Below are 115,343 nucleotides of genomic sequence, written 5' to 3' on the forward strand. Positions count from 1 at the left end.
TCCTGTTTATCTTTAGAAGCCCGGATAGTAGCAATCACTTCATCCAAAATGGAGATTGCTTTAATAAGACCTTCTACGATATGGGCCCGCTTCTTCGCTTTATTTAAATCGTAAACCGCCTGACGGGTGACGATGTCTTTCTGATGGGTAATATAAGCATCAAGCATCATTTGCAGGCTCATCAGCTTCGGTGTCCGTTCATGGATCGCTACCATGTTAAAGTTATACGTAATCTGCAGATCTGTCTGCTTATAAAGATAGTTTAAGACACCCTCACTGTTGGCATCTTTCTTCAATTCAATGACGATTCGCATTCCCGTCCGATCTGTCTCATCCCGAACTTCGGCGATCCCTTCTACTTTTCGGTCGATACGCAGTTCATCCATTCTTTTGACAAGATTGGCTTTATTCACTTCAAAAGGAATCTCATCAATGACGATCTGCTCTCTGCCGCCTCTAACACTTTGAATAGAGGCTTTCCCGCGCAATACAATTTTCCCTTTACCCGTCTCATAGGCTTTCTTTAATCCTTCGATCCCCTGGATAATACCTCCAGTTGGAAAATCCGGACCTTTAAGCTTCGTCATCAATTCATCAACCGTTACGCCCGGATTATCAATTCTCATAATAACTGAATCGATAACTTCCGCTAAATTATGCGGTGGAATTTCTGTAGCATAACCGGCAGAAATTCCTGTCGACCCGTTTGTTAAAAGATTGGGAAACTTAGCCGGAAGCACTGTCGGCTCATGAATGGTATCATCAAAGTTTGGAATGTGTTCCACGGTTTCTTTTTCGATATCTCTTAAAAGCTCAGAAGATATACTCGACAGTCTTGCTTCCGTATAACGCATAGCAGCCGGCGGATCGCCGTCCACACTTCCGTTATTTCCATGCATTTCAATTAGTGGATGGCGTACTTTCCAATCCTGACTCAGCCGCACCATAGCTTCATAAACAGACGAGTCTCCATGCGGGTGATAATTACCGATAACAGTTCCGACAGTCTTTGCCGACTTACGAAATCCTTTATCATGTGTATTTCTTTCCTGGTGCATCGCATATAAGATTCGGCGCTGCACAGGTTTAAGTCCGTCGCGTGCGTCAGGAAGCGCCCGTTCTTGAATAATATATTTACTATAGCGGCCAAACCGGTCGCCTAATACTTCTTCTAAAGGTAAGTCTAAAAATTTTTCTGCCTCAGCCAACAGAATATCCCCCTTTTTACTTCTCTAGTTTCTCGTTTTCCAGGATACTGGCTTCGTCTTCTAAACCAAAAGCCACGTGGGATTCAATCCATTTACGGCGAGGTTCTACTTTGTCGCCCATTAAGGTTGTCACTCTTCGCTCGGCACGAGCCAGATCATCAATCGTTACACGGATTAGTGTTCGTGTCTCCGGGTTCATTGTTGTTTCCCATAGCTGGTCCGCATTCATTTCACCTAAACCTTTATATCGCTGGATCATATATCCGTTTTTAAATTCCTTCAGCAATTTCTTCATGCCTTCGTCATCCCAGGCATACTCTACTTTTTCCTTCTTGCCTTTGCCTTTGGAAACTTTATAAAGCGGCGGAAGCGCAATATATATTTTTCCGGCTTCTACTAATGGCCGCATGTAACGGTAAAAGAAAGTCAGCAGCAGAACTTGAATGTGTGCTCCATCCGTATCCGCATCTGTCATGATAACAATTTTATCGTAATTGCAGTCCTCAAGTGTAAAGTCTCCACCTACGCCTGCGCCAATTGTATTAATAATTGTAGAAATTTCTTCGTTTTTAAAGATATCGGCAATCTTTGCTTTTTCTGTGTTAATCACTTTTCCGCGAAGGGGAAGCACAGCCTGGAATTTTCGGTCACGTCCCTGTTTTGCTGATCCTCCTGCCGAATCACCTTCTACCAGGTAGAGTTCATTTCTCTCGGGATTCTTTGATTGCGCCGGTGTCAGTTTTCCGCTGAGAAGTGCGTCTTTGCGTTTGCGCTTCTTACCGCTGCGGGCATCTTCTCTTGCTTTTCTTGCGGCCTCTCGTGCTTCTTTTGCTTTGATTGCCTTTTTTATAAGCATGGAGGATATATCAGGGTTTTCTTCAAGGAAATATAAAAGCTGTTCAGCGACTACTGCATCTACCGCAGAACGGGCTTCTGAAGTTCCAAGCTTACTTTTCGTCTGGCCTTCAAATTGAAGAAGCTGTTCAGGAATTCTTACAGACACGATAGCGGTAAAACCTTCGCGGATATCGTTTCCTTCTAAGTTTTTATCTTTTTCTTTTAAAACCTGGGCTCTTCTTGCATGGTCATTAAATATGCGAGTAATCGCAGTTTTCGCCCCTGATTCGTGGGTTCCCCCATCTTTAGTTCTTACATTATTGACGAAAGATAAGATGCTGTCGGTAAATCCATCGTTAAATTGAAAAGCGAAATCCACCTCAATGCCTCCGCTGCTGCCTTCAAACGATACAACAGGGTGCAGGGTGTCCTTTTCTTCGTTTAAATAGGCGACGAATGATTCAAGGCCGTCGTTGTATTGATAGGTTTCTTCTAGGCCATCCCTTTCATCAACGAGCTTGATTTTAAAGCCTTTTAACAGGAACGCTGCTTCCCGAAGACGCTCTGATAGTGTTTCAAAATTATATTTTGTTACAGAAAAAATACTGGAATCCGGTTTAAAACGAATCGTAGTTCCTGTCTTTCTCGTGTTTCCCTTCTTCTCAAGCGACGTCACCGGTACCCCGCCATTTTCAAACCTTTGATAAAACTTTTCTCCATCACGGCAGATATGAACTTCCAGCCATTCAGATAAGGCATTCACTACCGAAGCCCCTACACCATGAAGACCTCCGCTTGATTTATACCCGCCCTGGCCGAATTTACCTCCGGCATGAAGCACTGTCAGGATGACTTCTGGAGTCGGCTTTCCTGTCTTGTGCATTCCTGTTGGCATACCACGGGCTTCATCGGCTACTGATACGCTGCCGTCTTTGTGCAGGGTAACAATCATTTGATCCCCAAAACCGGACAGGGCTTCATCTACAGCATTATCTACAATTTCATAGACTAAATGGTGAAGGCCCCGCTGGTCTGTAGATCCGATATACATACCCGGCCTTTTCCGTACAGCCTCCAACCCTTCTAATACTTGAATCGAATCATCTGAGTATGCTTGATTATGACTCAATGTTCCATCGGCTCCTTTCAAAAAAACGACACGGTCTATCATAATAATAGAACAAATGTTCTCGTCTGTAAACGCTCATTTATTAATCATACTTGTTATATTGTAGCTGTTTTCTCAAAAGACGCAAATATCATTCTACATTATTTCATAAAAAAATCCCTGTAATACAGGGATTTTTCAAAAAAAGTTTATTTTAATACAGCATGTGCGACTTTAATGCAGTTATCCATAATAACGAGCATATCTTTATCTTCCAGGATATGAGGCACTTCGGGATGATAGACACCCTGCTGGGCCCAGAACCCTTTGGCATCTGTCTCTACTGCTTCACGGGCCACCCCCGGTAAAAATTCTGAACGCCTGAAAACATTAATAATATCGACAGGTTCTTCGACTTCACTTAAACTGCTATAGGCTTTTTCTCCAAGTGCTGAGTCAATCTCTGGGTTAACAGGGATAATCTTATATCCCGCCTGCTGCATGGCCTGACTTACTTGATAAGAAGTACGGTATGACTTATCAGAAAGACCTACAACCGCTATATTTTTTGATTCATCAAGCAATGTACGCATTTTTTGCTGATCAGGATTTTGAAACATATTTCTCCTCCTATTCTTCTAACAGACCTTGTTCTGTTAAAAATTCACGGGCAACTTCTTCAGGATTCCGGTCTTCGTAGTCAACCTGATAATTCATCTGCCTCATTTCATCTTCCGTTATTAATCCTCCAAGCTGATTTAACACTTCTTTGAGCTCAGGATATTTCTCTAACGTTTCTTCTCTTAACAACGGTGCTCCCTGATAGGGAGGGAATAAATTTTCCGGATCTTCTAATGTGGTTAAGTCCAATTCTATCATATAGCTATCCGTGGCGTAAGCATCGATGACATCTACCTCTCCATTTTCAATAGCGCCTTGTCTTAAGCCAGGATCCATTGTTTCCACTTCTCCAAGATCCAGCCCATAGACCTCTTTCATTCCCTGATAGCCGTCATAGCGGTCGTTAAATTCAAGAGTGAAACCGGCGGTAATCTGGTCTTCTACAGCTTTTAAGTCGCCAATTGTTTCTAAACCGTATTGTTCAGCTGTTTCCTTTGTCGTAGCTACTGTATACGTATTGTTAAATTTCATCGGTTCAAGAAAAGCCATTTGATATTCATTTGACATTCCTTTTTTTGCCTGTTCATAAACTTCACGACTGTCGTTGCTTTCTGCCTCCTGGCTAAGCAGTGAAACAATGGCTGTACCTGTAAATTCCGGATAAATGTCAATACTTCCGCTTTGTAAGGCACTGAATACCATTTCTGTTTTTCCGAGGTTAGGTTCAAGTCCTACAGATAGATCCGTTTCTTCTTCAATCAATAATTTATACATGTTAATTAAAATAGAAGGTTCTGAACCGAGCTTAGCTCCAATCGTTATATCTTTTCTCACATCTCCGCCAAAGGCAAGTGGACCAGCAGCAATTAAGGCAAATGCGGATAGCAGTATGACTAAAGAGCGAAATCCGGCTTTGGCTGATGTACGTTCAAATAAACGAAGAATAAGATCGAGCAAAATGGCAAGCAGTGCAGCAGGAACAGCACCTAAAACAATAAGGTTCACATCACCGCCGCGGTCTAATCCCAGGAGGATTAAATCACCAAGTCCGCCGGCACCAATCAGAGCGGCAATTGTAGTCGTCCCTACAATTAAAACCATTGAAGTCCTGATGCCGGCCATAATAACCGGCATGGCAAGCGGCAGCTCCACTCGTGCTAAACGTCGAAATGAGTTCATTCCCATCCCTGTAGCCGCTTCTTTTAAGGCTGGATTGACTTCTTTAATACCGATGTACGTGTTTCTGAGGATGGGCAAAAGACCATAAGCCGTTAAAGCGATGATCGCAGGTGTCTGCCCGATCCCAAAGAAAGGAATTAAGAAAGCTAATACAGCCAAGCTTGGAATCGTCTGTAGAACAGCTGCAGCCCCTATAATAGGCTCTGCAACCTTCTGCTTTCTCGTTAAGTATAGCCCCAGTGGAACGGATATGAGGGTGGCTAATACGAGGGAAATCATCGAAATTTGAAGGTGTTCCCAAATCTTCTCTAAAAATATTCCCTGACGGCTCTGAAACACTTCTAAAAATTCATTCACGGCTGAACCACCCCATTTTCTGTTTTAAGCTGCTTTTTGAGGTAGAGGACGATATCTTTATAAGAAAGAGTACCTAATACTTTGCCTTCTTTCGTTACAGGCAGAACTGCGTAATCTCCTTCTTCAAAAATTTTCATAGCTTCTTTCAGCGGCATATCATGGGCTAAAACAGGCACATCCATTTTTTCCCCGTGCTTAATGCCGTACGCAAAAGTGCCATTTTCGTTTTTAATGGCGTAAATTCCGTGTTCTGGTACTCCCCCGTCTTCCCATTCCTTCACAGTGTAGAGCTGTTGATTCGTCTGATCAATCATAACGTCTACAGCTGTCTGCCATGGAGATTTTCTTTCTCCGATAAAATTTTCAACAAAAGAATTAGCAGGCTTAAGAATTAAATTTTGAGGCGTATCCAGCTGAATGATTTCTCCTTCTTTCATCAAACAGATTCTGTCCCCCATGGCCATCGCTTCATCAATATCATGAGTGACAAATACAATCGTTTTTTTAATTTCTTTATGAAGTGATCGTATGTCCTTTTGAAGCTGCTCACGGCTTATAGGATCAAGCGCGCTGAAGGGCTCGTCCATTAAAATAATATCAGGATCCGCAGCTAGTGCCCGTATCACTCCTACTCGCTGCTGCTGACCTCCTGAAAGCTCGCTTGGTTTTCTTTTTTTATAAACATCGGGATCGAGGCCTACCATGTTCATGAGTTCATCTGTTCTTTTTGAGAGTTCTTTCTTTTTCCACTTTTTCATTTCTGGAACAACAGCAATATTTTCTTCTACCGTCATATGCGGAAATAAAGCAATTTCCTGCAGCACATACCCGGTGTTCCATCTTAATTCATGAATTTTATAATCTTTTATATCTTTATTTTTTATAAACACAGATCCCTCTGTAGGTTCAATTAACCGGTTAATCATCTTCATCATCGTTGTTTTTCCGCATCCGCTCGGTCCAATTAGAGTAAGAAACTCTCCTTCTCTAATTTCTAAATCAACTTCTTTAAGAGCCTGCGTCCCATCGGGATATGTTTTTGTTACCTTTTCAAATGTGATCAATAGTTGACCCTCTCTTTCTATATCTGTCCCTATTCTTCCCTTATTCCCTGTCTTTTAAATCTTCAAAACTTCACTCATAGATACTGCTTTTTCTTAAGAGAATGAACGAATAGAGATTTTTCACGATTACTTTTAAAACTGAGTACAACGGCACAGCGATTACCATGCCTATAAAGCCAAATAAAGCCGCCGCTACGATTAACAGCAGAATAATAGTCAGCGGATGGACATTAAGCCTTTGCCCAAGAACTACGGGCGCCACGAGGTTGCCTTCAATCTGCTGAACAACAGCCATCGTAATAAGGACATAGACAGCCATAGACGGATCCTGTGTCATACTGACGACCAAAGCCGGGATCACACCAAGTACCGGACCAAAAAAAGGAATAACAGCTGTTACAAAAACAAATATTCCAAGAATCAGCGCATAATCGAGCCCGATGATCAAATATCCGATATACATGAGCACACCATCAACAAAAGCTACCGTAATCTGTCCAATAATATAAGCACCCAGTGTTTTATCGATATTGCTTAATAAATTAAGCCCTTTTTGCTCATGCTGTTCTGGAAGAAACCTTATGAGAAATAAAGGGAGCTTCCATCCATCTTTTAATAGAAAGAATAATATAAAAGGAACGACTATGATGACGGTTGCTGCACTGGCAGCAGCAGCGGCTATTTCGGTTACATGGTCCCCGGCAGACTCGACAAAGCCGCTGAGATAACTGGCTGCTTTTTGTCTCAAACTCTCAAAAGAAAAAAGTCCTAAATTGTTCTCTTCTATCAGCTTCTCTGCCTGGTCAGCCGTTTTGGATAAATCTTCGGGCAAACTTGTGGAAAGACGCTGAACCTGTTCAGAAATCGTGTTTGCCAGCAGTTTAATACCCCCGTAGACTAATCCAGCTATTCCTGTAAAAACGACTAATATTGCCGCTGGCTTCGGAATAAATGGTATTTTTCCAACCCAGAAAACAGCTGGTTTTAATATGTAATAAAAGAAGCCTGCGATCAGGACCGGATAAAATAAGGTAGAGAGAATGACAAACACCGGACTGAAAAAATTTAGAAGCTCGAGAAAAAACACACAGATTAAAAGTAAGATCAACCCTGTTGTATATTTAAAAAACGAATGAGTCCACCACATATCTATTCCTCCTACTTGCTATCAAATGGTGTTTACCACTCCTCGTCCCTTTTTAATCCCGAGTTTTATATTCTTTTACTAGTTCCCCGCATAAATACTCATAACAGCCCTTTATTGAACTCCTGCATTCATGGACTTCTCTACTTTCAATTTCAAATAATCCGTACCTATTTTTACTTATTTTATAATCGGCAATTATTACTGGCCTTTCATATTCCACCTGTTGTAATAAATCAAATAAAGGATCGCTGCTGCTATCTTGTTGAAACAAACATATTTGTTCCAAAGTTATCACCTCGCCTTCAGTGATCTACTTTATAAAAAATTCGACATCTTTTTGTGAATTCCTCCACAAAATCATGCGGCAGCATTTGCGACATTACTTAAAGCATGTAAAAATAGAAGTAGAATACAGTTTTGAAAGGAGAATATCTTTTGAAAATGATTGATATTACGGCACCTGTTTATGAAGGGATGCCCGTCTATAAAAACAAAGAGGAAAAGCAGCCAAATTTTAAAAGCCAAACAAATGGTCATGTAACAGAATCCCGTCTAGAAATCGATGCACATACGGGAACCCACATCGATGCCCCGTTACATATGGTCAACGACGGCGACACTTTTGAATCGATTTCACTCGATAGCCTTGTAGGCGAAGCCAAAGTATTTGATTTAACGGAAGTAGAAGACGGTATTACAAAACGAGATTTAGAGGAACTGGATATTAAAGAAAATGATTTTGTCCTGTTTAAAACCAAAAATTCATTTGAAGATGAATTTAATTTTGAATTTATTTATGTGAAAGAGGATGCAGCAAACTACTTAGTAGAGAAGAAAATTCGTGGAGTTGGAATTGATTCTCTTGGAATCGAACGGAGTCAGCCTGAGCACCCGACTCATAAAGCGCTTTTCGGTGCAGGAATTATCGTTATCGAAGGCCTTCGTTTGAAGGATGTGGATCCTAAAAGCTATCAAATGGTCGCTGCACCTATGAAACTTTTAGGCACTGACGCCTCGCCTGCACGTGTTTTACTATTTGATAATTAATAACGAAAAGGCTGCCGTTTTCCATCGGCAGTCTTTTTTTCTGCGTTGAAAAGATAATGGGGCTGACCATATTTTCTTGCCTCATTTCACAGCGGAAAGAGGGTTTCGTTTAGCTTAATATAGAAAGCCGGGCCTCGTGGAAAAGACTCGCTTTCCATCGGCGAACGGTGAGCTTCCTCGGGCTAAAGCTTTTCGGGATTACTCCCTGGTTCTGTACCCCATATAAGCTTTTTAAAATTCTACAAAAAGAAAATCCTGTTCCGTTTGCCTGAATATGTAGAATCGGGCCAAGGGAAAGACTCGCTTTCCATGGGCGAACGGTGAGCTTCCTCAGGCTAAAGCCTTCCAGGATCTCACCCTGTTCTTCTCTCCCATAGGAGTCTCGCCGTTTCCCCCGGCCCTTTACGTTTTTTTGAGTAACGGAACATTGAGTAAGAAAAGACTAATCCTATTAGGGGATCACTGAAACTGTAGTGTTCCGGTTATGCTAACATTGGTAAAGAGGCTGGGAAATGGCGAGACTCCTTGCCACTTAAAAAACTAAGGCGCACCTTCGAGATCGAATGATTTTCCGCCAAAAGATATAAATTAATGAACAGGCGCTTTTCTTCAAACCCTTTGTGATTGCTCATAAAAATAAAAAAGGATGACACAGAGCGTGTCATCCTTCTTCCCTTTTCTATTTTAACCATTCCGTATGGAAAGTTCCTTCTTTGTCAATACGCTGATACGTATGGGCACCGAAATAGTCCCGCTGCGCCTGAAGCAGGTTTGCAGGCAGTGTAGCTGTTCGGTAGCTGTCATAATAAGCAAGTGCGCTGGAGAAGCCTGGAACCGGAATTCCTTGTTCGATCGCCAAAGAGAGTACTTCCCTTAGACTGCTTTGATAATTCTCCACAATATCATGGAAGTATGGATCAAGAAGCAGGTTATCAAGATCTGCCTCACGATCATAGGCTTCTTTAATTTTTTGCAGGAATTGAGCGCGAATGATACAGCCGCCTCTAAAGATCATTGCGATGTCTCCGTACGCCAGATTCCAGTCATATTCATTGGAAGCCGCACGCATTTGAGCAAATCCCTGGGCATAAGAGCAAATTTTACTCATGTAAAGGGCTTTTCTAATAGCTTCAATAGCTTCTTCCTTGTTACCTGTAAATGGTTTAGCATTTGGACCGTTTAAAATCTTGCTGGCTTTTACACGTTCTTCTTTCATGGCAGAAATAAAGCGGGAGAATACAGACTCTGTAATAATCGGCAGAGGAACACCTAGATCAAGAGCGCTTTGGCTTGTCCACTTGCCAGTCCCTTTCTGGCCTGCCGTATCAAGGATGACGTCAACAAGCGGTTTGCCTGTTTCCTCGTCCACTTTAGTGAAAATGTCTGCTGTAATTTCTATAAGATAACTGTCCAATTCACCTTTATTCCACTCGGCAAACACTTCATGCAGCTCCTCGGTGGATAGCTCTAACACGTTCTTTAAGATGAAGTAAGCTTCAGAAATAAGCTGCATATCACCGTACTCAATTCCGTTATGAACCATTTTCACATAGTGACCGGCCCCGTCTGGCCCCACATATGTAGTACAAGGGACTCCTTCTACACGGGCAGCTATTGCTTCTAAAATCGGCTGGACATGCTCAAAAGCTTCTTTCTGCCCCCCAGGCATGATGGAAGGACCTGTTAGTGCGCCTTCTTCCCCGCCGGAAACACCTGTACCGATAAAGTGAATGCCTGATTCAGCAAGCTCTTTATTTCTTCGAATCGTATCCTGATAGAACGTATTCCCGCCATCGATTAAAATGTCTCCATTATCGAGGTGTGGGAGAAGGGATTCAATCGTAGCATCAGTCGCCGGTCCTGCTTTAACCATAAGCAAGATTTTACGAGGTTTTTCAAGGGAAGCTACAAACTCTTCAATGGAGGAAGCGCCTTTAAAGTTCTTTCCGGCTGCTTCGTTAGCAAGAAATTCATCTGTTTTTTCCTGTGTACGGTTAAATACAGCTACGGAATAGCCTCTGCTCTCAATATTCAATGCTAAGTTTTTGCCCATAACCGCTAAGCCTACAACACCAATTTCCTGTGACAAAATCATCATCTCCTTAATATTATTACATGATTCAGAAAGCTTACCACCATCTAAATCCATTTTCCGCCAGTAGTTTATCGGCTGCTTTAGGACCCATAGAGCCCGATTCATATAAGTGCAGCTCTGTACTGTCTTCTTTAAAAACTTCCAAGATAGGCTGAACCCATTGCCAGGATAATTCTACTTCATCCCAATGAGCAAAATATGTCTGGTCACCTTCAAACGCGTCCTGCAGCAGAAGTTCATATGCTTCAGGGAGTTCACTTTGGTCCCGCGAAAAGTTAATGTGCACAGGTTCAAGCTTATCATTGTTTAAAGTGTTTTTGCTATTTAGTTGAAGTGTTACACCTTTATTGGGACTAATCTCAATAATGAGGAGATTAGGTTCCAGGTGCTCCCCTTCATACTGGCTGTGAGTTTCTCCTTTAAATTCCATCACTATTCGCGTGGATTTTTCCTTCATCCTTTTTCCTGTTCGGATATAAAAAGGAACACCCTTCCAAAACTCACTGTCAATCCATAGTCTTGCTGCAATAAACGTATCGTTTCTAGAGGATGGATCTACATCCTGTTCGTCTAAATAACTGTGGACATGTTCATCCTCAATTACGCCTGGCCCGTACTGGCCTCTTACGACATCACGTCTTACATCTTCCTTTGAAAGGGGCCGCAGAGCCTGCATGACTCTCTTCTTCTCTTGCCGGATGTTGTCTGGGTTCATCTCCTGAGGCAAGTGCATTGCGGTCATCATAAGAAGCTGCAGCATATGGTTTTGCACCATATCGCGGATAGCACCTACCTGATCATAATATCCTGCGCGTTCTTCAACACCGACAACCTCACTGGCTGTAATCTGCATGTTCGCAATATATTCTTTATTCCATAAAGCTTTAAGTACAGGATTGGAATGCTCAAGTGCTTCCAGGTTCTGAACCATAGGCTTACCTAAGTAATGATCAATTCGGTAAATTTCTTTTTCTTCGAATCCTTTTCCGAGTTTCTCATTGAGTTCTCTTGCCGTTTCGATGTCGTTTCCAAACGGCTTCTCCACAATCAGGCGTTTCCAGCCTTTTGCATCGCCTAAACCGCTTCTTTTTACATTTGTAATGATATTATCATACAAACGCGGAGCGACAGATAAGTAGAACAGCCGATTCTCTTTAATATTAAGTTCTTTTTCCCGCTGCTGAACAAAGGACAATAAGTCTTTATATCCAGCTGGGTCTGTGACATCCAGGGAATGGTAACGGAAGCTTTGGAGAAATTTTTCCATAGCCTCCTCATCTACTGAGCTTCTAGAAAAGGTATAGACTGCATCCTCTATTCGACCTTGAAATTCTTCCTGTGATAACGTTCTTCTCCCTAAACCAATTACAGAGAACGATTCCGGCATCGACTGGTCCATATATAAGTTGTATAGAGCAGGGTAAATTTTACGTTTGGCTAAATCCCCTGTTGAACCGAATAAAATAAAAGACATTGAATCCAATAGCTTTTCCTCCACTTTTTTAGTTAACTTTCCCGCATTTATTTAAAAAACTTACTTTTGTTACAATAAATTATCGGGATCGATTGCACAAGTAAAAAATTTACAGAAAATTCAATGGTGAGTTCTTTACTCGAGTAATTTACTAAAGTATATAGAAAATTATATTAAATTTAAAGACTTCTGTTTGCACTACCTTAAACAGTTTCCGTGAAAGTGGTTCCATTGCCATGAAAATTCTCCTCCCCTGCACTTTCTTCTAAAAGCTCTGCAGCCCATTAATATCCCGCTCCCTGAAGGAAAAAAGAAAAGCTTGAGACCGCTTTCCTTTTAATATGAAGAAAGTCGAAAAAAAAGCAGAACAAATTCGATTAATTTAATATCTAAACGACAAAATGACAACCGGGATGGATTCTATTTGTCTGTTTTTCAATCAACTTTTTGTTCTTTATTACTAGATATAATGATAAACTAATAACAAAGTCTTAAGGAGTGGAACATCATGGAATATTTCCTATTTATTTTACTGGCATACTTACTAGGATCAATTCCCTCTGGTCTTATTGTAGGAAAATTAGGATATGGCATAGATATCCGCGACCATGGCAGCGGAAACCTCGGAGGTACGAACACGTTTCGGGTCCTCGGTAAAAAAGCAGGCTTAATTGTAACGACAGCCGATATTTTAAAAGGAACGCTGGCAAGCGCTCTGCCATTTTTTATGGGTGCTGATGTCATACCGCTTTTAATCGGGATTTTCGCAGTTGTAGGCCATATGTATCCTATTTTTGCCGGATTTAAAGGCGGGAAAGCTGTGGCAACGTCAGGTGGCGTGATTTTAGGTGTGAATCCTCTTGTTTTCGCTATTATGATTGCAACCTTTTTCCTGCTCTTATACTTAACAAAATACGTCTCTCTATCATCCATGATTACAGGTGTAACCTCTACAATTCTTGCTATATTCCTTCAAGAATATGGTTTAGCCATTGTCATAGCAATACTTACTCTATTTGTAATTTACCGTCACCGATCAAATATTAAACGTATCCTTAATAAGACAGAACCTAAAATTACATGGATGTAAATAAACCTGCGGAATCCTATTGCCGCAGGTTTATTTATGAAGGTATAATTGGTTTTATATTCACACAATCTAAAAGCAACGTGCTGTATATTTTGAATTACATACGATATAATTTTACTTAGAAGCAGATAGGTCTGAAAGGAGTCCTAAGTATGAATCAAACAGAAGCAAACTCAAAAAAATTACCTTCTAAAGAAGACCGTCATAAATTATTTGGTTCTGTGAAACCAGGTCCGCGTACTAAACCGATGGACAAAGAAAAAATGGTGGATTTGCAAAATTCTAAAAAAGACTTTTTGTTTAATATAGATATGGTTGGAATTTCCAACGTGAAACATCCGATCTCTATTCCGAGTCAGCTGACACCGCAAATCCAAACGACGATCGGTACCTTTAAGTTCGGTTCGTCTATCGCTCAGCAAAGTAAAGGCACTAACATGAGCCGTTTTACCGAACAGCTTGATAAGTATCACAATCAAGGGTTCGCGATTGATATTGAAACATTAAAAACCTTCACTTCAGAATTGGCCGGCCGTTTAAAAGAAGACAATGCGGAAGTAGAAGTTTCCTTCCCTTGGTTTTTTGAAAGAAAAGGACCATATTCTGATCTAGCAGGCATGAACCACGCAGATGCGACGATCTCTGTAGAATATAAAGAAGCGACAGGCTATGATGTCACAGTTTCTTTAACGGGAACGATCACGACATTATGTCCATGTTCTAAAGAAATCAGCGAATACAGCGCCCACAATCAGCGCGGAAACGTGACGATGACCGTTAATCTTACTGATGATTTTGATGAACAGGAAGTCGACTGGAAAGCAGCCTTACTGGAAGCAGCTGAAAGCAATGCCAGTGCACGGATTCATCCTGTATTAAAACGACCGGATGAAAAAATGGTTACCGAACAGGCGTACGAGAACCCACGTTTTGTTGAAGATATCGTAAGACTTGTAGCCGCTGACCTATATGAATATGATTTTGTGGAATCCTTCACAGTGAAGTGCAGAAATGAAGAGTCCATCCACCTTCACGATGCAGAGGCTTCCCTATCCTATGATAAAACGAAGGAAGCGTAAGCATTTCTGAATATGACACATGTTTTTATTGCCCTAATTTCATTCTATAGGAAATGGATTAGTCCCATGACACCACCGAGCTGCCGCTTTCAGCCGACTTGTTCGGAATATGGCATTGAAGCTCTTAAAAGGTTTGGTTTTTTTAAAGGAACGTATTTAACTGTAAAAAGGATCCTTAAATGCCACCCTTTCCATAAAGGGGGATTTGATCCAGTTCCGCTTAAAAATAAAGAAAAAAGTTAACACAGCCCATGTTTAACTCCTTGCTGAAACAGGAAAAACACTAAATACAGGAATCGATATCAAGGAGATGAGTTTATGAAACTTGAAATAACAGAAGCAGCAGCAGACTGGTACGAAAAAGAACTTGAAATAGATGAAGAGTCTTTTATCCGCTTTTATGTAAGGTATGGCGGCAGCGGAGGCCTTCAGCCAGGATTCTCCCTCGGGATTATGCAGGAGGATCCTCTTGAACCGGTCGCTGAGGAAAAAGTGAACCATATTGGCTACTTTATTGAAGCAAAAGATGAATGGTACTTTGATGAGCATTCGTTAAAAGTTTCTTTATCAGAAGATGCACAGGAACCTGAGTTCAATTACGAATAAGGAAAAAGGCAGCCTTAACCAGGCTGCCTTTTTCCATGTTTAAAATAACTTTTTCACTTACTTTCTCTATTATATAAATACTTAATAAGGGATCGCAAAATTCTTTCTTTACTATCTCCATATTTAGTATCCATTTTAATTCGCTGACTTTGAAAGAGAAACGCATCATGCAAATAAAAGATCCTTGGATGGGCCTGCCAGGAATGCTCACTGATTAATTCCCAAAGCTCATCCTCTACTTCCTGAGTAAACTTTTTTTCATTAATAAATAATTGCAAATCTTTCTTTTTAAGTTCAACGGAACCTTCAAAAAGGTTTTTGCGGACGAGTTCCCACCACATTTCCGCCCTGACAAACTCACGATAGTTCCCTTCTTTCACAACATTTGTTGTGTTATTATTCATTAAAGTTTCTTCTGGAACACGCTGCTGAATAAATGCCCATAAATCAGTCTCTTTTATTTTCCATCCTTCTTTACGAGATGCCGGAGGAATGCCTGTTATTGTGCCATTTCTAAGCCATCTCCGCAGACTTTCCTTATTACTTGTGATCTTATAATATTTTAACTTTTCCAAGGCCTGGTCCACGTTATATATCAATACAATTACCCCTTAACAAAACAATTGTTGTATTAACAAATATACAAGATTTGTACGGATTTATCAAAGGATAAACAAAGATGCTGATTTCTGTCTGTTGAAATGGATGGAATTCGTTTGAAAAGTGTCTTTTCTTCTATCAAAATGGCTTATTTCCTTAGAATTTAAATAATTTTAATGAAACACTGTTCATCAATTCCTGCGGTGTAAGAGATTCCATAAATAAAGCATGTGCTGTCCGAGCACATGCTTTAAAAAGCTATTTTTCACTTTTTAGAGAAAAGCGTGAGATCTGATCCCACTGCTTTTCTTTTTTTAAAATCTCATATTGACGGTCACCGAATAAATCAAAATGAGGATGATTCGGATCATAATGAATCCATTCCGGCTTTAGACCATGGCTCATTCCCCATTTAATTAAACGTTCAATATCTGTGCATCCTACTTTCGTGACAGAATCACAGCCGGGGAACCGCTCGTCTATCCAGTAATGGGTGAGAAATGAAATTTTTCCTGCCTGTACATCTCTTTTCCACTGTATTAACTCTTCTCTTTTGATACCAAAGGCCATATTACCCTCCTATGGCTTTCAAATAAGCTTTGTGCCAATCCGGAAAGCTCCGACGAATTGACACTGGACGGAAGCTGTCCTGCTTTACTATTACGTGCTTAGTTTCCCCTTCAACAGCTATCTGGCCATCCGTATGGGTCACCTCATAGCCATAAGTTACTCGCAGACCATCATATTCTTTCACCCATGTTTTAACGGCAATGTCATCCCCGTAACGGACGGGCTGTTTATAAGTGGCTTTTACATCAACAACTGGAGAGAAGACACCTTCTTTTTCGATTTCATGATAATGAAAACCTAAATCTTCAATTAGAGCCGTACGTCCCATCTCAAACCAGACAAGATAGTTGGCATGATACACTACTCCCATCATGTCTGTTTCCTGGTATCTAACTTTAATTGAAAGTTCATTGATTAGCATTTAGCGTTCCCCCCGAATATTTTCCCAGGCCTTCTGTATATCACGGCTGGTAATCCTATTAATTTGTACATTATCTTCTTCCATCAGCCGCATGGACTGATACTGGATAGCCTCTAGAATTAAATTATTGACAAACCTTCCGTTTCCTCGTGTGTGGTACTGATTAAACTGTTCAATCAGTGCCCAATGGGCCTCTTCCTCTAGCAAATAGTCATAGCGCTCAGCTTCTAAAATAGCCATCTCCAGAAGCTCATCTGGTGTATAATCTGGAAAGTGAAGATATTTTTTAAATCGTGAAGACAAACCTGGATTACTTTCAATCAGCTGCCTCATTTCCTGCTGATACCCTGCTAAAATAACGACTAGATTTTCATTATGCTTCGTCATTTCATCAACCAGTGTCTCGATGGCTTCTTTTCCAAAATCATCACGACCGCTTGAACGCAAAGAATAAGCCTCATCAATAAATAATACACCGCCGAGAGCTTCTCTTATTTTCTTTTTCGTTTTTATCGCTGTCTGTCCTACATATCCTGCGACAAGATCACTTCTTGAGGCGATCACCACGTGACCTCGTTTAAGGAGCCCACAATCTTTTAGAATTCGCGCATAAATATCAGCTACTGTTGTCTTGCCTGTTCCTGGGTTACCTGAGAATACGGAATGAAGCTGAATGGGCACCAAAGGAAATCCTTTTTCTTTTCGCTGCTGTTGGGCTTGTACGAACGAGGAGAGCTTCTTCACCTCTTCTTTAACTTCCTGCAAGCCTATCAAACGATTTAATTGGTGTATAGGAGGAGTTTCCTTTTGGTTTTCTGATGGTTCAAACTCTAAATCCTTCTGTTCAATTCTCATGTGATCAAGCCAGTGCTTATCACTTTCCCACGTCTCCCCAGCTCCTTTTTTAAAAATAGTTTTTAGAACGAGGTTACGAACAGTTCGAGCATTTCCAAAGGATTCATCTACACGTTCTTTATCTATTAACAATTCAAGCTGTCTGAGAGCTTCTTCTGTAAAAAAGAAGTCATTCTCAATGGCCACACTTTGTCCAATCTCCAATAGTTCATCTATTTGATAATCTGGCAGCTGGATCATGTTTTGTTCAGGAAAACGGCTTCTAAGCCCTGGATTGGCCCAGAGGAACTGGCGCATTTCTTCAGGATAGCCAGCAAGAATAAGCGCAAATTTTCCGCCGTATTCCTTACCTGTCATAGCAGAGACTAGTGTGTCAATAACAGCCTGGCCATAGTCATTGCCTGTCTGGCCTTCTCTGCGTAAACTGTAGGCTTCATCTATAAAAAGAACACCGCCGACAGATTGTTTAATATAATTCATCGTATTTTCTTCACTTTGGCCGACATAGGATCCAACTAAATGAGATCGGTTAACTTCGACGACCTCTCTTGTATCTAGGATACCTAATTCGTAATAAATATTGGCAAGCAGACGGGCGATCGTCGTTTTCCCTGTCCCAGGGTTTCCTGTAATGATCATGTGCAATCCTGGCTCATCAACCATAGAGAAGCCATAGGTTTTACGCTGCTGCTGATACTTTAGAAAATGGTAATACCTTTGAATATAAGCTTTTACATCATGCAGGCCGACCATGTCCTGGAAAGACTGCAATGGATTCTCTGTGCCCTTTTCCTTCAATAGTTCAGGCAGCATATTATAAAGTTCGTGACGATCACTGGAAAGCTGTCTGGTTTTTTCATTGACTTCCTTAACAGGAATGCTTACCCTCCGATGCTCAATTGAGGTTTGCGCTTCTCTTAGCAGCTCTTTTAACTGGCTGAAATGGTCATAAACCTCACGGTAAAGCTTTAGTCTGCGGCTAACAGCATCAACTGCTGCAGCCAGCTCTTTATTCCATTGCTTCTGTATCCGATCCACTTCCTCAAAGAGTGCCTGAACCTTTTTAAGCTTCGCGGAATTATGATCAGTCTCATGAAGTGTCCATTGCTCTAATGAAACCGAGTTTAAGACGGTATGTCCCCTTAAAAGCTGTAAAGACTCATATAACTCCTTAACGAGCGAATGACCCGGATAAAGTTTTCTTGCTTCTTCAATAATCTGATCTGCAATGGGATCCTGTTTCGGATGCCGTTTGATCCGGTGAAAAGCAAGCATTACGTACATAATTGCTTTTTTTTCTTTATTAAATGGTTCAGTATTTAGTAAGCGTAAGACTTCAACTTCAGAGAAAGGCGGCTTCTCTTCCAAATTCTTCCACTCTTCTAACTTAGATGTATCCAAAATATCCCGTCCCTTCTTACATCGTACTATTTTATCATAAACCTGGGCGGGATGTTGATGAAGTTGTTTATAAGGATCTTTCTCAAGAAAAAGCCATCAGAAAAACCCGTGGTTTTTCTGATGGCTTTATAATTACCTTTTATTCTGTTGGTTTCTAGCTTCATCTTTAATTTCCTGACGCATACCTTCTATTGCTTCTTCGCGATTCCTGTTCTTTCTTTCGATATCAGCCCGATCCTTCTCACTAGCCAATTCAAGGTTTTCATGAGTCGCCTCTATGTTTTCAATGGTGTTCTGAACAGCCTCCTGAAGACGTTCCACGTTATCCTCGCGATTGTCAGGATTAGATTTTCTTTGATCCATTCACAATTCCTCCTATAGATACAAGATACATGGATAGAATGTGAAAGTTTCGTTTTCTCTATACAAAAAAATTCCTTCAGTCAGGAAGGAATTTTTTTAATACGTTCATGGTGCCGCTGATCAATACGCTCATCAATCTGTTCCATTAATTTATGATCTTTCATAATTAGCTCAATGTTCTGCTGAACACGGTCCTGAAAACTAACCTTTTGGCTTTGCCGCATAGAAAATTCCTCCTTTTCTACAAGAAGGATTTCCAATTATGTGAAAAATTATACTTTTATTGCAAAGCCTCTTTCATTTCCACCATAAAATCATACGTCATCGGGCCAACTTTACGAGGCTGCTGAACCCTGCCATCAGTACCGATAAAATAAGTTGTAGGGATTGAAATAATTTGAAACGCATCATTAGCTTCAAGTTGATAATCCATCCAGATAGGAAAAGTATAGTTATTACTTGTAACGTAATTATAGACATCCTCTGGTTCATTTTCACTGCCTGTAACGTTTACAGCAATGACTTCTACTTCATCACTATATTCCTGATGGAACTTCTCCATTTCAGGCATCTCTTCCTTACAAGGCGGGCACCAGGTAGCCCAGAAATTTAAAATTACTTTTTTTCCTCTAAGATCAGAAAGTTTTACCGCTTCACCTTCCATTGTCTGAAGCTCAACATCCGGTGCGTGTTCCCCGACACTTAACCCTTCCTCCGCGTTCGGAGGCGTGATGGCCGTACCTTCCTGCCCAGTACTATCAGATACATTGTACTCAGGAAGTTCGTTAGAATTCTCTTTCTCCGGCATCGCTTCCCATACGATCAGACCAATGAGCACTAACAGGATGGCAGCTGCAGATATTTGTTTAATCAATTGTGTTCATTCCTTTACTTCCAGGTGTAAAGAGGACGTCCCTCTTTAGTTATTACTATGTATGAGAACTTCATAATCATTCCTCTTTCTTTAAGAATAGCCATCTCATTTTATCATGTAAAGGCTTAATGATGACAGTTTATAAAACTTTTGCTTTATAAACTTCGACGTTTAGTTTAGTTTAGTTACGAAAAAAAGAACTGTTCCGTTTAATGTGAAAAGAGAAAAGAGGCTGGGAAATAGCTCGCTTTCCGCGGGGAGCCGGTGAGCTAGCTCGCTCCACTCGCGGATCTCACCCTGGCTCTTCTCCCTGCAGGAGTCTCACCATTTCCCAGCCCCTTTAAATTTAATAAGGGAAACGGAACGCTGGAATCTCAGTAAGCTATCTAGATGGGATCAGTCCTCTCTTCATATATATTCCGTTACTCAAAAAAACGTAAAGGGCCGCGGGAAACGGCGAGACTCCTATGGGAGGATAGAACAGGGTGAGATCCCGGAGGGCGAAAAGCCCGAGGAAGCTCACCGTTCGCCCATGGAAAGCGAGTCGTTTCCCCAGGCTCGCTTCTCTATATTGTGGTTAACGGAACGAGTACAGTTTGTTTATGAGCCTCAAAGATTTATTAAGAGGTAGCAAAAGAGAAAGTTAACTGTTCGTTTTTAATCCATTTCCCTACATAAATAAAAGCCTGCTGTCTTTACAGACAACAGGCTTTTATTAATGATTATGCCAGTTTGTTACGAAGTACCATACGCAGGATACCACCGTGGCGGTAGTAGTCTACTTCTACTTCACTATCAAATCGGGCAATTACTTCAAATTCTTTCTTCGTACCGTCTTCACTTGTAGCCGTTACTTTAACTAAGTCATGCGGCTTCACAGACTCATCAATTTGAACGTCAATAGCTTCGCGTCCAGTCAGTCCAAGAGATTCAATAGTATCTCCTTCTTTAAACTGAAGCGGAAGGACACCCATCATAACAAGGTTAGAACGGTGAATACGCTCAAAGCTTTGAGCAATAACCGTCTTAATGCCAAGAAGGTCTGTACCTTTTGCTGCCCAGTCACGAGAGCTTCCCATGCCGTAGTCATCACCAGCAATGATAGCAAGCGGTGTGTTATCCTCTTTATACTTCATCGCAGCTGTATAAATCGGCATAACTTCTTCTGTCGGCCAATAATTTGTATATCCACCTTCCGTTCCTTGAGCTAATTCGTTACGGATACGGATGTTGGCAAATGTACCTCTCATCATCACTTCATGGTTACCACGGCGGGAACCGTAAGAGTTAAAGTTTCGAGGTGAAACATCATTAGCTTGCAGATATTCACCGGCAGGCATATCTTTTGGAATCGCTCCTGCTGGAGAAATGTGGTCTGTTGTAATGGAATCTCCGAACTTCCCAATAACGCGCATACCTTCAAGCGGCTTCACAGTTTCAGGATCCGGTGTAAGTCCTTCGAAGAACGGAGGATTCTGAATATATGTGGAATCTTCGTTCCAGTCATATAACGGTTCGTCCGTCGTATCGATTTCATTCCATTTTTCGTTGGAATTAAAGACATTTTCATATTCTTTTTGGAAGATCTCCGGTGTAACCACACGTGCAACCTCTTGTTTAACTTCTTGTGATGTAGGCCAGATATCGTTAAAGTACACTGGTTTTCCTTCTTTATCAGTACCGAGTGGCTCAGTCTTGAGATCGATATCAACCGTACCGGCAAGAGCGTAAGCAACTACAAGGGGCGGAGAAGCCAAATAGTTCGCTTTCACTAGCGGGTGGATACGTCCTTCAAAGTTTCGGTTTCCAGAAAGTACAGACGAAGCTGTCAGATCACTATCGGCAATGGCTTTTTCGATTTCTGGTAGAAGTGGACCGGAGTTACCGATACAAGTTGTACAGCCATAACCTACTAAGTTAAACCCAAGTTTATCTAAATAAGTGTTAAGCCCGGAATCATCAAGATAACGTGTTACTACTTTAGAACCTGGCGCTAATGAAGTTTTTACATAATCCGGTACTTCAAGACCGCGTTCCACTGCCTTTTTAGCAACTAATCCTGCACCAAGCATTACGTGCGGGTTAGAAGTGTTCGTACAGGAAGTGATTGCTGCAATAGCCAGAGCCCCTGTCTTCATGACAGATTTCTGTCCATTCGCAAATTCGACTTCTACTTCTTTATTAAATTCATCTTTCCCAAGACCGAACCCGTGGTTTCCTGCTGGTCCAGTGATCGCCTTTTCAAAGGATTCCTTCATCTTGGAAAGAGGAATTAAATCCTGTGGACGTTTTGGTCCAGAAAGGTTTGGTTCCAGCTCACTAAGTTCGATTTCAACGAGTTTTGTGAACTCTGGATCTTCCTGGGAAGGATCATACCACAAGCTGTTCTCTTTGCAGTATTTCTCTACAATCTGAATGTGTTCTTCGCTGCGGCCCGTTAAGCGCAAATATTCAAGTGCTTCTCCGTCAACCGGGAAGAAACCACAAGTCGCACCGTATTCTGGCGCCATGTTTGAGATAGTCGCACGGTCAGCAAGCGGCATTTCCTGAAGACCCGGTCCAAAGAATTCAACGAACTTGCCTACTACACTTTGTTCTCTCAGTTTTTGAGTCACTTTAAGAGCTAAGTCTGTAGCTGTCGTTCCTTGAGGAAAGCTTCCATTTAATTTAACACCGATAACTTCAGGTGCCGGGAAATAAGAAGGCTGTCCTAACATTCCGGCTTCGGCTTCAATACCGCCAACACCCCAGCCAAGAATACCAAGGCCATTGATCATTGTAGTATGTGAGTCAGTACCAACTAATGTATCTGGATAAGTATCATAGCTTCCTTCATCATTCTCAACAGAGTGCACAACATTTGCAAGATATTCAAGGTTTACCTGGTGCACGATACCTGTTGCCGGCGGAACCGCACGGTAATTATTAAATGCTTTCTGTGCCCAGTGAAGGAACTCATAACGCTCTTTGTTACGCTCAAATTCAAGCTCCATATTAACATTCAGGGAATCAGCAGTTCCGTACTTATCAACTTGAACAGAGTGGTCGATTACTAGATCAACCGGGACTTCTGGGTTGATTTTTTCCGGACTTCCGCCAAGATCCACCATTGCTTTTCTAAGAGAAGCAAGGTCTACTACGGCAGGGACTCCAGTGAAATCCTGTAAAATTACGCGAGAAGGTTTAAATGGGACATCTTCTCTTTTTGATTGACTAGTTCCCCAGTTTGCTAGACTCTCTACGTGCTCATCTTTAATCACTCGTCCGTCATGCTGACGAAGCAGAGATTCAAGCAAGATTCGGATAGAGAAAGGCAGGCGGGAAATCTTACCATGTCCTGCATCTTCTAAGGCTTTTAAATCATAATAGTTGTACGTTTGGCCGTTCAGGTCAAACTTTTTGCGTGCATTAAATGCATTGCTAGCCATTTTTCCTTTTACCCCCTCATCAAAATTAAAATGGCGATGCCTTTTTTTAAAAAAGGCTTCCCCACTCCCCAATGATCATTTGCTTTCTTATAACAAGTCTGCAAATTATGCACCCTTTATTGTATATGAAAACGATTCATTAGTAAAATATTTAAGCAATATTTTTTGAATTCCGACAGCTCATTTGTTGAAATATGACAGAGTGCAAATCCTCCTTGTTATTCTAGTAGGAAGCTTTTATAATAAAAAAAGACAATGAATAAGGAAAAGAGTGATTATATGTCGGGCGGCTTTGCACTATTTATCATTGGATGGATAGTAATCATGATCACCTTGATGGCCATTGGCGGCTTTTTTATGTTTCGAAAATTTCTTAAAAGGATGCCAAAAGAAGATGGCCGGTCTGCCATTGACTGGGAAGAATATTATATTGAGAAAACCTTGCACATGTGGAAGCCTGAACAGAAAGAACTGCTTGAGGAACTTGTCTCCCCTGTGCCTGAATTATTCCGTGATGTAGCTAAACAAAAAATCGCCGGTAGGATCGGCCAGGTAGCACTGGAGCAGAAAAGTTCAAGAATTTCTGAAGAAATTATAATCGAAGGCTACATATTGGCTACCCCTAAACGCGATCATAAATTTCTTATTAAAAAACTTGAAGAGAAACAAATTGATATCACACCATATCAGCCATTGTTTGACCGTTAAGCTGATTCCACCCAGGAGCCGGTTTTTATTTTGAAAACTCCGCTCATTCACACAAATCCTATATTTCAAAAAAGCTGCACCCTAAAGGGCGCAGCTTTTTTTAGTCATTGTTTTTTCCAGACGTAAGTACTGCCGGAGCATAGCCAGCCTCCAAGTTATAATCATGCCAAAAGCTAACAGGAAGAACATCCCACTCGTTTCCCCAAACGATATGGAGCTTCCAATAATAAGCTTTAACACAATCCTGAGAACGAGCAGACCGATTAAAATAAAAATAAATGCCCGGGAAGGTTTTAAATAGATATCCCCTTCTCTTATTTCAAACTTTGAAGCCCGAATAAGGAAAAAGGAAAAGATAGCTCCGATAGTTACAGCCTCGAGAACCTGACTCCATCCCACACGAAACACCGGGAAGATAAACATCAAAGCCCCGGTGCTCATAAATAAAGGCGGCAATATAATTTTTTTTACACTCGCCGGCCGCTTTGCTGCTCTGAGACGAACGAAAATCATCCCTATAGCCATAAAAGCTGCGGCGACAGTGCTTGCAATTAACCATAACATAGCATTCACTCTTTCATGCTTTTACATTACTTTCACTCTGTTTGAGCCGCTGCATCACTTGAAGCAGTTAAAATAATAGCCATAGTGATACCAATACATGTTAAATAAACCCCCAAATCAAATATCATTGCGGTCGCCAGTTCAACCTTTCCAAAGATTGGAAGCTGGAAGTATCCGAAGCTGTGAGATAAGAATGGTGAGCCGAAAAGAAATGCGCCTACTCCGCAAAGAACGGCAATGAGCAATCCAGTAAAGACCATGTATAAATAGTCCACACGAAAGATTTTCCTCATGGCCTTCTCTCCGTAAGCCATATACATAAGAATTAGAGCAGCCGCTGCCATTAATCCTCCAATAAAGCCTCCACCTGGTTTATTATGTCCGGCGAAGAATAAATAAATCGAAAATCCCATGAGTATAAAGGCAATCAGAGATGTTGCCGTGCGCAAAATTAAATCATTTGACCCTTTCATACAAAAAAAGCTCCTTTTTACCTAATTAATAGTTTAATCATAATATAAATCCTTCTGAAAATCCAATAGCTTAAAACCCTTGAAAATTAAAGAGCCCTGCCAGGAAAGAAGTAAGCTTCGTCATCCAGTCGAAATACAAAGCCACTCCTAGTGCAATCATGATATAGCCGCCAGCTTTTACTATAGAAGCGCTGTGGCGTTTAATCCATCCAAGCTTCCCTATAAAGAAAGAAAGGATAAGAAACGGAACTGAAAACCCTAAAGAGTAAGCAATCATCATTAGTAAAAATAATTGCGGCTGGTCTGCTCCAAGAACGATAACTGCTGAAAGAATCGGACCGGTGCATGGCGTCCATCCCAGTGAAAAAGTCAGCCCGATTAGGAATGTTCCTACATAACCGCTTGGACGGTTTTTAAAAGCAATCTTCCTGTCTTTCATTAAAAAATTGAAGTTGAATACACCGATAATTACAAAACCAAAAAAGATAATTAATACCGCACCAAGCCGGCGGATTATATCATCATACTGAACGAGAAACTGGGCAAAGAATGATCCTGAAAATCCCATGATTAAGAAAATGGTTGAAAAGCCGAGCAAAAACAGAATGGTATGTATTAAGCTTCTCCTTTTGAGCATCCCATTATCCTCTTTTAGCTCACTTACACTCATTCCGGTAATATAGGATAGAAAGGCTGGATACAAGGGCAGTACGCACGGGGAAATAAAAGATAGAAATCCCGCCCCAAAGGCTAAAAATACGTTTATGTCTGTCATAAAGATGTCCCCTATCAATAGATTCGACCTAATTGTATCAAAGAAGGCTTTAAAAAACGATCAAATACCCATGAAGATTTAAAGAATTTTTCATCATATAAAAAGCCTCTACTGTTTTTTATGACAGTAAAGGCTTGCCTATGATTGCTATTTCATTTGGTTGTTCATTGCACGCATCATTTGATTGATCTTTTTCTGCGACGGCTTTTGTCCCATCTGCATCATCATAGTACGCAGCATTTGCTCATTAATAGGCGGGTTCTTCTTCAAATAATTCATCATATATCTTCTAGCAATGAAAAAGCCCAAGGCTACTCCACCTACAAGTGCTAATAGAGCAATGATGATGACCCATACGATACCCAAAGTCATATCAACGTCTTCCTCCTTCGTGTTGTCTCCCATAACAGTATAGTAAAAGACATTGATGAATACAATAGCCTTTTACGATAACAGACGCTGACGTATAAAAGGGGAAATCCATCCGTAATGTTCTCCGCTTTCTTCTACGATAAAAAACGATTGATCACACATTCTTAACGGTTGAAATAGTACCCGTTCTGCCTGCCAGAGGCTGTCACACTGAAATAGACAACAGCATTTCTTATCTTCTAGTATATCATAATTCCTTATACAATCGAATAATTGACTATTAAAATTTGCTTGGCTGCTGTAAATATTTTTGAGCCATTCAATAAATGAGAAATGATTCGTGATGTAGTCCAGCTGCTTTTTATAAACATGAGAATGAGGGAAATTCCTGCATTCTTCAAAAAACTTCTTCAAAATATCGACTTTATAATAATATTGTTCGGTTACTTCTTTTTTTATAGCATAGACCGCAAATTGCATATCACCAATCCTCCTTGCCAGTATTATAGCCAGCAGGAAAGAATAAGTATGTCGTTTTTTGTCATGGTCCAGCATGTACTTTTGTCACTTTTTCACCTTTATGTAAAAGGAAGCTGCTGCCTGATTCGGCAGCAGCCATACTTTCATTTATCCCATTAAGCTTTCTGCATGTTTCACTACATTTTCTACAGTAAAGCCATACTTCTCAATAACTTCATCTCCCGGAGCTGAGGCGCCAAATTTATCAATACCGATAACAGCACCGTCAATGCCGACATAACGCTCCCAGCCGAAGGATGCTCCCATTTCGATTGCAAGACGCTGTCTTACGTCAGATGGAAGTACTTTTTCTTTATACTCTGAATCCTGGGCTTCGAAACGGTCGAAGGAAGGAACACTTACGACACGCACATCGTAACCTTTAGTCTTCAGTTCTTCCTGAGCACGTACAGCAAGCTGCACTTCAGAACCTGAAGCTAGAAGGATGCCATCAGGTGTGCTCTTATCAGAATCACTTAAAATATAAGCCCCGCGCTTCACACCTTCATAGCTCGTACCTTTCAAAGTAGGAAGACCCTGACGAGTTAAGACAAGAGCCGTCGGTGTTGTATTGGATTCAAGCATTAATCTCCATGCCGCACTTGTTTCGTTACCATCCGCCGGACGCATAACAGAAAGGTTTGGCATAGCTCTTAATGAAGCCAGCTGTTCTACAGGCTCGTGTGTCGGACCATCTTCACCAACAGCCACGGAATCATGTGTCAACACGTAGTTAACCGGCAGATTCATAAGCGCTGACAAACGAAGCGCCGGACGCAGGTAATCACTGAATACGAAGAAAGTACCGCCATAAACTTTTAAACCGCCGTGAAGCGCCATACCGTTTAATGCAGCAGCCATCGCAAATTCGCGAACACCAAACCAGATGTTTCGTCCTGCATAATTTTTACGGGAGAAGTCTTCCTGATCTTTTACTGCCGTTTTATTGGATCCGGCAAGATCGGCGCTTCCGCCAAAGAAATAAGGGATCTTATCAGAGAGCGCATTAATCGCTTCTCCCGAAGAGGCGCGAGTAGCCAACTTGTCTTCACCTGCTGTGTAAACAGGAAGCTCTTTCTCCCATCCTTCAGGAAGCTTGCCTTCAATCGCTGCTTCAAGTTCGGAAGCCAGCTCAGGGTGGGCCTCTTTATACTGAGAAAACAGCTCATTCCATGCTTGTTCCTGCTTTTCCCCGTTAGCTTGAACTTTGTCTTTGAAATCCTGGTAGACTTCTTCTGGAACGTGGAAAGGTTCATCATGTCCCCACTTATAGTACTCTTTCGCTGCCGTTGCTTCTTCTTCTCCTAATGGAGCACCGTGAGAAGCGGATTTCCCGGATTTATTAGGTGAACCATAACCGATGATTGTTTTAACTTCAATCATTGTCGGCTGATCTGTGTTGGCTTTCGCCTGCTCAATCGCTTTTGCAATCGTGTCGGTATCTGTACCGTCTTCTACACGAATCACCTGCCAGCCATAAGCTTCATAACGCTTCTCTACACTTTCGCTAAAGGAGCGGTTAAGGTCGCCGTCTAGAGAAATATCGTTAGAATCGTAAAGAACAACCAATTTTCCAAGCCCAAGGTGGCCGGCTAAGGAAGCGGATTCCTGAGAAACGCCTTCCATTAAATCACCGTCTCCGCAAATAGCGAAAGTATGGTGATCGACAACGTTATAATGGTCACGATTGTACTTAGCGCTTAAGTGAGCTTCAGCCATCGCCATACCGGTCGCCATTGCAAGCCCCTGCCCCAGCGGACCAGTGGTAGCTTCCACACCGTCTGTATGACCGTATTCAGGGTGTCCCGGAGTTTTAGAGTCCCATTGACGGAAGTTCTTAAGATCATCAATGGACACATTATATCCGGACAAGTGAAGAAGGCTGTATAGAAGCATGGAGCCGTGACCCGCTGAAAGAACGAATCGGTCGCGGTTAAACCAGCTGGAATTTTTTGGGTTATGATTCATGAACTCTGTCCATAAAGTATAAGCCATAGGAGCGGAACCCATCGGCATCCCCGGGTGACCGGAATTTGCTTTTTCTACCGCATCAATGGTAAGTGTTCGAATTGTATTAATTGAAGTTTGTGCAAGGCTGTTTGCCATGTGTTTTGTTCCCCTTTCTGGTTTCGTATGTAACAAGTATTATCCTATAATGAAAAAGCCCATGTGACAAGCAATGTTACAGAAAACCAGCGAATTTAAGAGTATTTTTGCCAAGATTTATCAGATTATGAGCTGGAAAACAAAAATTCCGCACCTTTCATGAGGTGCGGATATTTAGTGCTTCTTCTCATTCTCCTGCATATCTTTCAGCTTTTGAGGAGTTACGTCATTACCGTTTGGATCGACGACTGTCATCCCTTTCAACTGATTTTTAAAAGACTTTCGTACATTTTTTAAATATTCCTGACGAAGGTTCTGCTGTTCTTTTTTCTCAGTATCGGTTAATCCTTGATTTTTTGATTTATGAGAAAGCTCATTTATACGCTGAAGCTTTTCATTCGTAAGCATCTGCCATTCTCCTCCTTATTATAGGATCAAATGAAAAAGACAAGAGCTTTTCCTGCCCTTGTCTTGTATATTTTAACGGTTTTCTGACTTGTTTTCAAGCGTCACATACTCCTGGTACCTGCGGTGTACAGTGGCTTTGGATACATTATATCCCAGTCCCCTTAATGTCGCCGCTATTTCATGAAAAGTAAGCTTATTCTTACGAAGCCTGACCACTTCCTCTACTGGAAAATCGCGCCGCTCCCTGCCAGGGGATAAATGCTGATTCTTAAGGTTTTTTTCAGGCTTATACCCTTGTTCGACTGCCCTTCTCATTCCACGTTTAATCTTCATATTATGTATCTTACGCTGATACTCTTCGACGATGCCGACAATTTGAAGAACCATCGAGTCTGATTCTGACATCTGCATTTCTCCATTATCAGTTAACGTAAAAATTTTTATGTTAAGTTTATGAAGCTGATGAAACAAGGCTATTTTTGTATTACCCCGTCCTAGCCTTGTTTCATCCTGAATCATAAGAATGTCCGCCTCTTCATTTGAAAAAGCTTCAAGAAGTTGAAATACTCCTTCTCTCTCGATGTCATAACCGCTTGCCTGTTCCTCTATACAATCTATGATTTCAATAGAATGTTTTTCAGCCAGTGATATTAGCTCCACTTTCTGACGTGCAAGCGATGTTACCTGTTCTTCTTTCTCCGTACTGACTCTGCAGTATAAAATGGCTTTCACTTCATCTCCCGCCTTACTGTTCCTGTATAACAAGCGACCTATATGCTCGTCACCATAGAATAATAAAGAAAAGCAAGACTTGCAATAAATAATAGAATGTACGTTACATCAAGCATAGATAATTTGTTAAACATAATTACACCCTCCGATTCGAACTCTTGTTCTTAGAAACATTTGTTCGCTTTTTATAGTTTCATTATATACGAACGATTGTTCCTGTCAATGAATTTTTTCGAACGCTTGTTTGTATTTTTAAAACTATCATGATAGAATATATGTAATTAAATCCTATGTTCGAGGTGTATAAATATGAATAAACTTTCTAAAAGACAGCAGGAAATACTAGATTTTATTAAAGAACAAGTTCTATTAAAAGGATATCCGCCATCTGTGAGAGAAATCGGCCAGTCTGTAGGCCTCGCTTCAAGTTCTACCGTACACGGTCATCTTTCTCGTTTAGAGAAAAAAGGTTATATCCGCAGGGATCCGACAAAACCGAGAGCTATTGAAGTCATTGAGCTTGAAGAGGAGAACAGTATACCAAAAGGCGAAGCAGCCTATGCTCCTGTCATTGGTAAGGTTACGGCCGGTTCACCTATTACTGCAATTGAGAACATTGAAGAATATGTTCCTCTTCCTGATTCTCTGGCAGGACCAGAGGATACAACGTTTGTTCTGGTCGTTCAGGGAGAAAGTATGATTGAAGCTGGTATATTAGATGGAGACATGGTAATCGTAAGACAGCAGACTACCGCTAATAATGGAGACATCGTAGTAGCTATGACTGAAGATGAAGAAGCGACGGTTAAACGCTTTTTCAAAGAAACAAATCATATCCGCCTCCAGCCTGAGAATGCGACAATGGATCCCATTATATTAAATGATGTCAGCATTTTAGGAAGAGTTGTCGGTTTATATCGTACGGTCCATTAAAGTAATCAAAAATCCCCCTGTTCACATCGAGTGAACAGGGGGATTTTTTTGTGGCTTCTTTTTTTAGATTGGCCAGCTTCTTCACATAAAAAAATGAATAACCTGATTAAAAATATAGAATCTATACCGACTCTCTCCATTGACTCAAGTCATTGACCGTAGTCATTAATTTGAGTCAATGACTACGGTCATGTATAATTAAAGGTAAAAAAGGCGGGTTTTTAAGATGAAAAATAACCTCAGTTCACGCCAAAAGAAGGCATTGAATACAAGGAAATCACTTCAGGAAAGTGCAGTTAAATTGTTTAAAGAAAAGGGATATGAGAATACAAGCGTGGAAGATATCACTCTTGAAGCGGGAACATCAAAGGGGTCTTTTTATACTTATTACAAATCGAAGGATGAAGTAATAGTAGATCACTACCGAAAAATCGATGAAGAGTATGAAAAGCTTTTTTCTGAAAACTCGCCGGAACGCTCAAACGAAGAAAGACTGCTAAACGTCCTTCATGCTGGTTTTTCATTTTCTGAAAAGCTGGGGCAAGAATTTCTTGCTATCGTCCTCTTAAATAAGCTCACTACTAATCCAAAGGATAGTGAAAAGCTGTATTCGATTGTGAACGATATCATTGAACAAGGGAAAATTAAAGGGGAATTCAGATTTTACGGACCTACTGAAGATTTCACTGAAATGACACTCACTTTCTACCAAGGACTGCTTCTTGACTATTGTCTGATAAAGAACCCAGAAATTAAACTTAGCAGTTATGCTGGCGAGAAAATGAGAACCTTTATTAGAAAAATGTTAAGCAGCTGATTAAGCATAAAAAAACCGGAGAACCTGTAAAAGGTCTCCGGTTTTTTTATTAGTACTGCTGGATATATTGTTCTCTTTCCCAAGGGTGTACTTGAGTTCTGAACATATCCCATTCAATTTCTTTAGCTTCAATAAAATGCTCGAACAAGTGCTCTCCAAGAGCCTGTACCATAACCTCATCTTTTTGAAGCTCTTCAAGGGCATCATAAAGAGTTGCCGGCAGGTCTTGTACACCGTGCGCCTCACGCTCTTTTTTGTTCATAACATAAATGTTTCTGTCTACAGGAGCGGGAGCTTCCAGTTTGTTTTCCACTCCATCAAGACCAGCTGCAAGCAGAACCGCCATCGCAAGGTATGGGTTCGCTGCAGGGTCTACACTGCGCACTTCAATACGAGTGCTCAGGCCGCGGGAAGTCGGCACACGCACAAGCGGGCTGCGGTTTTGTCCAGACCAGGCCACATAACAAGGCGCTTCATAACCTGGGACAAGACGCTTATAGGAGTTAACTGTTGGGTTTGTTACAGCTGTAAAGTTCGTAGCATGCTTAATAATTCCTGCTGTGAATTGATAGGCTACTTCGGAAAGCTGCTCTTTTCCATTTTCATCAAAGAACGCATTGCCATTTTCTTTAAAAAGAGACATGTTAGCGTGCATTCCGGAGCCGTTAACGCCAAATAGCGGTTTCGGCATGAAAGTCGCGTGAAGTCCGTGTTTACGGGCAATCGTTTTAACAGCAAGCTTAAATGTTTGAATATCATCACAATGCTTAATAGCGTCGGAATATTTGAAGTCGATTTCATGCTGTCCCGGAGCTACCTCGTGGTGGGAAGCTTCGATTTCAAAGCCCATTTCTTCAAGCTCAAGAACGATATCACGGCGGCAGTTTTCCCCTAGATCGGTTGGTGCCAGATCAAAGTATCCCCCTTTATCATTCAGCTCCATGGAAGGTTCGCCTTTCTCATCAAGCTTAAAGAGGAAAAATTCCGGCTCTGTACCGATATTGAAGGCAGAAAAACCTAGCTCTTCCATTTTCTTAAGGTTGCGCTTTAAGTTATAACGCGGGCATCCTTCAAAAGGTGTTTTATCCGGATTGTAAATATCACAAATAAAACGAGCAACTTTTCCTTTTTCAGAGGACCACGGGAATACAACAAAAGTATCCAGGTCAGGTACTAAGTACATATCAGACTCTTCAATACGAACAAAACCTTCGATAGAAGATCCATCAAACATCATCATACCATCTAGTGCTTTATCCAGCTGACTCACCGGAATTTCTACGTTTTTAATTGTGCCAAGCATGTCTGTAAATTGAAGACGAATAAACTTTACGTTTTCTTCCTCAATTTTTTTGAAAATTTCTTCTCTAGTTAATCCCATGTTTCTCCTCCTAGTCATTTCTAATGAAAGAATCTGGACATTTCACCTTGTCTCAGATTCATTTTCCCTAATCTTCCCGCGGTTAGTAATTCCTGTTGCAGCATACGACGGAGTTCGCGATCTGTCAGTTCATTATGAACTTCCTCCACTTTACTCTTGTCGTATTCTTCATTCTCAGGCTGCTCGGATATAGACAGCACCTGCTTAATACCTGCCATGTTTACACCTTTTTCAATGAGGGCCTTAATTTCAAGAAGACGGTCCACATCATTAAAGGAAAACAGTCGGCGGTTACCCTCCGAACGAGCTGGAGCGACAAGCTTATGCTGTTCATAATATCTGATCTGCCTTGCAGAAAGATCTGTTAAGGATTGTACAATACCCATCGGGAACAAAGGCATGGAACGACGAATTTGATCACTCATCGACAGCCACCCCCAAATTGAAATTCTACCTTTATTATACTTTAGACCTTTTTAATGTCAACATATGTTACAAAACTTCACATCAAAATTTTCAAAAAAGTCAATTAGTGGTATTTTCCTGCTCCAAAAATACTTTTTTCACCGCTTCTGTGACGGCGATTTTTACGTGGGCGTAAGTTAATCCTCCCTGAACAAAAGCCATATACGGCGGCCTTATTGGACCGTCCGCTGTCAGTTCCAGACTGGCCCCCTGCACAAACGTGCCCGCTGCCATAATTACGTCACTCTCATACCCTGGCATAGGACTTGGATAAGGGGTGACATGTGAATTGATCGGTGAAGAAGCTTGAATAGACTGACAAAAACGGACCATTTGTTCTTCTGTTTGAAAGCTTACCGACTGAATTAAATCTGTCCGTTTCGCATCAAATTCAGGAGAAGTAGTAAAGCCCAGTTCAGCAAGCAGTTTAGCTGTAAACACAGCTCCCTTTAGAGCTTCTCCTACTACGTGAGGCGCCAGAAAGATACCTTGATACATTTCCTGCAATGTATTTAAGCTTGGACCCGTTTCCTTTCCAAGACCAGGGGCAGTCAACCGGTAGCTGCACTGCTCGATAAGGTCCTTTCTCCCGGCAATATAGCCGCCGACTCTCGCTAAACCACCCCCCGGATTTTTAATCAGTGATCCAGCAATCAGGTCAGCCCCTGCTTCAATTGGTTCTTTATCTTCCACAAACTCCCCGTAGCAATTGTCAACAAATATAACAACATCTGACTTAATCGAACGTATGTATACAATCATATCTTCGATTTCATCAATCGTAAAAGAAGGACGGTCAGCGTAGCCTTTAGACCTCTGGATAGCTACAACCTTCGTCCTGGAATGTATGGATGAAGCAGCTTTCTTTCGGTCCATCCTCCCTTCTGATTGCAGCGGGACGGATTGATATGTAATCCCAAAATCCTGCAAAGAACCCGTATCTTTCCCGCCTTTCTTGCCAATCACTTCCTCTAATGTGTCATACGGTTCTCCCGTTATATATAAGAGCTCATCTCCCGGCCTTAAAACACCAAACAGAGCCGTTGTTATAGCGTGGGTACCTGAGATAAGCTGGGAACGGACAATCGCGTCCTCTGCTTTAAAAATCTGGGCGTATAACTCTTCGAGCCCGTCCCTTCCATAATCATCATAGCCATAACCGGTCGTAGGGTTAAAGTGAGAATCAGATATCTTTAACTGTCTAAACGCCTGCAGCACTTTCTTTTGATTTTTTTCCACCAAAGCTGTAATCATTTTGTGCTGTGGTGTAATCATTTCTTCAACATTCCTTATGATGGCTTCCATACTTCATACTTCCTAACTTAAAAATTTTGTTTTTGAAGGATGATCGGGATGGATAAATCCTTCCACATTATACCCTTCTGTCTCTTCATCGAATTGCACAGTCTTTACGATACTCTGCCCCTTTAATTGTTCAAGCTTTTTTCCATTGGAAGCCGGGATTTGAATTTTATACGGCTGCCAGTCTTCAATTAAAACTTGCTCAATTTTTTTAGCCAGTCTTTCAATATCCTCAGGATCCTTCACACTTACGCTAATGGAAGGATTGGACGGCGGCACAAACTCCCCACTGATAAGATCGATTTTATTATAAGCGGTTAATGAAGGAAGGTGGTCCGCCTGCAAATCTCTCAACAGCCGATGAACCGTTTTTTCATGTTCGGAATAATCTGGATGAGAAGCATCGACCATGTGCAAAATAAAATCCGCTTCCGTAACCTCTTCAAGTGTTGACCTAAAGGAAGCTATCAACGTTGTAGGAAGATCCTGAATAAATCCTACCGTATCCGAAACCAATACGCGCATGCCTGAAGGAAGTCTAATTTGGCGTGTTAATGGATCAAGCGTCGCAAACAGCAAGTCCTCCTCAAAAGAATCACTGTCTGTTAAACGATTAAAAAACGTCGATTTCCCAGCATTTGTATAGCCGACAACAGCAATTTGGAAAGCGAAATTTTCCACTCTTTTTTTCCTGTACTGCTCACGTTGTTTCACAACCGTTTTTAATCGGCGCTTAATATCATCAATACGTCTCTGAATATGACGACGATCTGTTTCAAGTTTTGTTTCCCCGGGCCCCCTTGTTCCTATACCACCGCCTAGACGTGACAGTTCCGTACCCTGACCAGCTAGACGAGGAAGGAGATATTCAAGCTGCGCGAGCTCTACTTGAAGCTTCCCTTCCTTTGTACGGGCGCGGCTCGCGAAGATATCTAAAATTAATTGACTGCGGTCAATTACCCTCCGTTCCAGGCGGTCGCTAATATTACGAAGCTGACTGGGAGAGAGTTCATCGTTAAAGATAACGAGCTGAGCATCTTTTCCCTCTGCTTCTTCTTTAATTTCCTCTAATTTCCCTTCACCTAAATAGGTGGCAGGGTGAATGCGTTCTTTATTTTGAACAGCAACACCGCATACTTGTCCTCCAGCTGTTTCTGTTAAGGACTGAAGCTCATTTAAAGAAGAGTAAAATCTACCTTCATCTTCTCTGGGAGCTTTTCGCGCTACGAGGACGACTTGTTCTTTTTCCATAATTGCCCCCACCTTTCTTTATAATAAAAAAATGGTCATTCTTCATCTTATCAAAAAACAGCAAAGTCAGCCTCCTTTATAATATAAAGTCGGGAGGCTGAAGAAAAACTAAATCGGATTTATCCCATTCCGCTCTATCCGCCAGGCGATAGGCATGTTTACGTATAGCTTCCTCAATTACATTTCTTACATACCGAGCGTTAGAAAAATTTCTGGGCGGGTATTTGCACATTTCTTTTAAATGCTCGTATAGCTTCCGTTCAGCTTGCGGAGTGAAGGCATATTCTTTTTCCGCAATCATCACCTTAGCAATGCTCGCCAGTTCATCTGCTGAGTAATCAGGAAATGTAAGCTGAAGAGGGAATCGTGAAGCAAGGCCCGGATTGACCTTTAAGAAATCATCCATTTCTTTAGGATAACCCGCAAGAATAATGATCAACTCATCATGGTAATCTTCCATGCATTTCACGATCGTATCTATCGCTTCTTTCCCAAAGTCTTTCTCCCCTCCACGAGCTAAGGAGTACGCTTCATCAATAAAAAGCACTCCACCCCTGGCTTTCATTATTAAATCTTTCGTTTTCTGAGCCGTGTGGCCAATATATTCACCTACCAGCTCACTGCGGTCCACTTCGATAAAGTGTCCTTCTTTTAATACCTCTACATCCCTAAACAGTTCTGCCACCTTCCTGGCGACCGTCGTCTTACCTGTTCCCGGGTTTCCTCGAAAAATCATATGAAGGACTTGATCATTGTTTTTTAAACCGATTTCCTTACGTTTCTTCTCAACTAACACTTGAGCATATATTTCTTTCATTCTCTTTTTGAGATCTTGTAAACCTATAACGGAAGAAAAATAATTATCAATAATACGAAAGGGCTGGGCTTTGGAAACAGTTTGAGAGGCCGCTTTGACAGCTGCTGCCTTCTTCCCTTCTTGCAGTACGATATTGATGGTTCCCTGGCGTGCAAGTTTAGCCTGCTGGTTCACACGAATCCCTCCTTACTTCCATGTATCATACGCTAATACAGAGAAATTCGTGACACACGCCCAAAACACACAAACAAAAAAACGAGCGCATATCAGCGCTCGTTTATTTTAACCTTCTTTATCAAGTGATACATTTTTTGCAGGGGCAAAAGTAGAAATCGCATGTTTAAAGATGAGCTGCTGCTTCCCGTCGGTTTCTAGAAGTACAGTAAAATTGTCAAAGGCTTTAACAACACCTCTTAATTGGAAGCCGTTTAGCAAGAACACCGTAACCTGCATGCGATCTTTCCTAAGTTGATTCAAATAATTATCCTGAATGTTCACAGACTGAGCCATACATTTTCCTCCTTTTCTATCTATATTAATTACATTCTAGGTTTCTTCCAGCATTCCTGCTAAATCTGTCAATATTTTTTCAATCCCCGCGTTTTTTTCAACAGGATCTATATCATACCAATTAATGTCCATTTTATTTTTAAAGTAAGTGAACTGGCGTTTTGCATAACGTCTTGAATTTCTTTTTAAAAGTTCAACTGAGCGGCTGAAGTCATATTCACCTTCAAAATAAGGGATAAATTCTTTATAGCCGATCGCTTTCATTGATTGTGAATCTTTAAGCCCTTGATGATAAAGTGACCGAACTTCATCTTCCAGCCCTTTTTCTATCATAAGATCTACCCGGCTGTTGATCCTTTCATAAAGGAGTTTTCTTTCCATTTCAAGTCCTAACATAATAGGTTGAAACGGTGAGCCGCTCGTTTGTTCTTTATGAAAGTCGCTCAATGTTTTCCCTGTCGATTCATAAACTTCAAGCGCCCTGAACACCCTCCGTTTATTATTAGGATGAATCTTATCAGCCTGCTCTGGATCAATCTCAGCAAGCCGCTCATATAAAGCCTGTATCCCTTGATCTTCAGCTTCTTTTTCTAAACGGTCTATAATTTTATCATCCCGCTTCTGATTGGAAAACTGAAAATCAAACAGGGCTGCTTGTATGTAAAGACCTGTCCCTCCTACAATTACCGGAAGTTTCCCTCTGTTCTCCAAATCCTCAATTAAGCGGTGGACAGCTTCCTGGAATTCAGCTGCTGAGTAAGACTCACTCGGTTCTTTTATATCGATAAGATGATGGGGAATTCCCTGCATTTCATCTTTAGAAACCTTGGCAGTTCCAATATCCATCCCTTTATAAATCTGCATTGAATCTCCGCTGATAACTTCCCCATTGAAACATTGAGCAATTCTAATTCCCAACTCAGATTTTCCTACGGCCGTCGGGCCAACTACACAAACAACTTTAGGCTTCAAAAATACCTCACCTTCCTCAGTCCCCATTATACATGAAACGCATAAGAATCATACCTCAGAGCCCAAACTAACGGAACTCGTTATCATTACTAACGAGTTCCGTTAGAAAAAATCAACAAATTCGTTAGTTTTGGTATCGACATTCGTTAGTATTGTGGTAGAATAGAAACAGGAGGTGTATGAAGTGGTTCATGAAAGGATTAAGTCATTGCGTAAGAAAAGGCGTCTTACACAGACGATGCTTGCTGAAAAAGTTGGTGTATCTGCCCAAGTCGTATCCAACTGGGAACGACAGTACACGTCACCTGATCTTGAAGACTTATCGAAAATAGCTCATGCCCTTCATACGACCGCAGATTACTTATTAGGACTAAGCGATGAACAAGAAGATGACATTAGAGAAATTAAACAGTTTTTAGAGGAAAAAGGTTTTGATCGTTCGGTAATTTTTGATAAAAAATCCTGGCTAAGCGTTCAGGCTGAAGAAATTCACCAGATCGAAAATTACTTTCGCTTTCTGCTTCAACAGAAACAGACATCTTGATATTTTTTAATAACACAAAAAAGCATGCCCCCGGCCGGGAACATGCTTTTTAATTTTGTATAAGCACTGATTTTTTCTACATCACCCGCTTAAACATTTTCTCCATCTCATACTCAGAAAAGAAAACAATAATCGGGCGTCCATGGGGACAAGTGAATGGATCAGTTGATTTTCTCAAATCCTCAAGAAGCTTAAACATGTCATCGTTATTTAAATAATGATTCGCTTTGATCGATCTCTTACATGACATAAGAATGGCCGCTTCTTCCCGCAGCTTCTTAAGATCGATCCGCTCATTTTCAAACAGCTGCTCAATCATTTCCTGGATCACTTCTTCCTCGAAGCCTTGTGGAAACCATTGGGGGTGCGAGCGGATGATATAACTGTTGTCCCCGAACGCTTCAAAAAACAGCCCTACCCTCTCAAGCTCTTCTTTGTGCTCTTCAATTTTTAAAGCTTCATGGTATTGAAAATCAAAGGTCATCGGCACCAGCAGTTCCTGCACCTCATGCTCAACCTCACCTATCCGGTCACGGAAAAATTCATATTTAATTCTTTCCTGGGCGGCATGCTGATCGACAATATACATTCCTTCTTCGTTTTGAGCAAGAATATATGTTCCGTGCAGCTGACCGATCGGATACATGACAGGCACTCTCTGTTTTTCCTTCTCTTGCAGTGCTTCTCTTTTCACATGCTCGTCTTCATAAGAAGTCTCTCGATGAATTTCAGATTCTGGCTGGCTGATGACATCCTGCTGAATACTTTCAAGAATTTCTGACTGTTTTTCTTTATAATAATCTGTAGGCTCTTGAACAACCGGTCGTTCTTCACATTTTACGGCCGGCTTTGACTCGTAGAAATCAAACGTTTCCTGGCTGCTAATTAATTTCTCAGGTTTTTTTGAAGGCTCATCTTTTACTTGCGGGATCAGCATTTCTTTTCGAAAAGCCGTTTGTATGGTGTCTGCCAAGAGGCTGAACAATTCTTTTTCCTTACTGAACCTTACTTCAAGCTTTGCAGGGTGAACGTTTACATCCACTAGAATCGGATCCATTTCTACATTTAATACAACGATCGGGCTCTTGCCAATTGGAAGCAGCGTATGATACCCCTGATGAATGGCTTTATTTAAGACCATACTTCTCACGTAACGGCCATTTACTATTGTTGAGGTATAATTTCGGGAAGCCCGATATATTTCTGGTTTTGCAATATAGCCTTTTATCGTAAAATCTATACTTTCCGCTTCCACAGGTACCATTTTACGAGCCACATTCATTCCGTAAATTTTAGCGATAACCTGCAGAAGGTCCCCGCGGCCATTCGTCCGGAACAGCTCTTTATCATTGTGCTTGCATGAAAATTGAATCTCTGGGTGAGCGAGCGCCATACGGTTTAACACATCAGTGATGTGCCCAAGCTCTGTGTTGATCGTTTTCATGTATTTCAACCGTGCAGGTGTGTTATAAAAAAGCTCATCCACAATAATTTCTGTTCCTTTTCTGGCATCGCTTTTCTCACGATTAATAATCTTACCACCTTCAAGCTCAAGCTTAATCCCTGCTGTTTCTCCCGGTGACGTCTTCAGAGTTAAACGGCTTACTGCTGCAATACTCGCCAGCGCCTCTCCTCTAAATCCAAGAGTCCGGACATGGAACAAATCCTCTTCTCCTTTAATTTTACTCGTTGCGTGTCTGGAGAAAGAGAGCACAGCATCTTCTTCATCCATACCCCGGCCATTATCAACGATTCGGATACGCTGCAAGCCGGCTTCTTGCAGTTCAATAGTAATTGAACGACTTCCTGCATCAATCGAATTCTCAAGCAGTTCTTTTACGACGGATGCCGGCCTTTCAACAACCTCACCCGCTGCAATTTTATTGGCCAGATGATCTGGCATGAGCTGTATAACGCCCATAATTTCCCCTCCCCTCTTCTAAGTTGATCCATCCATTCACATAACCAATAGTTTACATAATAAATATACCGTTAATTTTTGACGTTATTTTAAACTTTTTTGCAGCCGATACAATTCGTTCATCGCATCCATTGGCGTCATTTCCATCAGGTTCAATTGAAGCAGCTCTTTCTCAAGACCATTTTTCTTTTCCCTTGTTTTCGTATGGTTTTGTTCTTTTTCAACGAATAAAGTTAATTGTTCTTCTTCCACTGCGGCCGCTGTTTCCTTATGAGTAGGACCGGATTCAAAAGAATTCAGTAAGTGACTCGCTCTCTTAATTAACGGTTCTGGTAAATCAGCAAGCTTAGCTACGTGGATTCCATAACTTTCGTCAGCCGCACCTTCTTGAATCTGGTGTAGAAATACGACATTTCCTTCATACTCTTCGGCACGGACGTGCACATTGCGAAGCCGCGGGAGGTCACTTTCCAATGTTGTGAGTTCGTGATAGTGGGTCGAAAACATTGTTTTTGCCCCAATTTCACTATGAATATGCTCAACGATCGCCTGAGCTAAAGCCATGCCGTCATAAGTACTTGTCCCTCTCCCAATTTCATCAAGCAGAATCAGGCTGTTCTCTGTTGCGTGTGTTAAAGCATGATTAGCTTCCAGCATTTCGACCATAAATGTGCTCTGCCCTGCTACTAAGTCATCCGCCGCGCCTATCCTCGTAAAGATCTGGTCAAAAATTGGAAGAGAAGCAGATTCACAAGGTACAAAGCTTCCAATCTGAGCCATAATTGCTGTTAATGCAAGCTGTCTCATGTACGTACTTTTACCAGACATATTCGGCCCTGTAATAAGAAGGATATCCATCAATTCATCCATGAAAATATCGTTTGGGACAAAAGATTCTTCCTTCATCACTTGTTCTACCACTGGATGCCGACCTTCTTTAATATCTACACAGCGCTTATCATTAAAAGATGGCTTAACGTAACGGTAATTGTCTGCGATATGAGCGAAGCCTTGAAGAACATCAATTTTACTAACCTGCTCAGCCAGTATTTGCAGCTGCTGTACATAAGTTTTCACTTGCTCCCGAACTTTTAGGAAGAGCTCATATTCCAATTCCACGCTTTTCTCCTGGGCTTCAAGAATGAGAGATTCTTTTTCCTTCAGCTCCGGTGTAATATAACGTTCGGCATTCGTTAATGTCTGTTTTCTTTCGTAACGCCCTTCCGCCAGATGATGAAGGTTCGCTTTAGTCACTTCAATGTAATAACCGAAGACACGGTTATAACCAATTTTCAGAGATTTAATGCCTGTTTCACGGCGCTCCTTTGCTTCAAGCTGAGCAATCCATTTTTTCCCGTTCCTTGATGCATCTCTATACTCATCAAGCTGTTCATTATAGCCGTCTTGAATAATACCGCCGTCCTTAATAGCAAGCGGCGCATCTTCTTTTATACTTGTGTCAAGAAGATTGGCTAAATCTGTCAGCGGATCTACTGTATCATAAAGACTTCCTATCGCAGGATGATCAAACTGCTGGAGAGTAGCCAAAAGTTTTGGAATTGAGAATAAGGAGGACTTCAGCTGAAGGAGGTCCCTTGCATTTACGTTTCCAAAAGCTACCCGGCCGGCCAGCCGTTCAAGATCATAGACTGATTTCAGCTGCTCCCTTAACGACTCACGTTCGAAAAATTGATTCAGCATTCCTTCCACCTGCTCATGTCTTCTTGCAATAGATTCTGTAGAAAGCAGCGGCCGCTCCATCCATTTTTTTACCATTCTTGACCCCATAGCCGTTATCGTTTGATCCAAAATAGATAAAAGACTGCCCTTCTTTCCCTGCTTTCTCATTGTTTCCATCAATTCCAAATTACGTTTGGAATACATATCAAGTGACATATATTTTTTTAGTTCAATTGGAACGACAGGACGAAGGTGATCAAGCGACCGTTTTTGGGTGAGTTGAATATAATTAAATAAACGGCCAAAACCAGTGATGAATTTTTCAGATTGGATATTTTTCACCAGCTCTGCAAATGATTCATCCATCTTAGTTTCCGTTCCATATGATAGAGTATAGTTTAATCGCTCCTTCAGCGTTTCTTGTTTGGTTTCATCAAGCTGAGGGTCAATGACAACTTCTTTTACCGGCCGATTAAATAACTCACTCAGTACCGCATCAAACCCTTCGGTAATTAATGCGATGCTGTTCTCCCCTGTCGTTAAATCGTTATAGCTGACTGTGAACGTGCCGTCTTTAAACTCAGTAATAGAAGCTAAATAGTTATTTTCTTTGTCCTCAAGCATTGTCCCTTCCATTACAGTTCCCGGTGTAATCATCTGTACGACTTCTCGTTTTACGACACCTTTAGCTTGCTTTGGATCCTCTACCTGTTCACAAATCGCTACTTTAAATCCTTTTTCAATCAACTGTCTTATGTAATTTTCCGAGGAGTGATAAGGAACTCCGCACATTGGAATACGATCTTCTCCTCCTCCATCCCTGCTTGTTAATGTAATTTCAAGTTCTTTGGATGCACGCAGTGCATCTTCAAAGAACATTTCGTAAAAATCTCCAAGTCTAAAAAATAAAAAAGCATCTTTATGCTGTGCTTTAATTTTCAAATACTGCTGCATCATGGGTGTGTAATTTGCCATGGTCAACCTCCAAAACGTCCTTATAATTAAGAAAAAGCGCAGGATTCGCGCTTTTTCTCGTTTTTATGATAAATCTATTATAGCATAACCACAGGGATCGAATGAAATGTTAAAAAAAGAATGCCCCGCTGAACCAGCAAGGACATCACCTCTACTTTTTATGATGACTGCTACTGCTGCTGCTCGGCAGGAACTCTGTTTCAATAGCATTAAAGTCATCAGATGAAAGGTCATCATCATAGTCATCCCAGTCATCATGATCACAGCCGTTAGGATCCACTTTAACACAAAGCTTTGTTTCCCCAATGACATCAACATGGAACTCTCTCTCGACTTCTACAATGATCTTTTGTCCCTGGGCGGCAATTTTACATTCAAGGCAGTTGGGATGTTGTACCGCTTTAGCAACGACCTCTAAGTCATCGTTAATGCAGTTGTCGTCTTTAATAACTAATGGCACAACATCACAATAGTTCACACGCTCCGTCACAACTTCCGTTTTGGTATTGTCATTATAGGAATACCAGACGTTAGCATCATAGCTGCCGGCCACTTCTACACAGTCGCCTTTTTTCTTTGCATTGTAGATATGGTTGATGACCCAGCAGCCAAGAATACTAGTGGGACGATGGGAGGGACTAATCGTGTGGGTTGCTTCAGTAAACTTCTTACCTTTTCCACAGACAGCTTTTGTAATAATCTCCCGATATTCTCGTTCGAAAAATGACATAGGAAACACTCCTCCTTATTCTACCACTCATCCTATGCGGAATTGGGCAAATGGTGAATATATTCTCGATGACTTCTAAGGACGGTTGTATTCCATTCTATGCATCAGCCTATAAAATTGTACAAAAAAATCCGTTAGATAAAATATTATCTAACGGATTCGTTGGTTTAATAACTACAAGCCCCATTACTTTTTTTTGAACCCGTCTCGCCACTGAGCAGATCTCCGCCTGTTGAACGAATAATTTCATTCGTCACTTCACGGGAAATGGTACTTGAAATCATTTGTAAAATGTCATTAATAATCAACTGTGTATCTTTAAATTCAGAAACGACCGGTATCGCATCCAGTTCACCCTGAAGACGATCAATTTCTTTTTCTACCCGCTCCAAAGCCTCCGTTTTTCCATAAGCCTGAAAGTTAACCGCCTGTTTTTGCAAGGCTTTAATTTTCTTAATATGGGATTGGACTTTTTGATTTTCATTTAATTTTGCTTCAATTTTTTTAAAACGGTCAATTTCTTCCGTTTCAGCAATCATTTTTGCGAGCTTATGCGCCTCATCTACTACTTGTTTTCTCGTATATTGAGCCAAATTATTTCACCTCTATCGTTTCTTCAACCATTTCTCCATTTAGAGACCAGGTTTTAGCTTCTGTTATTTTGATTTTAACCAGCTGGCCGATAGAAGAACGCGGTCCTCTGAAGTTTACCAGCTTGTTTCTCTTCGTATAACCGGAGAGTACCTCTTTGTTCTTCTTGCTTTCACCTTCTACCAGCACTTCAACGACTTCACCTTCATATTTTTTCATGGAGTCAGCAGCCTGCTGATTCACAATCTTATTCAAGCGCTGCAGTCTTTCTTTTTTCACTTCCATGGAGACGTTATCACTCATTCGTGCGGCTGGTGTTCCCTCACGAGGTGAATAGATAAAGGTATAAGCCGCTTCAAAGCCTACTTCTTCTACAAGAGACAATGTATCCTCAAACTGTTCATCCGTTTCATTCGGAAAGCCGACAATAATATCTGTCGTTAATGTCGCTTCCGGCATAGCTTCACGGATCTTATGAACTAACGTCATGTATTGCTCACGGTTATATTTACGGCCCATAATTTTCAATATGTCAGAATTTCCAGACTGCACAGGCAGATGAATATGATCCAGCATATTTCCGCCTTTTGCCAGAACTTCGATTAAACGGTCATCGAAATCGCGCGGGTGGGATGTCGTAAAGCGGATCCTCGGGATATCAATTGCCCGTAATTCGTCCATCAGATCTCCCAGACCGTAACCCATATCCAGATCTTTTCCATAAGCGTTTACATTCTGCCCTAATAGTGTGACCTCTTTATAGCCTTGGGCAGCCAGGTGACGCACTTCTTGTATAATATCTTCAGGCAGACGGCTTCTCTCTTTTCCACGGGTATATGGAACGATACAGTACGTACAGAATTTATCACAGCCGTACATGATGTTGACCCAGCCCTTGATTTTTCCTTTTCTTGCTCTTGGAAGATTCTCAATAATATCTCCCTCTTTAGACCATACATCGACAACCATTTCCTTACCATACATCGCTTCTTTAACAAGCTGAGGCAGACGGTGAATATTATGGGTTCCAAAGATTAAGTCAATAAACGGATGCTTTTTAAGAATACGGTTCACAACCGATTCTTCCTGGGACATACATCCGCAGACACCGATAATTAAATCAGGATTTTCAAGCTTCAAAGGTTTTAAATGGCCAATTTCGCCAAAAACTTTATTCTCCGCATTTTCACGAATAGCACAAGTGTTCAGGAGAATAATATCCGCTTCTTTTGTATCGTTTGTCGATTCATAGCCCATTTCTTCAAAAATACCTGCCATAACTTCCGTGTCATGTTCATTCATCTGGCAGCCATAGGTACGAATCATGTATTTACGGCCTTCCCCGACTCCAGCCATTTCCTCTGAAATATTAAAATCGTAATGAATTTTAACATCTTCTTTACGGCGGCGCTGAGCTTTACGTAAAGAAGGAGGCTGATAGGTAGTCTCAAAATATTTCATAAAATCTTCACTAGTTTTCTGCTTAATTCTCTCCAGGTTGTCCTTGTCGGATTTTACGTCCGCTGGCTTCTCCTGGCGAATTTGCGACATTTCTTTCCGCTGTTGTTCGTTCATAGCGATCTCCTTTCAACAGAGCTTGTAACTGTCTTATTATATCAGTATTTGACATACTTTTTAAGAGGTAGACATAAATTTTGCAAAACTTCACAAAAAAGCCGCAATAAAAACATTGCGGCTTTAAAAGAATTAGATAATGTTCAGTTTTTTACCTACTTTTTCAAAAGCATTTAAAGCATCCTGAAGCTCTTCTTTTGAATGTTCAGCCGTAACGATCGTACGAATTCTTCCTTTTCCGCGCTGAACCGTCGGGAAGACAATCCCTTGTGCAAAAATCCCCTCTTCAAATAGCTCATCGGAAAACTTATGAGTCAAGGCGTCATCCCCAATCATAACAGGGGTCACAGGAGTTTCGCTGATTCCCGTATTGAAGCCGAGCTTCTTCAAACCATCTTTAAAAAACTTCGTATTACCCCAAAGCTTATCAATCAGCTCTGGTTCCTCCAGCAGGACATCGATTGCTGCATCATTCGCTGCCGTAACTGCAGGAGGATGTGAAGTACTGAATAGAAACGGACGGCCTTTATGAATTAAGTATTCTCTTAATGTCTGAGTACTTGCAACATAGCCGCCAAGCACTCCAATGGCTTTACTCAAAGTACCTACCTGAATATGGACACGGCCATCAAGACCAAAGTGGTTTACTGTTCCGCGGCCATTCTCTCCAAGTACACCGCTGGCATGAGCGTCATCGACCATAACTAAAGCTCCGTACTTTTCAGCTAGTTCTACTATTTCAGGAAGCGGTGCAATATTTCCATCCATCGAAAAGACACCATCCGTTACGATCAGCTTTGTACGATAGTCTGAGCTCTCTTTTAATGCCTGTTCTAAAGACTCCATATCCACATGCTTGTAAATCTTACGGGCCGCTTTCGTTAAACGGATACCATCGATAATAGACGCATGGTTTAATTCATCGGAAATGACGACATCCTGCTCTGTTAAAATCGAAGATAAAATTCCCTGGTTGGTTGTGAAGCCGGATTGGAACACTAGAGCTGCTTCTGTATGCTTAAATTTTGCAAGTTTCTTTTCAAAATCTTCATGCATCTGCAGAGTACCTGCAATAGTGCGGACAGAACCTGTTCCTACACCGTACTCTTGATTCGCCTTCTCGGCTGCTTCCACCATTTTAGGATGGGAGGTTAATCCTAAATAATTATTAGAAGACAACTGGATGACTTCTTTCCCTTTAATCTGCACTTTTGATCCCTGCTTTGATTCGAGAGGAATAAGCGTACGGAATGTACCTTCATTTTTCATATCATCTAATTGATCCTGTAAATACTCAAAACCTTTCATCAGCAACTCCTCCTTTTGATTTCAACTTGCAAATTTATGGGTGTAATACTACTTTACCGCATTTTCCTTCGTTCATTAACTGGAAGCCTTCTTCAAACTCTTCAAGCGATAAATGATGTGTAATCAGTGGTCTGACATCAACCTGTCCAGAATGGAGCAGCCTTGAGACCTGCTGCCATGTTTCATACATCTTTCGACCTGTAATGCCTTGCACAGTCACACCTTTAAAAACGATATCGTTCGTGACATCGAGCGTTACTGGCTTGGCAGGAAGGCTGAGAATAGAGACTCTTCCTCCGTTGGTCACCATTTTGAAGCCTTGATCCATAGCAACAGGATGGCCGCTCATTTCACAAATGACCTCAACCCCGTGACCGTTCGTCTGACGTCTCGCCTCTTCTACAGGATCCTGTTCCCCTGCATGGATCGTTAAGGAAGCGCCCATCTCTTTAGCAAGCTCTAAACGATAGGGATTTAAATCTATCGCGATCACTTCAGAGGCCCCGGCTGCTTTCGCTACACCAACCGCCATTAGTCCGATCGGTCCACAGCCTATGACAGCTACTGACTTACCGGCAACGTCCCCGTTTAAAACGGTATGAACAGCATTCCCCATGGGCTCCTGAATTGATGCAATATCGGATGGCATATCTGAGGGGTTTTTCCATAGATTAGAGGCAGGCAAAGCAACATATTCAGCGAAGCAGCCTTGTGTATCAACACCGATAATTTTAGTATTTTCACAAATATGGTATTGGCCGATGAGACACTGAGGACAGTGGCCACATATTAAATGAGTTTCGGCGCTGACGTAATCTCCAGGCTGATAGTTAGATACTTTTTCCCCTGTTTCTACTACCTCTCCGGAAAATTCATGTCCAAAAACATAAGGCGGATGAACACGGCTTGCTGACCATTCGTCCCAATTATATATATGTACATCCGTTCCGCAGATGGATGTAGCTTTCACTTTAATAAGCACTTCGTCTTCGTTGATTTGTGGAATAGGAACTTCCTTCAGTTCCGCACCAGGTCCGCGGTGATGTTTAACCAACGCTTTCATATTTCCGTTCACAGTGAACACCCCTTCCAAACATCACAAAGAAATATCCTTGTATAAGCACATTTTATCATGCGATAAATAATTCGCAAGTGTAGTTGTCCACTGTAAAAATACAATTGAACATAAAAAAAACCGCATCCTTGCAATGAAAGAATACGGCAGGTTTTTATTTATTTGAAAAAAATTTAACGAGGTTCAATAATCAGCTTAATTGCTGTCCTTTCCTCCTCATCAATCATAATGTCAGTAAAAGCTGGTATGCATATAAGGTCTATTCCACTAGGCGCAACAAAACCGCGGGCAATAGCAACGGCTTTTACGGCTTGATTTAAAGCGCCAGCTCCAATGGCTTGTATTTCTGCTTTTCCCCGTTCTCTTACTACGTTTGCCAGAGCTCCTGCTACTGAATTAGGTACGGATTTAGCTGATACTTTTAATACTTCCATTACTAGCTCCTCCTTCATTCACTATAGTTGTTCCATAACCACTATATTCTTGGAGATGTAGAATATTCCCTTTTCATTATGCAGGAAGTTTTCAAAAAATTCAAATAATCACGAGAAGAAAGGATGATCATCATTAATTTGAATTCGCTGAATTTTACGGGCTTTTCCTGTACTATCATCAATGTCGAGCAATACACCGCTCAGCTGATTCCTTCCCTCTTTAGGCACTTCAAAGCGGACGGGTAAATTAGTTAAAAATCGTTTCATCACTGCTTCTCTTTCCATTCCTAAAATTCCGTCGTATGGGCCTGTCATTCCTGCGTCAGAGATGTAGGCTGTTCCTTCCGGCAAAATTCGTTCATCCGCTGTCTGAACATGGGTATGTGTGCCAACGGTAACGCTTACCCTTCCATCTACATACCAACCCATGGCCTGTTTCTCACTCGTCGTTTCAGCGTGAAAGTCTATAAATATAATGGAAGTTCTCTTTCTCGCTTCTTCAATCAATTCATCTGCTTTACGGAACGGATCATCATTAGGCGCTAGAAAAGTACGCCCTTGAAGATTAATTACAGCGACTTCTCCTTTAGGTGTTTTTACATAGGTAATTCCCTTTCCAGGAGTGCCTTCCGGGTAATTGGCCGGACGAACAAGATACTCAGCGTTATCGATAAAATCAAAAATCTCTTTCTTATCCCAAGCATGATTCCCAAGCGTCACAGCTTGAGCACCTTTCTCTAAAAATCTGCGATAAATTTTTTCGTTAATACCTTTCCCTGCTGCTGAGTTTTCACCGTTAACTATTGTAACGGCCGGCTGATATTTTTGTTTTAATTTTGGCAGATATTCATCTACCATATCTCTGCCGGGGGATCCTACTACATCTCCAATAAATAAAATCCTCATTCTTCCATTCCCTCCATCATCATAGGACTAAACAGAAAATGAAGCGATCTTGTCAGACCGCTTCATTTCTTACTTGGCATATTCAACTGAACGTGTTTCACGAATTACCGTAACTTTAATGTGGCCAGGGTATTCGAGCTCCCCTTCAATACGGTTTCGAATATCTCTAGCTAAGCTGGTTGCTGCCAGATCATCGATTTCATCAGGTCGGACGATAATTCGAACTTCACGTCCAGCCTGGATAGCGAAGGATTTCTCAACACCTTCGTAAGATTCCGAGATTTCTTCAAGCTTTTCTAAACGCTTGATATAATTTTCCAGTGTTTCACTTCTAGCTCCAGGACGTGCTGCCGATAAAGCATCAGCTGCAGCAACGATAACGGCGAACACAGAAGTAGGTTCTTCGTCACCATGGTGGGAAGCAATTGCATTGACGACAATTTCATGCTCTTTATATTTCGTCGCTAATTCTTTTCCAATCTCAACATGACTACCTTCTACTTCATGGTCAATCGCTTTACCAATATCGTGAAGTAAACCGGCACGACGGGCCATTGTTTCATCTTCACCAAGTTCAGCTGCTAAAAGTCCGGACAAGTAAGCTACTTCAGTAGAGTGCTTCAGTACATTCTGACCGTAACTTGTACGATATTTCAAACGACCAAGGATTTTAACAAGGTCTGGATGAAGACTATGCACTCCAATTTCAAAGGTCGTTTCTTCCCCGACTTCACGAATGTAGTCATCGACCTCACGACGAGACTTGTCTACCATTTCTTCAATGCGAGCCGGGTGAATACGGCCATCCTGGACCAATTTCTCCAGTGCTAAACGGGCGATTTCCCTCCGGATTGGATCAAATCCAGATAATATGACCGCTTCCGGAGTATCATCGATGATTAAGTCAATACCCGTGAGTGTTTCCAAAGTACGGATATTTCGACCTTCACGACCGATAATACGTCCTTTCATTTCATCGTTTGGCAGGTTGACGACAGAAACAGTAGTTTCTGCCACATGATCTGCGGCACACCGTTGAAGAGCAAGAGAGAGAATGTTTTTCGCCTTTTTATCCGCTTCTTCTCTAGCTCGGTTTTCAGCTTCTTTGACCATTAAGGCTGCCTCGTGAGAAACTTCCTGTTCCACGCGTTCAAGTATTACTTGTTTTGCCTGGTCCGCTGTTAAGCCGGAGATGCGTTCAAGTTCTGCTTCCTGCTTTTGAAGCATTGCATTCACTTTGCTTTCCATTTCTTCAATTTGTTGTTGTCTTTCGGCAAGAGTCCCCTCTTTCTTCTCGAGTGATAAATCACGTTGATCAAGCGTTCCACTCTTACGATCAAGATTCTCTTCTTTCTGAGTTAAACGATTTTCAGTTTTTTGCAGTTCCAAGCGGCGCTCACGAATTTCGTTCTCAGCTTCCTGACGAAATCTTTGATTATCTTCTTTCGCCTCTAATAGAGCTTCCTTTTTGGCAGAGTCTGCATTACGACGGCCTTCTTCTACAATCTGCCTGGCAAGCTCTTCTGCGCTTGAAATCTTGGCTTCCGCAATAGACTTCCGAATAAGATAACCAACAACAGAACCGATGATAAGGGCAAGCAAAATGAAGATGATGGATAACATATCCATTGTTTCACCTCCTCTTGCTATAAACTTGGTCCGTTTGTCGGCATGTACAAACGATTCATTTTCAGTTTCATTACATTAGAATAAAAGGGATAAATATGAAAATGATACACATTCATTTTATGCTTGACAGCAAGTAATGTCAAGGAATCGTCATATTCCTTCTTAGCTTACACGAAAAATTTAGAAAAGTCTGTGAATTTAAGTACTGAGAAAAAAACAGGTCTGCATAATTAACAGACCTGTTTTCAAATTTTATTAAACATCCAGGGTTTCCTGATTATCTTCTTTAGAGTCTTCTACAGGTGGTCCGTCCATTTCGTAGTGAGCACGTACCAGCCCTTTGATTTCTTCATATACATCCTCATTCTCTTTCAGGAACTGCTTCGCATTCTCACGGCCCTGTCCCATACGTTCATCATTATAAGAGTACCATGAGCCGCTCTTCTGAATGATATCTAAATCAGAACCAATGTCAAGAAGCTCTCCTTCTTTGGAAATCCCCTGTCCATACATAATGTCTACTTCCGCTTTCTTAAACGGTGGCGCCACTTTGTTTTTTACAACTTTCAGGCGGGTTTTATTTCCTACCATTTCGTCTCCCTGCTTAAGTGTTTCTGCACGGCGTACTTCCAGTCGGACTGATGAATAGAATTTAAGCGCACGTCCACCAGGAGTTGTTTCAGGGTTACCAAACATAACCCCTACTTTTTCACGAATCTGGTTAATAAAGATCGCCGTTGTCTTCGACTTATTTATCGCTCCGGACAGCTTTCTTAGCGCCTGAGACATTAAACGCGCCTGCAGACCCACGTGAGAATCTCCCATCTCACCTTCGATTTCAGCTTTTGGCACTAAAGCAGCTACTGAGTCGATGACAACCATATCGACAGCACCGCTTCGCACTAAAGCTTCTGCAATTTCGAGCGCCTGTTCGCCTGTATCCGGCTGGGATAGCAGAAGCTCTTCGATGTCCACACCGAGTGCTCTTGCGTAGACCGGATCGAGCGCGTGTTCTGCATCAATAAAAGCAGCCTGTCCGCCTTGTCGCTGTGCTTCTGCAATCGCATGCAGTGCTACAGTTGTTTTACCGGAAGATTCCGGTCCATATATTTCAACAATTCTTCCTCTTGGATATCCACCAACACCAAGTGCTACATCAAGGGCGAGCGATCCACTGGAAACCGTGCTTATTCGTTGTTCAGCCTGTTCTCCCAGCTTCATGATGGAACCTTTACCGAACTGTTTTTCAATTTGTCTTAACGCCATATCTAGGGCTTGTTTACGATCACTCAAAATAATTCCCCTTTCCGGATTTCTATATCTATCATAACTCTTTTTCATCGATTTGCCAACCAAAAAGCGAATAAATGTTCCCTTTTTTCATTTCAATCCGATCACAATTTTAGAAGATTCAAAGGCTGGAAATTAAAAAATTATAGCTGCCTGGTTCGTCAAATTATTTTTTTCAAATAATGAAACAGTAGTTCATAACCTTTGACTACTGCGCGGCCCCTTATTTTATCCCTGCTTCCATCAAAATAATAACGGGAAACAGAGGCTGGAGCGTCTTTAGCTTTTAACCCTATATAAACAAGGCCGGGTTGATGTCCTTCACTTTCTGTAGGGCCAGCTACCCCTGTAAAGCTTATGGCAATATCAATATTAAGCAGTTTCTGGGCATTTTCCGCCATCTTTGCGGCACACTGCTCACTAACTGTGCCATAGCTGTCAATAATATCTGCTGGAACCTGAAGGATCGACTTTTTGGCATCAGGAGTATATACAACAAACCCGCCTTCACATACTGCGGAAGCTCCTTTTAAAGAAATCAGCTTCTCAATGAATTTCCCCCCGGTTAAGCTTTCAGCTGCTCCTGCTTTTAAACCTTTTTGTACTAAAATATCTTGTACCGCTTCTTCAATTGTAATGCTGTCACTGCCAAAATAGTGGGCTCCGACTCGTTCGAGAATTTCCGTTTTTAAGGAGGCGAGCAATTCAGCAGCATTCGCTCCTGATGCTGTTAAACGGATGGCTACATCTCCTTCACCGGCTAATGGAGCGATCGTCGGATTGCTTTGACTGCTGATCAAGTCCTGCAAATCATGTTCAAGCTGGGATTCACCAATTCCAATAAAACGGAGCATTTCAGACTTGATTTCTGACTCGAGCTGATAATTATGAACAAGGTATGGAAAAACCTGCTCTGTCATCAGCCGCTTCATTTCGGACGGTACTCCCGGCAAAAATACAAATAAAGTATCCTTATAATGATACAGCTGCCCAGGGGCCATTCCTTCTTCGTTCGCCAGCACCCGTCCTCCATTTAGCACAAGAGCCTGCTTGCGGTTGTTTTCTGTCATTCTGCGATTGTTTTTAGCAAAATAGCCTTCAATGTTTGCCAATGATTGTATGTCTTCTATCAGTTCTGCTTGAAACAGGCGGCTCGCTGCATCTCTTGTTAAGTCATCTTCGGTCGGACCGAGTCCTCCAGTAACAAAAACTATATCAGACCTATCAGCTGCTTGCTCAAATGTTTTTTCCACACGATCGATGTTATCACCAACAGCACTGTGAAAGTAAACGGAAATACCATAGTGGGCCAGTTCCTTTGATATCCACTGTGCATTCGTATTGGCAATTTGTCCAAGTAAAAGTTCAGTTCCTACCCCTATGATCTCCGATTTCATTTTGAATCCCTCATTACATGCCAGTTTTTAGCGAAATAATCATATCCTGAATAAACCGTAATAATTAGTGCTGCATATAAACTGATAGTTCCCATTGGAAACCCGATATAAGCGAACGGCCAATTGTGAAGCAGCAGCAGGGAGATAGACACAATCTGAATCCATGTTTTAAGCTTTCCCATCTGACTGGCTGCCAGCACACTGCCCTCACCAGCAGCGACGAGACGCAGGCCGGTCACGGCAAATTCGCGGCTGATAATAGCAATAACTATCCACGCAGGTGCCAGCCCGATTTCTACGAGTAAAATTAAAGCAGCACTTACGAGCAGCTTATCTGCCAGCGGATCAAGGAATTTCCCTAGATTTGTAACAAGATTATACTTTCGGGCAATATAGCCATCAATCCAATCAGTTGTGGAAGCTAGAATAAAAAGCACAGCACCGGCCAGATGAGAGACTGGAAGTTCTTCTTCTCCCATTCTAAGGGTTCCCCATTCAAATGGCACACTCATTAAAATGATAAAGACGGGAATTAACGCAATTCTTGATAGTGTAATTTTATTAGGTAGATTCATTCGTAATGCACTTCCTTTATTCACATATTTAAAGCTGTCCTTACCACAATAAAGGACAGCTTAATCATTTATTCCTCAAATTTAATTAAAAGCTTTTGTGTTAAGTTATCTGTCGGAAATTCAATTTCTTCATCATTAATGTATACTTTCAGTCCCGGCACAGACCCAGTAAGCACATAAACTTCTTCCTGGTCACTAATATCCTCAATAATTGCCTCATCCGCTGAAGAATAGATTCTTGGATCTGCTATAGCTTCGCCATCTTTAGGGCTTTCGACCTCCAGATAAGTTTCTCCTTCAAATTCTATCTTCAGTTCACGATCTTTAGCGCCGGAAATTTCATACGTATGTTCTGGAAAACCGCCAGACCCTGTTTCCGCTAAGGAAATCTCCATTTGTGATTCTTCTTCCGTCTCTTCCTGCGCAGCTTCGTTGTCAGAGCCATCGGAAGCAGAATCTCCTCCCTCTTCTTCTGATTGGCCATTGCCGCTTGAAGATTCTTCATCAGAGCTTCCGAAAGAACCTTCGACTTGATCCTCACTTTGATTACCCGTCGTTCCGCTGTCCGGTTCAGCAATCTGCATTATAAAAAACCAGGCGACAAACAGGCCTCCAACAATCAGAGCAACCGTTACTATTGTTGGGAATGTTTTTGAAAAACCGCCACTGTTCATTCTTGTACTGCTGTATCCTTCGTTTTTAGTACGCTGGACACGGCTGTATGTAATAGACTGCTCTTCCTCTGTCGATGGCAGTTCTGATTTATGTTCCTCCATGACCTGCTCGGGATCCAAACCTACAGCAGAAGCATATTCCCGTATAAACGCACGGGTATAAAATTTACCAGGCAGGATGCTGAAATCATTTTTTTCGATAGCCTGGAGATAACGCTTTTGGATCTTTGTCCTCTCCTGGACTTCTTCAAGCGACAGCTGCTTCGCTTCTCTCGCCTCTTGCAGGCGTGCCCCTATTTCCATTACTAACACCATCCATTATTAAAAATCAAACATTGAAAATCCGTCGTTCGGCATCTTTTGCTTTTCCACCGGCTCATACGTAATGACTTCGGCATCATTATTTCTAAGCTCTATAATATAATCGAAATCGCTCATTTTATATTCTGTTTCCTGTACAAATATATCTGGATGCTCAATCACTTTTGTTGCTGGAAGTCTCATAATTTCACGAACAAGCTGCCAGTGCTTCTCACTCGCTCTTTTAGCCGAAACGATGCCGTCTATGATATACAAATAATCTTCATTGTATTCTTCTTCAATCAGTTGATTTCTTACTGTCTGTTTTAGGAGGGTGCTTGAAACAAACAGCCATTTTTTATTTGCACAGACACTTGAAGCCACTACCGATTCTGTCTTTCCAACTCGCGGCATTCCCCGGATTCCAATCAATTTATGGCCTTCTTTCATAAATAGTTCAGCCATAAAGTCGACGAGAAGTCCCAGGTCTTCCCTATTAAAACGAAAAGTCTTTTTATCATCCACATCGCTATGTATATATCGGCCATGACGAACAGCTAAACGGTCGCGAAGCTTTGGCCTGCGAAGTTTTGTCACTTTTATTGTATCCATTGTATTTAAAATAGAACGAAGCCGAATAATTTGATCTTCGCTTTTACAAAGGAGAAGCATGCCGCGATGAGAGTTCTCCACTCCGTTAATCGTAACAATATTAATAGCCATCATTCCTAAGAGTGAAGAAATATCACCAAGGAGTCCAGGACGGTTATACTGTATCTCATATTCTAAATACCATTCTTTCTTTTCCATAACCCATCTCCTCAGGCAGAAAATGTCGAAGTTTACAAAATACCAAACTCTCTTTATATCATAAATGATTTTACTTCATTAGAAAAGTCTGCAAACAGATTAATAAGGAATAAAAAACCGTACAGCTTAAAAATCTGTACGGTTTTTTATCTTTTAGCTTGGCTGGTTGCCTTCGTTTTGAACAAGTTTAACCATCATGTTAGCAATGGCGTGCTGTTCTTTTTCATCTGCAACATTCCAAAGCTCTCTTAAAACGGCTTCCTGACCATTTTTAGCATCTACTTCTGTCGCTAAGTATCCACCGATTTCGTATGCTAATTCATTCACTGCTCTTTCATCCATACCTTGACCTTGGGCCTGATGCAGACGATCTCCAAGGAAATCTTTCCATGAATCAAAATTTTCTAATACGGACATGATGTCAACCTCCTAAGGAATTTTTAATCAACCTTAGTATGAGCGATCGAAAAGATAATATACACGGAATTAGTACCATCCACCATTAACTTTTAATACATGTCCAGTCACGTAGCTTGAAGAATCACCGAGCAGGTAGAATACAGCTTCGGCAACTTCCCGGCTTAAACCGAGTCGTCCGAGTGGAATATCTTCAGCAATCATTGCTTTATCGCTGGTTGAAACAATATCATTCATCGGGGTGTCAATAAAACCGGGTGTCACCGCATTCACTCGTATGCCGCTTGGTCCTGTTTCCTTAGCTAATGCTTTCACAAAACTGATTTGGGCTCCTTTTACCGAGCTATAAACCGCTTCAAGGCTGGCCCCTTCTTCGCCCCACACAGAAGAAACAACAGCAATCGATCCCGTCTTACGGCGAATCATGGAAGGAAGAAGCTGTTTTGTTATCATCCAGAGAGATTTAATATGAACAAAATAAAGCTTGTCCATAACTTCTTCTGAAACCTCCTGATGCAGACTCATAATGTGATTACCAGGAGTGAAGACGAGCATATCCCACTCTTCCGGCAGAGAATGGATGAATTGTTGAATCCCTGCCATTGTGGAAAGATCTCCATAATAGGCACCTATCCAACGTTCTTTTGGAATGTGCTGCTTTAAACGTTCTGCATTTTCTTTATTAGAAAAATATTGAAGGGCAACATCAACACCTTTTTCAGCCAGCAGCTTTGCTGTCGAGAAACCAATGTCTCCGCTCCCTCCAACGATTAAACATTTCTTACTCATTTGCCTGTGGTTTTACCTGGAAGACGGTTATTCGTTCTTCTTTAATCCAGTTTTCCACATACTGATCTGCTTCCTCTGCTGTTAAAGACTCAATGACAGGCAGCACATCAAATAGATCGACACCCAGCGTATGATAGTGAGTAAATTGATTAGCAATAAACTCCATTGAATTTAACGCTCTCATAAACTGACCGATCTTCTTACGCTTCATACGGGTGAAATCCTCTTTGGAAATTTTCTTTTCTTTTAAAGTATGCAGGATATCTTTTATACGTTTGGCCAGCTCATCCGGTTTTCTTGAGTCTCCGCCTATGATTGTAAAACCAAACTGCCGGTCAAGCTCCGTTTCAAACTGAAAACTGTCGTCAATAAGATCTGCATTATACAGCTCTTCATAATATTCCCCGCTTTTAGAAAAGTAAAAGTCCAGGATCATCCCGGAAAGGAGTTCAGAGCGAAGGAGCTCTTCTCCAGTGAGCGAGGATACGTCTTCCTTCACCCCAACCATAGTCTTAGCTGTGGTTACGGGCATCGTAATAGAATCTTCCGCTTTAGCTGCTGCGGCCGACTCATCAGGATAGGAGCGCTTGATTTCAGGAGCAGCTTTAAAGGTTTTCCTACTCTGATTGTCCCTGATGAGTTTCATCATACTTTCCGGTTCAAAATTTCCAGCAATAAAAAGCACCATATTGGATGGATGATAAAACGTTTCATAACACGTATACAGATCATCTTTTGTAATCTCCTGGATCGACTCAACCGTGCCGGCAATATCTACTTTAACCGGATGCTTTTCATAAAGGCTTTGAATCGTACCAAAGAAAGCTCTCCAGTCCGGCTGGTCATCATACATACGAATCTCTTGACCGATAATGCCTTTTTCTTTTTCCACGCTTTCTTTTGAAAAGAATGGATCCTGAACAAAATCAATCAATGTGTTCACATTTTTCTCGATATGGCTCGTCGCTGAAAATAAATAAGCCGTTTTAGTAAATGATGTGAAGGCATTTGCAGAAGCTCCGAGCTTTGTAAAATCCTGAAATACATCACGGTCCTCTTTTTCAAACAGCTTGTGTTCCAGAAAATGAGCAATGCCTTCTGGAACAGTAATTTCTTTATCCTTACCAATCGGCGTAAACGTCTGGTCAATCGATCCATAGTTCGTCGTAAAAATTCCATACGTTTTAGCCATTTCTGGTTTTGACAGCAGGAACACCTGCAGACCGTTATCCATTTTTTCTTTATATACTTTCTCATTTAACTGCTGGTACACTAATTCTTCCATTACAATTCCCCTCCCTCTTGGCTTGTTAAGAAGTAAACCGTGTCAAGCTCAATCTTTTCAGCTACTTTCACTACATCTTCTTTCGTTACCTGACGCACGTTATTTAGGATTTCTTCAGCCGAAATATCCGTGCCTGAAAGCATTTGGTGATACAGGACTTCAATTAAACCACTGGCGTGATCCATCGTTTCCTGCAGCTGATTGACTACCTGCTCTTTAGAGCTTTCCACGTCTTCCTCTGTAAAATCGCCTTTTTCCATAGCTTCCATTTGTTCAAGAATTATGGTTTTAGCCTTATCATAATCTTTAGGGTCAATTCCGCTGAACACAAGCAAGAGACCTTTATGGCTTTCAAAACGAGAGGCCGCATAATAGGCCAGACTGTGCTTTTCCCGGACATTCATAAATAATTTGGAGCTAGGAAAACCGCCAAACAATCCGTTAAACACCTGCAGAGCAAAATAATCATTTTCGCCAAAAGTAATATTCGTTCGATATCCGATATGAAGCTTGCCCTGGTTAACATCTTCTCTTTCAATCACTTCATTGACTTTTCCATCAGCAGATTTAACCTCAGTAACAGCACCGCTTTCACTTTCATTATCCGCATTTCTCGAAAAATATTTGTCAGCCAATGGCTTAATTTCATTCTCATCAATGTCGCCTATAATATAAACATCCAGCTGATCACGATTAATCATCCTCTGATAATATTCATACAGGCTTTTTGATGAGATGTTTTTAAAATCCTCCAAGTAACCATGGACATGAAGAGCATATGGCTCACCTTTACACATATGGTCGATCAGCCTCATATTCGCATAGCTCATTTTGTCATCTTTAATGGATGTAATTTTCTGCTCTAGTGTCTGCTTTTCCCTGTTTACAATTTTTTCATCAAAAGCATTTTGATCTGCTTTTGGACGAAACAAAATGTCACTGAAGATTTCAAGCGCGTTTTCAAAAATAGGCTCCTGATCAGACAGATAAGCCTCATTCACGACTTCCATCCTAAATGACAAAATATGATTCTCGCCTTTTTTTGTTCCATCGCTTGAAAACCCGGTACCATATAAGTTTTCTAAAGCGGATTGCAGCACTCGGGTTTCTGGATACCTGTTTGTTGCTTTTTGAAGCACATGCGGCAGAAGCGCACGTTCTGTAATTTCTTCGCGTTTAAGCGGAGCTTTCATTTTTGCTACGATGGATACGGTTTTATACTTTTTACTTGGTAAAATATGTAGTCTGTATCCATTTTCATTATAAATGGTTTCATTTGATATTTTCATAAAATCATCCTCCTCTTATACCTTATCTATTATGCACACCTATCTATGTTTCATGCTTACAAAGGTTAATTCTAATGCTAAGGGATAGCAAGCAAAAAGTAAAAAGTAAAGCCCGCTTATCCCCGGGCTTTACTCTTATTGAATAACTTTTTCTATTACAGAAGGGAAATATAACTGAAGACTAAACCTCCTGAATAAAAGGCCGGGGTCTCCGGCCTTTACTTTTAGCGGTTTCCTTTAATATAAGGAGTCCCTAGAGATTTTGGAGCCTCCGCCCTTCCAATAAATCCGGCGAGTGCAAGAATAGTTAATACATAAGGAGCAATTAACAAGAAAACCTGCGGTACATCCGCAAGCAGGGGAATACCAGAGCTGACGACACTTAAACTCTGGGCGAATCCAAAGAAAATTGCTGCCCCCATCGCTCCAAGGGGATGCCACTTGCCGAAAATAACAGCTGCCAGTGCCATAAATCCCTGACCTACAATTGTCGACTGAGAGAAATTCATGGCAATCGTCAAGGCGAATACCGAGCCCCCTAGGCCCCCTAATGCCCCGGAAAGCATGACGGCCACATATCGCATTCCATAAACATTAATACCATTTGTGTCAGCGGCCATCGGGTGCTCGCCGACTGATCGAAGTCTAAGACCAAATGGGGTTTTAAACAATACATACCATACGACAAAAGCTAATATGATCGCCATATACGAGGTTAAATACATGTTTGTAAAAAACAATTTCCCAAGGACAGGTATCTCACTTAATAGCCATACATCTGTCGTATAGAACGGCTGATTAACCATATCCGTCTGTCCTTTATCATACCATTGCTTTGTTAAAAACAAACCAATACCGAGTGCAAGGAAATTAATAGCCACACCGCTGACAACCTGATCGGCTCGAAAGGTGATCGAAGCCACGGCGTGAAACAAAGCAAATACTGCGGATATGATCATTGCTGCTAATATAGACAACCAAGGTGTGTAAGAGCCGAACATATCGGCAAAGATTAAATTAAAAACAATACCAACAAAAGCTCCCATAACCATCAGACCTTCAAGGCCTATGTTAATGATACCCGACCTTTCGCTCAGGACACCACCCAGAGCTGTCAAGATGAGAGGGGAAGCAAAAAACAAAGCCTGCGGTATAATATTTCCAAGAAGATCAATAATGTTCATTTATTTCCCCTCCTTTTTTATCCGCAGAATAAACCAGCGAATCATATAGCTGGAAGCCACAAAGAAAATGATGAGAGCAATAACAATCTCAACTAGTTCAGTTGGTACACCTGCACCTGTTGGCATATTAAGAGCACCGTTCTTTAAGATTCCAAACAGGAAGGCAGCCAGAACAACCCCAATAGCTGTGTTGGCTCCAAGGAGTGCCACTGCAATGCCTTCAAATCCAATATTCGTAAACCCAGTCTTTGTTGCCAAATATCCAAATGTCCCCAGACCTTCCATAGCCCCGGCTAAGCCGGCAAATCCTCCAGAAATCATCATGGCCAGCACGATGTTCCTGCTGACACTCATTCCTGCATAGCTTGAGGCAAATGGATTATATCCGACTGAACGGAGTTCGAAGCCCCGAGCCGTCTTATTTAAAATAAACCACATGATTAAGGCCATAATTAAAGATACTAATATTCCATAGTGCATTCTTGAAAACAACGTCACTTCGGATAACCACGGAGATGCCAGCGAGGCTGTTTCAGCAATTCTCTCTGTCTGGTCTTCCCCTTCCGTGAGGACGTGGCGAACAATTGCATTAGTTGTATACAAAGCAATATAGTTCATCATAATTGTAACGATAACTTCATGAACACCTAGTTTCGCTTTCAAGATACCAGGTATAAACCCCCATGCAGCACCAGCTGCAGCTGCAGCTGCTAAAGCAAGCGGCAAATGAAAAATCATCGGCAGCTCAAAGGCTGTACCGATCCAAACAGAAGCCAGCCAACCGACAAATACTTGGCCTTCTACTCCGATATTTAAAAGTCCTGTCCTCAGTGCAAAAGCAACGGCCAGCCCTGAAAGGATATATGGAGTTACCATGCGGATGGTTTCTCCAAAAAAGTAGCTGTCTCCAAAAGCCCCTTCCCACAGTGAGGCATAGCCAGCTACAGGGTTATATCCAAAAGCAAGCATAATTACTGCGCCTGAAATCAGGCCGAGTAAGACAGATATAATGGGTATGAGTACATGAATGAAACGGCTGGAAGTCATTTATCCCCACCTGCTTTCTCAACCGTATTGCCTGCCATCAGCAGACCCAGCTGCTGCTCATTCGTTTCTTCAGGTTTAACTTCTGCAATAATCTGCCCGTCAAACATAACTGCAATCCTGTCACTTAAATTTAGAATCTCATCGAGTTCGAATGAAAGCAGAAGGACAGCTCTTCCTTTATCACGTTCTTCGATTAATTTTTTATGAATAAATTCGATGGCCCCAACATCAAGTCCTCTAGTTGGCTGTGCAGCAATTAGAAGATCAGGAGAACGGTCGATTTCCCTCCCGATGATGGCTTTTTGCTGGTTTCCTCCAGAAAGAGCTCGTGCTTTAGTAAATTCATTAGGTGTACGCACGTCATATTCTTTGATCAGCTGACGAGCTTTTTGATAAATTTTCTTAAAGCTCATGACGCCTTTTTTTGAAAAAGGCTTCTGGTAATAAGTTTGCAGCACGAGATTGTCTCCGACCGGAAAATCGAGAACTAAGCCGTATTTATGTCTGTCCTGCGGGATATGTGAGATTCCTGCCTCCGTAACTTTTCGAGGTGTTAAATTAGTAAGTGTCTTTTCACGCAGCTGAATTAATCCCGACTCTGATTTTCTTAAGCCGGCAATAGCTTCGATTAATTCTGACTGGCCGTTTCCATCAATACCGGCTATGCCGACGATTTCTCCAGCCCGAACCTCCAGATTAAGTCCTTTAACCATCGGCACGTTCCTGGCGTCTTTTACATATAACTCCTTGATTTTAAGGAAATTGTCGCCCGGCACGGACTCTGTCTTAACGGTCTTAAAGCTGACTTCTCTGCCAACCATGAGCGAAGCAAGCTCGTCCGGATTTGTTTCTTCCACGTTGACCGTACCAATTCCCGTTCCTTTACGTATCACTGTACAGCGGTCACAAACCTGCATAATTTCCTTCAGCTTATGGGTAATTAAAATAATCGATTTTCCTTCGCTCACAAGACTTCTCATAATACCCGTCAGTTCTTTTATTTCTTGTGGTGTCAGGACGGCTGTCGGCTCATCAAAAATTAAAATCTCAGCACCCCTGTAAAGGGTTTTTAATATTTCTACACGCTGCTGCATCCCTACAGAAATGTCACGGATTTTCGCAGATGGATCTACATTTAATCCATACCTTTTTGAAAGCTCTGCCACTTCTTGTTCAGCTTTCTTTATATTTACGGTAATACCCTTTAGCGGCTCACTTCCTAATACGATATTTTCAGTAACTGTAAATGTATCAACAAGCATGAAGTGCTGGTGAACCATCCCAATCCCCAGGCGGTTTGCCACATTAGGATCAGTAATTTTAACTTTTTCTCCCTTGACACGAATCTCGCCTCTTTCCGGCTGATAGAGGCCGAATAAAACGTTCATAAGTGTGGACTTCCCTGCCCCATTCTCCCCAAGCAGAGCATGGATTTCTCCTTTTTTAACCTGGAGTGTAATATTGTCATTTGCAACGATGCCGGGAAATTCTTTGCGGATATTATTCATTTCAATTACATAATCCATATCTCCTATCCCCCTGTCTAAATATCCTCCAAACGATCTAGATCATGCCTTAAAAAATCACCAAATGAAAAGGGGAGCCAATTGTCCCTTCATTTGATGATCTTCAAAGATTCTGCAGGGCCGGCTCCACAGCCAGCCTGCAAACATCTTGATTTCTTCTTTAAAGTGAATTTTCATATTCTTCAAGTTCTTCATGAGTACTTGGAACCTGAATTTCTCCACTTGTAATTTTTCCTTTCCACTCTTCCACCTGTGAAACAATGTCTTCTGTCATTGCCTCTTCATTTGTGGTAGCAATGGAGATAGCATCGTCATCAAGACCGTATTCTTTTACTTCTCCTCCAGGAAAATTCCCATTCATTGTTTCAGTTGCTACATCATTCACAGCAACATCTACACGTTTTACCATAGAAGTAAGAGTGACATTATGGTCCCCGATTGCACCTTCTTCATGTTGATCGCGATCAACACCGATAACCCATACGTTTGCATCTGGATTGTTCTGTTTAATGTCTTTCGCTTGAGCGAATACTCCGTTTCCCGTGGCTCCAGAAGCATGATAAATAACATCAATATCATTGTTATACATATTTGAGGCAATCAGTTTTCCTTTGTCTGCAGCAGCAAAGCTTTCTGCATACTGGACGTCTACTTGAATTTCCGGATCAACTGACTTCACTCCGGCAACAAACCCAGATTCGAATTTGTTAATCAAATCTCCATCTTCACCGCCGATAAATCCAACTTTCTTTGTCTCTGTTTTAAGGGCAGCAGCTACTCCTGCAAGAAAGGAACCTTCATGCTCTTTAAAAGTAATGCTTACAATATTATCTCCTTCAGCCACAGAGTCTACTAAACCGAACTGGGTGTCCGGATACTGTGCAGCAACCTCTTCAAGAGCGGGCTGAAGCAGATAACCAATTCCATAAATTAGATTATAATCCTGACGAACGAGACGGCTCAGGTTCGTCGTATAATCACCCTCACTATCAGACTGGGCGTAATCAAAACCTTCCCCTTCAGTAAGTCCGTTTTCTTCACCGAAAGCCTTTAGTCCTTCCCAAGCTGACTGGTTAAACGATTTGTCATCCACACCGCCCACATCTGTAACCATAGCAGCTGAGAAATCTTCAGAGCTGCTTTCTCCCCCTTCACCGCCACTTTCTGTAGCTTCGCCTTCGTCGGAAGATCCGCAAGCAGCTAATACAAAACCGATTGATAATAGTAATGCCAGAACCATGAGAAAACGACGATTTTTCAAGAACCTTACCCCCTAAAATTGTTAAGTCATGCGAAAATTAAAAGAGACAAAAAATTTTGAATTTTCTCCTCAAAAAAAGCACCACCTCCTAAAAAATTTGAGGATGTAAATTCTTTCTTACACTCTTTTTCTTAAGACGTGGAAACTAAATTTATCTGCCCGGAAATAATTAGAGGACAGCAGTACAGGCTCATCTTCTTTTGTGTAATGCATTTGCTTAAGCAGCAAAAGTGCCTGGTCTGGTTCACAATTTAATATTGGGGAAATTCTTTCATGATAACCAATCGGTTCGATGTCTGTTACAGCATATCCAATCTTCTTGCCAGTGAACTTCTCTATTACACTGAAAAGAGAGTCTGCCTCCCTTATTTGTTCAATTGGAATCAGCCCTTCAGGAATACGGTCCTTACAATAAACAACAGGCTGGTGATCTGCCGTTCTCACCCGCTCCACTCGTGCAAGTCTATGTAGGGGATAGGGAGAAAAACGTCTGCGTTCATCTTCCGTAGGTTCTATTAATTCTGCGGATAAATACTGAGATCCTGGAATCATTCCCGATTTCTGAATCATTCCTGTGACACTATCCAGTTCTTCTATACCTGATGAGAAAACCGGCTTAGGATTAACAAATGTACCTACACCGTGTCTTCTTGTTACAATTCCTTCTTCTTCAAGAATTCTTAAAGCTTCCCGCAAAGTTGCTCGGGAAACACCCAGTGATTTTGACAGCTGGAACTCAGAAGGCAGTTTCTCCTTTTCTAAATAAACTCCCGCGTCAATGTCCCGTTTTATTTGTTCGATCACTTGCAAGTACAAATGACGAGTATCTTGTCTAATAGACATAACTCTCTCACTCCAAATTCTATACCCTTTAAGGGTCTGAGATCAGACATCTGACGTATAACACATCACATTCGAGATAAATATACCACTATTTTTCTAATAAATAAATAGAATTATAGTATTTTTAAAGAATACTATCACATATTTGATAACTCAGAATTATTAAATTATTCTATAGTATCTTAAAGTTAGCAAACAGGCTTGAAATAAAATAAAGTCCTGAAGATCACTCCAGGACTTTTTACTATATTTAGCTTTCTTCGACCGCTTGTGATACAAGAACCTGACGCGGTTTGCTCCCTTCATACGGTCCGACTATACCATTATCTTCCATCGCATCAATTAAACGAGCTGCACGCGTGTAACCTACTCTGAAACGACGCTGTATCATAGATACACTGGCGCTCTGCATCTCTATGACCATTTGCACGGCTTCAGGATAGAGATCATCATCCACTTCTTTCTTTTCTTCACTTTCTTCATCAGGAATCATTTCCTCCTGATACTGGGCCTTTTGCTGCTCTATACAGAAATTAACGACACGTTCTACTTCATCATCAGATAAAAATGCGCCCTGTACCCGTGTCGGTTTATTTGAACCTACCGGTGTAAACAGCATATCACCTCGTCCTAGCAGCTTTTCTGCTCCCCCTGTATCAAGGATAGTTCTCGAATCAGTCTGGGAAGATACGCTGAACGCTATACGGGAAGGAATGTTAGCTTTAATGACTCCTGTAATTACGTCAACAGATGGACGCTGGGTGGCAATTATTAAATGAATACCTGCCGCACGAGCCATCTGCGCTAAACGCGTAATTGCGTCTTCCACATCATTGGATGCAACCATCATTAAGTCTGCCAGCTCATCTACTAACACAACGATATATGGTAGAAACGGCTGATCATCTCCGTTTTCACGGTTGTGTTTCTTAATATATTCGTTATAACCTTCTATATTTCTCGTGCCTGAATCTGAAAATAGATCGTAACGGCGTTCCATCTCAGATACGACTTTCATCAACGCTTTCGAAGCTTTTTTCGGATCTGTAACAACGGGTGCGAGCAGATGAGGAATCCCGTTATAAACATTAAGCTCTACTTTTTTTGGATCGATCATCATCATTTTTACTTCATGGGGTTTTGCCCGCATAAGGATACTTGTAATTATTCCGTTAATACAAACACTCTTCCCGCTACCGGTAGCACCTGCAACAAGCAGGTGAGGCATACGGTTCAGCTCTGCCATAACAGCTTCACCGGAAATATCACGGCCTAAAGCAAAGTTTAATTTTGCCTCTGGATGGGCCTTCCCCGTTTCTAAAACTTCCCTTAAAGATACCATTGAAATTTCCTGGTTTGGAACTTCAATTCCTACAGCTGATTTGCCGGGAATTGGTGCCTCAATTCGAATATCTTTCGCTGCAAGTGCAAGAGCTAAATCATCATTCAAATTGACAATTTTGCTGACTTTAACTCCGATATCAGGATAAACCTCATATTTGGTTACTGACGGTCCTACGTGGACTTTCGTAACTTTAGCTTTTACGCCAAAGCTTTGGAATGTTCTCTCAAGCTTCTTAACCGTTGCCTGAATATGGGATCTGCCCTGGCTTTGAGGACTTGAAGTCGGTTCAGCCAATAGCTCAAATCCAGGAAGTTTATAATCCGGATTTTCCAATTCTGCAGTCGTCATCGTTTTATCGAGTGCCTGTTCATCAGCCGATCCATCTTTTTCATTTTTTTCCGGCTTCTCTGGTTTTTTATAAGCTTGATCGGTGAAATCCTGAATTATTGGTTCATATTCTTCTTCCTGGCTGACAGACTCTTCAGATGCCGTCTCCACAAGCTGCTGTGACGGAGCTTGTTCAATCACCTTTTTGCGTTTAGCAGGTTTTTTTACTGCCGGTCTTTCCTTCCTGCTATTCCACAATTCTTTTATTTTTTCACCGGCAACTGCCAGCACCTGACCTAATGAGCGCTCGGTTATAAAAAGAAACCCGATTAGAAATAAAAACAGGGAAACAATCACTGAGCCGGTCGCTGAAAACAGATAGTAAGTAATCATAAGCAAAAAAGCCCCTGTAAAGCCCCCTCCAATGCTCGTAGCGGGAAGCTCTCCCCGCATCATACCTGATAAGCGGTCCCAAGTTTCATCAAATACAGAGGCTCCGCTCTGCAGCTCATCTGCCAGTACTTGTACATGAGTAAATAAAAGTAACCCGGTGAGTATAATATAGGTACCAATAAGACGTTTATGTAAAAAATAAGGCCACTTTCGTTTTACCATTAAATAAATACCGACGATGAGAAAGAAAATAGATGCAATAAAATACCAGACCCCAAATAAAACCTGCCAAACATTTTCTAATCCCCCCGGTATTGCTCCATCACTTATGACAGAAGCTCCACTCCCGAACACAGCAATAAATATAAACAAAAGCCCTACTAGTTCATATTTAATCTGCTCTTTTAAGCGAGACTGCTTTTTCGTATTGGCTTTGTTTTTTCTTCTCTTTTTCTTTGCCACTTACGGCCCACCTCCCTACAGCGAAAAGAAGAGGATGTCGCCAGCAAGTGCCGCGACATCCTTCTCTTCGTGTATAACTGCCTCAATTATAGCATATGAAACGCTATCTTAGTAGTCCAGCCATTGTCCTGGTTGTAAAGATGGATCCAGAAAATCATTGGGATCTGTAGAGACGACTTGGAGGATTTGCCGTTTACCGCCTCCATGATCTAAACATTTAAGATGACCGTTTTTATGCTTTTCATAAACAATCTGCTGTGTGGAAGTATCCATCGGAAATACGTCATGTTCACATAAAGGCGTATAATGAATCATAGAGAAATCCATTATTGTATCACCTGCTGATCATTTTCCTTATTTTTATCGATCATTTCATTCAGCTTGCTCATCGCTTCTTTTACGCCTCCGACAGCATCAATCAACCCATATTCAACGGCCTGCTGGCCGACAACATTCGTACCAATATCTCTCGTAAGGTTGCCTTTTTCAAACATTAAGTTCTTAAATTTTTCTTCTTCAACATTTGAATGTCTTGTTACAAAATTTACGACACGATCCTGCATTTTATCCATGTACTCAAAAGTTTGAGGCACTCCGATTACAAGTCCATTTAATCGAATGGGATGAATCGTCATAGTTGCCGTTTCAGCTATAAATGAATAGTTTGCAGAAACAGCAATAGGAACACCTATGGAATGGCCTCCACCTAATACAATGGATACGGTTGGTTTTGATAAGGAAGCGATCATTTCAGAGATAGCAAGTCCTGCTTCTACGTCTCCTCCTACTGTGTTTAACAACACAACGACACCCTCGATTTTAGGATTTTGTTCAATAGCAATTAATTGGGGAATAACATGTTCGTATTTAGTAGTTTTATTTTGTGCTGGCAGCTGCATATGCCCTTCCACCTGCCCGATGATCGGTAGAACGTGAATATTTGAATCTCCCGCCTGTGGGACATTTGACTGGCCGAGTTCTTGAATTTTCTCCACTATGGAAGACTTATCTTTTTCCTTATCAGGAGAGTTTTCCTCTGGTTTTTGACCTTCATCCATGTATGGCATAGGTGTATACCCCTTTCATGTTCCATGCTTTCTCATTAGTATGAGACAGAACGAAAGAAACATACGAAATTTCGCTTCTAGCCTTTTCGAACTTATTTTCAAAAAAAGTTTAATTTTTTAATTTTAACTCTTTATTCTACCGGTAACTCTTTTTGTTCTCTACGTCCATGTAGCATCATTGTTTCTCATAAGTCAGTGGTTCTGTTTTCGTTAATCGAGAAAAACGGCCTGGGGATGGACAAACTTTTGTTCTCTGCTCCCATATTTGATTCTCAAAGAATGGAGCCATCTGTTCCGTTCTCTTAATTTAGTGAATCGGGCCGGGAGAAACGACTCGCTTTCCATGGGCAAACAGTGAGTTTCCTCAAGCTAAAGCTTCCGGAATCTCACCCTTGTTCTGTGCTCCGATAAAGGCTTCTTTGATTCTCAATAATAATCCTGTTCCGTTTGCCCGAATAACGAGAACCGGGCCAGGGGAAAGACTCGCTTTCCATGGGCGAACGGTGAGCTTCCTCAGGCTAAAGCCTTCCGGGATCTCCCCCTGTTCTATCCTCCCATAGGAGTCTCGTCGTTTCCCCTGGCCCTTTGCGTTTATTAGGAGTAGCGGAACACAGAGTAAGAAAAGATTATTTCCTTTATAGCGGTTACTGAAACTACAGCGTTCCGTTTTATACAACCCACGGTTAAGTGGCTGGGAAATGACGAGACTCCTGCAGGGAGATAGAGCAAGGATGAGATCCGCGAGTGGAACGAGCTAGCTCATCGGCTCCCCGCGGAAAGCGAGTCATTTCCCAGCCGCTTTACTCTACACATGATAAACGGAATAGCTCTTTCTCTATTAAAACTTATAAGGTATAAGAAAATAACGGTTAGACTCCTGCAGAGAGAAGAGCCGGTTGAGATCAGCGCGTAGAACGAACCAGCTTACCGGGTTCCTCTTAAAGGCAAGTGATTTCCTATCAGCCCTGCATTTGACCGTAATATGTAAACTTGGTTGCCCTTCCCGATAGACTAAAAAAACAGCAAAGCCAAAGCTTTGCTGTTTTTACTCTGTTTCAATTAAGGCTTGAATAAGCTGCCGTTCTTCTTGATTTAAAGATACGAGAGGAAGCCTGACGCCCCCTGTGTCGATTCCTTTCATCTGCAAAGCAGCCTTTACAGGTGACGGTGATGGGGCAATAAACATTCCTTTTAACACAGGAAGAAGCCTGCGGTGAAGCTGTGCTGCTTCCTTACCTTTTCCTTCATCAAACAGGCGTAGCATTTCTTGCATTTCCAGGCCAGCGATATGTGAAGAAACAGAGACTACTCCCCTCCCACCTATTGCATAAATGGGCAGGGTTAAATTATCGTCTCCACTGTATACCGAAAAATCTTCTTCCGTATGCTCAATGATAGCGGCTATGGCATCCAGGTCTCCTGTCGCTTCCTTAACACTAACAATATTTTCAACTTTAGAAAGCTCGATAATGGTTTCAACCGTTATCCTCACAGCAGATCGACCAGGTATATTATAAAGCATCACCGGTTTATTTATGGATTCAGCAATGGTTTTAAAGTGCTCATATAAGCCTTGCTGACTAGGTTTGTTATAATAAGGGGTTACAAGCATCACAGCATCCACCCCCGTTTTTACAGCTTTCTTAGAAAGCTCTATCGAGGCTTTAGTATTATTGCTGCCAGTGCCCGCAATTACAGGTATGCGGCCGTTCACTGTTTGAACGACATGCTCCCAAAGCGCAACTTTTTCTTCTGAAGTCAGAGTCGGTGACTCTCCTGTTGTACCTGCGATGACTAAACCATCAGTGCCATGGTTGATTAAGTACTCCACTAACTGAGTTGTTTTTGTGAAGTCAATGTTTCCATGGCTGTCAAAAGGTGTAACCATGGCCGTTAACACTTTTCCAAAATCCACGACCTAAATCCCCTTTCATTATCCAACGTTCAATTCAAAAATATCATGCAGCGCATTGACTGCGTGAATAAGGTCATCATCTTTGACAAGCACCCAGATGGTCGTATGGGAATCGGCGGACTGAAGGATTTGTACACCGCGGTCAATTAACGTCTGAACAATTTTCGCAGTGACTCCCGGTACTCCTGTAATTCCTGCACCAACCGTTGATACTTTTGCACAGCCTTCTTTTACTTCAGGTTCATATCCAAGTTCTTCTAAAATCCCGACAGCCTGATGGGTATAAACACTGTCTATCGTATAGCTTACACCACTCGGTGAAATGTTAATAAAATCAACGGAAATATTCGCCTCTGCCATTGATTTAAATACTTCTGACTGTAATTTTGAAGGATCTTCTTTAGACTGAACTTTAATCTGCGACAAACCGGCCATGTGAGCAATGCCAGTAACGAGACGATCCGGCAGATCTTTTCCTCTTTCGCCTTCACTTGAGGCAGAGACGAGTGTACCAGGATCATTAGAATATGTTGATCTTACTCTCATTGGCACTTTTGCATGCATGGCAATTTCCACGGCTCTTGGATGAATGACTTTTGCTCCCTGATAGGCTAAGTTGCAGATTTCATTATATGTTACCTTATCAAGAGCACGTGCTGATTCTACGATTCGTGGATCAGCGGTCATAATACCTTCTACATCCGTGAAAATATCAATATAATCAGCCTGCAGGGCAGCGCCAAGTGCAGCCGCACTTGTATCGCTTCCTCCCCGGCCAATTGTTGTTATATCGCCCAACTCCGTTTTACCCTGGAAGCCTGCCACAACGACCACATCCTGTGTTTCAAGCTCCTGCAGAATTCGGGTGGGGTCCATTCTTAAAATCTTCGCTCTTGTAAAGTCATCGTTGGTTAAAAATCCAGCAGCTGCTCCTGAGAAGCTGACTGCCTTAATTTCAGATTGTAAAAGCTCATGAGCAAATACAACGGATGAAATTGTTTCTCCGCAGGACATAAGCATATCCTGCTCCCGATCAGAAATACGGGAAGCAGGAAACTGAACTAAATCCAGCAGCGAATCTGTTGCATAGGGTTCGCCTTTACGTCCCATGGCTGAGACGGTAACTACGACTTTATACCCTTCTTCCAATGCTCTTTTTATATGGGAAATGGCACGCGCACGGCTATCTTGATCCCTAACGGAAGTGCCACCAAATTTTTGAACTAATATTTTCATTTTTACACCTCTATAACTATTAACTTACAGCCATTGACGGGCGATGACGCGTTCGGCAATTTGAACAGAGTTCCAAGCAGCTCCTTTAAGCAGGTTATCAGATACAACCCAAAGGTGGAAGCCGTTTTCCTGATCCAAATCTTTACGAATGCGGCCGACAAATACTTCCCGCTTACCTGCTGAACTTAAAGGTGTAGGATATGTTTGTGTAGCTGGATCATCTTCGAGGACTACACCGTCTGCCTCATTGATTAGAGACTTAATCTCGTTTACGGAGACGTCCGCTTTATCAACCTCAACATAAACGCTCTCTGCGTGAGATGTAAAGAATGGCAGGCGTACACATGTTGCCGAAACTTGCAGCTCTGGTGCATGCATAATCTTTTTCGTTTCATTGATCATTTTCATTTCTTCAAATGTATATCCGTTATCCTGAAATACATCAATTTGCGGCAGGGCATTAAAAGCAATCGGATAATGCTTCTTATCACCGCTTGCCGGAAGAATATTTGCTTCCATTTCTTCTCCATTAAGAAAAGCCTGTGATTGTTCTCTCAGCTCTTCGTTTGCTTCATTTCCCGCTCCTGATACAGCTTGATAAGTGGAAACGATCACTCGGTTTAAACCGAGGTGTTTTTTTATAGGTTCTAAAGCAGCCACCATTTGAATTGTGGAACAGTTTGGGTTGGCAATGATGCCTTTATGTTTTTGAATGTCTTCTTCATTGACTTCTGGAACGACAAGCGGAACCTCTTCGTCCATACGGTAAGCACTCGTATTATCAATAACTAAAGCGCCTCGCTTTACAGCTTCCGGTGCTAGTTTCTTAGATATAGAGCCTCCAGCGGAGAAAAGTGCTATATCAATATTTTCAAAGCTTTCAGGGGTTGCTTCTTCCAATGTATATTCCGTTCCCTTGAACATTTGTTTTTTACCTGCAGAGCGGCTGGAAGAAAGCAGTTTCAGCTCGTTTACCGGAAAATCTCTGTCTTCCAATGTCTCGAGCATCTTCTGGCCGACAGCTCCTGTCGCTCCAACTATGGCTATATTGTATAATTTGGATTGTGTCATATTAATATCCCCTTTCAAAAATTGTTTGGCTTTGTCGTTTAAAGTCACTATCTTGTTATTTTACCATATCTAGTGATGAAACTGGTAAGGAATTAAGAATTAGCCTTTATACCTTTCAATTAAAACAGGCTGCAGCTGCTTCCCACCCATTGCTGCTTCTATGGTTTTAGGAACTAACGTCATATCCGCTACAAGTGAATTCGGTTTCATATATGGGTGATCCTGTCCGAACGGTACGAAATAAATATTTTTTGTGGCCATCAGTCTCATTACATTCACTCCGTTTAATCCTAACGCATCATTTGTAGATATCGCAAGTACGACTGGTTTTTCATTTCGCAAAGTAGCTTTTGCCGCCATTAGCACTGGGGAATCAGTTAAAGCATTTGCAAATTTACTAGTAGAGTTGCCTGTCATGGGTGCGATCACCATACAGTCAAGTGGTCGTTTAGGCCCTAAAGGCTCAGCTTGTGGAATTGTGGTAATCAGTGGCTCCTGGGTTATTTTTTCAATTGTTTTCATATGTTCTGACGCTTCACCAAACCTTGTATCTGTATTTTGAACAGTACTTGAAAGAATGGGAATGACAGTTGCTTCTGCATCTTTCAGCTGTTGAAGAATCGGAAACACTTCATGATAGGTACAATGTGATCCAGTAAGGCCAAATCCTATGGTTTTTCCTTTTAAACTTTCCATTATTCTTCCACCTTTCGCTTACTCTTCTGAAGTTCGCCGCAAATTACATTTGCTACTATGTTCCCTGCTGTTTTCGGTGCGACTAGACCAGGCAGACCCGGCACTAATATCGCCTTAATTCCCCGTTTCTCTGCATAACGGAAATCGGTACCGCCGGGTTTCGAGGCTAAATCCAGGATTAATCCATGTGAAGGAAGCTTTTTTATAATTGAAGCATTAACAACGGGAGCAGGCACCGTATTAAGCACGTAATCAAAATCCATGGCGTAGCTGTCAATTTCCCGCATATCTACAGGAGTCAGCCCCATTTCAAACACACGAGCTTTTCCTGCATCTGACCGGATAGCCACACTGACCTTTGCACCTAACTGGTGAAAGGTTCTTGCTAAACTCATGCCGACACGTCCCAAACCTAAAACCAGCACCTTTGAGCCATGAATAGTGTAATCCGTATGTTGAATAGCCATCATAATCGTGCCCTCTACGGTAGGTATTGAATTATAAATGGCTACATCATCACGGTCCATGAGCGGTATGAGGTCCCGATTAGCATCTTTAACAATTTTCTTTAATGTTTTATTGGCGATTCCCGAATAGATTTGGCAGTGTTTTGGAGTTTTCTTCAGCCAGTCAGTCTCTAAAGCAATCATCCGATTTGTAAAGATTCCATCAATCATCCCCTGATCATCCGTCCCTGCGATCGGTAGGATAATCGCATCAAGTTTTTCCACATGAGGTCCGCTGAAATCGAGATCGGTGCATTCGGTGAAGCTTCCATTCAGCTGGTCAAATCCGGCTAAATAAACATGGGCGTCCCACGCATGCAATTTCCTAATGATTTCGATCTGCCGGGCATCGCCCCCCATGACTGCTACATGATATCCTGTTAACATGCCCAGAGTCTCCTTCTTAATGAGTGTCATCTCCTTGTATCGTATGCAGATTTCATCTTTAAGTGTGTTTCCCTCGCAGTTTATGACAACAAAAAAAAGCTGTGACATGAAGTCACCGCTTAGCAGCTTGCTGAAATCACCTTTTATGCAGCTGATCACCTTTTCTTGCTTTATAACATCTTGTTTTGTATCTCATTTAAAAACCGAATCAGTAGGGTGGGCCTTCGAAAATCATTCTATTCTCAGATCTCTGGGGGAATTTTTTTATTAAGGGGTATGAGAATATTGTTCCGTTTACCTAAGAAAGGAAAATCTGTCATGGGGAAAAGCTCGCTTTTCATTGGCGAACAATGAGCTGCCTCTATTCCCTAGTTTTGTACAAAATAAGGCCTTTTAAATTTTTTCAAAAAAATCCTATTTCGTTTGCCTGAATAAAGATAACCGGGCCTGGGGAAACAACTCGCTTTCCATGGGCGAACGGTGAGCTTCCTCGGGCTTTTAGCCCTCCGGGATCTCACCCTGTTCTACCCTCCCATAGGAGTCTCGCCGTTTCCCCTGGCCCTTTATATTTTTTAAAGTAACGGAAACATTGGCGAAGAGAGGATTGAGCCAATCAGAGAGCTTATTGATATTATAGTGTTCCGTTTCTACTATTCACGTTGAAGAGGCTGGGAAATGGTAAGCCTCCTGCAGGGAGAAAGAGCCAGGATAAGATCCGCGAATGCAATGAGCCTGCTCACCGGATCTCCGCTTCAAGTGAGTCATTTCCCAGCCGCTTCTTTTTATCATAGTAGACAAAACAGGCTTTCTATGGGCAAAGGAAATTACTAGACTATTGCAGAAAGAGTTTCAAAGGGAGAACCACAGTACTGCCTAAGCAGCTGTAATTTTTTCAAAAAAAAGAGCCATGGCTGTATGGCTTATTGATTAATTAAAATCGTGTCTTCACCTATTGCTTCAATTTGCGCCCAATCGATCACAAGCTCTGATTTTGTCTGAAAGAGACTGCGGTTAAAAATGACCAGGGATTGAATCTCGCCGCTTACAGGATCAAAGTTTATATCGGCCTGCCCCAGAACACCAAGTTTCTTCCCATCTTTCATATCAATCACTTCTTTTAAAGCAAGCTTTTTCATTCTCATAGAAAGACTCCTTTTTACCTGGTTTCACTCATGAGTTCATCAAGAGTTACAATTTGATACTCTTTCTTTAATGCGGTGATTAAAGAATCCAGGCTGTCACTCGTTACTTGTGTAGGGTGCATTAAGATGGTTGCTCCGTTATGTGCTTTACTCAGCACCCGTTCAATCAATACGTCTTTCGTTGGTTTCTTCCAGTCAATTGTATCTACCGTCCATAGAATGGTAAGCATATCGAGAGACTCTGCTGCTGTTACCGTTTCATTGGAGAAGCTTCCAGAAGGCGGAGCAAACCAGCGTATAGGCTCATCTGAAAAAGAAGCCAGAAGTTCATTCGTTTTAATTAAATTGTCTTTTGCCGTACCTTCTCTTAATGTGTAAAAGTCCGGATGGCCGAAACCGTGACTACCTACCAGATGGTTCTTTTCTTCAATCATCTGTACTTGGGACGGGTTGTCTCTCGCAAATGCTCCGTCAATGAAGAAATTGGCTTTCACCTGATGCTTATCCAGCGTTTCAAGCATAGCGGGTATATACTCCTCTCCCCATGAAACATTTATAAGGAAGGTGACCATTTTTTTTTGGTCATTTCCCTTATAAATCGGAGCTGGAGGCAGGTCTTTAAGCTTAACTTTAGGTTCTATTTGTTCAAACACTAGTTTCGCTTCATCAAATTTATTAGCCTTCTTCATGTTTTCGTACGATTTTTCTACATTAACTTTTTTTCCGTTTAAGCCAGGAATCTTTTTCCATACTTTATCGACTCGAGCATCCTGTGGAGGGTATTCGAACCCTTCCTTTTTCTCTTGAATTTCCTCATACAACGAGGAAGTTTTCGCTGCAGGTATTGCCTTTTTCTCAACCTGCTGGACTGTTACAAAAATTACGAGAAGTAAAAGTGCAGCTATAATTTTTATAATTCCGTTCACATCCATCCACCCCTTGGCAAATGTATATGCAAACGAGGATGAGCCTAGAATTTTTTCCATAAAAAAAGAAACTGGCTAACCAGTCTCTGTTTTTTTACTCTGTCGTTTCTTTTGCTTCTTTTTCCTTCTTCTCTTCAATCAAAATCGCTTTTCTGGAAAGATTAATTCGTCCCTGTCTGTCGATCTCTTTTACTTTTACTTTAAGAGAATCACCAACGGACACTACATCTTCCACTTTTCCGATGCGTTCTTCCGCAAGTTCAGAAATATGAACAAGGCCTTCTTTTCCTTTGAAAAGTTCAACAAAGGCTCCGAATTTTTCAACTCGTTTAACGGTTCCTTCATATACTTCCCCAGCTTCAACTTCACGTACAATATCCTCAATGATTTTCTTCGCTGTATGATTCATTTCAGCTTCCGTTGAGGAAATAAATACTGTTCCATCCTGTTCAATGTCGATTTTCACGCCGGTATCTTCGATAATTTTGTTAATCTGTTTACCGCTCGGTCCAATAACATCACGAATTTTATCCGGGTTAATCTTCATAGTCATAATCTTCGGTGCATATCGAGAAAGTTCTGTTCTCGCTTCAGGCAGTGTAGCCAGCATAGAATCAAGAATCTGCATACGGCCTTTCTTCGCCTGTGCTAAAGCTTCTTCCAAAATTTCTCTAGATAAGCCTTCGATCTTAATATCCATTTGCAGGGCTGTGATTCCTTTAGCTGTACCTGCAACTTTAAAGTCCATATCTCCTAGAAAATCTTCCATCCCTTGAATATCAGTAAGGATCGTATAATCTTCTCCAGACTTTACAAGTCCCATTGCGATTCCGGCTACAGGGGCCTTAATAGGAACACCAGCGTCCATCATTGCAAGTGTGCTTGCACATATACTCGCCTGTGATGTAGAACCATTAGATTCAAGGACTTCTGAAACTAAACGAATCGTATAAGGAAATTCTGTCTCTGAAGGTACAACTACTTCGAGTGCACGCTCTCCCAGAGCTCCATGTCCAATTTCACGACGTCCAGGTCCGCGGATCGGCCCAGTTTCCCCTACAGAGTAATGAGGGAAGTTGTAGTGGTGCATAAAACGCTTAGACTCTTCTAAATCAAGACCGTCAAGAATCTGTACATCGCCAAGGGCGCCAAGTGTACAAATACTTAAGGCTTGCGTCTGTCCACGTGTGAAAAGACCAGAACCGTGAGTACGGGGCAGAATGCCTACTCTTGAGGATAATGAACGAATTTCATCAATTCCTCTTCCGTCAGGGCGCACTTTTTCTTTCGTGATTAAACGGCGTACTTCTTCTTTAACGATATTATCCAGAATTGACTTGACCTGTTTGATCGTATCTCCATCAGCTTCTAGCTCTTCGTAAGATTCAACAACAGCTTTTTTAGCATCGTCAATCGCATCTTCACGAGCTTTTTTCTCTTCTGTCTGAATCGCGGCAACAAGTGATTCTGTTGCGTCTGCTTCAACTTTCTCTTTCAGCTCAGCCTCTAGATCAAAAAGCTTAACTTCCCTTTTTTCTTTGCCGACGGCTTGAATAATTTGCTCTTGAAATTCTACAAGACGCTTAATCTCTTCATGACCGAACATTATAGCTTCAAGCATGTCTTCTTCGGATGCTTCTTTAGCTCCTGCTTCTACCATGTTGATCGCATCTTTTGTACCGGCTACCGTTAAGTCGATATCACTTTTCTCCTGCTGAGCAACCGTAGGATTAATGATAAATTCGCCATCTACACGACCAACCACAACACCGGCAATCGGACCGCCAAAAGGAATATCAGAGATTCCTAAAGCAATTGATGAACCAAGCATCGCAGCCATTTCTGTAGAACAGTCCTGGTCCACACTCATAACCGTGCTGATAACCTGTACATCATTTCTAAAGCCATCCGGGAAAAGCGGACGTATGGGACGGTCAATCAACCGAGACGCTAGTACAGCCTTATCGCTCGGACGACCTTCTCTCTTAATAAATCCTCCGGGAATCTTTCCTACTGCATATAATCGCTCTTCGTAGTTTACAGTTAATGGAAAGAAAGGAAGGTCTTTTGGTTCTTTTGAACCCGTTGCAGCGGATAGGACGGAAGAATCGCCGTATTTAATCATGGCAGCGCCACTGGCCTGTTTCGCCAATTCCCCTACTTCAACAGAAAATTCTCTTCCCGCTACATCGATTGAAAAGACTTGGTTTTCTTCTGACATAAAATATTTGACTCCTCTCAATCAGACAAAATAATGATATAGTTCATAGTTTACACTTAAATTTATGTAAACATACAGAAAAAGCGGGAATAACTCCCGCTTTTACTCATGCATTAGCGACGTAGGCCTAAGCTCTTAATTAACTCACGGTAACGTGTAATGTCTTTATTACGCAGGTAGTTTAGTAAGTTACGGCGTCTACCTACCATTTTAAGCAATCCACGACGAGAGTGGTGGTCTTGCTTGTGTGTACGCAAGTGCTCGTTCAAGTTCGTGATTTGCTCTGTAAGAACTGCGATTTGTACTTCTGCAGATCCTGTGTCATTCTCATGAGTTTTATACTCATTAATAAGTTCTTGTTTACGTTCCTGTGTGATAGCCATTATAGCTACACCTCCTGTAAATATTTAGAATTCCCATTCCCCGAGCGGGCGCCGGAGTTACGTTCCGCCAAGCGAAGGTTCCATAGTACAGATTACCTTTTTTTCAGCTAAAATGCAAGAGGTAACCGTGGGACTACGGTAAAATTTGTCGCAGCTCCTGGATATTTAGAAAGGAAGCTCGGTTACTGCCATCTTTATAAATCATTCGTAACAGAGCCATAAAACTCAATGGAAGCTTTTCCACTCTGTATAAATGTGTGAGAATCCTGGATAAGGATTTGAACATCAGATCCGTTCGAAATCCGCGCAAGCGCTTCCCAGCTTTCATTTCCAGCTTTTATAATAACTGCATAGAGTCCTGGTTTTGGCATATAAAATGGCCGCATTAACTTTACTGATAGTTGTTCTGATGCTTCTTTTCCCGTTAGTTCTCCGCAGACTGCAAACGGACGGCCGAGAAGGTTCTGTACACCTTCCATATCTCCCTGATCAAGCAATGCTCGGATACGGGTTGAGCTTACTTTTAATTCTTCCTTTTCAATACGCGAAACAGTCGTAGTAGAAAAACGACCTTCAGAGAGTTCTGGAAGCATCTTCATAGAACCTTCTCCTTTATAACCAAAGCTGAAGTCAAATCCTGCTGCCACATGTCTGATGTTTAACCTAACGAAAAACTGCTCTACAAACTGTTTCGGTGACAGGGAAGCAAGAGACTTATCAAAACGAATGATATAAAGAAGATCTACCCCCATATTTTTAAGGATCTCCTCTTTTTCTTCCAGCGGAGTGATATAGCGAGCATGTTTGACTTTCTTGTTTAAAATGACAGAAGGATGAGGATCAAAAGTTATAACCGCACTCGCTGTTCCTAATTCTTCTGCTTTAATTTGTGCCGTTTCAATGACTTTTTGATGGCCTTTATGCACACCGTCAAAAAAACCGACTGCTGCGGACGCAGGGGGCAAAGCGTCGTCAGGAAGCCTGTCTTCGACACTTAAACGAATTGTTCTCAATTTTGTTCACCTGCTCCATGTTTAAAATACTCGTATAGGCTTTATTTTATCATGCTTTTCCGGATGCTGTTGATATAGGGCTAATGCCTGCCCGCCGCAAGTTACGACAACAGGTTCTGTTCCGAAATCTTTCGGCTTTTTGAGCACCTGACCGTGTTCGATAGCAAACCTTTGACTTTCCTCAATGGGAAATTCCTGAAAATGATTTAGTCCTCTCCCTAAAGGAAGGATGAGTTCCTCTGCCTGGCCGCAGTCTGCTCGCTTTTGTATTTCATCGAACGTAAAACACTCTTCCTTTTTAATGCCGCCTGTTTCCAGACGCTCAAGTGAGGACATATGGGCCGGAAAACCGAGAGTTTTTCCGATATCGACACAGAGGGTCCGGATATAAGTACCTTTTGAGCAGGAAACTCTAATGGGAAATGAAAACATATCTCCATCTTTTTTTATATCATTTAGCCGTTCCAGCTCAAAAATAGTGACCGTTCTTTTCGGCCTTTCGACTTCTATTCCTTCACGCGCATATTGATACAAGCGCTTTCCGTCTACTTTGACAGCCGAATACATAGGTGGAACCTGAGTAATCCCCCCTCTGAACTGAGCGAGAACATTATCAATCTCCTGAATTTCCGGAATAGGATCAACAGGCATTTGTTGAATCGTTTCTCCTGTCTGATCCTCTGTTTCAGTTGCTGCCCCAAGCGTTACTACTGCTTCATACACCTTCTTTGTATCCGTTAAAAAGGGAACAATTTTAGTAGCCATACCGATACATAAAGGCAATACGCCTTCTACTTCCGGATCAAGCGTACCAGTATGGCCGATTTTCTTCGTTTTCAGAATCCCTCGAGCTTTACTGACACAATCATGTGAAGTAAAGCCTTTCTCTTTCCACAATGGAAGTATGCCGTTCATTACCGCACCCCCTTGATTTCGATCGTATTCATAAGAAAATCCGCGCTTCTAATAGCACGGATTTCTTTGCCTGCTGCTTATGAGTCGGTATCGTTTAAATCCTTTAAGATTGTCTCGATACGATTTCCCCGTTCGATTGCTTCATCAAACTCAAACATAATTTCCGGGGTTTTTCTCAGGCGGATACGCTGTCCGATTTCGGAACGGATGAATCCTTTAGCCTTTGCAAGGCCGACTAACGTATCGTGTTTCTGCTTCTCATCTCCGAGAACAGAAATATAAACTTTAGCCTGCTGCAGATCACCTGTAACTTTAACTTCTGTGATCGTTACAAATCCCACACGCGGGTCCTTGATTTTTTTACTGATTATATCTGTCAGTTCTTTCTTCATCTGCTCTCCAACACGGTTTGCACGAAGATCATTCATTTTCTAATCACCTCTTCAACAATAGAGCACTACAGCCAATCTAAAGTTGTATCTGCCCGTTCGATTTCAGGAAAAGAATCCATTAATGTTAAAGCCTGCTGAATCGTCTGTTCACAGATGACTTTGCTGCTGGCAATAGTGACGATTCCAATACATGTGCGCTGCCAGAGATCCTGGTAATCCAGTTCACTGACAGCTACATTATATTCATTGCTTAACCTTGTCTGAATCCTCTTAATTACAGAACGTTTCTGCTTTAAAGACTGGGCGTCATATATAAAACATTCCACCTCAGCACTTAAAATCATTTACGTTCAATCTCCTGCATTTCATAAGGCTCGATAATGTCGCCTACTTTAATGTCATTGAAGTTTTTAACGGTAATTCCGCACTCATAACCTTGAGCAACTTCTTTGGCATCGTCTTTATAACGCTTCAGGGCATCTACTTCCCCTTCGAAGATAACAACGCCATCACGAATGACGCGGATACCGGAATTACGGGTTACTTTTCCGTCTGTTACATAAGAACCGGCAATCGTACCAACCTTAGAAACCTTAAAGATCTCACGAACCTCCACTTGACCGATGATTTTCTCTTCATATTCAGGGTCAAGCATTCCTTTCATGGCTGCTTCGATTTCTTCAATTACTTTGTAGATAATATTGTGCAGACGGATTTCCACATTTTCAGATTCCGCTGCTTTTCTTGCATTCCCGTCAGGACGGACGTTAAAACCAATGATAATCCCATTGGAGGCAGAAGCAAGTGTTACATCAGATTCGGTAATTGCGCCTACTCCTGTATGAATAATTTTAACCTTAACGCCTTCAACTTCAATCTTTTGAAGAGAGCCAGCTAATGCCTCAAGCGATCCTTGAACATCTGCTTTTAAAATAAGGTTAATATCTTTAATCTCCCCTTGTTTGATTTGATCAAACAGGTCATCAAGGCTTACTTTAGCCGTTGAGCTTCTATCTTCCTCAATTTGTTTCTGCTGACGCGCTTCCCCGATTGCTTTCGCTTTCTTCTCATCTTCAAAAGCAAGAAAACGGTCTCCGGCCTGCGGTACGCTGTTTAAGCCGGTAATTTCAACTGGCGTAGAAGGGCCTGCTTCTTTTACACGTCGGCCTAGATCATTAACCATGGCACGTACACGTCCAAATGAATTTCCTACAACCACTGGATCACTCACTTTAAGGGTACCATTTTGCACAAGTAAAGTTGCGACTGGTCCGCGGCCTTTATCCAGCTCAGCTTCAATTACTGTTCCATATGCTTTACGCTCTGGATTCGCTTTAAGTTCTTCCATTTCTGATACAAGAACAATCATTTCAAGAAGCTCATCAATTCCCTCGCCTTTTACGGCAGACATTTTAACGAAAATCGTCTCTCCGCCAAATTCTTCAGAAATAAGTTCGTATTCCATAAGCTCCTGCATAACGCGATCCGGGTTGGCGCCTTCTTTATCCATTTTATTAACAGCTACAATGATGGGAACACCCGCAGCTTTCGCGTGGCTGATCGCTTCTTTTGTCTGTGGCATAACACCGTCATCAGCGGCTACTACCAGGATTGCAATGTCGGTTACTTGGGCACCACGAGAACGCATGCTTGTAAAAGCTGCGTGACCCGGTGTATCAAGGAAAGTGATTCTCTTATCAGCCGCTTCTACTTGGTATGCACCAATATGCTGGGTAATTCCTCCGGCTTCGCCTTCTGTCACTTTCGTGTGACGGATAGAGTCAAGAAGTGTTGTCTTACCGTGGTCAACGTGACCCATAATCGTTACGACAGCCGGTCGCTCTTTTAAGTCAGCCGGGTCGTCTTCAAATGTCATATTTTCAAGGTCAGTTGCATCAACGACGACTTCTTCTTCTACTTCTACCTCATACTCAGTACAGATTAATTCGATAGAATCAGCATCCAGTTCCTGATTTTTTGTAGCCATAACCCCTAAAAGCATAAGTTTTTTAATGATTTCAGATGACTCTTTATTTAATTTATCAGCGAGTTCGCCAACGGTAAGTGAACCGGCATAAGTAATCTTTTCCGGTGTCTGTTTCTTAGGCTTCTGTGGCTTTTGCGCCTGTTGATTATGTTGACCTCTTGACTGATTATTACGATTATTTTTCGGGTTTTTGTTATTTTTCCCCTTAGGTTTTGAATTCGGCTTCTGATTATTGGTATTTGCCGGCTTGTTCTGTTTTTCTTTAGCCTGCCCCTTACCAAAAGCTGCATCTAATTTACCTTTTATACCGTCTTCAATCGTAGACATGTGGTTAGTTACCTCCACATTCAGTCCTTTTAATTTCTCAATCACTTGTTTACTTGATACATCATTCTTTTTTGCATATTCATATACACGCATTTTACTCATTCTTTCACCCCCGAATAGATTCATCGAGCAGCGATTGCAACTTATTCGCAAATCCTTGATCCAGAACTGCGATCGCGACTCTCCCTGACTTTCCTATGGCTTGAGAAAAAACATCACGATCATCCACCACATAGCAGGGTATATCATAAAAACTGCACTTATCTGTCAGCTTTTTCTTTGTTTGATTACCGGTATCACTGGCCATAAGCACCAGCTTCGCCTTATTTCTTTGAATGTCTTTTACAATTTGCTCTTCTCCCAAGGTTAGCTTACCTGCTCTATTAGCAATTCCTAACAGATTTAAATAAGATCCCCTCATGAGTCTTTTCCTTCGATAACCCGCTTTAATTCTTCATAGACAGAAGCATCCACTTTCGTATTCAAATGGCGGTTTAAAGACTGCTGCTGTTCTGCTTTGTTAATGACCTCAAGACTCTTAGAAACGTAAGCCCCCCGGCCGTTTTTCTTTCCCGTTTGATCAACGAAAACTTCACCCTCTTTATTGCGAACTACCCGGATCAGCTCTTTCTTCGGCTTCATCTCCTGAGTAACTACGCATTTTCTCAATGGTGGTTTTTTGGCTTGGGCCATCGCTTCTCCTCCTGTTCTACTCTTCTGTTATTTCTTCAGCATCATAGTTGTTATCGGCTGATTCTGTAATGATGCCTTCTTCCACCGCTTCGCTTTCACTTTTTATATCAATTTTCCAGCCCGTCAGCTTTGCAGCTAATCGTGCATTCTGGCCTCGTTTACCGATAGCTAAAGAAAGTTGATAATCCGGTACGATAACAGTTGTGGCTTTTTCCTCTTCATTTACAAGGACTTCGACCACTTTTGATGGGCTTAAAGCATTGGACACATATTCCACTGGATCTTCAGACCACTGGACAATATCAATCTTTTCCCCTTTTAATTCATTAACGATCGCCTGCACACGCTGACCTCTTTGACCGACACATGAACCAACCGGATCCACTTCAGGGTCCTCAGCAAATACAGAGACTTTCGACCGGTCTCCAGCTTCACGGGCAACAGAAACTACCTCTACTGTCCCATCGTATATTTCCGGCACTTCCATTTCAAATAAACGCTTTAAAAGACCAGGATGGGTGCGAGAAACATAAATGTGAGGTCCTTTATTACTGTTTTCAACTTTGGTTACATAGACTTTCAAACGGTTGTGGACTTCATATTTCTCAGTTGGCATCTGTTCAGCTTCAGGAAGCCTTGCTTCAATTTTTCCTAGATTGACATAAACAAAGCGCGGATCCTTACGCTGGATGATTCCAGTCATTACGTCTTCTTCGCGGTCTACATATTCGCCATAAATAATACCGCGCTCAGCTTCACGTACACGCTGTGTTACAACCTGCTTAGCCGCCTGTGCTGCAATACGGCCAAAGTCCATTGGAGTAACTTCCACTTCAATGACATCGTCGACTGCATAGTTAGGATTTTTTTCTTTCGCCTGCTCAATAGAAATCTCCTGTTGCGGATCCATTACCTCTTCAACAATAACTTTTCTTGCAAACACCTTCATAGTGCCCTGCTCTTCATTAATATCAACCCGTACGTTCGTCGCGGAGTTGAAATTCTTTTTATATGCAGAAATCAGGGCAGCTTCAAGTGCCTCTAATAAAAGGGCCTTGTCAATGCCTTTCTCCTTTTCCAAATAATTCATGGCATCAAATAGTTCGCTACTCACCATATATCCCCCTTTAATTAAAAGTGACGGCTAAATTCGCCTTCGCTATCTTTTCATAAGGTACTTGCAGCTGTTTTTTTCTTGTTTTAATCTGAATTTCCACTACTGCTGTATTATTTTCAAACTGAAGAAGTGTACCTTCAAATTCTTTCTCACCATCAATTGGTTCATACAATTTCATATAAACAAATTCGCCTTTATAATTTTCGAAGTCAGCCGGTGTTTTTAGAGGCCGTTCTGCTCCAGGGGAGGATACCTCCAGAAAATAAGCCTGTTCTATCGGGTCGACTTCATCCAGCTTTTCACTGAGCTGTTCGGAAACTTTTCCGCATTCTTCAATGTCAATACCACCCGGCTTATCAACAAAGACACGCAAAAACCAGTTCTTGCCTTCTTTTTTAAATTCAATATCGACTAACTCAAGATTCAATTGATCTAAAATCGGAGTAACCAGCTCTTGTGTTACTTCTGTTACGTTTTTACTCATCGGAAACCCTCCCTGTGCAAACTTATTAAATGTAAGGTTATTAAAACCCGAAATGAAACCGCTATGAGAAATTCATAGCGGCTTCATAAGCGTGCGCTCCATTTAAAGCATTAAACTTATGCCTTAAATATAACGAAAGAGTGGGTTTCCCCACTCTTTCGGACGTTCTTATCGCTCTTGACACCATAAAAAATATACCATAGTTTCCGTATAAATGCAACAAACGCCTAGAATAATGACAGCTGGTTCTCTTCAGGCATGCCTTTCAGACAGCCCTGCTCATCTAAATATTCAAGAACAGTTTTTGAGATACGGCTTCTTTCACGGAGATCCTGCTTGGAAAGAAACTCACCTTCCTCCCTTGCTTTCACAATACTAATCGCTGCGTTAGTACCAAGGCCATCCACTGCATTAAACGGTGGTAACAGAGAATCACCTTCCACTAGAAAATCGGTGGCACTCGATTCATATAAGTCTACCGGTTTAAAGCTGTAGCCTCGCTCACACATCTCAAGTGAGATTTCAAGAACTGTCATTAAGTTTTTTTCTTTCGGTGTAGCATCAAGACCTTTCGCCTGGATTTCCTCAAGGCGCTTCTTAATCGCATCTGAGCCTTTAACCATTGTCTCCAGTTCAAAGTCTCCGGCCCTTACCGTGAAGTAGGCGGCATAAAAATAAATCGGATAATGGACTTTAAAGTAGGCAATTCTTACAGCCATCAGCACATATGCTGCAGCGTGGGCTTTCGGGAACATATACTTTATTTTCTTACACGAATCAATATACCAGTCAGGAACGCCATGCTTTTTCATTTCTTCTATCCATTCATCCTGAAGCCCGCGGCCTTTTCGCACAAATTCCATGATTTTAAATGCCAGGGATGGATCCAGCCCTTTATGCATCAAATAAACCATGATGTCATCACGACACCCAATTACTTCAGGGAGAGTGCAGATACCGTCATTAATCAGCTGCTCCGCATTCCCGAGCCATACATCTGTCCCGTGAGAAAGTCCTGAAATAATAACAAGTTCAGCGAAGGTTTTGGGCTTTGTATCTTCAAGCATCTGTCGTACAAAACGCGTTCCGAACTCTGGCACACCCAGAGTTCCCGTTTTACACATGATTTGCTCAGCCGTCACTCCAAGAGCTTCCGGACCGCTGAATATCTTCATAACTTCAGGATCATCGACAGGAATTTCCTTCTGGTCAATCCCGCTTAAATCCTGAAGCATTCGGATAACGGTCGGATCATCGTGCCCTAGTATATCGAGCTTTAGCAGATTATCGTGAATAGAGTGAAAATCAAAGTGTGTCGTCTTCCACTCCGATTTCGTATCATCGGCTGGAAACTGGATCGGCGAGAAGTCAAAAATATCCATGTCATCTGGTACAACGATGATACCTCCAGGGTGCTGGCCGGTTGTCCGTTTGACTCCCGTGCACCCTTGGACAAGCCGATCAATCTCTGCATTTTTATAATTGAGCTGATTATCGCCGGCATAACCTTTCACATAACCGTAAGCCGTTTTTTCCGCAATGGTACCAATCGTACCTGCACGATATACGTTGTCCTCGCCAAAAAGGACCTTCGTGTAATTATGCGCCTTCGGCTGGTATTCTCCAGAGAAGTTCAAATCGATATCGGGAACTTTATCTCCCTTAAATCCGAGGAACGTTTCAAAAGGAATATCCTGGCCGTCTTTTTTATAGGCGGTTCCACATTCAGGACAATCTTTCTCTGGCAGGTCGAATCCACTTCCGACAGATCCATCGTTAAAAAATTCGTGGTGTTTACAGTTTGGACACACATAGTGCGGCGGCAGCGGATTAACTTCGGTGATTTCAGTCATCGTCGCCACAAAAGAAGAACCTACCGAACCCCGGGAACCTACGAGATACCCGTCTTCCAGTGACTTCGTTACAAGCTTTTGAGAGATTAAGTAGATAACCGCGAATCCGTGACCGATAATACTGTCCAGTTCCTTTTCGAGCCGCTTTTCTACGAGTTCAGGAATAGGTTCACCATAAATGCTTTTCGCTTTATTGTAGGACATCTCCCGAATTTCCTGATCGGCTCCTTCAATATTCGGTGTATATAAATCTTCTTTAACAGGAACAACCTTTTCTATCTGTTCATTGATAGTGTGCGTATTCGTAACAACGATTTCACGGGCCGTTTCATCGCCTAGAAAAGAAAATTCCTCTATCATTTCATTTGTTGTTTTAAAGTGAACATCCGGCAGCGTCTGGCGGTTCAGTGGATTACCGCTTTGAGAAGATATTAATATTTGGCGGTACATTTTTTCCTGAGGCTCCACATAGTGCGTGTTTCCTGTCGCAACAACTGTTTTGCCGGTTTTCTTCCCAATCGATATGACCTTTTTCAAAATGTCATAGATTTGTGCTTCATTTTGCACAAGATCTTTCTCGAGCAGATGATAATAATTTCCGGGTGGCTGTACTTCAATAAAATCATAAAAGTCCGCAACTTTTTCAGCTTCTTCTGCTGATTTCTGCATCGCTGTTTCAAAAAGCTCTCCCTTATCGCACCCTGATCCTATAAGAATTCCTTCACGAAGCTTAGCCAGACGGGATCGCGGAATGCGCGGAACTCTGTAGAAATAATTAATATGAGACTCAGAAACTATCCGGTATATATTTTTTAAACCGGTCGCATTTTGGGCAAGTAAAGTAACATGCGAAGGCCTTGACCTCTGATACGCCTTTCCTTCTCCCATATAATCATTTAAATTTTTATGGTTGGTAATTCCTCGTTCGGTCGCTTTTTTAATAAGTTTCCATAATAGATAGCCTGTAGCCTCCGCATCGTAAATCGCCCGGTGGTGCTGAGTAAGTTCAATATCAAAATGCTTACACAATGTGTTCAAACGGTGATTTTTAAGCTCAGGAACTAAAAAGCGTGCCAGTTCAAGTGTATCTATTACTGGATTGGTAGATTTTTCATAGTTTATGAGTTTAAAACCTGCGTTTAAAAATCCCATATCAAAACTTGCATTATGGGCCACAAGGATGTCATCGCCCATCCACTCATGGAAATCTTTAATTACCTCTTCAATTTCGGGTGCGTCTTTCACCATGTCATCTGTGATGCCTGTCAGATCAATCGTCGTCTGAGACAGTGGATGATGGGGATTGGCAAAAGATTCAAATCGATCGATGATTTCTCCTTCTTTTATCTTAACGGCTGCTAATTCGATAATCTTATCATAGACCGCCGACAAACCAGTCGTTTCCACATCAAAAACAATATACGCAGCAGATGAAAGATCCCGATCCTGTTCTTCATAGGCGATCGGTACACCGTCATCAACAAGGTTGGCTTCTAAGCCATAAATCACCTTAATCCCATTTTTTTCTCCAGCAGAATAGGCATCTGGATAAGCCTGGGCCACCGCATGGTCAGTAATAGCAATCGCTTCATGTCCCCAGCTAGCCGCCTGGGAAACTAATCGGGACGGTGAAACCGGTGCATCCATCTGGCTCATCGTTGTATGAGCATGGAGTTCAATCCGTTTCTCCCCTTCTTTGGCTGCATCTTTTCTAAGGGAAGGCGTAATTTCATTGATGTCGTTTGCCATCATTGTCAATTCACTCGTAAAATTATCCGTTTGGATGCTGCCTCTGGCTTTAATCCACATGCCTTTTTGGACGTGTTTAAACAGCTCGGCATGATCATCCCCACGTGAAAACATTTTAATAGAGAAGGAATCCGTATAGTCCGTTACCTTCAGCAGCAGAAGATGGCGTCCGGAACGCAGCTCCTTAATTTCTGAATCAAACACATATCCTTGTACCGTTTTCCTGCGTTCTTCTTCGAGAATCGTTTCCATCGGTTCTGGTTCATCCTGAATTTTGTAACCAATTTCTATCGGACCTGAAGGTTTAGAAGATTCTTCTTTCTCTTTCGCACGCTCTTCCTGGTCTTTCACTGCTTTTTGAACGAGAATCTGATCTTCCTTCTGTCGCTCTTCCTGAAACTTCTTAATTTCTTCCTGTTCTTCCTGAACACGAGTCTCGATATTAAGAGGGGGAAGGCCGGCTTCCGTGCAGAAAGCTGGGAGACACGAGTCGAGTTTTTTCTTTACAGCATGGCTCTCTGCTAAATTTCTGCAAGTTAAAGTAATCTTATTTCCGTTTATCTCAGGCTCCTGATCAAGTATTAAATCCTTATATCCTGGATTAAGATTAGTTAAGGACTGTACAAACCCTTTCCAATACTCTTTCTTCTCTTCCTCTGTCAACGATTTATCTTTGACATCAATCAACCAAGAAATTTTCGCCAGTGATTGAAAAGCCGACTGAAGCTTTGCGGCAAACAGCTGATAAACAGTCGGAGGCAGCGGCCTCTCCATCCCGAAATGAAAATGCCACTTTTTTTCCCCTTTAAAAACAGTCAGCTTTATAAGAGAACTGTTTGAAAAGTGAGGCTCTATTAATTCATGCGGAAACTGTATCTGCTCTAAGAGATAGTGCATTTTTTCCCGGCTGCTAACACTCAAAAGTGATTCCTCCCTAACGATGGTACTCTACTCATAAATATACCCTTGCCTAAAAACAATAGCAAGGGTATATCAATTAAGCGTTATTTATACCAATTCTTTACATAATCAATAACAGTATCGGCTTTAAGCTCATCCTGGTCACCAGTCTGACGTTCTTTTACTTCGACAACTTTCTCATCTGCTCGTTTACCTACAGTTACCCGAAGCGGTATTCCAAAAAGGTCACTATCTGCGAATTTTACCCCAGCTCTTTCCTTTCTGTCATCATAAAGCACTTCCACCCCGGCGTCCAGAAGCTGTTCATAAAGCTCATCGGCAAGCTCTTTCTGTTCTTCTTTCTTAGGGTTTAAAGAAAGGAGATGAACCTGATATGGCGCAAGGTTCTTCGGCCAAGTAATCCCTCTGTCATCATTATACTGCTCAACAATCGCAGCAAGTGTGCGGGATACGCCGATACCATAGGAACCCATCGTCATCGTCTGCGATTTTCCTTGGTCATCTAAGAAAGATGCTCCCATTTTCTCTGCATAAAATTGGCCTAGCTTAAAGACATGACCTACTTCTATGCCGCGCGCAAATTTAATGATACCTTTCCCGTCTGGGGAAGGATCGCCTTCTTCGATAAAGCGGAGATCTGCATATTCTTTGACCGTAAAATCACGGCCCGGGCTTACATTTGTAAAGTGGCAGCCTTCTTCATTTGCCCCGCATGATACATTAACGAGTTTTTCAACAGCAAAATCTGCAACAACTTCTACTTCTTCTGGTACATGAATGGGGCCTAGTGAGCCAAAACCTGTACCTAGCAGCTGTCGTGTGTCTTCTTCTGTCGCGAGCTCAACGATTCTTGCGTCGTATAGATTTTTCAGTTTCACATCATTGACTTCATGGTCACCTCTCGTTACAACCATGACAAATTGCTCGTCCACTTTAAACATAATAGACTTGAGCCCTTTCGCCAATTCATGATCTAAATAATCCGCGACTTCCTGCATCGTTTTCTTATCTGGAGTTTCAACTTTTTCCAAGTCCTTTGGTGATTCGCTGGATGTCTCATATTTAGTTACAACAGGAGCCATCTCAATATTAGCCGCATAATCCGAAGTATCAGAATAAGCAATCACATCTTCACCGACATCGGACAGCACCATAAACTCATGGGTATCTTTTCCGCCCATCTGCCCTGAGTCAGCGATTACCGCACGGAAATCAAGACCACAGCGTGTGAAAACGTTCGAATAGGCTTCAAACATCAATTCATAGCTTTTATCCAGGCTTTCCTGCGATTCATTAAAGGAATACGCATCCTTCATTAAAAATTCGCGGCCGCGAAGCAGGCCAAAACGCGGACGCTTTTCATCTCTGAATTTGTTTTGGATTTGATAAACCGTCATCGGAAGACGCTTATAACTCTTCACGGCATCCCGTACTAGTGCGGTGGCCACTTCCTCGTGAGTAGCTCCAAGAGCAAATTCTCGGTCATGCCGATCATTTAAACGCATGAGTTCCGAACCATACGTATACCATCGGCCGCTCTCTTCCCAAAGCTCAGCCGGCTGAAGAGCAGACATAAGCATTTCATGGGCACCTGCTTTGTCCATTTCTTCGCGAACGATATCTTCCACTTTTCTCAGCACCCGGCGGCCAAGCGGCAAGTACGTATATATTCCTGAAGCTATTTGACGTATGTATCCCGCACGAACAAGCAGCTGATGGCTTTTAATCTCGGCATCGGCCGGAATTTCTTTTAATGTAGGGACAAGCATCTGGCTTTGTTTCATTTCTCTCACCTCAGATTTTTTAATAAAGGTATACAGAATTTAAAGATATAAATAAAAAGTAAGCTGGAAGCACATAGGATAGCTCATCCGGCTTCCAGCTTTAAGTTTACAGGAATAATCTCTGAATATCATTCCAAGTGACTACTAACATGAGGAGCATCAGCAAGGCAAATCCAATAAAATGGACGATGCCCTCTTTTTGTGGATCAATCGGCTTACCGCGCAGGCCTTCAAGTCCGACGAACAGTAACCTTCCACCGTCGAGAGCCGGAAGCGGAAGCAGGTTAATAATCCCTAAGTTTACGCTTAAAATAGCTGTCCACATGACAAAATTCGTAAATCCTGTCTGAACGACCTGGTCGGTTGCGTCATAAATACCTACAGGACCTGACAGCATATCAAGGGAGAACTGCCCGGTAACAAGCTTACCGAGGTTGGTTAAAATTAGAGAGCCCCATTCATAAGTCTGTGTAAAACCAAACGTCAGTTTCTTAGCAAATGAATCTTCAAATGCACGGGCTACACCTACCTGTCCGATTTCAATATCACCTTCTGTCAGTTTTTTCGGAGTGACTGTCAGTTCTTCTGTCGCTCCATTACTTTCCACTGTAAGGTTCACAGGCTCTTCGGGGTGTTCTCTTACAATCGTTGTGAATTCTTCCCAAGTATTTACGGATTCTCCATCGACTGCAACCACTTCATCTCCATTTTCCAATCCTGCCTGCATTGCAGGTGAATCTTGTTGCACTTCCCCGATTATTGCCCTCTCAGCAGGTACTCCCTGAACAAAACCGAGAATCATAAACAGGAGTATGGCTAAAACGAAGTTCATCATAGGACCGGCAAACAGCTGCATGGCACGCTGTGGTACGGTTTTAGAAGCAAATTGACGATCATATGGGGCAATCTGCGTCTCTTTTTCGTCTAAAACAAACATCGCTTTAGGATCAATTTCGAAGAATAATTTCTCATCTTCATCAATTTCATAACCTTCAATGACTAAACGATGATCAAGGTCAGCTCTTTCCACTTCAATCACACGGGCATTAGGGTGTTTTGATTTATTATTGACAATGATTCGATTGACTTTTCCTTCCTCGTTGAACTCAAGGCCGATGTGGTGGCCGGCTTTCAGCTCAATGATTTCAGGATCTTCCCCAGCTACTCTTACATAGCCGCCAATTGGCAGGAGACGTATCGTATAAAGCGTCTCGTTTCTCGTAAAAGCAAATATTTTCGGGCCGAACCCAATCGCAAATTCACGTGCGAGCATTCCCGCCCGCTTCGCGAATATGAGATGCCCCCACTCATGAACAAAAACCAGCAGGCCGAACATGAGGACAAAAGCTATTACTGTAGTCAAATGAAGCACCTTCCTTTTAATTTAAATGGCTGCGGACACGCTCCCTGGTTGTCTTATCTATAGATAGTATGGCAGATAAGTCGGGGCTATGAATTTTATCATGCTGTGACAATTCTTTTTCTATGAGTCGTTCAATCTCAAGGAAGGATATCTTTCCTTCTAAAAACATCTGTACAGCCTCTTCATTCGCCGCGTTTAATACGGTAGTCATACTTCCTCCGGCCCGTCCGGCTTCGTAGGCCATTCTAAGACATGGAAATCTTTCGAAGTCCATTTTCTCAAAATGAAGAGCAGCGATTTCTTCGAGGTCAAGCTGCTTTGTCATCGGCAGTTCCATCCGGTCGGGATAAGTGAGCGCATATTGGATGGGCACTCTCATATCCGGTGTGCCCAGCTGTGCAATAACACTACGATCTATATATTCCACCATAGAATGGATGACGCTCTCTCTATGGAGGATAACATGAATCTGATCGTATGGGATGTTAAACAGCCAGTGAGCTTCAATAACTTCCAGACCTTTATTCATCATTGTGGCGGAATCAATTGTGATTTTCGCCCCCATGCTCCAATTCGGATGGTTTAACGCGTCATCAACAATTACTCCTTCAAGCTCACTTCTTTTTTTGTCCCGAAAACTTCCGCCCGAAGCCGTAATAATCAGTTTGTGGACATCCTCCATTTTTTCACCATTTAAAACTTGATAAATAGCTGAATGTTCACTATCCACCGGTAATAGTTTGACATTATGTTTTTTTGCCGCTTCCATAACAAGGTGTCCTGCAGTGACAAGAGTTTCCTTATTAGCGAGCGCTACTGTCTTCTTTGCTTCAATGGCTTTCAATGTGGCAGAAAGACCTACACTCCCCATTACGGCGTTTAAAACTATATCTACATCATCGGCTACACAGGCTTCAATTAAACCACCGGAACCGATTAAAATATCCGGAAGATCAATTTCTCCAGTCAGTTTTTGTTGTGTTTCTTCATCTTGGACGACGACTATTTTGGGACGGAACTCACGAATGAGCGGTATGGCCTTTTCGATATTTCTTCCAAAAGCCATGGAATATAAAGAGAATTCGTCTTTATGATTCCTAAGTACATCGAGAGTCTGCACTCCGATTGATCCAGTCGCGCCAAGCAGAGCAATTTGTTTCATTCTCTTCCCCCTAAACCTGTATAAATCCTATCAAATGCAAAATCGGCAGCATATAAATTAAGCTGTCAAAGCGATCGAGAACTCCTCCGTGTCCAGGCAGTATATTCCCTGAGTCTTTCACCGCATAATGACGTTTAAAAGCTGATTCTACCAGGTCTCCAATCTGACCGGCCATAGAAATAATAACTGTTACAAGAAGCACGACCATCATAGATGAGTGGATAGGATAAACCAGTTGGAAAATCAATGCTACCACACAGGCCAGTAAAATGCCTCCTACTGAGCCTTCGATCGTCTTCTTCGGGCTGATCTGCGGCCACAGCTTCCGTTTACCGAAAGCACGACCGAATAAATAAGCGCCTGTATCTGTTGCCCAAACGATGAACAGGGCATAGAAGATATATTCAAGACCCATAGAGCGTGTCTCAATTAAATAGTAGAAGCCCATCCCGATATAGAAAGCAGAAATCAGGAGAAATCCTGCATCATCAAATGTGAAGCGGTTCTTAACAAGTACTGTATAACTCAACAGCAACAGAACGGCCAGCAGGGTAATTTCGGATTTCGTAATCGGCAGTTCAAATTGTCCGAACATTTCTTCTTTGTACATTAAAGACCACATTAGTAAAAATGTGATGAGGGCGGAAACAGAATACTTTGCGATTTTCTTCATTCTCATTAATTCATAAATAGCGATAGTTGCAAGTAGATAAACAAAGAGCTGGAAAAAAAGTCCGCCCAAAATGACGATCGGTAAGAAAATTAATGCTGCAACGACTGCTGTAATTGTTCTTTGTTTCATTACAATTCCACACCTTAAATTCCGCCGTATCGACGCTTCCTGTTTTGGTAGTCGTAGAGGGCTTTTTCAAATAGGGCTTCATCGAAGTCCGGCCAGTAGACTTCCGTAAACCAGAATTCTGCATAAGCCAGCTGCCATAACAAAAAGTTACTAAGCCTCTGTTCTCCGCTTGTGCGGATTAACAGATCAGGCTCAAGCAGCCCTGAAGTATATAAATGAGATGTAAACATCTCCTCGTTAATATCCTCTGGAAGAAGTTTGCCTTCTTTTACTTTTCCGGCAATTTCTTTCACCGCATCTACCATCTCATACCGGCTGCCATAATTTAAAGCAAAATTTAAAATAAGTCCAGTATTATTAGAAGTGCGCTCTACAGCCTCACTTATTGCCTTCTGCGTATGAGCCGGCAGGATGCTCGTCTCCCCAATAGTTTGTACTCGCACATTTTTTTCTATTAATTCCGGCAAGTATGTACTTAAAAAGTCAACTGGAAGCTTCATAAGAAAATCAACTTCATTTTTAGGTCTTTTCCAGTTCTCTGTGGAAAAAGCATATAGGGTAAGGACGCTTACTCCAAGATCAGAAGCATATCTGACAATTTTTTTAACAACACTCATCCCTTCCTTATGACCGGCAATTCTGGGCATTCCGCGGTTCTTCGCCCAGCGTCCATTCCCGTCCATAATAATCGCAACATGCTTAGGGATCTGCTTGTAATCTAAACCAAGTGTTGGTTGTATTGATTCCTTCTTTGATTTCGTAAATGGAAACTTGATTGGCATGAAAAATCCTCCAGTCCTATGGCTCCATTATCTTATTATATACTATTATCCTACATCATGCTTTTTCTCTTTTTAAGAGAATATAGCGAAGAATAATTAAGATATGGCTGCCCGCTGCCAAAAAGTATAGCAAAATTAAAGCCGCACTGCCAAATAGCAACAGTGCGGCTTTAAAGGCTTTATTACACTTCCATCATTTCTGCTTCTTTTGCTTTGGCAAGCTTATCGATTTCAGCGATGTTTTCATTGGTAACTTTTTGCACATCTTCCTGGTAAGAACGAAGATCGTCTTCTGTAAGCTCTCCATCTTTCTCAAGCTTTTTCAGCTGGTCATTAGAGTCACGGCGTATATTTCTCACTTGAACTTTTGCTTCTTCTGAGTATTTGCCGACAACCTTCACAAGATCCTTACGACGCTCTTCAGTTAAAGCAGGAATGTTAATTCTTACGATATTTCCATCACTTGAAGGTGAAAGCCCAAGATCAGCTTTTTGGATAGCTTTTTCAACTTCAGAAATGGCTGATTTATCATAAGGTGTAATTACTAACAGACGAGGTTCTGGTGCTGAAACCTGCGCTAATTGGTTTAACGGTGTTGCAGCTCCATAATAATCAACATAAACATTGTCAAGCAGTGACGGGTTCGCACGGCCTGCTCTGACTGTCGCCAGCTGGCGTGAGAAAGCCTGGACTGCCTGCTCCATTTGTTGCCTAGTTTCGTTAATAACAGCTTCAGACATGCTTATTTCCCCCTTACAATAGTTCCAATATTTTCACCCATTACAGCTTTTTTAATATTACCTTCTTCTGTAATAGAGAATACCAGTAAATCGATATCGTTGTCCATACATAAGGAAGAAGCTGTGGAATCCATTACGCCAAGTCCTTCATTTAATACTTCCAGATAAGACACTTGATCGTATTTCTTCGCATCCACGTTCACCTTAGGATCATCCGTATAGACACCGTCTACATTATTTTTAGCCATAAGAATAACGTCAGCCTCGATTTCAGCCGCTCTTAAGGCAGCTGTTGTATCTGTTGAAAAATAAGGGTTTCCTGTTCCGGCAGCAAAAATAACGACACGCTTTTTCTCTAAGTGGCGAATGGCTTTTCTTCTGATGTAAGGTTCGGCCACCTGTCTCATTTCAATTGAAGTCTGCACTCGAGTTGGAATTCCGATATTTTCCAGGCTGTCCTGCAGTGCTAATGAGTTCATGACCGTTGCCAGCATACCCATATAGTCGGCATTGGCGCGATCCATGCCCATTTCACTGCCTACTTTCCCTCTCCAAATGTTGCCGCCGCCTACTACAACAGCAACTTCTACTCCTAGTTCGGCTACTTCTTTTATTTGAGAAGTGATCGAATGGATAACTCTTGGTTCAATTCCAAATCCATTTTGGCCGCTTAACGCTTCCCCACTCAATTTTAATACAATCCGTCTGTAGCGCGCTGTGTTCATAGAAACCTCCATCAATCCCTTATTTAAGCTACGTTTCTTTTAGTTTATGTAGCTCGCTGTTTACTTACTCTGCATACTCAGGTTATAAAATAGGGAACACAAAGTGTTCCCTATTTTCAGGTACTGTCTTATTTTTTAACTTGGCTCATTACTTCATCAGCAAAGTTTTCTTCACGTTTCTGCATGCCTTCGCCTACTTCAAAGCGCACGAAACCTTTGATTTCACCGCCAGCAGACGCTACATATTTTTTAACTTTTTGGTCTGGATCTTTAACAAAATCCTGTTCAAGCAGGCAGATTTCCTGGAAGAACTTGTTTAGACGGCCTTCCACCATTTTTTCTACGATGTTTTCAGGCTTACCTTCATTAAGAGCTTGAGTCTTAAGAGTTTCACGCTCAGCATTAGCTTCTTCTTCAGGGATTTCGTCACGGGAAACGTAACGTGGATTTACTGCAGCTACGTGCATAGCGACGTCTTTTGCAACTGTCTCATCTGTAGAACCTTCAAGAACAGTTAATACACCTATACGTCCACCCATGTGAATGTAGGCACCAAATGCATCGTTATCCGTTTTCTCTTTTACTACAAAACGACGAAGGGAGATTTTCTCACCAATTTTAGCCACGATATCTGTAATGAAATCACCAAGCTTACGGTCTTCTCCACTTACTTCCTGTTCAAGAGCTTCTTCAACAGTCGCCGGCTTGTTCGCGATTAGGTGCTGGCCGATCACATTAAGAAGGTTCTTGAACTGATCGTTCTTTGTTACGAAGTCAGTTTCACAGTTTACTTCCAGAAGAGCAGCCGTATTTCCTTCTACCGCGATATAAGCTGATCCTTCAGCAGCGATACGGTCTGCTTTTTTAGCAGCTTTGGAAATACCTTTTTCACGTAACCAGTCAATTGCTTTATCCATGTCACCATCAGTTTCAGTCAGCGCTTTCTTACAATCCATCATACCTGCGCCGGTTTTTTCACGAAGTTCTTTTACCATTTTTGCATTAATAGCCATGTTATAGCCTCCTTAAATATTCTTGCTTTAAAAAAGGTGATAAAAGGTATATCCCCCTTATCACCTCTTGAGTCCTTAATTACTCTTCTACGGCTTCTGTTTCTTGTTCAGCATTAGCTTGAACTTCTTCTTCTGCTACTTCGTTCTCTTCACCTTGCTTAGCTTCAAGAACGGCGTCAGCCATTTTAGCTGTCAGAAGTTTAACCGCACGAATAGCATCATCGTTAGCTGGAATAACATAGTCAATTTCATCTGGGTCACAGTTTGTATCAACAATTCCAACTACCGGAATATTTAATTTATGAGCTTCTGCAATCGCGATGCGCTCTTTACGAGGGTCAATAACAAACATCGCATCTGGAATAGAAGTCATTTCTTTAATACCGCCTAGGAATTTCACAAGACGATCTTTTTCTTTTAATAGGTCAACTACTTCTTTCTTAGGAAGTACGTCGAATGTGCCGTCTTCTTCCATACGCTCAATGTCTTTTAAGCGGTTGATACGCTTGCGGATCGTTTGGAAGTTTGTAAGAGTACCACCTAACCAACGCTGGTTGATGTAATACATACCACAGCGGGTAGCCTCTTCACGCACAGTGTCCTGAGCTTGCTTCTTAGTACCGACGAAAAGAATGTTTCCGCCTTCCTCAGCAACCTGACGTACATAATTGAAAGCTTCATCTACCTTCTTCACAGTTTTCTGAAGGTCGATGATATAAATACCATTACGTTCTGTGAAGATGTACTTTTTCATCTTCGGGTTCCAGCGGCGAGTTTGGTGTCCGAAATGCACACCAGCTTCAAGCAGCTGTTTCATTGAAATTACAGACATTTAAAAGTCCTCCTGTTTGGTTTTTTTAGTATCCTCCGCTTCCATCATTTCTCGCCTAAAACTCTTCTATTAAAAGAGCAACCTTTAGGCAGGATTAAGAAACGTGTGTATTGACACCGTCAGTAAATATACCATAATAGACCAGGCCAATCAAGTTTTAAGGATGATTTTTTTCAGCAAATTTTAAAACGAGCTCAATTACTGTCTGTTCTGTCTCTAAATTCCTGACGATCTTCTATACCGGATCTCCTTTATGGGAAAGAGAAGCGCCTAACTTTTGATTCTCTTTATAAATCCTTACAAATATAGGAAAACAGCTCATCATCTCTTTGAGAGCCTGCTGGTAAGGGCTTTCCATCTCTTGTAAATGCTTAATTTTGCAGACAATATAATAGAGAAAAGAATTAAGATTCCAAGGATGATAAATCTGATAATCAAAATAAAGTATATCACGTTTATCTCTCGCTCGCTAAGGTTGACTATACAGTGTCCGCCACATTTTGTAATGAACTTCGCAGTTTAAAAATTGCCTTCGCATGAATCTGTGAAATTCTTGAAGTACTCAGGTCTAGTACTTCCCCAATTTCTGTCAACGTCAATTCCTCAGTGTAAAATAAACTTATTATCAGTTGTTCTTTCTCATTCAGCTTTTTTATATGCTGTGTGAGCTCATTGATGCTTTCTTTATTTTCAACATATTCATAAGGGGTTTTTGTATTTTGATCAGGGATCGAGTAACCAATCCCTTCTTTTCGTCCCTCATGATTTCCTTTCGCCTTTTCTTCCATAGATAAAATATTAGCGAAAAGTGAATCCTTCACTATTTCTTCCACTTCATTACGAGACATTCCTATTTCATGAGCAATTTCCTCTGAAGAAGGCAGCCTCTGAAGCTTCTGTTCAAGTCTTTCTGAAACAATGTCTATCTTTTTTGCCTTTTCACGTGCAGAGCGTGAAAGCCAGTCCTCTTTTCTAAGACCATCTATAATCGATCCTCTAATGCGAAATGAAGCATATGTATCAAATTTCAAATCACGAGATAAGTCAAATTTCTTTATTGCATCATACAATCCTAATAAACCAAAACTTCTTACATCCTCTGCAGTAACGTTTTTTGGAAGATGTGCGGCGATACGCTGGACGTGAAAAGAGACTAAATAATCGTATAGTTTTACAAGTTCATTGGCAGTCTCACTATTGCCTTCTTCTATCCAGCGGGTCCACAGTTCCTGTTCACATATTGTTGAGCTGTGCATAAGACTCCCTCCTTTTTAAAATACCAGGCGGCCCTGACATCGCGCCTTTCATGAACTAGAGCGTTCCAAAGGCAGTGTCATTAAAAACATACTCCCTTGATCCACCTAGTGATTCATTCGTATTTCTTACAACATTGAGACCAACGCCCCGGCCGGAAATCTCAGAAGACGGGAGAGCTCATTGAACCCCATTGAACCAGCCATTCCCTTAGCTGAACGGAAAATTTTAGTGCTTAGCTGGCGACTGCCTGAATTGTTTTTTAATTTCATTAAAAGATTTATTCATCGATTGAAGGTGTTCCTTACTTTCAACAATAAAAAAGTCTAAGTATTGAGTTGTGTCCATTGGTTATTCTCCCTTGCTGTATTCCGGACCACATACTGCAATAACTTCAATTATCCGCTTTTTAAAAATACCGAAAAACCCTCCAGGCTTAACTTCTTTAGAGTTTAAAATGACGGCATCCTGTCCCAATTCTTTCTTTACTTCTTTCATGACTTCATGCATTGACGGCCCCTTGAATTTTTTTATTTCCATTAAATATTCACCACCCCTATACTTTCTACTTCTACTGTTGGCTCAAGCTCGTTATATGAAAGGATGATAACTTGCGGGTAATACCTTTCAAGCAGTTGTTTAACATACATGCGGACAGCTGGGGAACATAGAATTACAGGTTTTTCCACCTGGAGTGATGCTTGATCAATCTGCTGTGATACGTTGTTCAAAATGCCTTGCTGACTTTCAGGGTTTAATGAAAGATAACTTCCGTGTTCTGTCTGTTGAATATGATCGGCAATCAGTTTCTCCACTTTACCAGACACTGTAACAACACGGATGTTTTGATCCTCACTTATGTACTGCTTTGTAATTTGGGCAGAAAGGGACTGGCGAACGTATTCCACCAGCAAGTCTGTATCATTTGTCATTTTCCCAAAATCAGCCAGTGTCTCAAAAATAACAGGAAGGTTTTTAATAGATACGTCTTCTTTTAACAGCTTAGAAAGCACTTTCTGTACTTCTCCAACAGAAAGGGGTTCCGGCGTTACTTCCTCTACAAGAATTGGATAAGATGCTTTTAAATGGTCGATCAGCTGCTGGGTTTCCTGCCGTCCCAGCAGCTGATGTGCGTGACGCTTCATCATTTCTGTAATATGTGTGGATACTACACTCGGAGGGTCAACTACCGTATAGCCTGAGAGTTCAGCTTCATCTTTCATATCTTCAGTTATCCATTTAGCAGGCAGGCCAAAGGCAGGCTCCTTTGTATCTATACCTTCAATCGTGTCGATTTTTTTCTCTTCCTGTACCCATTCATTCCTCTTCAGCTGAATTTCTTCTTCTGCCTGTTGGATGTACAGTAATGCTTTTTGCTTCGCATCATCTACGGCGGCTTCTGCATGAAGGAGGTGTTCTTCTGTTTCTATAGAAGGCTGTTCATTGTTCTTAACAGAGATTTGACGATGAGTAATTCGCCGGCTCTCATACGTGTTAGACAATAATGTCATCTCCTCCCCCACGGGCGATTACGATTTCACCGATGTCTTCGAGTTTTCTAATCGAACCGACCACGCGCGTCTGGGCTTCCTATGACATCTTTCAAACGGACTGGACCCATAATCTCCATTTCTTCTTTAAAAACTTCAGACATTCTGTCAGACATATTGCTAAAAATTAATTCTTTTACTTCTTCACTCGCTACTTTAAGCGAAAGACGAAGATCATCATTATCAACTTCTCTTATTAAACGCTGAATGGCACGGTTATCCAGGATCACAATATCCTCAAAGACAAACATCCTTTTCTTAATTTCCTCAGCCAGATCAGGATCCTGGATCTCAAGGGCGTCAAGGATTGTACGCTCTGTACTGCGGTCCACCCCGTTTAAAACTTCTACTACTGACTGAATACCACCTGTTTCGGTATAGTCCTGATTTACAGTAGCTAAAAGCTTTTTTTCCAGAATACTTTCTACCTGACTAATAATTTCAGGAGAAGTGGAATCCATCTTAGCTATTCGCCGGGCTATATCTGCCTGCAGCTCTTGAGGAAGCTCAGATAAAATCTGGCCAGATTGGGTAGCATCCAAATAGGAAAGAACCAGGGCGATCGTCTGAGGATGCTCATTCTGTATGAAGTTTAAAATCTGGTGAGGATCAGCCTTTCTCGCGAAATCAAACGGCTTCACCTGCAAAGAAGATGTCAGACGATGAATGATCTGGTCTGTTTTAGACTCACCGAGTGCTTTTTCAAGAACTGTTCTTGCATAACCTACTCCACCCTGGGATATATAGTCCTGAGCCATAGCTAACTGATGAAATTGTTCAAGAATATTTTTATTTTGCTTAGAATCTACTTTTTGTACGGACGAAATTTCTAATGTTAATTTTTCGATTTCTTCTTCTGATAGATGCTTAAATACTTGCGCTGCAGAATCAGGTCCTAAAGAGATTAATAGCAATGCAGCTTTCTGTATGCCTGTTAAACTGTACGGTTTTAAAGTCAAAATAACCTCCTCCTAATCTTCCGCCATCCATGCACGTAACAGCTTGGCAAAGTCATCTGGTTTCTCCCGTGCCATTCGTTTCAAGCTGTTTTTTTCTTATCGTGGCTTCTGTCTCTTGTTCTTTTAACTCAGCTACATTCTCAGAAGTGGCTGACACAAGTTCTTCAAAAATTTCTTCATGTTCATAGTTGTCTTCTTTTTTTCTTCTTAGAAGCAGCCATACCAGCAGGATTACAAATAAGAAAAAGCCTCCTCCCGCCGCAAATATCCAAGTTGGTATGCCGGCAGATTTTTGTTCAAAAGGAGTTATACCTTCAAACGGCTGAAATACAATGGATGTTTTATCTACCACATCAATTTCACCATAGCTCTGGTCAACAGAAGTAGATATCATAGAGGAAAGGATCGACTGAATTCCTTCTTCTACATCCATTTGCTCCTGCTGTGTCAAAGTTACTATCTGTTCACCTTCGGCTTTTGTATTATCTACAGCCACCTGAATCCCCAGGTCGCGTATTTTATAAGGAGATTCTTGAATTTCCTTCTGTATTCGGTTGTATTCATTATTGATCGTTTCCTTTGTTCTTTCGTAGTTACCCTCTCCATCACCATCGACCGCTTCGTAGCCAGGAACATCTTCTTCTCCTGTCCCCGCTACCCCTCCAACAGGCACACCGCCCTCATAGGCTTCTTCTATACGCTCTATACTAATTGGAAGGCCTTCCATTTCCTCTTCGTCGAAAGGCTCGACAAGAGATTCTGTACGGTTTTCCTGCGTAAAATCTATATCTGCTGTAACTGATGCAACTACGCGATTATGTCCAATCATCGTACCCAGCATTTTTTGGACCCGCTGCTGAATATCTCGTTCAATTTCTTCTTTTATACTTGCTTGATATGTATAAGAATCAGTTCCTTGAGCAAGTTCAGAAGAATTTTGGTCAAAATAATTAAAGTTTTGATCCATAATGACGATATTATCCTTAGAGAGGTTTGGAATAGACTTTGAAACTAAGTTATATAGTGTTTCCACCTGTGTTGGCTGAATATCATAACCTGGTTCTATTTGAAGCACTATAGAAGCAGATGCCTCCTGACTTGTCTCAGAAACAAATACTTCTTCTTCTGGAATATTTACCATAACCTTCGCATCTTGTATTCCTGAAATCCCCTTCATTAAGTTCGCAAGCTCAGTCTGCATGGCATCTAATTTGATGACGTCAAATTCATTGTCTGTCATTCCCCACGAAATATTGCCACTAAAGAATCCGTAATCAATGTTTCCCGTATTTGGAATTCCTGATGCTGCCCGCCTGGCTGTCCGGAACTGAAATTGTCGTTCCTCCATCACCGATTTCATAAGTAATCCCCCGGGCATCAAGCTCCTCTTTTACCTGTCCTACTTCAGAAAGAGATAAATCCTCATAAAGCTGTACCATATGGGAGTTAGGAGAAAGCAAGCTGACAGCAGACAGAATAAGGATGAAAACAGCTGTTACACTAATAAGAAAACTTTTCTGTTTTTTTGATCTTTCTTTCCATAATATTTTTACTTTATTACCATAGAAATTTATTTTATCTTTCATAATTGCCCCCAAAAAATGCACAATCCAAGCGAATTAATGTAGAAGATTATAGGTTTATGTTTTTTTATACCTGTATACGCATAATTTCTTTATAGGCATCGATCAATTTGTTTCTAATCTCTACCGTCGTCTGCAAAGTTACCCCTGCTTTTTCTGAAGCGATCATAACGTTATGTAGATCATTTGCTTTCCCTGCCGCTAATGCTTTTGTCATTTGGTCTGACACTTTCTGTGTTTCGTTCAGCTGCTCAATTGCATTATTTAATACAGATGCAAATTGAGAATGAGCATTGGCAGGAGTTTGAAATTTTTCGTATTGTACTTTAGGCTGGATGGCATTAAGCTGAGTAACCTTAACCAATTTTATCCCTCCTTATTTCCCAATCTCTAACGCCTTCATAAGAATGCCCTTTGATGCATTTAAAGCCGTTATATTAGCTTCATAGGATCTAGTGGCACTCATCATATCCACCGTTTCCTTTAAAGGATCCACGTTAGGCATTTCTACCATTCCCGCTGCATTGGCATCTGGATGGTCAGGATTATACAGCTGCTTAAATGGAGATTCATCGTTTGTAATTTCCACAGATTTCACCCCGTTCACCTTAACAGCTTCCTGAAAAACTGAATGAAAGGTGGACTCCTGCGGCTGAAGAACTGCCATTTTCCTCTGGTATGGCTCCCAATCGCCTTCTTCATTTAAAACAGCTCTTGTCGTTTGAGCATTAGCCATATTGGATGAAGCAATATCCATTCTCAGCCTTTGAGCTGTCAAGTCGCTGCCACTAATATTCATAGAGTGAAATATGCTCATAATTAACTTCCCCCTCCCCTGATGACTTCTTTCAGACTGTTAAACTTCCCGCTTAACCTTTCCACCAGTGCCTGATATTGAATTTGATTTTTAGCTAAATCGATCATTTCTTTATCAATATCAACATTATTGCCATTGTGATGGTATGTAGTGTTGTCTCTTGACGTAATGCGGAAGAGAGATTCATTTTGTTCAAAAGATAAATGCCTGGGCTGGGTTTTTTTCGCTTCCAAACTGCCGGTTTCTCTATCTAGTGCTTCCCGAAAGGTGACCTGTTTGGCTTTATAATTCGGAGTATCCGTGTTTGAAATATTGGCAGAAATCATCTGGTTTCTTTTTGCTGAAAGATTTAATGATTGCTCAAGCGTTGTAAATGTATCATTAAACAGTTTCATAGTTACCTCCCTTCAACAAATTTCTGCATTTCCTACGCATTTTTCAGGATGACTTTATGTCTATAAACAGAGGATTATTCTCTATAAACTTTTCAAACTGATCCTATTCACCTGTTTTGTTTATCAAATAACACCGGTAAAACATACTATTTGTCGAAATAACTATTATAAAGAACATTATTACATAATAATTGCAGAAAAGGAATTACATTTAACAAACATAAAAAAAAGCCCTACTAATTGTATAGAATATAGTTAAATTAGAGGGTTTGTTTGGCTGAATATTGTTTTTTACTAGATCTAAATAACTATAAATTACTTAAATAAAAAAGCAGCTCCATTTAGGAGCTGCTTTAGTCTTAGTTCGAACGCAGCTTCTGCAGTTCAACTAAGAAATTATTATTTAAAACTTTAATATATGTCCCTTTCATTCCAAGGGAACGAGATTCGATGACACCAGCACTTTCAAGCTTACGTAGTGCATTTACAATAACAGACCTTGTAATCCCTACGCGATCTGCAATTTTACTTGCAACGAGCAAGCCTTCGTTACCTTCTAATTCATCAAAAATGTGTTCAATGGCTTCCAACTCACTGTAAGATAGAGAACTAATTGCCATTTGCACGACCGCTTTGCTGCGTGCTTCCTGTTCGATTTCTTCCGTCTTCTCATGAAGGATTTCCATGCCGACAACGGTGGCGCCATACTCAGCTAGAAGCAGGTCATCTTCATTAAAACTTTCATTTAGACGACTCAGAATTAGCGTACCTAAGCGCTGTCCTCCACCAATAATGGGAACAATTGTCGTTAAGCCTTCTTCAAATAGTTCCTTGTTCTCCACAGGAAATGCCGTATATTCACTTTCAATATCAAGGTTTGGAGTCGTTTCCTGAATGTTAAACAGATTTTGAGTATATTCCTGTGGGAATTGACGCTCAGAAATCATAGCCTGCATTCGATCATTTTCAATCTCCTGCTTGATAGCGAAACCTAAAAGCTTCCCGCGACGGCTCAGTATGAAGGTATTCGCTCCGATAACATCGCGAAGTGTCGCAGACATATCGTTAAAGTCCACCGACTTCCCTGTAGTTTTTTGCAACATTGCATTAATTCTTCTTGCACGGTTTAGTAATTCCATGTTTCTTCCTCCTAACAATTTTAAATAATTACAGTATAAATCTGCTTAAATCCTTGTTTTTCACAATAGTAGATAATTTACTTTCAACATATTGAGGCGTTATTTCAATGGTTCCCATTTTAATGTCAGGAGCTTCAAACGAGAGATCTTCCAGCAGTTTCTCTAAAATAGTGTGTAATCTTCTCGCTCCGATATTGTCAGTTTCCTGATTAACCTCATAAGCAATCTCTGCGATTCTTGTAATAGCATCGTCAGAAAATTCAACCTTTATACCTTCCGTTTCCAATAAAGCTTTATATTGTTTTAAAAGGGCATTGGAAGGTTCGATCAAAATACTTCTGAAATCTTCAATGGACAGCTTGTTAAGCTCTACACGGATCGGGAAGCGTCCCTGCAGTTCGGGGATTAGATCAGAAGGTTTAGCCATATGAAAAGCACCAGCTGCAATAAACAGGATATGATCTGTAGAGACTGGGCCGTGTTTTGTAACGATAGTGGATCCTTCAATAATTGGAAGGATATCGCGCTGTACCCCTTCTCTTGAAACGTTACCCTGATTTTCGCCTTTTGCAGCAATTTTATCAATTTCATCAATGAAAATCATGCCGGACTGTTCCACCTTTTCAACAGCTTCCTGGCCGATTTCATCCATATCTACCAGCTTCTGAGCTTCTTCCTGAGTAAGAACCTTACGGGCATCTTTCACTGTCAGCTTACGTTTTTTCTTTTTCTTTGGCATAAACTGGCTGAAGGCATCCTGCATATTCATCCCCATTTGTTCCATACCTGCACCTTGCAGCATGTCGAACATAGAGGACTGGTTTTCCTCGACCTCCACTGTTACCATCCGATCTTCGAGCTCACCCAATTCAAGCTGGTGACGGATCCTGCTCCGTTTTGTTTCAATTTCAGAATCCTCTTCCCGATCATCGTTGGATGTATCTGTTTGACCAGACTGCTGGAACAGCATTTCAAATGGATTTTTCATATTATTGGCTTGTTTTTTCTTTGAAGGAACAAGCAGCTTAACGAGACGTTTATTCGCCTGATCCTCGGCTCTTTCCTTAACGGCTTCCATCTTCTCTTCTTTCACCATTCGAACAGCCATTTCTACTAAGTCTCGGACCATAGATTCGACGTCTCTGCCAACATACCCTACTTCTGTAAACTTGGTGGCCTCTACTTTCACAAAAGGGGCTCCTACAAGCTTCGCCAGACGACGGGCTACTTCTGTTTTACCTACACCCGTAGGGCCTATCATCAAAATATTTTTAGGTACTACTTCGTTTTTTAAGTCATCGGTCAGCTGCATTCTCCGGTAGCGGTTCCGTAAGGCTACGGCTACTGAACGTTTTGCATCTGTCTGTCCGATAATATATTGATCCAAACGCTGAACGATCTGTTTAGGCGTTAATTGAATAGACACGAAGGCATCCTCCTTATTCGAGTACCTCTAGAGTAATTTGGTTATTTGTAAACACACAGATTTCACCCGCTATTTCCAGGGCAGCATTCGCAATTTCCGGAGCAGTTTTATCAGGAGAATACCTTTTTAAGGCACGCCCTGCACTGAGAGCATAATTTCCTCCAGATCCGATGGAGAGAATACCATCATCCGGTTCTATTACTTCCCCAGTTCCAGAGACGAGAAACATTTTGTCTTTATTCATAACTATAAGCATAGCTTCAAGCTTTCTTAAAACTTGATCACTGCGCCATTCTTTTGCTAATTCAACTGCTGCTCTGGCAAGATTTCCATCAAACGCTTCAAGTTTTCCTTCGAATTTTTCAAATAACGTGAAGGCGTCAGCTACAGAACCGGCAAAACCGGCGAGTACTTTATCATTGAATAGGCGGCGCACTTTAACGGCTTTGTGCTTCATAACGACTTGATTGCCAAGGGTCACCTGGCCGTCGCCGCTCATCGCACACTGACCGTTATGCTGTACGGCAAAAATAGTTGTTGCATGAAATTGCTGGTTCATTTAAACACCTCATTCTTTATTGGCACGCGGATGACTGTTCATATATACATTTCGCAGTCTGTCTTTTGTAACGTGGGTATAAATTTGAGTCGAAGATAAATGTTCATGCCCTAACAATTCCTGTACAGAGCGTAAATCTGCTCCCTCATTGATTAAGTGGGTAGCAAATGTATGCCGTAGTTTGTGGGGATGTATATTAACTGTAAGGGCGGCTTCCTCAACCATTTTATTTAAAATACCTCGAATCCCTCTTGCTGTAATACCATTTCCTCTAGCATTAAGAAAAATTTTATCTGTTTCTTTGCTGCTTTTGGCCTGAAGAACATACCTGCCATCTTCTATATAGCGAATCAAAGCATCCTTAGCAAATTCGCCAAAAGGTACATAGCGTTCTTTTCTTCCCTTGCCGCGGACAAGCACCGTCGTTAAAGATAAATCTAAATCTTTTTTTTCAAGTCCAACGCACTCGCTTACACGCATACCCGTAGCATACAAAATTTCTAAAATCGCCTGATTTCTTTGCCCAAGGGGTGTCTTTAAATCACTTACTGTAAAAAGCTTCTTCAGCTCTTCCTCATAAAAAAACTGCGGGATCGGCTGCGACTGTTTAGGAAGATGAATGCGTAGAAAAGGATTATTCTTTACGACTTCTTCCCGTTCAAGAAAACGATAAAAACTTCTTAAGCATGACAGCCTCTTTGAGACAGATCTTCTTGATAAGTTCTGCTCATAAAGACCAGACAAGTAGATTCTAATCACTGAATCATCAAGCTCTTCTAAGTGCTCAAGACCTTCTTTGTCCATAAATATGAATAAGTTTTCAATTTCATCGCTGTATTGACTTATGGTCAAGGGTGATGCATTTTTTTCAATCTGCAAGTATTCAATAAAAAGCTGTTTCAGCTTTTTTCCATTGTTCATAATTCACCTCGCAAAGCGTTTAAATTTTATCACACTACACCCTAATATAACAACGAATTTAATAAAATTGTAACAAAATTCTGAATTGTTCATAGTCTGTCCTTATAGTATACGGCTGTATCTGTAAAATATAAACATGGAAATTTACTGTCAAGTAAATTTCCTTACCAAACGGTAATTATAGCTTTACCTTTATCAACTGTCAAACAATTTCTTTAAAAAAGTCCTATGGCCGGCTCAGTTAGCCGGCCATAGGACTTTTATGACTGCTGTTCTTCCTTATAATCACATTCTGTACACTGAATCTGTGTACCTTTTTTATTTTTCTTTTCAACAAGCAGTGAACTGCACTTAGGACATGGGCGGGTAATCGGTTTATCCCAAGAGATGAAATCACACTCTGGATAACGCTCACACCCAAAGAATTTCCGGTTTTTCTTACTTTTTCTTTCAACAACTTCTCCTTCTTTACATTTTGGACAAGTCACTTCGATTTTCTTTAAGATCGGCTTCGTGTTTCGACACTCCGGAAAGTTAGAGCAAGCTAGGAATTTACCGTATCTCCCCATTTTATAGACCATTTCATGACCACAGTTTTCACAGTCAATGCCAGCAGGTTCATCTTTAATTTCTACATTTTCCATTTCTTTTTCTGCTTTTTGCAAGCGAGGCTCAAAGCCCTGGTAAAAGTCTGAAATAATGGAAACCCAGTTTTGTTTTCCTTCTTCAATGGAATCGAGTTCATCTTCCATTTCCTTTGTAAAATCTACATCTATTATTTCAGGGAAATACTCTTTTAGCTGCTCAAGAACGATTTCTCCGAGTTCTGTAGGAACAAAACGTTTGTTATCAAGTGCTACATAACCACGCCTCTGAATCGTGTCAAGGGTCGGTGCATAAGTAGAAGGCCTTCCTATCCCTAGCTCTTCCAATGTCCTTACAAGCCTTGCTTCCGTATATCGTGGAGGCGGTTGAGTAAAGTGCTGGTTGGGCTTAATTGCTTCTGCTTTAACTTTCATTCCTTCTTCAAGGTTAGGTAGCAGCTTATCGGTTTCCTTTTTCTGATCGTCGCTGCCTTCGATGTAAACCTTCATAAACCCTTTAAATTTCACCTTAGAGCCTGTAGCACGAAATTCTACGCCCTCGTTATAGAGATGGACGGTCATCGTATCGAGCACAGCTGGAGCCATTTGACTTGAAATAAACCGATCCCAGATCAATTTATATAGGCGGTACTGGTCTCTTGATAACGCAGACTTCATAGACTTAGGATCTCTGTTTGCCCCAGTAGGACGGATGGCTTCGTGTGCATCCTGAGCTCCACTGTTTTTTCCTTTACCATTACTTTTCTCGGAAGCTAAAAACTCTTTACCAAAGTTTTCTTCAATATAATTCTTTGCTTCTTCTTTAGCCGTATTGGACAGCCTTGTTGAATCAGTACGCATATAGGTAATTAAACCTGTAATGCCTTGTTTTCCTTTAAGGTCAATACCTTCATAAAGCTGCTGGGCGACCATCATTGTTTTCTTCGCCCTGAAGTTCAGCTTACGAGCGGCTTCCTGCTGCAGGGAGGAGGTAGTAAATGGAAGTGAAGGATTACGTCTTCTCTCCCGTTTATATACTTTCTCAATGGTAAATTGATTACCTTTTATTTTTTCTTGAATCTTCTTTACATCATCTTCTGATTTAAGCTCTGCCTTTTTCCCGTCCACTCCGTAAAAGAAACCTTCAAATGGTTCTTTACCTTTTAGGAATTCAGCGTCAATCGTCCAGTATTCTTCCGGCTTGAAGTTTTTTATTTCATTTTCACGGTCGACAATAATTTTCACAGCTACAGACTGGACTCTCCCTGCACTCAACCCTTTTTTTACTTTTTTCCATAGGATCGGACTGATATTGTAGCCGACAAGCCGGTCAAGTACTCTCCGAGCCTGCTGGGCATCCACTAGATCAACATCGATTGATCTGGGCTGTTTGAAAGAGTTCTTTATCGCATCTTTAGTAATTTCATTAAAAACGACACGGCAGTCAGACTTATCGTCAATTTCCAGACTATGAGCCAAATGCCACGCAATAGCTTCCCCTTCACGGTCGGGGTCGGCCGCAAGGTATACTTTTTTTGCTTTTTTTGCTGCTGATTTAAGTTCTTTTAAGACGGGACCTTTCCCCCGTATAGTTATATATTTTGGTTCAAATTCATTTTCCACATCGACACCCATCTGACTTCTAGGTAAGTCTCTGATGTGTCCTAATGATGCTTTAACTTTGTATTTCTTTCCAAGGTATCGTTCAATCGTTTTAGCTTTAGCAGGTGATTCAACGATTACTAGATAATCTGCCATGTAGTTTCCTCCCATAGAGGTATTTCTGTATTATATATATATCACAAATCTTCCCTATTATTAAATATAATGAAACCGTTTGTCAAACAAAGCTTAGTAATTGTGATGAAAATTTATGCCTCAGATGTGTGATTTATCACTCTCTTCAGCCAATTTCTAATATTTTCAGTAATAATCTTGAAGAATATCCTGATAGTCTTTTACGAGCTGAGCTCCCTGCTGAATAATGTGGTGGCAGCCTTCACTTGTCGGTAAACCGATAGGTCCTGGTACTGCATATACATTCCTCCCTTGCTCTAACGCCTGGTCTACTGTTATGAGCGAGCCACTTCTCATTCTGGCCTCAATGACGAGTGTTGATTCAGTAAGCCCTGAAATAATTCGATTCCTTTCAGGAAAATGATACTTTCTCGGGGGGCGATCTGGAGGGTACTCACTGATCAGCAGTTGGTGTTCAGCTAACCTATTATAAAGGGATGGATTGTTCTTCGGGTAAGGAAAATGGAATCCCGAGCCTAGTACTGCAATGGTTGACCCGCCATAATCCAACGCGAGCTGATGAGCCTTTTGGTCAACACCGGAGGCCATTCCGCTGACTATTAAAAAATGGGCTTTTATTAGAGGAGGAAGCAGTCTTTCCATCGAAGAATAAGCATAATCAGAAGGTGTCCGCGTTCCTACTACACTAAGCGTTAAAGAATGAGAAAGCAAATTCTGATTACCTTTTGTATATAGTACAAAGGGCGGATCGGGAATATGACGAAGAGACTGAGGAAATTGTTTATCGAAGAAAGTAATTGTAGAATTTCCTTTATTTATTTTGTCGAGTTTCTTCATTATATTGTCATCTTTAATCAGCTGTAAAATAGATTGGGATCTTTTATAAGGGATAGATAAAGCTGAGGACAAATCTGTGGGACTGAGCTGGAAGAGATGTGTAAGGAGATCTTCTTTCATCATTTTCCTGATTACCGGTCTTGTAACAAATGGATTTTGACTTAATATAAGTAAAGCATCACGTTTCGACAGCATATATCATCCTCTTTCTTTGTTATTTAGTTGGTATGAAATCGTATAGATTTT

The 115,343-nt window shown here is 41.5% G+C and carries 106 protein-coding genes and 3 pseudogenes (1 of these 109 cut by a window edge); 9 read left to right on the plus strand and 100 right to left on the minus strand.

What is annotated here, in order from left to right; genetic code table 11:
- The 6 genes from parC to B7E06_RS11330 form a co-directional block, all read right to left on the minus strand.
- Nucleotides 1-1,208, minus strand: the 5' end (the start) of a protein-coding gene (gene parC, locus B7E06_RS11305) for a DNA topoisomerase IV subunit A (RefSeq protein ID WP_082234086.1). Its footprint begins 1,249 nt before the window's first position; the window shows 1,208 of its 2,457 coding nt (coding positions 1-1,208); the start codon lies at nt 1,206-1,208; the stop codon falls past the left edge of the window.
- Nucleotides 1,209-1,224: 16 nt separating this feature from the next.
- Nucleotides 1,225-3,216 carry a DNA topoisomerase IV subunit B gene (parE, locus tag B7E06_RS11310; protein ID WP_082234087.1) on the minus strand — a complete coding sequence of 664 codons (1,992 nt, stop codon included), beginning with the start codon at nt 3,214-3,216 and terminating at the stop codon, nt 1,225-1,227.
- A gap of 146 nt (nt 3,217-3,362) precedes the next feature.
- On the minus strand, nt 3,363-3,773 hold the full coding sequence (locus B7E06_RS11315) for a CoA-binding protein (protein WP_082234088.1): 411 nt from the start codon (nt 3,771-3,773) through the stop codon (nt 3,363-3,365).
- A gap of 10 nt (nt 3,774-3,783) precedes the next feature.
- The gene (locus B7E06_RS11320; protein ID WP_082234089.1) at nt 3,784-5,310 is read right to left on the minus strand and encodes an ABC transporter permease/substrate-binding protein; all 1,527 of its coding nucleotides are present in this window, start codon (nt 5,308-5,310) and stop codon (nt 3,784-3,786) included.
- A complete protein-coding gene (locus B7E06_RS11325) occupies nt 5,307-6,374 on the minus strand; it encodes an ABC transporter ATP-binding protein (protein ID WP_082234090.1) in 1,068 nt (355 codons plus the stop codon). The genes B7E06_RS11320 and B7E06_RS11325 overlap by 4 nt, the downstream gene beginning before the upstream one ends.
- A gap of 70 nt (nt 6,375-6,444) precedes the next feature.
- The gene (locus B7E06_RS11330; RefSeq protein ID WP_082234091.1) at nt 6,445-7,521 is read right to left on the minus strand and encodes an AI-2E family transporter; all 1,077 of its coding nucleotides are present in this window, start codon (nt 7,519-7,521) and stop codon (nt 6,445-6,447) included.
- Nucleotides 7,522-7,956: 435 nt separating this feature from the next.
- Here B7E06_RS11330 and B7E06_RS11340 point away from each other — a divergent pair, with 435 nt between their 5' ends.
- Entirely contained in the window at nt 7,957-8,568 is a 612-nt protein-coding gene (locus tag B7E06_RS11340; protein ID WP_082234093.1) for a cyclase family protein, read from the plus strand.
- A gap of 679 nt (nt 8,569-9,247) precedes the next feature.
- On the opposite strand, the gene gndA is transcribed toward B7E06_RS11340, so the two are convergent.
- A complete protein-coding gene (gene gndA, locus B7E06_RS11345; RefSeq protein WP_143414564.1) occupies nt 9,248-10,660 on the minus strand; it encodes an NADP-dependent phosphogluconate dehydrogenase in 1,413 nt (470 codons plus the stop codon).
- Nucleotides 10,661-10,697: 37 nt separating this feature from the next.
- Nucleotides 10,698-12,146 (minus strand): glucose-6-phosphate dehydrogenase, encoded by a 1,449-nt coding sequence (gene zwf, locus B7E06_RS11350; RefSeq protein ID WP_082234094.1) that lies wholly within the window; start codon nt 12,144-12,146, stop codon nt 10,698-10,700.
- 499 nt (nt 12,147-12,645) lie between these two features.
- On the opposite strand from zwf, the gene plsY reads away from it, so the two are divergent.
- From plsY to B7E06_RS11370, 4 genes are all read left to right on the plus strand, one after another.
- Entirely contained in the window at nt 12,646-13,227 is a 582-nt protein-coding gene (plsY, locus tag B7E06_RS11355) for a glycerol-3-phosphate 1-O-acyltransferase PlsY (protein ID WP_082234095.1), read from the plus strand.
- A gap of 152 nt (nt 13,228-13,379) precedes the next feature.
- Complete coding sequence (folE2, locus tag B7E06_RS11360; RefSeq protein WP_082234096.1) at nt 13,380-14,306, plus strand: GTP cyclohydrolase FolE2; 927 nt, start codon at nt 13,380-13,382, stop codon at nt 14,304-14,306.
- A gap of 12 nt (nt 14,307-14,318) precedes the next feature.
- Nucleotides 14,319-14,549, plus strand: coding sequence for a membrane protein insertion efficiency factor YidD (yidD, locus tag B7E06_RS11365; RefSeq protein WP_082234097.1), 231 nt, complete (start codon nt 14,319-14,321; stop codon nt 14,547-14,549).
- A gap of 75 nt (nt 14,550-14,624) precedes the next feature.
- The gene (locus tag B7E06_RS11370) at nt 14,625-14,912 is read left to right on the plus strand and encodes a HesB/YadR/YfhF family protein (RefSeq protein ID WP_082234098.1); all 288 of its coding nucleotides are present in this window, start codon (nt 14,625-14,627) and stop codon (nt 14,910-14,912) included.
- A 53-nt stretch (nt 14,913-14,965) separates the two neighbouring features.
- Here the strand turns inward: B7E06_RS11370 and B7E06_RS11375 are convergent, their stop codons facing one another.
- The 8 genes from B7E06_RS11375 to acnA form a co-directional block, all read right to left on the minus strand.
- On the minus strand, nt 14,966-15,511 hold the full coding sequence (locus tag B7E06_RS11375; RefSeq protein WP_082234099.1) for a hypothetical protein: 546 nt from the start codon (nt 15,509-15,511) through the stop codon (nt 14,966-14,968).
- Between the two features lie 259 nt (nt 15,512-15,770).
- On the minus strand, nt 15,771-16,082 hold the full coding sequence (locus tag B7E06_RS11380; RefSeq protein ID WP_082234100.1) for a hypothetical protein: 312 nt from the start codon (nt 16,080-16,082) through the stop codon (nt 15,771-15,773).
- A gap of 1 nt (nt 16,083) precedes the next feature.
- Nucleotides 16,084-16,503: an acyl-CoA thioesterase gene (locus tag B7E06_RS11385; RefSeq protein WP_082234101.1), complete on the minus strand. Its 420-nt coding sequence runs from the start codon at nt 16,501-16,503 to the stop codon at nt 16,084-16,086.
- Nucleotides 16,504-18,762: an AAA family ATPase gene (locus B7E06_RS11390; RefSeq protein ID WP_082234102.1), complete on the minus strand. Its 2,259-nt coding sequence runs from the start codon at nt 18,760-18,762 to the stop codon at nt 16,504-16,506.
- 129 nt (nt 18,763-18,891) lie between these two features.
- A complete protein-coding gene (gene tlp, locus B7E06_RS11395; protein ID WP_082234103.1) occupies nt 18,892-19,122 on the minus strand; it encodes a small acid-soluble spore protein Tlp in 231 nt (76 codons plus the stop codon).
- 80 nt (nt 19,123-19,202) lie between these two features.
- Nucleotides 19,203-19,346: an FbpB family small basic protein gene (locus tag B7E06_RS11400; RefSeq protein ID WP_082234104.1), complete on the minus strand. Its 144-nt coding sequence runs from the start codon at nt 19,344-19,346 to the stop codon at nt 19,203-19,205.
- 56 nt (nt 19,347-19,402) lie between these two features.
- The gene (locus tag B7E06_RS11405; RefSeq protein ID WP_143414487.1) at nt 19,403-19,996 is read right to left on the minus strand and encodes a TlpA disulfide reductase family protein; all 594 of its coding nucleotides are present in this window, start codon (nt 19,994-19,996) and stop codon (nt 19,403-19,405) included.
- Nucleotides 19,997-20,718: 722 nt separating this feature from the next.
- Nucleotides 20,719-23,424, minus strand: coding sequence for an aconitate hydratase AcnA (gene acnA, locus B7E06_RS11410; RefSeq protein ID WP_082235988.1), 2,706 nt, complete (start codon nt 23,422-23,424; stop codon nt 20,719-20,721).
- A 279-nt stretch (nt 23,425-23,703) separates the two neighbouring features.
- Here acnA and B7E06_RS11415 point away from each other — a divergent pair, with 279 nt between their 5' ends.
- Nucleotides 23,704-24,132, plus strand: coding sequence for a DUF2621 domain-containing protein (locus tag B7E06_RS11415; RefSeq protein WP_082234105.1), 429 nt, complete (start codon nt 23,704-23,706; stop codon nt 24,130-24,132).
- Between the two features lie 81 nt (nt 24,133-24,213).
- Here the strand turns inward: B7E06_RS11415 and B7E06_RS11420 are convergent, their stop codons facing one another.
- The 8 genes from B7E06_RS11420 to B7E06_RS11455 form a co-directional block, all read right to left on the minus strand.
- Nucleotides 24,214-24,696, minus strand: a complete 483-nt coding sequence (locus B7E06_RS11420; RefSeq protein ID WP_082234106.1) for a CcdC family protein — start codon at nt 24,694-24,696, stop codon at nt 24,214-24,216.
- Nucleotides 24,697-24,728: 32 nt separating this feature from the next.
- Nucleotides 24,729-25,169: a Na(+)/H(+) antiporter subunit B gene (locus tag B7E06_RS11425; RefSeq protein WP_082234107.1), complete on the minus strand. Its 441-nt coding sequence runs from the start codon at nt 25,167-25,169 to the stop codon at nt 24,729-24,731.
- Between the two features lie 70 nt (nt 25,170-25,239).
- Nucleotides 25,240-25,944, minus strand: coding sequence for a cytochrome c biogenesis CcdA family protein (locus tag B7E06_RS11430; RefSeq protein WP_082234108.1), 705 nt, complete (start codon nt 25,942-25,944; stop codon nt 25,240-25,242).
- A gap of 147 nt (nt 25,945-26,091) precedes the next feature.
- Complete coding sequence (locus B7E06_RS11435; RefSeq protein ID WP_082234109.1) at nt 26,092-26,316, minus strand: YneF family protein; 225 nt, start codon at nt 26,314-26,316, stop codon at nt 26,092-26,094.
- A 72-nt stretch (nt 26,317-26,388) separates the two neighbouring features.
- Nucleotides 26,389-26,796 (minus strand): sporulation inhibitor of replication protein SirA, encoded by a 408-nt coding sequence (gene sirA / locus B7E06_RS11440; protein WP_179134041.1) that lies wholly within the window; start codon nt 26,794-26,796, stop codon nt 26,389-26,391.
- Nucleotides 26,797-26,943: 147 nt separating this feature from the next.
- The gene (gene tkt / locus B7E06_RS11445; protein ID WP_082234111.1) at nt 26,944-28,941 is read right to left on the minus strand and encodes a transketolase; all 1,998 of its coding nucleotides are present in this window, start codon (nt 28,939-28,941) and stop codon (nt 26,944-26,946) included.
- A gap of 174 nt (nt 28,942-29,115) precedes the next feature.
- Complete coding sequence (locus B7E06_RS11450) at nt 29,116-29,349, minus strand: DUF896 domain-containing protein (RefSeq protein ID WP_082234112.1); 234 nt, start codon at nt 29,347-29,349, stop codon at nt 29,116-29,118.
- 72 nt (nt 29,350-29,421) lie between these two features.
- Nucleotides 29,422-30,081, minus strand: a complete 660-nt coding sequence (locus B7E06_RS11455) for a YneB family resolvase-like protein (RefSeq protein WP_082234113.1) — start codon at nt 30,079-30,081, stop codon at nt 29,422-29,424.
- 309 nt (nt 30,082-30,390) lie between these two features.
- Between B7E06_RS11455 and lexA the strand changes: the two genes are divergently transcribed.
- A complete protein-coding gene (gene lexA / locus B7E06_RS11460) occupies nt 30,391-31,014 on the plus strand; it encodes a transcriptional repressor LexA (RefSeq protein ID WP_082234114.1) in 624 nt (207 codons plus the stop codon).
- A gap of 226 nt (nt 31,015-31,240) precedes the next feature.
- Nucleotides 31,241-31,831: a TetR/AcrR family transcriptional regulator gene (locus tag B7E06_RS11465; protein WP_082234115.1), complete on the plus strand. Its 591-nt coding sequence runs from the start codon at nt 31,241-31,243 to the stop codon at nt 31,829-31,831.
- Between the two features lie 49 nt (nt 31,832-31,880).
- Here the strand turns inward: B7E06_RS11465 and glnA are convergent, their stop codons facing one another.
- The 7 genes from glnA to miaA form a co-directional block, all read right to left on the minus strand.
- On the minus strand, nt 31,881-33,212 hold the full coding sequence (glnA, locus tag B7E06_RS11470) for a type I glutamate--ammonia ligase (protein WP_082234116.1): 1,332 nt from the start codon (nt 33,210-33,212) through the stop codon (nt 31,881-31,883).
- 20 nt (nt 33,213-33,232) lie between these two features.
- A complete protein-coding gene (locus B7E06_RS11475; RefSeq protein WP_082234117.1) occupies nt 33,233-33,637 on the minus strand; it encodes a MerR family transcriptional regulator in 405 nt (134 codons plus the stop codon).
- Nucleotides 33,638-33,737: 100 nt separating this feature from the next.
- Nucleotides 33,738-34,982 carry a methionine gamma-lyase family protein gene (locus B7E06_RS21560; protein ID WP_143414488.1) on the minus strand — a complete coding sequence of 415 codons (1,245 nt, stop codon included), beginning with the start codon at nt 34,980-34,982 and terminating at the stop codon, nt 33,738-33,740.
- Nucleotides 34,983-34,994: 12 nt separating this feature from the next.
- Nucleotides 34,995-36,230, minus strand: coding sequence for a GTPase HflX (gene hflX / locus B7E06_RS21565; protein WP_143414489.1), 1,236 nt, complete (start codon nt 36,228-36,230; stop codon nt 34,995-34,997).
- A gap of 76 nt (nt 36,231-36,306) precedes the next feature.
- Nucleotides 36,307-37,221 (minus strand): AAA family ATPase, encoded by a 915-nt coding sequence (locus B7E06_RS11485; protein WP_143414490.1) that lies wholly within the window; start codon nt 37,219-37,221, stop codon nt 36,307-36,309.
- Between the two features lie 108 nt (nt 37,222-37,329).
- On the minus strand, nt 37,330-37,557 hold the full coding sequence (gene hfq, locus B7E06_RS11490; RefSeq protein ID WP_082234118.1) for an RNA chaperone Hfq: 228 nt from the start codon (nt 37,555-37,557) through the stop codon (nt 37,330-37,332).
- Nucleotides 37,558-37,593: 36 nt separating this feature from the next.
- Nucleotides 37,594-38,529: a tRNA (adenosine(37)-N6)-dimethylallyltransferase MiaA gene (gene miaA, locus B7E06_RS11495; RefSeq protein ID WP_082234119.1), complete on the minus strand. Its 936-nt coding sequence runs from the start codon at nt 38,527-38,529 to the stop codon at nt 37,594-37,596.
- Between the two features lie 184 nt (nt 38,530-38,713).
- Between miaA and B7E06_RS11500 the strand changes: the two genes are divergently transcribed.
- Nucleotides 38,714-39,073 carry a helix-turn-helix domain-containing protein gene (locus tag B7E06_RS11500; RefSeq protein WP_082234120.1) on the plus strand — a complete coding sequence of 120 codons (360 nt, stop codon included), beginning with the start codon at nt 38,714-38,716 and terminating at the stop codon, nt 39,071-39,073.
- Nucleotides 39,074-39,149: 76 nt separating this feature from the next.
- Here the strand turns inward: B7E06_RS11500 and mutL are convergent, their stop codons facing one another.
- The 69 genes and pseudogenes from mutL to dprA all read right to left on the minus strand — a co-directional run bounded on the left by mutL (nt 39,150) and on the right by dprA (nt 115,292).
- Nucleotides 39,150-40,994, minus strand: coding sequence for a DNA mismatch repair endonuclease MutL (mutL, locus tag B7E06_RS11505; RefSeq protein ID WP_082234121.1), 1,845 nt, complete (start codon nt 40,992-40,994; stop codon nt 39,150-39,152).
- 84 nt (nt 40,995-41,078) lie between these two features.
- A complete protein-coding gene (mutS, locus tag B7E06_RS11510; protein ID WP_082234122.1) occupies nt 41,079-43,649 on the minus strand; it encodes a DNA mismatch repair protein MutS in 2,571 nt (856 codons plus the stop codon).
- Nucleotides 43,650-43,800: 151 nt separating this feature from the next.
- A complete protein-coding gene (locus tag B7E06_RS11515) occupies nt 43,801-44,379 on the minus strand; it encodes an outer spore coat protein CotE (protein WP_082234123.1) in 579 nt (192 codons plus the stop codon).
- Between the two features lie 167 nt (nt 44,380-44,546).
- Nucleotides 44,547-44,972 (minus strand): YlbF/YmcA family competence regulator, encoded by a 426-nt coding sequence (locus tag B7E06_RS11520; RefSeq protein ID WP_082234124.1) that lies wholly within the window; start codon nt 44,970-44,972, stop codon nt 44,547-44,549.
- 1 nt (nt 44,973) lies between these two features.
- Entirely contained in the window at nt 44,974-46,545 is a 1,572-nt protein-coding gene (gene miaB, locus B7E06_RS11525; protein WP_082234125.1) for a tRNA (N6-isopentenyl adenosine(37)-C2)-methylthiotransferase MiaB, read from the minus strand.
- 132 nt (nt 46,546-46,677) lie between these two features.
- Nucleotides 46,678-47,853 carry a glycine C-acetyltransferase gene (locus tag B7E06_RS11530; RefSeq protein ID WP_082234126.1) on the minus strand — a complete coding sequence of 392 codons (1,176 nt, stop codon included), beginning with the start codon at nt 47,851-47,853 and terminating at the stop codon, nt 46,678-46,680.
- Nucleotides 47,854-47,887: 34 nt separating this feature from the next.
- Nucleotides 47,888-48,928 (minus strand): L-threonine 3-dehydrogenase, encoded by a 1,041-nt coding sequence (gene tdh / locus B7E06_RS11535; RefSeq protein ID WP_179134042.1) that lies wholly within the window; start codon nt 48,926-48,928, stop codon nt 47,888-47,890.
- A 173-nt stretch (nt 48,929-49,101) separates the two neighbouring features.
- Entirely contained in the window at nt 49,102-49,362 is a 261-nt protein-coding gene (locus tag B7E06_RS11540; protein ID WP_082234127.1) for a stage V sporulation protein S, read from the minus strand.
- 108 nt (nt 49,363-49,470) lie between these two features.
- Nucleotides 49,471-50,268 carry a TIGR00282 family metallophosphoesterase gene (locus B7E06_RS11545; RefSeq protein ID WP_082234128.1) on the minus strand — a complete coding sequence of 266 codons (798 nt, stop codon included), beginning with the start codon at nt 50,266-50,268 and terminating at the stop codon, nt 49,471-49,473.
- Nucleotides 50,269-50,337: 69 nt separating this feature from the next.
- A complete protein-coding gene (gene rny / locus B7E06_RS11550) occupies nt 50,338-51,897 on the minus strand; it encodes a ribonuclease Y (RefSeq protein WP_082234129.1) in 1,560 nt (519 codons plus the stop codon).
- Nucleotides 51,898-52,152: 255 nt separating this feature from the next.
- On the minus strand, nt 52,153-53,190 hold the full coding sequence (gene recA, locus B7E06_RS11555) for a recombinase RecA (protein ID WP_082234130.1): 1,038 nt from the start codon (nt 53,188-53,190) through the stop codon (nt 52,153-52,155).
- A gap of 158 nt (nt 53,191-53,348) precedes the next feature.
- Complete coding sequence (locus tag B7E06_RS11560; protein ID WP_082234131.1) at nt 53,349-54,584, minus strand: competence/damage-inducible protein A; 1,236 nt, start codon at nt 54,582-54,584, stop codon at nt 53,349-53,351.
- The gene (gene pgsA, locus B7E06_RS11565; protein ID WP_082234132.1) at nt 54,581-55,159 is read right to left on the minus strand and encodes a CDP-diacylglycerol--glycerol-3-phosphate 3-phosphatidyltransferase; all 579 of its coding nucleotides are present in this window, start codon (nt 55,157-55,159) and stop codon (nt 54,581-54,583) included. The genes B7E06_RS11560 and pgsA overlap by 4 nt, the downstream gene beginning before the upstream one ends.
- 68 nt (nt 55,160-55,227) lie before the next feature.
- Nucleotides 55,228-56,136, minus strand: coding sequence for a helix-turn-helix domain-containing protein (locus tag B7E06_RS11570; protein ID WP_179134043.1), 909 nt, complete (start codon nt 56,134-56,136; stop codon nt 55,228-55,230).
- 18 nt (nt 56,137-56,154) lie between these two features.
- Entirely contained in the window at nt 56,155-56,943 is a 789-nt protein-coding gene (locus tag B7E06_RS11575; RefSeq protein ID WP_082234134.1) for a DUF3388 domain-containing protein, read from the minus strand.
- A gap of 153 nt (nt 56,944-57,096) precedes the next feature.
- Nucleotides 57,097-57,360, minus strand: a complete 264-nt coding sequence (locus B7E06_RS11580; RefSeq protein ID WP_082234135.1) for a DUF3243 domain-containing protein — start codon at nt 57,358-57,360, stop codon at nt 57,097-57,099.
- A 69-nt stretch (nt 57,361-57,429) separates the two neighbouring features.
- The gene (gene ymfI / locus B7E06_RS11585; protein WP_082234136.1) at nt 57,430-58,149 is read right to left on the minus strand and encodes an elongation factor P 5-aminopentanone reductase; all 720 of its coding nucleotides are present in this window, start codon (nt 58,147-58,149) and stop codon (nt 57,430-57,432) included.
- A complete protein-coding gene (yfmH, locus tag B7E06_RS11590) occupies nt 58,142-59,434 on the minus strand; it encodes an EF-P 5-aminopentanol modification-associated protein YfmH (RefSeq protein ID WP_082234137.1) in 1,293 nt (430 codons plus the stop codon). Before yfmH ends, ymfI begins: the two co-directional genes overlap by 8 nt.
- Nucleotides 59,434-60,723 carry an EF-P 5-aminopentanol modification-associated protein YfmF gene (gene yfmF / locus B7E06_RS11595; RefSeq protein ID WP_082234138.1) on the minus strand — a complete coding sequence of 430 codons (1,290 nt, stop codon included), beginning with the start codon at nt 60,721-60,723 and terminating at the stop codon, nt 59,434-59,436. Before yfmF ends, yfmH begins: the two co-directional genes overlap by 1 nt.
- A 224-nt stretch (nt 60,724-60,947) precedes the next feature.
- Complete coding sequence (locus tag B7E06_RS11600) at nt 60,948-61,907, minus strand: ABC transporter permease (RefSeq protein WP_179134044.1); 960 nt, start codon at nt 61,905-61,907, stop codon at nt 60,948-60,950.
- The gene (locus tag B7E06_RS11605; protein ID WP_082234139.1) at nt 61,908-62,954 is read right to left on the minus strand and encodes an ABC transporter permease; all 1,047 of its coding nucleotides are present in this window, start codon (nt 62,952-62,954) and stop codon (nt 61,908-61,910) included.
- On the minus strand, nt 62,951-64,480 hold the full coding sequence (locus B7E06_RS11610; protein WP_082234140.1) for an ABC transporter ATP-binding protein: 1,530 nt from the start codon (nt 64,478-64,480) through the stop codon (nt 62,951-62,953). The genes B7E06_RS11605 and B7E06_RS11610 overlap by 4 nt, the downstream gene beginning before the upstream one ends.
- A 160-nt stretch (nt 64,481-64,640) precedes the next feature.
- On the minus strand, nt 64,641-65,741 hold the full coding sequence (locus B7E06_RS11615) for a BMP family lipoprotein (RefSeq protein WP_082234141.1): 1,101 nt from the start codon (nt 65,739-65,741) through the stop codon (nt 64,641-64,643).
- A gap of 117 nt (nt 65,742-65,858) precedes the next feature.
- Nucleotides 65,859-66,584 (minus strand): GntR family transcriptional regulator, encoded by a 726-nt coding sequence (locus B7E06_RS11620; protein WP_082234142.1) that lies wholly within the window; start codon nt 66,582-66,584, stop codon nt 65,859-65,861.
- Nucleotides 66,585-66,834: 250 nt separating this feature from the next.
- Nucleotides 66,835-69,111 (minus strand): DNA translocase FtsK, encoded by a 2,277-nt coding sequence (locus tag B7E06_RS11625; protein WP_082234143.1) that lies wholly within the window; start codon nt 69,109-69,111, stop codon nt 66,835-66,837.
- Between the two features lie 108 nt (nt 69,112-69,219).
- On the minus strand, nt 69,220-69,438 hold the full coding sequence (locus B7E06_RS11630) for a YlzJ-like family protein (protein ID WP_245807724.1): 219 nt from the start codon (nt 69,436-69,438) through the stop codon (nt 69,220-69,222).
- On the minus strand, nt 69,438-70,169 hold the full coding sequence (locus tag B7E06_RS11635; protein WP_082235993.1) for a ClpP family protease: 732 nt from the start codon (nt 70,167-70,169) through the stop codon (nt 69,438-69,440). The genes B7E06_RS11630 and B7E06_RS11635 overlap by 1 nt, the downstream gene beginning before the upstream one ends.
- A gap of 1,054 nt (nt 70,170-71,223) precedes the next feature.
- Nucleotides 71,224-72,093, minus strand: coding sequence for a 4-hydroxy-tetrahydrodipicolinate synthase (gene dapA, locus B7E06_RS11645; RefSeq protein ID WP_179134045.1), 870 nt, complete (start codon nt 72,091-72,093; stop codon nt 71,224-71,226).
- Nucleotides 72,094-72,111: 18 nt separating this feature from the next.
- Complete coding sequence (gene dapG, locus B7E06_RS11650) at nt 72,112-73,329, minus strand: aspartate kinase (RefSeq protein ID WP_082234145.1); 1,218 nt, start codon at nt 73,327-73,329, stop codon at nt 72,112-72,114.
- A 24-nt stretch (nt 73,330-73,353) separates the two neighbouring features.
- Nucleotides 73,354-74,400, minus strand: a complete 1,047-nt coding sequence (asd, locus tag B7E06_RS11655; protein ID WP_082234146.1) for an aspartate-semialdehyde dehydrogenase — start codon at nt 74,398-74,400, stop codon at nt 73,354-73,356.
- Nucleotides 74,401-74,499: 99 nt separating this feature from the next.
- Nucleotides 74,500-75,096: a dipicolinate synthase subunit B gene (locus B7E06_RS11660; RefSeq protein ID WP_082234147.1), complete on the minus strand. Its 597-nt coding sequence runs from the start codon at nt 75,094-75,096 to the stop codon at nt 74,500-74,502.
- The gene (dpaA, locus tag B7E06_RS11665; RefSeq protein WP_082234148.1) at nt 75,096-75,989 is read right to left on the minus strand and encodes a dipicolinic acid synthetase subunit A; all 894 of its coding nucleotides are present in this window, start codon (nt 75,987-75,989) and stop codon (nt 75,096-75,098) included. Before dpaA ends, B7E06_RS11660 begins: the two co-directional genes overlap by 1 nt.
- A gap of 920 nt (nt 75,990-76,909) precedes the next feature.
- On the minus strand, nt 76,910-77,131 hold the full coding sequence (locus B7E06_RS11670) for a YlmC/YmxH family sporulation protein (protein WP_082234149.1): 222 nt from the start codon (nt 77,129-77,131) through the stop codon (nt 76,910-76,912).
- Between the two features lie 14 nt (nt 77,132-77,145).
- The gene (locus B7E06_RS11675; RefSeq protein WP_082234150.1) at nt 77,146-78,063 is read right to left on the minus strand and encodes a polysaccharide deacetylase family protein; all 918 of its coding nucleotides are present in this window, start codon (nt 78,061-78,063) and stop codon (nt 77,146-77,148) included.
- An 88-nt stretch (nt 78,064-78,151) separates the two neighbouring features.
- Nucleotides 78,152-80,278 carry a polyribonucleotide nucleotidyltransferase gene (pnp, locus tag B7E06_RS11680; RefSeq protein ID WP_082234151.1) on the minus strand — a complete coding sequence of 709 codons (2,127 nt, stop codon included), beginning with the start codon at nt 80,276-80,278 and terminating at the stop codon, nt 78,152-78,154.
- 113 nt (nt 80,279-80,391) lie between these two features.
- Nucleotides 80,392-80,661, minus strand: a complete 270-nt coding sequence (gene rpsO / locus B7E06_RS11685; protein ID WP_082234152.1) for a 30S ribosomal protein S15 — start codon at nt 80,659-80,661, stop codon at nt 80,392-80,394.
- Nucleotides 80,662-80,855: 194 nt separating this feature from the next.
- Complete coding sequence (locus B7E06_RS11690) at nt 80,856-81,674, minus strand: adenylyltransferase/cytidyltransferase family protein (RefSeq protein WP_082234153.1); 819 nt, start codon at nt 81,672-81,674, stop codon at nt 80,856-80,858.
- A gap of 21 nt (nt 81,675-81,695) precedes the next feature.
- Nucleotides 81,696-82,589 (minus strand): tRNA pseudouridine(55) synthase TruB, encoded by an 894-nt coding sequence (gene truB / locus B7E06_RS11695; RefSeq protein ID WP_082234154.1) that lies wholly within the window; start codon nt 82,587-82,589, stop codon nt 81,696-81,698.
- 77 nt (nt 82,590-82,666) lie between these two features.
- Nucleotides 82,667-83,017: a 30S ribosome-binding factor RbfA gene (rbfA, locus tag B7E06_RS11700; RefSeq protein ID WP_082234155.1), complete on the minus strand. Its 351-nt coding sequence runs from the start codon at nt 83,015-83,017 to the stop codon at nt 82,667-82,669.
- Nucleotides 83,018-83,046: 29 nt separating this feature from the next.
- A complete protein-coding gene (locus B7E06_RS11705; protein ID WP_082234156.1) occupies nt 83,047-83,325 on the minus strand; it encodes a DUF503 domain-containing protein in 279 nt (92 codons plus the stop codon).
- Nucleotides 83,322-85,397, minus strand: coding sequence for a translation initiation factor IF-2 (gene infB, locus B7E06_RS11710; protein ID WP_082234157.1), 2,076 nt, complete (start codon nt 85,395-85,397; stop codon nt 83,322-83,324). Before infB ends, B7E06_RS11705 begins: the two co-directional genes overlap by 4 nt.
- Before the next feature lie 4 nt (nt 85,398-85,401).
- The gene (locus tag B7E06_RS11715; RefSeq protein ID WP_082234158.1) at nt 85,402-85,716 is read right to left on the minus strand and encodes a YlxQ family RNA-binding protein; all 315 of its coding nucleotides are present in this window, start codon (nt 85,714-85,716) and stop codon (nt 85,402-85,404) included.
- On the minus strand, nt 85,713-85,988 hold the full coding sequence (gene rnpM / locus B7E06_RS11720) for an RNase P modulator RnpM (RefSeq protein ID WP_082234159.1): 276 nt from the start codon (nt 85,986-85,988) through the stop codon (nt 85,713-85,715). The genes B7E06_RS11715 and rnpM overlap by 4 nt, the downstream gene beginning before the upstream one ends.
- Before the next feature lie 16 nt (nt 85,989-86,004).
- Nucleotides 86,005-87,102, minus strand: coding sequence for a transcription termination factor NusA (nusA, locus tag B7E06_RS11725; protein WP_082234160.1), 1,098 nt, complete (start codon nt 87,100-87,102; stop codon nt 86,005-86,007).
- A 13-nt stretch (nt 87,103-87,115) separates the two neighbouring features.
- Nucleotides 87,116-87,589, minus strand: a complete 474-nt coding sequence (gene rimP / locus B7E06_RS11730; RefSeq protein WP_082234161.1) for a ribosome maturation factor RimP — start codon at nt 87,587-87,589, stop codon at nt 87,116-87,118.
- 227 nt (nt 87,590-87,816) lie between these two features.
- Nucleotides 87,817-92,112 carry a PolC-type DNA polymerase III gene (locus B7E06_RS11735; RefSeq protein ID WP_082234162.1) on the minus strand — a complete coding sequence of 1,432 codons (4,296 nt, stop codon included), beginning with the start codon at nt 92,110-92,112 and terminating at the stop codon, nt 87,817-87,819.
- 83 nt (nt 92,113-92,195) lie between these two features.
- Nucleotides 92,196-93,896 carry a proline--tRNA ligase gene (locus B7E06_RS11740; RefSeq protein ID WP_082234163.1) on the minus strand — a complete coding sequence of 567 codons (1,701 nt, stop codon included), beginning with the start codon at nt 93,894-93,896 and terminating at the stop codon, nt 92,196-92,198.
- 106 nt (nt 93,897-94,002) lie between these two features.
- Nucleotides 94,003-95,259, minus strand: coding sequence for an RIP metalloprotease RseP (rseP, locus tag B7E06_RS11745; protein ID WP_082234164.1), 1,257 nt, complete (start codon nt 95,257-95,259; stop codon nt 94,003-94,005).
- Nucleotides 95,260-95,275: 16 nt separating this feature from the next.
- Nucleotides 95,276-96,421 (minus strand): 1-deoxy-D-xylulose-5-phosphate reductoisomerase, encoded by a 1,146-nt coding sequence (gene dxr, locus B7E06_RS11750; protein ID WP_082234165.1) that lies wholly within the window; start codon nt 96,419-96,421, stop codon nt 95,276-95,278.
- Between the two features lie 10 nt (nt 96,422-96,431).
- On the minus strand, nt 96,432-97,223 hold the full coding sequence (locus B7E06_RS11755) for a phosphatidate cytidylyltransferase (protein WP_082234166.1): 792 nt from the start codon (nt 97,221-97,223) through the stop codon (nt 96,432-96,434).
- 14 nt (nt 97,224-97,237) lie between these two features.
- Entirely contained in the window at nt 97,238-98,005 is a 768-nt protein-coding gene (locus B7E06_RS11760) for an undecaprenyl pyrophosphate synthase (protein ID WP_082234167.1), read from the minus strand.
- 182 nt (nt 98,006-98,187) lie between these two features.
- On the minus strand, nt 98,188-98,745 hold the full coding sequence (frr, locus tag B7E06_RS11765) for a ribosome recycling factor (RefSeq protein WP_082234168.1): 558 nt from the start codon (nt 98,743-98,745) through the stop codon (nt 98,188-98,190).
- Between the two features lie 2 nt (nt 98,746-98,747).
- Complete coding sequence (gene pyrH / locus B7E06_RS11770; RefSeq protein WP_082234169.1) at nt 98,748-99,470, minus strand: UMP kinase; 723 nt, start codon at nt 99,468-99,470, stop codon at nt 98,748-98,750.
- Between the two features lie 128 nt (nt 99,471-99,598).
- Nucleotides 99,599-100,483, minus strand: coding sequence for a translation elongation factor Ts (tsf, locus tag B7E06_RS11775; protein WP_082234170.1), 885 nt, complete (start codon nt 100,481-100,483; stop codon nt 99,599-99,601).
- A gap of 79 nt (nt 100,484-100,562) precedes the next feature.
- Nucleotides 100,563-101,315, minus strand: a complete 753-nt coding sequence (gene rpsB, locus B7E06_RS11780; protein WP_082234171.1) for a 30S ribosomal protein S2 — start codon at nt 101,313-101,315, stop codon at nt 100,563-100,565.
- A 479-nt stretch (nt 101,316-101,794) separates the two neighbouring features.
- The gene (locus B7E06_RS11785) at nt 101,795-102,571 is read right to left on the minus strand and encodes a FliA/WhiG family RNA polymerase sigma factor (protein WP_082234172.1); all 777 of its coding nucleotides are present in this window, start codon (nt 102,569-102,571) and stop codon (nt 101,795-101,797) included.
- 349 nt (nt 102,572-102,920) lie between these two features.
- On the minus strand, nt 102,921-103,109 hold the full coding sequence (locus B7E06_RS11790; protein ID WP_082234173.1) for a flagellar biosynthesis regulator FlhF: 189 nt from the start codon (nt 103,107-103,109) through the stop codon (nt 102,921-102,923).
- Nucleotides 103,109-103,915, minus strand: a pseudogene (locus B7E06_RS11795) (FHIPEP family type III secretion protein); the annotation flags it as partial. The gene B7E06_RS11790 and the pseudogene B7E06_RS11795, both read right to left, overlap by 1 nt.
- Before the next feature lie 148 nt (nt 103,916-104,063).
- A pseudogene (fliG, locus tag B7E06_RS11800) lies at nt 104,064-105,078 on the minus strand (flagellar motor switch protein FliG).
- 12 nt (nt 105,079-105,090) lie between these two features.
- Nucleotides 105,091-106,664 (minus strand): annotated as a pseudogene (gene fliF, locus B7E06_RS11805) (flagellar basal-body MS-ring/collar protein FliF).
- A gap of 64 nt (nt 106,665-106,728) precedes the next feature.
- On the minus strand, nt 106,729-107,025 hold the full coding sequence (gene fliE, locus B7E06_RS11810; RefSeq protein WP_245807725.1) for a flagellar hook-basal body complex protein FliE: 297 nt from the start codon (nt 107,023-107,025) through the stop codon (nt 106,729-106,731).
- Between the two features lie 12 nt (nt 107,026-107,037).
- A complete protein-coding gene (gene flgC, locus B7E06_RS11815; protein ID WP_082234176.1) occupies nt 107,038-107,478 on the minus strand; it encodes a flagellar basal body rod protein FlgC in 441 nt (146 codons plus the stop codon).
- A 2-nt stretch (nt 107,479-107,480) separates the two neighbouring features.
- The gene (flgB, locus tag B7E06_RS11820; RefSeq protein ID WP_082234177.1) at nt 107,481-107,873 is read right to left on the minus strand and encodes a flagellar basal body rod protein FlgB; all 393 of its coding nucleotides are present in this window, start codon (nt 107,871-107,873) and stop codon (nt 107,481-107,483) included.
- Nucleotides 107,874-108,232: 359 nt separating this feature from the next.
- Nucleotides 108,233-109,012 (minus strand): GTP-sensing pleiotropic transcriptional regulator CodY, encoded by a 780-nt coding sequence (gene codY, locus B7E06_RS11825; protein WP_082234178.1) that lies wholly within the window; start codon nt 109,010-109,012, stop codon nt 108,233-108,235.
- Between the two features lie 28 nt (nt 109,013-109,040).
- Nucleotides 109,041-110,438, minus strand: coding sequence for an ATP-dependent protease ATPase subunit HslU (gene hslU, locus B7E06_RS11830; RefSeq protein WP_082234179.1), 1,398 nt, complete (start codon nt 110,436-110,438; stop codon nt 109,041-109,043).
- Between the two features lie 13 nt (nt 110,439-110,451).
- Nucleotides 110,452-110,997: an ATP-dependent protease subunit HslV gene (gene hslV / locus B7E06_RS11835; RefSeq protein WP_082234180.1), complete on the minus strand. Its 546-nt coding sequence runs from the start codon at nt 110,995-110,997 to the stop codon at nt 110,452-110,454.
- Between the two features lie 9 nt (nt 110,998-111,006).
- Nucleotides 111,007-111,918 carry a tyrosine recombinase XerC gene (gene xerC, locus B7E06_RS11840; protein WP_082234181.1) on the minus strand — a complete coding sequence of 304 codons (912 nt, stop codon included), beginning with the start codon at nt 111,916-111,918 and terminating at the stop codon, nt 111,007-111,009.
- Nucleotides 111,919-112,178: 260 nt separating this feature from the next.
- Entirely contained in the window at nt 112,179-114,260 is a 2,082-nt protein-coding gene (gene topA, locus B7E06_RS11845) for a type I DNA topoisomerase (RefSeq protein ID WP_082234182.1), read from the minus strand.
- A 165-nt stretch (nt 114,261-114,425) separates the two neighbouring features.
- Entirely contained in the window at nt 114,426-115,292 is an 867-nt protein-coding gene (gene dprA, locus B7E06_RS11850; protein WP_082234183.1) for a DNA-processing protein DprA, read from the minus strand.
- Between the last annotated feature and the right edge of the window lie 51 nt (nt 115,293-115,343).

The organism is Halobacillus massiliensis (assembly GCF_900166625.1).
Taxonomy (GTDB): domain Bacteria; phylum Bacillota; class Bacilli; order Bacillales; family Halobacillaceae; genus Halobacillus_A; species Halobacillus_A massiliensis.

Excerpts from the sequence above, each read along its gene's own strand:
- parE (WP_082234087.1), bottom strand. The coding sequence starts at position 3,216 with ATGATAGACCGTGTCGTTTTTTTGAAAGGAGCCGATGGAACATTGAGT.
- B7E06_RS11315 (WP_082234088.1), bottom strand. The coding sequence starts at position 3,773 with ATGTTTCAAAATCCTGATCAGCAAAAAATGCGTACATTGCTTGATGAA.
- B7E06_RS11330 (WP_082234091.1), bottom strand. The coding sequence starts at position 7,521 with ATGTGGTGGACTCATTCGTTTTTTAAATATACAACAGGGTTGATCTTA.
- plsY (WP_082234095.1), top strand. The coding sequence starts at position 12,646 with ATGGAATATTTCCTATTTATTTTACTGGCATACTTACTAGGATCAATT.
- folE2 (WP_082234096.1), top strand. The coding sequence starts at position 13,380 with ATGAATCAAACAGAAGCAAACTCAAAAAAATTACCTTCTAAAGAAGAC.
- yidD (WP_082234097.1), top strand. The coding sequence starts at position 14,319 with ATGACACATGTTTTTATTGCCCTAATTTCATTCTATAGGAAATGGATT.
- B7E06_RS11370 (WP_082234098.1), top strand. The coding sequence starts at position 14,625 with ATGAAACTTGAAATAACAGAAGCAGCAGCAGACTGGTACGAAAAAGAA.
- B7E06_RS11380 (WP_082234100.1), bottom strand. The coding sequence starts at position 16,082 with ATGGCCTTTGGTATCAAAAGAGAAGAGTTAATACAGTGGAAAAGAGAT.
- B7E06_RS11385 (WP_082234101.1), bottom strand. The coding sequence starts at position 16,503 with ATGCTAATCAATGAACTTTCAATTAAAGTTAGATACCAGGAAACAGAC.
- tlp (WP_082234103.1), bottom strand. The coding sequence starts at position 19,122 with ATGGATCAAAGAAAATCTAATCCTGACAATCGCGAGGATAACGTGGAA.
- B7E06_RS11400 (WP_082234104.1), bottom strand. The coding sequence starts at position 19,346 with ATGCGGCAAAGCCAAAAGGTTAGTTTTCAGGACCGTGTTCAGCAGAAC.
- acnA (WP_082235988.1), bottom strand. The coding sequence starts at position 23,424 with ATGGCTAGCAATGCATTTAATGCACGCAAAAAGTTTGACCTGAACGGC.
- B7E06_RS11415 (WP_082234105.1), top strand. The coding sequence starts at position 23,704 with ATGTCGGGCGGCTTTGCACTATTTATCATTGGATGGATAGTAATCATG.
- B7E06_RS11420 (WP_082234106.1), bottom strand. The coding sequence starts at position 24,696 with ATGTTATGGTTAATTGCAAGCACTGTCGCCGCAGCTTTTATGGCTATA.
- B7E06_RS11425 (WP_082234107.1), bottom strand. The coding sequence starts at position 25,169 with ATGAAAGGGTCAAATGATTTAATTTTGCGCACGGCAACATCTCTGATT.
- B7E06_RS11430 (WP_082234108.1), bottom strand. The coding sequence starts at position 25,944 with ATGACAGACATAAACGTATTTTTAGCCTTTGGGGCGGGATTTCTATCT.
- B7E06_RS11435 (WP_082234109.1), bottom strand. The coding sequence starts at position 26,316 with ATGACTTTGGGTATCGTATGGGTCATCATCATTGCTCTATTAGCACTT.
- sirA (WP_179134041.1), bottom strand. The coding sequence starts at position 26,796 with ATGCAATTTGCGGTCTATGCTATAAAAAAAGAAGTAACCGAACAATAT.
- tkt (WP_082234111.1), bottom strand. The coding sequence starts at position 28,941 with ATGGCAAACAGCCTTGCACAAACTTCAATTAATACAATTCGAACACTT.
- B7E06_RS11450 (WP_082234112.1), bottom strand. The coding sequence starts at position 29,349 with ATGCTTACGAATGAAAAGCTTCAGCGTATAAATGAGCTTTCTCATAAA.
- lexA (WP_082234114.1), top strand. The coding sequence starts at position 30,391 with ATGAATAAACTTTCTAAAAGACAGCAGGAAATACTAGATTTTATTAAA.
- B7E06_RS11465 (WP_082234115.1), top strand. The coding sequence starts at position 31,241 with ATGAAAAATAACCTCAGTTCACGCCAAAAGAAGGCATTGAATACAAGG.
- glnA (WP_082234116.1), bottom strand. The coding sequence starts at position 33,212 with ATGGGATTAACTAGAGAAGAAATTTTCAAAAAAATTGAGGAAGAAAAC.
- B7E06_RS11475 (WP_082234117.1), bottom strand. The coding sequence starts at position 33,637 with ATGAGTGATCAAATTCGTCGTTCCATGCCTTTGTTCCCGATGGGTATT.
- B7E06_RS21560 (WP_143414488.1), bottom strand. The coding sequence starts at position 34,982 with ATGGAAGCCATCATAAGGAATGTTGAAGAAATGATTACACCACAGCAC.
- hflX (WP_143414489.1), bottom strand. The coding sequence starts at position 36,230 with ATGGAAAAAGAACAAGTCGTCCTCGTAGCGCGAAAAGCTCCCAGAGAA.
- hfq (WP_082234118.1), bottom strand. The coding sequence starts at position 37,557 with ATGGCTCAGTCTGTGAACATTCAGGATAATTATTTGAATCAACTTAGG.
- mutL (WP_082234121.1), bottom strand. The coding sequence starts at position 40,994 with ATGGGCGTTATACAGCTCATGCCAGATCATCTGGCCAATAAAATTGCA.
- mutS (WP_082234122.1), bottom strand. The coding sequence starts at position 43,649 with ATGGCAAATTACACACCCATGATGCAGCAGTATTTGAAAATTAAAGCA.
- B7E06_RS11515 (WP_082234123.1), bottom strand. The coding sequence starts at position 44,379 with ATGTCATTTTTCGAACGAGAATATCGGGAGATTATTACAAAAGCTGTC.
- miaB (WP_082234125.1), bottom strand. The coding sequence starts at position 46,545 with ATGAACGAACAACAGCGGAAAGAAATGTCGCAAATTCGCCAGGAGAAG.
- B7E06_RS11530 (WP_082234126.1), bottom strand. The coding sequence starts at position 47,853 with ATGAAAGGTTTTGAGTATTTACAGGATCAATTAGATGATATGAAAAAT.
- B7E06_RS11540 (WP_082234127.1), bottom strand. The coding sequence starts at position 49,362 with ATGGAAGTATTAAAAGTATCAGCTAAATCCGTACCTAATTCAGTAGCA.
- B7E06_RS11545 (WP_082234128.1), bottom strand. The coding sequence starts at position 50,268 with ATGAGGATTTTATTTATTGGAGATGTAGTAGGATCCCCCGGCAGAGAT.
- rny (WP_082234129.1), bottom strand. The coding sequence starts at position 51,897 with ATGGATATGTTATCCATCATCTTCATTTTGCTTGCCCTTATCATCGGT.
- B7E06_RS11560 (WP_082234131.1), bottom strand. The coding sequence starts at position 54,584 with ATGAAATCGGAGATCATAGGGGTAGGAACTGAACTTTTACTTGGACAA.
- pgsA (WP_082234132.1), bottom strand. The coding sequence starts at position 55,159 with ATGAATCTACCTAATAAAATTACACTATCAAGAATTGCGTTAATTCCC.
- B7E06_RS11570 (WP_179134043.1), bottom strand. The coding sequence starts at position 56,136 with ATGGAAATAGGGGCACGCCTGCAAGAGGCGAGAGAAGCGAAGCAGCTG.
- B7E06_RS11575 (WP_082234134.1), bottom strand. The coding sequence starts at position 56,943 with ATGGAAAAGAAAGAATGGTATTTAGAATATGAGATACAGTATAACCGT.
- B7E06_RS11580 (WP_082234135.1), bottom strand. The coding sequence starts at position 57,360 with ATGTCCGTATTAGAAAATTTTGATTCATGGAAAGATTTCCTTGGAGAT.
- ymfI (WP_082234136.1), bottom strand. The coding sequence starts at position 58,149 with ATGAGTAAGAAATGTTTAATCGTTGGAGGGAGCGGAGACATTGGTTTC.
- yfmH (WP_082234137.1), bottom strand. The coding sequence starts at position 59,434 with ATGGAAGAATTAGTGTACCAGCAGTTAAATGAGAAAGTATATAAAGAA.
- yfmF (WP_082234138.1), bottom strand. The coding sequence starts at position 60,723 with ATGAAAATATCAAATGAAACCATTTATAATGAAAATGGATACAGACTA.
- B7E06_RS11600 (WP_179134044.1), bottom strand. The coding sequence starts at position 61,907 with ATGAACATTATTGATCTTCTTGGAAATATTATACCGCAGGCTTTGTTT.
- B7E06_RS11605 (WP_082234139.1), bottom strand. The coding sequence starts at position 62,954 with ATGACTTCCAGCCGTTTCATTCATGTACTCATACCCATTATATCTGTC.
- B7E06_RS11610 (WP_082234140.1), bottom strand. The coding sequence starts at position 64,480 with ATGGATTATGTAATTGAAATGAATAATATCCGCAAAGAATTTCCCGGC.
- B7E06_RS11620 (WP_082234142.1), bottom strand. The coding sequence starts at position 66,584 with ATGTCTATTAGACAAGATACTCGTCATTTGTACTTGCAAGTGATCGAA.
- B7E06_RS11630 (WP_245807724.1), bottom strand. The coding sequence starts at position 69,438 with ATGGATTTCTCTATGATTCATTATACGCCTTTATGTGAACATGACGTA.
- B7E06_RS11635 (WP_082235993.1), bottom strand. The coding sequence starts at position 70,169 with ATGGATGAAGGTCAAAAACCAGAGGAAAACTCTCCTGATAAGGAAAAA.
- dapG (WP_082234145.1), bottom strand. The coding sequence starts at position 73,329 with ATGAAAATATTAGTTCAAAAATTTGGTGGCACTTCCGTTAGGGATCAA.
- asd (WP_082234146.1), bottom strand. The coding sequence starts at position 74,400 with ATGACACAATCCAAATTATACAATATAGCCATAGTTGGAGCGACAGGA.
- B7E06_RS11660 (WP_082234147.1), bottom strand. The coding sequence starts at position 75,096 with ATGGAAAGTTTAAAAGGAAAAACCATAGGATTTGGCCTTACTGGATCA.
- dpaA (WP_082234148.1), bottom strand. The coding sequence starts at position 75,989 with ATGTTAACAGGATATCATGTAGCAGTCATGGGGGGCGATGCCCGGCAG.
- B7E06_RS11670 (WP_082234149.1), bottom strand. The coding sequence starts at position 77,131 with ATGAGAATGAAAAAGCTTGCTTTAAAAGAAGTGATTGATATGAAAGAT.
- B7E06_RS11675 (WP_082234150.1), bottom strand. The coding sequence starts at position 78,063 with ATGGATGTGAACGGAATTATAAAAATTATAGCTGCACTTTTACTTCTC.
- pnp (WP_082234151.1), bottom strand. The coding sequence starts at position 80,278 with ATGTCAGAAGAAAACCAAGTCTTTTCAATCGATGTAGCGGGAAGAGAA.
- rpsO (WP_082234152.1), bottom strand. The coding sequence starts at position 80,661 with ATGGCTATCACACAGGAACGTAAACAAGAACTTATTAATGAGTATAAA.
- truB (WP_082234154.1), bottom strand. The coding sequence starts at position 82,589 with ATGAACGGCATACTTCCATTGTGGAAAGAGAAAGGCTTTACTTCACAT.
- rbfA (WP_082234155.1), bottom strand. The coding sequence starts at position 83,017 with ATGAATGATCTTCGTGCAAACCGTGTTGGAGAGCAGATGAAGAAAGAA.
- B7E06_RS11705 (WP_082234156.1), bottom strand. The coding sequence starts at position 83,325 with ATGATTTTAAGTGCTGAGGTGGAATGTTTTATATATGACGCCCAGTCT.
- infB (WP_082234157.1), bottom strand. The coding sequence starts at position 85,397 with ATGAGTAAAATGCGTGTATATGAATATGCAAAAAAGAATGATGTATCA.
- B7E06_RS11715 (WP_082234158.1), bottom strand. The coding sequence starts at position 85,716 with ATGAGGGGATCTTATTTAAATCTGTTAGGAATTGCTAATAGAGCAGGT.
- rnpM (WP_082234159.1), bottom strand. The coding sequence starts at position 85,988 with ATGGCCCAAGCCAAAAAACCACCATTGAGAAAATGCGTAGTTACTCAG.
- rimP (WP_082234161.1), bottom strand. The coding sequence starts at position 87,589 with ATGAGTAAAAACGTAACAGAAGTAACACAAGAGCTGGTTACTCCGATT.
- B7E06_RS11740 (WP_082234163.1), bottom strand. The coding sequence starts at position 93,896 with ATGAAACAAAGCCAGATGCTTGTCCCTACATTAAAAGAAATTCCGGCC.
- dxr (WP_082234165.1), bottom strand. The coding sequence starts at position 96,421 with ATGAAACAAATTGCTCTGCTTGGCGCGACTGGATCAATCGGAGTGCAG.
- B7E06_RS11755 (WP_082234166.1), bottom strand. The coding sequence starts at position 97,223 with ATGAAACAAAGAACAATTACAGCAGTCGTTGCAGCATTAATTTTCTTA.
- B7E06_RS11760 (WP_082234167.1), bottom strand. The coding sequence starts at position 98,005 with ATGCCAATCAAGTTTCCATTTACGAAATCAAAGAAGGAATCAATACAA.
- frr (WP_082234168.1), bottom strand. The coding sequence starts at position 98,745 with ATGTCTGAAGCTGTTATTAACGAAACTAGGCAACAAATGGAGCAGGCA.
- pyrH (WP_082234169.1), bottom strand. The coding sequence starts at position 99,470 with ATGAACACAGCGCGCTACAGACGGATTGTATTAAAATTGAGTGGGGAA.
- tsf (WP_082234170.1), bottom strand. The coding sequence starts at position 100,483 with ATGGCTATTAATGCAAAAATGGTAAAAGAACTTCGTGAAAAAACCGGC.
- rpsB (WP_082234171.1), bottom strand. The coding sequence starts at position 101,315 with ATGTCTGTAATTTCAATGAAACAGCTGCTTGAAGCTGGTGTGCATTTC.
- B7E06_RS11785 (WP_082234172.1), bottom strand. The coding sequence starts at position 102,571 with ATGCACAGCTCAACAATATGTGAACAGGAACTGTGGACCCGCTGGATA.
- B7E06_RS11790 (WP_082234173.1), bottom strand. The coding sequence starts at position 103,109 with ATGGAAATAAAAAAATTCAAGGGGCCGTCAATGCATGAAGTCATGAAA.
- flgC (WP_082234176.1), bottom strand. The coding sequence starts at position 107,478 with ATGAGCATATTTCACTCTATGAATATTAGTGGCAGCGACTTGACAGCT.
- flgB (WP_082234177.1), bottom strand. The coding sequence starts at position 107,873 with ATGAAACTGTTTAATGATACATTTACAACGCTTGAGCAATCATTAAAT.
- codY (WP_082234178.1), bottom strand. The coding sequence starts at position 109,012 with ATGGAATTACTAAACCGTGCAAGAAGAATTAATGCAATGTTGCAAAAA.
- hslV (WP_082234180.1), bottom strand. The coding sequence starts at position 110,997 with ATGAACCAGCAATTTCATGCAACAACTATTTTTGCCGTACAGCATAAC.
- xerC (WP_082234181.1), bottom strand. The coding sequence starts at position 111,918 with ATGAACAATGGAAAAAAGCTGAAACAGCTTTTTATTGAATACTTGCAG.
- topA (WP_082234182.1), bottom strand. The coding sequence starts at position 114,260 with ATGGCAGATTATCTAGTAATCGTTGAATCACCTGCTAAAGCTAAAACG.
- dprA (WP_082234183.1), bottom strand. The coding sequence starts at position 115,292 with ATGCTGTCGAAACGTGATGCTTTACTTATATTAAGTCAAAATCCATTT.